Origin of the sequence: Candidatus Vicinibacter affinis (genome assembly GCA_016714365.1) — a bacterium.
In the GTDB taxonomy this organism is placed as follows: domain Bacteria; phylum Bacteroidota; class Bacteroidia; order Chitinophagales; family Saprospiraceae; genus Vicinibacter; species Vicinibacter affinis.
In genome coordinates this window covers 1,186,198-1,301,540 of the sequence record JADJNH010000005.1, presented here as the reverse complement: position 1 = coordinate 1,301,540, position 115,343 = coordinate 1,186,198, and the positions used below count along the sequence as shown (strand labels likewise).

The 115,343-nt window shown below is 37.1% G+C and carries 81 protein-coding genes and 5 tRNA genes (2 of these 86 only partly in view); 38 read left to right on the top strand and 48 right to left on the bottom strand.

Translation table 11 applies throughout. The features are described from left to right. From IPJ53_05245 to IPJ53_05220, 6 genes are all read right to left on the bottom strand, one after another. On the bottom strand, nt 1–1,322 hold the beginning of the coding sequence (locus tag IPJ53_05245) for a CHAT domain-containing protein (protein ID MBK7798495.1). Its footprint begins 1,684 nt before the window's first position; 1,322 of the gene's 3,006 nt are visible here — the first part of the coding sequence; its start codon is at nt 1,320–1,322; its stop codon lies beyond the left edge, outside the window. Between the two features lie 418 nt (nt 1,323–1,740). Then, on the bottom strand, nt 1,741–2,904 hold the full coding sequence (locus tag IPJ53_05240) for a hypothetical protein (protein MBK7798494.1): 1,164 nt from the start codon (nt 2,902–2,904) through the stop codon (nt 1,741–1,743). 10 nt (nt 2,905–2,914) lie between these two features. Continuing rightward, a complete protein-coding gene (locus tag IPJ53_05235) occupies nt 2,915–3,595 on the bottom strand; it encodes an ABC transporter ATP-binding protein (protein MBK7798493.1) in 681 nt (226 codons plus the stop codon). Between the two features lie 2 nt (nt 3,596–3,597). Further along, nucleotides 3,598–4,815 (bottom strand): ABC transporter permease, encoded by a 1,218-nt coding sequence (locus IPJ53_05230; GenBank protein ID MBK7798492.1) that lies wholly within the window; start codon nt 4,813–4,815, stop codon nt 3,598–3,600. Then, nucleotides 4,812–6,026 carry an ABC transporter permease gene (locus IPJ53_05225; GenBank protein ID MBK7798491.1) on the bottom strand — a complete coding sequence of 405 codons (1,215 nt, stop codon included), beginning with the start codon at nt 6,024–6,026 and terminating at the stop codon, nt 4,812–4,814. Before IPJ53_05225 ends, IPJ53_05230 begins: the two co-directional genes overlap by 4 nt. Beyond that, the gene (locus IPJ53_05220) at nt 6,023–6,769 is read right to left on the bottom strand and encodes an outer membrane lipoprotein-sorting protein (GenBank protein ID MBK7798490.1); all 747 of its coding nucleotides are present in this window, start codon (nt 6,767–6,769) and stop codon (nt 6,023–6,025) included. Before IPJ53_05220 ends, IPJ53_05225 begins: the two co-directional genes overlap by 4 nt. 283 nt (nt 6,770–7,052) lie before the next feature. Between IPJ53_05220 and IPJ53_05215 the strand changes: the two genes are divergently transcribed. Continuing rightward, nucleotides 7,053–8,396: a phosphatidylserine/phosphatidylglycerophosphate/cardiolipin synthase family protein gene (locus tag IPJ53_05215; GenBank protein MBK7798489.1), complete on the top strand. Its 1,344-nt coding sequence runs from the start codon at nt 7,053–7,055 to the stop codon at nt 8,394–8,396. Nucleotides 8,397–9,015: 619 nt separating this feature from the next. On the opposite strand, the gene IPJ53_05210 is transcribed toward IPJ53_05215, so the two are convergent. The 6 genes from IPJ53_05210 to IPJ53_05185 form a co-directional block, all read right to left on the bottom strand. Continuing rightward, entirely contained in the window at nt 9,016–11,127 is a 2,112-nt protein-coding gene (locus IPJ53_05210; GenBank protein ID MBK7798488.1) for a hypothetical protein, read from the bottom strand. A 166-nt stretch (nt 11,128–11,293) separates the two neighbouring features. After that, entirely contained in the window at nt 11,294–13,519 is a 2,226-nt protein-coding gene (locus IPJ53_05205) for a M20/M25/M40 family metallo-hydrolase (protein ID MBK7798487.1), read from the bottom strand. Between the two features lie 41 nt (nt 13,520–13,560). Next, nucleotides 13,561–14,937 carry a c-type cytochrome gene (locus tag IPJ53_05200; protein MBK7798486.1) on the bottom strand — a complete coding sequence of 459 codons (1,377 nt, stop codon included), beginning with the start codon at nt 14,935–14,937 and terminating at the stop codon, nt 13,561–13,563. Between the two features lie 2 nt (nt 14,938–14,939). Next, nucleotides 14,940–15,998, bottom strand: coding sequence for an imelysin (locus tag IPJ53_05195; protein MBK7798485.1), 1,059 nt, complete (start codon nt 15,996–15,998; stop codon nt 14,940–14,942). 22 nt (nt 15,999–16,020) lie between these two features. Further along, nucleotides 16,021–17,358: a hypothetical protein gene (locus IPJ53_05190; protein ID MBK7798484.1), complete on the bottom strand. Its 1,338-nt coding sequence runs from the start codon at nt 17,356–17,358 to the stop codon at nt 16,021–16,023. Between the two features lie 658 nt (nt 17,359–18,016). Beyond that, the gene (locus IPJ53_05185) at nt 18,017–18,220 is read right to left on the bottom strand and encodes a hypothetical protein (GenBank protein MBK7798483.1); all 204 of its coding nucleotides are present in this window, start codon (nt 18,218–18,220) and stop codon (nt 18,017–18,019) included. Between the two features lie 75 nt (nt 18,221–18,295). On the opposite strand from IPJ53_05185, the gene IPJ53_05180 reads away from it, so the two are divergent. After that, nucleotides 18,296–18,685 (top strand): hypothetical protein, encoded by a 390-nt coding sequence (locus IPJ53_05180; protein ID MBK7798482.1) that lies wholly within the window; start codon nt 18,296–18,298, stop codon nt 18,683–18,685. Between the two features lie 310 nt (nt 18,686–18,995). Here the strand turns inward: IPJ53_05180 and trmB are convergent, their stop codons facing one another. Together trmB and IPJ53_05170 are read right to left on the bottom strand one after the other, a co-directional pair. Next, nucleotides 18,996–19,688 (bottom strand): tRNA (guanosine(46)-N7)-methyltransferase TrmB, encoded by a 693-nt coding sequence (gene trmB, locus IPJ53_05175; protein MBK7798481.1) that lies wholly within the window; start codon nt 19,686–19,688, stop codon nt 18,996–18,998. Between the two features lie 6 nt (nt 19,689–19,694). Continuing rightward, on the bottom strand, nt 19,695–20,510 hold the full coding sequence (locus IPJ53_05170) for an alpha/beta fold hydrolase (GenBank protein ID MBK7798480.1): 816 nt from the start codon (nt 20,508–20,510) through the stop codon (nt 19,695–19,697). Nucleotides 20,511–20,613: 103 nt separating this feature from the next. Between IPJ53_05170 and IPJ53_05165 the strand changes: the two genes are divergently transcribed. The 6 genes from IPJ53_05165 to IPJ53_05140 all read left to right on the top strand — a co-directional run bounded on the left by IPJ53_05165 (nt 20,614) and on the right by IPJ53_05140 (nt 25,749). Further along, nucleotides 20,614–21,105: a TlpA family protein disulfide reductase gene (locus tag IPJ53_05165; protein ID MBK7798479.1), complete on the top strand. Its 492-nt coding sequence runs from the start codon at nt 20,614–20,616 to the stop codon at nt 21,103–21,105. A gap of 9 nt (nt 21,106–21,114) precedes the next feature. Then, the gene (locus tag IPJ53_05160; protein MBK7798478.1) at nt 21,115–21,708 is read left to right on the top strand and encodes a thioredoxin family protein; all 594 of its coding nucleotides are present in this window, start codon (nt 21,115–21,117) and stop codon (nt 21,706–21,708) included. A 286-nt stretch (nt 21,709–21,994) separates the two neighbouring features. Then, nucleotides 21,995–22,972 (top strand): homoserine O-acetyltransferase, encoded by a 978-nt coding sequence (gene metX, locus IPJ53_05155; protein ID MBK7798477.1) that lies wholly within the window; start codon nt 21,995–21,997, stop codon nt 22,970–22,972. Continuing rightward, on the top strand, nt 22,972–23,400 hold the full coding sequence (locus IPJ53_05150; GenBank protein ID MBK7798476.1) for an OsmC family protein: 429 nt from the start codon (nt 22,972–22,974) through the stop codon (nt 23,398–23,400). The genes metX and IPJ53_05150 overlap by 1 nt, the downstream gene beginning before the upstream one ends. Next, complete coding sequence (locus tag IPJ53_05145) at nt 23,381–24,556, top strand: aminotransferase class I/II-fold pyridoxal phosphate-dependent enzyme (GenBank protein ID MBK7798475.1); 1,176 nt, start codon at nt 23,381–23,383, stop codon at nt 24,554–24,556. Before IPJ53_05150 ends, IPJ53_05145 begins: the two co-directional genes overlap by 20 nt. A gap of 8 nt (nt 24,557–24,564) precedes the next feature. Then, nucleotides 24,565–25,749 (top strand): homoserine dehydrogenase, encoded by a 1,185-nt coding sequence (locus IPJ53_05140; GenBank protein ID MBK7798474.1) that lies wholly within the window; start codon nt 24,565–24,567, stop codon nt 25,747–25,749. 63 nt (nt 25,750–25,812) lie between these two features. Here the strand turns inward: IPJ53_05140 and IPJ53_05135 are convergent, their stop codons facing one another. The 4 genes from IPJ53_05135 to IPJ53_05120 form a co-directional block, all read right to left on the bottom strand. After that, entirely contained in the window at nt 25,813–27,804 is a 1,992-nt protein-coding gene (locus tag IPJ53_05135; GenBank protein ID MBK7798473.1) for a T9SS type A sorting domain-containing protein, read from the bottom strand. A gap of 487 nt (nt 27,805–28,291) precedes the next feature. Continuing rightward, nucleotides 28,292–29,968 (bottom strand): energy-dependent translational throttle protein EttA, encoded by a 1,677-nt coding sequence (gene ettA, locus IPJ53_05130; GenBank protein MBK7798472.1) that lies wholly within the window; start codon nt 29,966–29,968, stop codon nt 28,292–28,294. 253 nt (nt 29,969–30,221) lie between these two features. Beyond that, nucleotides 30,222–30,839, bottom strand: coding sequence for an HmuY family protein (locus tag IPJ53_05125; protein ID MBK7798471.1), 618 nt, complete (start codon nt 30,837–30,839; stop codon nt 30,222–30,224). Between the two features lie 3 nt (nt 30,840–30,842). After that, a complete protein-coding gene (locus IPJ53_05120; GenBank protein MBK7798470.1) occupies nt 30,843–32,969 on the bottom strand; it encodes a TonB-dependent receptor in 2,127 nt (708 codons plus the stop codon). Between the two features lie 137 nt (nt 32,970–33,106). On the opposite strand from IPJ53_05120, the gene IPJ53_05115 reads away from it, so the two are divergent. Continuing rightward, nucleotides 33,107–33,973, top strand: coding sequence for a helix-turn-helix transcriptional regulator (locus tag IPJ53_05115; GenBank protein MBK7798469.1), 867 nt, complete (start codon nt 33,107–33,109; stop codon nt 33,971–33,973). A gap of 195 nt (nt 33,974–34,168) precedes the next feature. Beyond that, a complete protein-coding gene (locus tag IPJ53_05110; protein ID MBK7798468.1) occupies nt 34,169–34,729 on the top strand; it encodes a HupE/UreJ family protein in 561 nt (186 codons plus the stop codon). Between the two features lie 81 nt (nt 34,730–34,810). On the opposite strand, the gene rsmI is transcribed toward IPJ53_05110, so the two are convergent. The 3 genes from rsmI to IPJ53_05095 are packed head-to-tail and all read right to left on the bottom strand — an operon-like array spanning nt 34,811 to nt 36,440. After that, nucleotides 34,811–35,479, bottom strand: coding sequence for a 16S rRNA (cytidine(1402)-2'-O)-methyltransferase (gene rsmI, locus IPJ53_05105; protein MBK7798467.1), 669 nt, complete (start codon nt 35,477–35,479; stop codon nt 34,811–34,813). Further along, nucleotides 35,479–35,739, bottom strand: coding sequence for a phosphoribosylformylglycinamidine synthase subunit PurS (gene purS / locus IPJ53_05100; protein MBK7798466.1), 261 nt, complete (start codon nt 35,737–35,739; stop codon nt 35,479–35,481). The genes rsmI and purS overlap by 1 nt, the downstream gene beginning before the upstream one ends. A 5-nt stretch (nt 35,740–35,744) precedes the next feature. Beyond that, nucleotides 35,745–36,440, bottom strand: a complete 696-nt coding sequence (locus IPJ53_05095; GenBank protein ID MBK7798465.1) for a CDP-alcohol phosphatidyltransferase family protein — start codon at nt 36,438–36,440, stop codon at nt 35,745–35,747. A gap of 178 nt (nt 36,441–36,618) precedes the next feature. Here IPJ53_05095 and IPJ53_05090 point away from each other — a divergent pair, with 178 nt between their 5' ends. Continuing rightward, on the top strand, nt 36,619–38,700 hold the full coding sequence (locus tag IPJ53_05090; protein ID MBK7798464.1) for a gliding motility-associated C-terminal domain-containing protein: 2,082 nt from the start codon (nt 36,619–36,621) through the stop codon (nt 38,698–38,700). Further along, a complete protein-coding gene (gene lptC, locus IPJ53_05085; protein ID MBK7798463.1) occupies nt 38,697–39,263 on the top strand; it encodes an LPS export ABC transporter periplasmic protein LptC in 567 nt (188 codons plus the stop codon). The genes IPJ53_05090 and lptC overlap by 4 nt, the downstream gene beginning before the upstream one ends. Before the next feature lie 7 nt (nt 39,264–39,270). On the opposite strand, the gene IPJ53_05080 is transcribed toward lptC, so the two are convergent. After that, nucleotides 39,271–40,164, bottom strand: coding sequence for a 4-hydroxy-tetrahydrodipicolinate synthase (locus tag IPJ53_05080; GenBank protein MBK7798462.1), 894 nt, complete (start codon nt 40,162–40,164; stop codon nt 39,271–39,273). Nucleotides 40,165–40,172: 8 nt separating this feature from the next. Next, entirely contained in the window at nt 40,173–41,147 is a 975-nt protein-coding gene (locus tag IPJ53_05075; GenBank protein ID MBK7798461.1) for an acetyl-CoA carboxylase carboxyltransferase subunit alpha, read from the bottom strand. 573 nt (nt 41,148–41,720) lie between these two features. Between IPJ53_05075 and IPJ53_05070 the strand changes: the two genes are divergently transcribed. From IPJ53_05070 to IPJ53_05060, 3 genes are all read left to right on the top strand, one after another. Then, a tRNA-Asp gene (locus IPJ53_05070) sits at nt 41,721–41,794 on the top strand. Nucleotides 41,795–41,876: 82 nt separating this feature from the next. Next, nucleotides 41,877–42,158: a GIY-YIG nuclease family protein gene (locus IPJ53_05065; protein MBK7798460.1), complete on the top strand. Its 282-nt coding sequence runs from the start codon at nt 41,877–41,879 to the stop codon at nt 42,156–42,158. 261 nt (nt 42,159–42,419) lie between these two features. Continuing rightward, a complete protein-coding gene (locus tag IPJ53_05060) occupies nt 42,420–42,701 on the top strand; it encodes a GIY-YIG nuclease family protein (protein ID MBK7798459.1) in 282 nt (93 codons plus the stop codon). Here IPJ53_05060 and IPJ53_05055 read toward each other — a convergent pair. Further along, the gene (locus IPJ53_05055; GenBank protein MBK7798458.1) at nt 42,664–42,906 is read right to left on the bottom strand and encodes a hypothetical protein; all 243 of its coding nucleotides are present in this window, start codon (nt 42,904–42,906) and stop codon (nt 42,664–42,666) included. The two genes, IPJ53_05060 and IPJ53_05055, sit on opposite strands and share 38 nt — an antisense overlap. A gap of 79 nt (nt 42,907–42,985) precedes the next feature. On the opposite strand from IPJ53_05055, the gene IPJ53_05050 reads away from it, so the two are divergent. Both IPJ53_05050 and IPJ53_05045 read left to right on the top strand, forming a co-directional pair. Beyond that, the gene (locus IPJ53_05050; GenBank protein MBK7798457.1) at nt 42,986–43,267 is read left to right on the top strand and encodes a GIY-YIG nuclease family protein; all 282 of its coding nucleotides are present in this window, start codon (nt 42,986–42,988) and stop codon (nt 43,265–43,267) included. A 262-nt stretch (nt 43,268–43,529) separates the two neighbouring features. Further along, complete coding sequence (locus IPJ53_05045; GenBank protein MBK7798456.1) at nt 43,530–43,811, top strand: GIY-YIG nuclease family protein; 282 nt, start codon at nt 43,530–43,532, stop codon at nt 43,809–43,811. Nucleotides 43,812–44,037: 226 nt separating this feature from the next. Here IPJ53_05045 and IPJ53_05040 read toward each other — a convergent pair whose 3' ends face one another. Both IPJ53_05040 and IPJ53_05035 read right to left on the bottom strand, forming a co-directional pair. Beyond that, nucleotides 44,038–46,038 (bottom strand): T9SS type A sorting domain-containing protein, encoded by a 2,001-nt coding sequence (locus tag IPJ53_05040; GenBank protein ID MBK7798455.1) that lies wholly within the window; start codon nt 46,036–46,038, stop codon nt 44,038–44,040. A 275-nt stretch (nt 46,039–46,313) separates the two neighbouring features. After that, the gene (locus IPJ53_05035) at nt 46,314–47,729 is read right to left on the bottom strand and encodes an inorganic phosphate transporter (GenBank protein MBK7798454.1); all 1,416 of its coding nucleotides are present in this window, start codon (nt 47,727–47,729) and stop codon (nt 46,314–46,316) included. 163 nt (nt 47,730–47,892) lie between these two features. On the opposite strand from IPJ53_05035, the gene rnr reads away from it, so the two are divergent. Next, entirely contained in the window at nt 47,893–50,037 is a 2,145-nt protein-coding gene (rnr, locus tag IPJ53_05030; GenBank protein ID MBK7798453.1) for a ribonuclease R, read from the top strand. Here the strand turns inward: rnr and IPJ53_05025 are convergent. Further along, nucleotides 50,034–51,626 (bottom strand): right-handed parallel beta-helix repeat-containing protein, encoded by a 1,593-nt coding sequence (locus tag IPJ53_05025; protein ID MBK7798452.1) that lies wholly within the window; start codon nt 51,624–51,626, stop codon nt 50,034–50,036. The genes rnr and IPJ53_05025 overlap by 4 nt on opposite strands. A 377-nt stretch (nt 51,627–52,003) precedes the next feature. On the opposite strand from IPJ53_05025, the gene IPJ53_05020 reads away from it, so the two are divergent. Next, a tRNA-Gln gene (locus tag IPJ53_05020) sits at nt 52,004–52,074 on the top strand. 227 nt (nt 52,075–52,301) lie between these two features. After that, on the top strand, nt 52,302–53,210 hold the full coding sequence (locus tag IPJ53_05015; protein ID MBK7798451.1) for a M28 family peptidase: 909 nt from the start codon (nt 52,302–52,304) through the stop codon (nt 53,208–53,210). Nucleotides 53,211–53,306: 96 nt separating this feature from the next. Here the strand turns inward: IPJ53_05015 and IPJ53_05010 are convergent, their stop codons facing one another. Next, complete coding sequence (locus IPJ53_05010; GenBank protein ID MBK7798450.1) at nt 53,307–55,268, bottom strand: hypothetical protein; 1,962 nt, start codon at nt 55,266–55,268, stop codon at nt 53,307–53,309. 665 nt (nt 55,269–55,933) lie between these two features. Here IPJ53_05010 and IPJ53_05005 point away from each other — a divergent pair. The 3 genes from IPJ53_05005 (at nt 55,934) to IPJ53_04995 (ending at nt 56,868) form a co-directional block, all read left to right on the top strand. Continuing rightward, nucleotides 55,934–56,007, top strand: a tRNA-Ile gene (locus IPJ53_05005). Nucleotides 56,008–56,501: 494 nt separating this feature from the next. Then, nucleotides 56,502–56,581, top strand: a tRNA-Met gene (locus IPJ53_05000). A gap of 207 nt (nt 56,582–56,788) precedes the next feature. Then, a tRNA-Met gene (locus IPJ53_04995) sits at nt 56,789–56,868 on the top strand. Between the two features lie 173 nt (nt 56,869–57,041). Here the strand turns inward: IPJ53_04995 and IPJ53_04990 are convergent. Then, nucleotides 57,042–58,253: a hypothetical protein gene (locus IPJ53_04990; protein ID MBK7798449.1), complete on the bottom strand. Its 1,212-nt coding sequence runs from the start codon at nt 58,251–58,253 to the stop codon at nt 57,042–57,044. Nucleotides 58,254–58,705: 452 nt separating this feature from the next. Between IPJ53_04990 and IPJ53_04985 the strand changes: the two genes are divergently transcribed. From IPJ53_04985 to IPJ53_04955, 7 genes are all read left to right on the top strand, one after another. Further along, nucleotides 58,706–60,517 carry a DUF262 domain-containing protein gene (locus tag IPJ53_04985; GenBank protein ID MBK7798448.1) on the top strand — a complete coding sequence of 604 codons (1,812 nt, stop codon included), beginning with the start codon at nt 58,706–58,708 and terminating at the stop codon, nt 60,515–60,517. Nucleotides 60,518–60,974: 457 nt separating this feature from the next. Then, complete coding sequence (locus IPJ53_04980; GenBank protein MBK7798447.1) at nt 60,975–61,382, top strand: hypothetical protein; 408 nt, start codon at nt 60,975–60,977, stop codon at nt 61,380–61,382. Between the two features lie 112 nt (nt 61,383–61,494). Beyond that, entirely contained in the window at nt 61,495–62,229 is a 735-nt protein-coding gene (locus tag IPJ53_04975; GenBank protein MBK7798446.1) for a hypothetical protein, read from the top strand. Then, a complete protein-coding gene (locus IPJ53_04970) occupies nt 62,226–63,047 on the top strand; it encodes a hypothetical protein (GenBank protein MBK7798445.1) in 822 nt (273 codons plus the stop codon). Before IPJ53_04975 ends, IPJ53_04970 begins: the two co-directional genes overlap by 4 nt. Next, nucleotides 63,032–63,448 (top strand): hypothetical protein, encoded by a 417-nt coding sequence (locus IPJ53_04965; protein MBK7798444.1) that lies wholly within the window; start codon nt 63,032–63,034, stop codon nt 63,446–63,448. Before IPJ53_04970 ends, IPJ53_04965 begins: the two co-directional genes overlap by 16 nt. Continuing rightward, nucleotides 63,417–64,325 (top strand): hypothetical protein, encoded by a 909-nt coding sequence (locus tag IPJ53_04960; GenBank protein ID MBK7798443.1) that lies wholly within the window; start codon nt 63,417–63,419, stop codon nt 64,323–64,325. Before IPJ53_04965 ends, IPJ53_04960 begins: the two co-directional genes overlap by 32 nt. Then, entirely contained in the window at nt 64,322–65,569 is a 1,248-nt protein-coding gene (locus IPJ53_04955) for a hypothetical protein (protein MBK7798442.1), read from the top strand. The genes IPJ53_04960 and IPJ53_04955 overlap by 4 nt, the downstream gene beginning before the upstream one ends. 46 nt (nt 65,570–65,615) lie before the next feature. On the opposite strand, the gene IPJ53_04950 is transcribed toward IPJ53_04955, so the two are convergent. Both IPJ53_04950 and IPJ53_04945 read right to left on the bottom strand, forming a co-directional pair. Beyond that, complete coding sequence (locus IPJ53_04950) at nt 65,616–66,392, bottom strand: response regulator transcription factor (GenBank protein ID MBK7798441.1); 777 nt, start codon at nt 66,390–66,392, stop codon at nt 65,616–65,618. Beyond that, nucleotides 66,389–69,355 carry a histidine kinase gene (locus IPJ53_04945; protein ID MBK7798440.1) on the bottom strand — a complete coding sequence of 989 codons (2,967 nt, stop codon included), beginning with the start codon at nt 69,353–69,355 and terminating at the stop codon, nt 66,389–66,391. The genes IPJ53_04950 and IPJ53_04945 overlap by 4 nt, the downstream gene beginning before the upstream one ends. 233 nt (nt 69,356–69,588) lie before the next feature. Here IPJ53_04945 and IPJ53_04940 point away from each other — a divergent pair, with 233 nt between their 5' ends. Next, nucleotides 69,589–71,166, top strand: a complete 1,578-nt coding sequence (locus IPJ53_04940; protein MBK7798439.1) for a hypothetical protein — start codon at nt 69,589–69,591, stop codon at nt 71,164–71,166. Between the two features lie 98 nt (nt 71,167–71,264). On the opposite strand, the gene IPJ53_04935 is transcribed toward IPJ53_04940, so the two are convergent. From IPJ53_04935 to IPJ53_04905, 7 genes are all read right to left on the bottom strand, one after another. After that, nucleotides 71,265–71,996 (bottom strand): response regulator transcription factor, encoded by a 732-nt coding sequence (locus tag IPJ53_04935; protein MBK7798438.1) that lies wholly within the window; start codon nt 71,994–71,996, stop codon nt 71,265–71,267. Next, nucleotides 71,993–73,732: a sensor histidine kinase gene (locus IPJ53_04930; GenBank protein ID MBK7798437.1), complete on the bottom strand. Its 1,740-nt coding sequence runs from the start codon at nt 73,730–73,732 to the stop codon at nt 71,993–71,995. The genes IPJ53_04935 and IPJ53_04930 overlap by 4 nt, the downstream gene beginning before the upstream one ends. 170 nt (nt 73,733–73,902) lie before the next feature. Then, the gene (locus IPJ53_04925) at nt 73,903–78,792 is read right to left on the bottom strand and encodes a fibronectin type III domain-containing protein (GenBank protein ID MBK7798436.1); all 4,890 of its coding nucleotides are present in this window, start codon (nt 78,790–78,792) and stop codon (nt 73,903–73,905) included. 16 nt (nt 78,793–78,808) lie between these two features. Continuing rightward, a complete protein-coding gene (locus IPJ53_04920; protein MBK7798435.1) occupies nt 78,809–81,019 on the bottom strand; it encodes a hypothetical protein in 2,211 nt (736 codons plus the stop codon). A 4-nt stretch (nt 81,020–81,023) separates the two neighbouring features. After that, nucleotides 81,024–90,059 carry a hypothetical protein gene (locus IPJ53_04915; protein ID MBK7798434.1) on the bottom strand — a complete coding sequence of 3,012 codons (9,036 nt, stop codon included), beginning with the start codon at nt 90,057–90,059 and terminating at the stop codon, nt 81,024–81,026. Nucleotides 90,060–90,095: 36 nt separating this feature from the next. After that, nucleotides 90,096–91,904, bottom strand: coding sequence for a hypothetical protein (locus tag IPJ53_04910; protein MBK7798433.1), 1,809 nt, complete (start codon nt 91,902–91,904; stop codon nt 90,096–90,098). A gap of 579 nt (nt 91,905–92,483) precedes the next feature. Then, the gene (locus tag IPJ53_04905; GenBank protein ID MBK7798432.1) at nt 92,484–92,978 is read right to left on the bottom strand and encodes a hypothetical protein; all 495 of its coding nucleotides are present in this window, start codon (nt 92,976–92,978) and stop codon (nt 92,484–92,486) included. Nucleotides 92,979–93,500: 522 nt separating this feature from the next. Here IPJ53_04905 and IPJ53_04900 point away from each other — a divergent pair. Then, nucleotides 93,501–94,460, top strand: a complete 960-nt coding sequence (locus IPJ53_04900) for a hypothetical protein (GenBank protein ID MBK7798431.1) — start codon at nt 93,501–93,503, stop codon at nt 94,458–94,460. A gap of 571 nt (nt 94,461–95,031) precedes the next feature. After that, nucleotides 95,032–95,988 (top strand): hypothetical protein, encoded by a 957-nt coding sequence (locus IPJ53_04895; GenBank protein MBK7798430.1) that lies wholly within the window; start codon nt 95,032–95,034, stop codon nt 95,986–95,988. A 94-nt stretch (nt 95,989–96,082) separates the two neighbouring features. On the opposite strand, the gene IPJ53_04890 is transcribed toward IPJ53_04895, so the two are convergent. From IPJ53_04890 to IPJ53_04880, 3 genes are all read right to left on the bottom strand, one after another. Further along, nucleotides 96,083–97,669 carry a T9SS type A sorting domain-containing protein gene (locus IPJ53_04890; protein MBK7798429.1) on the bottom strand — a complete coding sequence of 529 codons (1,587 nt, stop codon included), beginning with the start codon at nt 97,667–97,669 and terminating at the stop codon, nt 96,083–96,085. 158 nt (nt 97,670–97,827) lie between these two features. Then, nucleotides 97,828–98,322 carry a hypothetical protein gene (locus IPJ53_04885; protein ID MBK7798428.1) on the bottom strand — a complete coding sequence of 165 codons (495 nt, stop codon included), beginning with the start codon at nt 98,320–98,322 and terminating at the stop codon, nt 97,828–97,830. Next, the gene (locus IPJ53_04880; GenBank protein MBK7798427.1) at nt 98,312–99,916 is read right to left on the bottom strand and encodes a hypothetical protein; all 1,605 of its coding nucleotides are present in this window, start codon (nt 99,914–99,916) and stop codon (nt 98,312–98,314) included. Before IPJ53_04880 ends, IPJ53_04885 begins: the two co-directional genes overlap by 11 nt. A gap of 363 nt (nt 99,917–100,279) precedes the next feature. Here IPJ53_04880 and IPJ53_04875 point away from each other — a divergent pair, with 363 nt between their 5' ends. Then, complete coding sequence (locus IPJ53_04875) at nt 100,280–100,912, top strand: HAD family phosphatase (GenBank protein ID MBK7798426.1); 633 nt, start codon at nt 100,280–100,282, stop codon at nt 100,910–100,912. After that, nucleotides 100,905–101,396, top strand: coding sequence for a RecX family transcriptional regulator (locus tag IPJ53_04870; protein MBK7798425.1), 492 nt, complete (start codon nt 100,905–100,907; stop codon nt 101,394–101,396). The genes IPJ53_04875 and IPJ53_04870 overlap by 8 nt, the downstream gene beginning before the upstream one ends. Here IPJ53_04870 and nadB read toward each other — a convergent pair. Continuing rightward, nucleotides 101,370–102,971: an L-aspartate oxidase gene (nadB, locus tag IPJ53_04865; GenBank protein MBK7798424.1), complete on the bottom strand. Its 1,602-nt coding sequence runs from the start codon at nt 102,969–102,971 to the stop codon at nt 101,370–101,372. The genes IPJ53_04870 and nadB overlap by 27 nt on opposite strands. A gap of 115 nt (nt 102,972–103,086) precedes the next feature. On the opposite strand from nadB, the gene IPJ53_04860 reads away from it, so the two are divergent. Beyond that, nucleotides 103,087–104,169 carry a glycosyltransferase family 4 protein gene (locus IPJ53_04860; GenBank protein MBK7798423.1) on the top strand — a complete coding sequence of 361 codons (1,083 nt, stop codon included), beginning with the start codon at nt 103,087–103,089 and terminating at the stop codon, nt 104,167–104,169. A 314-nt stretch (nt 104,170–104,483) separates the two neighbouring features. Here IPJ53_04860 and IPJ53_04855 read toward each other — a convergent pair whose 3' ends face one another. Further along, nucleotides 104,484–105,191 (bottom strand): SAM-dependent methyltransferase, encoded by a 708-nt coding sequence (locus IPJ53_04855; GenBank protein ID MBK7798422.1) that lies wholly within the window; start codon nt 105,189–105,191, stop codon nt 104,484–104,486. Between the two features lie 98 nt (nt 105,192–105,289). Here IPJ53_04855 and IPJ53_04850 point away from each other — a divergent pair, with 98 nt between their 5' ends. Then, a complete protein-coding gene (locus IPJ53_04850; protein ID MBK7798421.1) occupies nt 105,290–106,102 on the top strand; it encodes a segregation/condensation protein A in 813 nt (270 codons plus the stop codon). On the opposite strand, the gene IPJ53_04845 is transcribed toward IPJ53_04850, so the two are convergent. From IPJ53_04845 to IPJ53_04830, 4 genes are all read right to left on the bottom strand, one after another. After that, a complete protein-coding gene (locus tag IPJ53_04845) occupies nt 106,060–108,303 on the bottom strand; it encodes a hypothetical protein (protein MBK7798420.1) in 2,244 nt (747 codons plus the stop codon). The two genes, IPJ53_04850 and IPJ53_04845, sit on opposite strands and share 43 nt — an antisense overlap. A gap of 81 nt (nt 108,304–108,384) precedes the next feature. After that, the gene (locus IPJ53_04840) at nt 108,385–110,232 is read right to left on the bottom strand and encodes a T9SS type A sorting domain-containing protein (GenBank protein ID MBK7798419.1); all 1,848 of its coding nucleotides are present in this window, start codon (nt 110,230–110,232) and stop codon (nt 108,385–108,387) included. 121 nt (nt 110,233–110,353) lie between these two features. Continuing rightward, complete coding sequence (locus IPJ53_04835; GenBank protein MBK7798418.1) at nt 110,354–111,319, bottom strand: NAD-dependent epimerase/dehydratase family protein; 966 nt, start codon at nt 111,317–111,319, stop codon at nt 110,354–110,356. Continuing rightward, nucleotides 111,309–111,611: a c-type cytochrome gene (locus IPJ53_04830; GenBank protein MBK7798417.1), complete on the bottom strand. Its 303-nt coding sequence runs from the start codon at nt 111,609–111,611 to the stop codon at nt 111,309–111,311. Before IPJ53_04830 ends, IPJ53_04835 begins: the two co-directional genes overlap by 11 nt. Before the next feature lie 272 nt (nt 111,612–111,883). On the opposite strand from IPJ53_04830, the gene IPJ53_04825 reads away from it, so the two are divergent. Continuing rightward, nucleotides 111,884–113,266 carry a TolC family protein gene (locus IPJ53_04825; protein ID MBK7798416.1) on the top strand — a complete coding sequence of 461 codons (1,383 nt, stop codon included), beginning with the start codon at nt 111,884–111,886 and terminating at the stop codon, nt 113,264–113,266. Nucleotides 113,267–113,651: 385 nt separating this feature from the next. Here the strand turns inward: IPJ53_04825 and IPJ53_04820 are convergent, their stop codons facing one another. Continuing rightward, nucleotides 113,652–115,343, bottom strand: the 3' portion of a protein-coding gene (locus IPJ53_04820; protein MBK7798415.1) for a carbohydrate binding family 9 domain-containing protein. The gene runs 852 nt beyond the window's last position; only the last 1,692 of its 2,544 coding nucleotides appear in the window; its start codon lies beyond the right edge, outside the window; it ends in the stop codon at nt 113,652–113,654.

Below are 115,343 nucleotides of genomic sequence, written 5' to 3'. Positions count from 1 at the left end.
TTTTGGTTTTGCCCGGACACTGCTTCAAGAATTGGCAATGCTTCTGTAATTCGATCTTGCAGGATAAATAATTTGGAAAGGTTTCTATGACTTTCTGACACGTCAGGATTCTCAATGCCCAATGATTTTTCGCGAATTGCATTGGCTTGCAAAAGCAAAGGTTCAGCAAGCTCCAAACGATCCAATTCCAAATAAAATATTCCTAGATTAAATACACTCGTTGCATATTCTGGATGATGGATGCCTACTTCTTTTTCCCATATGGACTTAGCTTCTTTAAAATAGGATTCTGCCTTTTCATAATTTTTCATTCTATTATACAAAATCCCGATATTGCCTAAGGTGTTTGCATATTCAGGATGGTCTTTACCATAAATTTTTTCTCGAATTGTTTTAGCTTCCAGATAGTATGGCTCCGCCTTTTCATAAGAGCCCATTTCCATATACAAGGAACCTAGATTGTTCAGGCTACCCGCATAATCAGGTGTATTCTTACCCAAAAGTTTTCCTCGCAAAGTGCATGCTTCTAAAAATAAAGTCTCTGCCTTTGTATAAACTCGCATTTGAAAATACAATGAAGCAAGGTTGTTCATTCCAGAAGCGTAGGTAGAATTTTCTTTTCCAACCAACTTCTCCCATATACTCAATGCTTCTAAATAAAATGGCTCCGCTTTTTCAAAGACACCCATCATATTATACAAGTTTGCTAAATTGTTTAAACTCCAGGCATAATCCGGATGGTTCTTTCCAAATACTTTTTCACGAATTGATTTTGATTCGAGATACAAGGGTTCTGCCATCTCATAAGAACCCATGTTTCGGTACATAATCGCGAGTTCATTCAAAATTATAGCATAGTCTGTATGATGTAGTCCCTGAATTCTACCAAAAATCTCTTTGGTCTTAAGGTAAATTTGTTCTGCTTTCACAAATTGTCCCATGGCGTTGTATAATTGACCTAACACAAAAAGACTCCAGGCAAAATCCATATTATCTTCTCCTCTTACTTTTGCCAATATAGAATTATGCTCGAGATACCATTTTTCGGCATCCATGTATTCATTTTTATAAAAATGCAGTTTCCCTCTCATGAGGGAACACTTCCCATATGAAATTGAATTTTTTCCAAAATTGTCAATGGCAACTTTTTCGGCAACATCAATAAACTTAAGGGCATTTTCAAAATCGCGATTTCTTATGCATTTTCCTGAAACCTCCATTAAACTATCCACTGAATGCTCTATAGATATGGTATCAACATGTTGTGCTTGAACAGAACTTGAAATAATAATCCAGATTGAAAGAAAAAAAGGTTTCAACATCTTAAAATTTGATCCAGCAGTATCTGTTAAAAAAAATCGATTACACTATCCAATTCCTGAATGGATTGCTCCATGATGGTAAAAATACTCATATTAATTGAATATACGATTTACATGGTAAGCATTTTTTGTGGACCATACCTGTCTGAATCAATAGAGGATAAGAACCTTTGCCGGAAGCAATAAAATGGAATTGAAGGAAAATTAAGGAATTTTAATCAAACCAACACTTGAAAACGAAATCTACTGCAATCAAAAAAGTCCCAAAAAATCTATTTTCCGTGCTACCATTAATAAAAGAACTTATATTTTGAATGGATGCAAGCTAAATGTAAGAGTAGGTTAATAAATTAAATTCTATCCTTTTTTGGGAAGCTAAAATTTAATCTGTAAGTGGAGAAACCAAAATAAATTTCCGTCAGAAACTATACCTTCCTCTTAAATAAAACGCATTCGACACATTATCAAAGTTACTGCTTTGATCGCCCCAAAAAAACTGTGCGGTAAAATCAACATCAAAAGCTTCATTGATTTCAAATCCGGTCGATGGAAGGAAGATTAAGGCCTTTTGAGGAGGAGCATAAATAAAACCGGCATTGACCATCCAACGATCTGCAAACTGCTTACTCATTCCACTGTAAAGACTCCAGGTAAATGGAAATAAATTCTTGGCAGAGAGATTTGAAGAGGAAATGGAATTAATGGGTAAAACACCGCTCTGGATATTTGATTGATACAACAACGAAATGATTCCATAATAACCATTCTTCCAACTGTAATCACTCATGATGGAAATTCCGACACTTGCTTTTTCTGTACTTTGTTCAAAAAGTCCCGGTACAAAACACGTGAATTCTCCTTTAAATCCGGCATTTCCTAAATTGCCGGCCCAGGCAGCTCCCAGCACCGCGTCATTTCTGAAATGACCCGCCAGGAATTGAAAATCATATTGCCATCGATTCCATTTCATAAGAAAGGCTCCTGTGGAAAGACTCAATTTAGTTGCAGGCTGATAGGCAAACTCTATACTGCTGCTGATTCCAGGATAATACCGCGCCCGAAACACATCTGATCCGGGTCTCTCTTCATAATCGAAATCAAGCAAGTTATAAGCATTGAAAATATCATTCGGATTCCAAAGATTGTGCATCCCCCAATTGACACGCTGTCTACCAAGACTTATATACCACCGATCATTCTGCCATTCTGCAACTAAGCGATCCATCATGCTGTTGGCAACGATTCCATTTTTATCCAGCCAGGTTTTGGAGAGATGGAGCAAGGGAGCTCCGTCTTGTAACAGATTAGCAAAACCGGGGACAAGCTTTACGCCCTCACCAAAAAACATTCTCGTCCGAAGATGTAATTTGATGGAAAAATTTTCACCCCAATCATATTGACCTTGTAATCTGTTGTGCAGAAAATTAATGTTGAAATTCTGATGAGTAGAGGGATCTGTCTGAATAATATTTAAAAGTTTTTGATATCCCTTAAAAGTCCAACTGCAGGGTATGGAATCCTGAGACCTCAAAGACTTCAAATAAAAACAGAGAAAAATCAACCCAAATAAAATGTACCTCATGATCGATAGGCTATTGATCAGCAATTATTTTCCCATCTTCCAAAGTAATCACTCTTCTTGCCCGATCGATTACGCGCTGATCGTGTGTGGAAAAAATAAAAGTAGTCTGCAAAAGTTCATTCATGCTCAACATAATGTCAAGCAACTTTCCGGCAGCTGCAGAATCCAGATTCGCCGTTGGCTCATCCGCCAATATGAATTTCGGTTTTGCGGCAAGTGCTCTGGCAACGGCCACACGCTGTTGCTGACCACCCGAAAGTTCCATGGGCTTTTTATCTCGTTTGTCTGACATACCTATCAATTCAAGCAATTCCAGCGCCCGCTCATTTCTTTCTGCTTTTGGTCTTCCCTGCAACAACATAATAAATTCAATATTCTCCTTTGCCGTTAAGACAGGAATTAAATTATAGGATTGAAAAACAAAACCAATATGATTTAATCTAAAATCCATTAACTCACTTTCACTTAGCTCGGTGATGTTCTTTCCTTCTATTTCCACATAACCGGACGTAGGCGTATCCAGTCCACCAATCATATTGAGTAAGGTGGTCTTTCCTGAACCTGATGGTCCCTTGAGCGCTGTAAATTCCCCTTGTTCCAGATGCAGATGCACATCGTTGAGTGCGTAAATCGGCACGGTCTCCTGATCGTAAATTTTAACCAATCTGTGGGCATCAATAATTGAACTCATGATTATATTTTTCTTAATGCTTCAATGGGATTAAATGACAAAGCCCTTCGCGCAGGTCCAAGAGCTGAAATGAAAACAAGAATGAATACCAAAATCAACAACGTGATCATATGTCTATAAGTGATCTCGGGATAAACAATCAGGTCATATCCAAAGCTCTCCATAGTATCCTTGTAAATACTTAAATTGATTCCATGTTGGTGGGTATAAGCTATGCCAATGGTAGCCATCAGAAAACCCAATGGCAATCCACACAATGTAAGTAAAAAAGTCTCCAACATCACCATGTTAAAAATTTTGGATTTTTTCATTCCAAATGCCAACAACATTCCAAACTCACGAGTTCTCTGAACCACTGACATCAACATGGTATTCGTAATGCCAAAAGCAAGCGCGAGGAGTATGATACCCATGTAGATGTACATACTTTGATTGAAAGAACCCACCAGCAGTTTCATCTCCGGTGAAATTTCCATCCAGGTCTCAACTTTTGTAGCTGGAAAATAATTTTGAAAATAATTTTTGAGCTCCTCTACTTTGCCATGGTCCTTCAAAAACATAGCAATCTCATTCACTTCTGATCCTTTACCCTGCAACGGCTGTAAATCTTGCAAACGGACAAAAACATTTGCGAGGTCATAAGGCTTGCTGTTGGTAGCAAAGACTCCGGTAACTTTAAATGCGGCAGAAACAACTTCTCCATCTGCATTCTGAAAAGTGAAAACGACTTTTGAATTTTCCTTTACCTTGAGTTTAGACATCAATCGTTCACTGATGAGTACTGGATTTTTTTGTGATGCATCAAAATATCTTCCTGTAATTATTTTTCTGTTAAGTCCTGTAAGTACTTTTTCTTCATCAGGATTTACTCCGTTAATCATGATTCCGCTGCTCCCTGCCGTCGCTGCGACTATACCCTGCATATTTATCCTCCCTGCAACGGTAGAAACTTCCGGATTCATCCGAATTATCTTCATGATAGAATCTGCGTTTTCAATGAAATATTTTGGGTCGAACTCTTCTCTAAATTTAGGGTGATGGATCTGAATATGAGAGATTTCGTTCTGGATGACACTTTTGACACGCTGGTCAATCATACCATAATAAAATGCCACGATGAACAATGCACACAATACACCAATCGCAATCGCTGCCATCAAGACAAAGCTCTGCTTCTTATTACGCCATATATTTCTCCATGCCAAAACCCACAACATCATAACCTGATTTTTCCAACATCTTTAAATCTGTACACATGCCACATAGGATAAAATCCAATGATCACAGATAAAAATAAAACAATCAACGACTGTTCAAAAACTACACTCCATTCAAAAAGAGCAGGCCACACCGGTTCAAATCCATATTGTTCAAATGCCCTTCCAAATTCACCTCCTAAACGGATCGGAAATTCCTGAAGGTACAACACAATGGGAATAGATAAACACATTCCTAGGATGGCGCCTCCAAATGCCAATAAAAGAATTTCTCCAAATAAAATAAATGTGAGCTTCCGCTTCTTCATGCCAATAGCAAGTAACATGCTGAACTCATATTTGCGTTCTGCAGTTATCATAAAAATAGTCCCGAAAGTTCCAAATACGATGATCAGATAAAGGATGCCCATCATCACATAATATCCCATTCCATCTGCCTTCATGTGATCAGATATTTCCGGCATCATTTCCTTCCAGGACAATACTTCATAATCTGAAGAGATCCTTCCCTTCATTTCTCTTTGTAAAATTTCCATCTCCTCCGGATCCTCCAAATCCAACACATAAGCAGTAATGTTCTGCCCGGTATTAAGCATGTCTTTTGCAACTCCAAGAGGTAAAAATGCAATGGAAGCATTTAGTTCCGGTGAACCAAAATGTATAATTCCGGAGACTTTGAATTTTCCGGCAACAAAACTTTCCCGGTATCCCTGACCCAATAGGAAAACGGTATCTCCCACCCTTGCTTTTAGTTTTTCTGCAAGCCTGGATGCGAGGACGATTTCACTTTTTTCTTCCTTCCAAAAATTCCCTGATATTATTTTTTTTGAAAAATGGGTCAAACTTTCTTCCAATTGAGGATCAATACCGGCCACCATACACCCTTTAGTTTGTTCTCCATTTGAAATCAAAATGAATGTCTCCAATCGTGGGATAATCTTCTTTATCCCTTGATATTTCAATGCACTGATTAAATTACTGTCAGCGGAATTAAAGCAATTTTCCAGCACTTTCTCATCCCAATAACCGGCCTTATGCACTTGAAGATATCCTGAATAATAACTGACCATGTTCCGAATGAGATTTTCGAAAACACCGGTCTGCATGGATTTCATGGTCACCGCAAGAAACACCGTAAATGCAACAGAAGCCATGGTAATCAGCGTCCTCCTTTTGTTGCGCCAAATATTTCTCCAGATCAATAAATAAATCATTTCAGTTTGCTGAGTTGCTGAACGGAAAAGAATTTTTCAGCGATGGGTTTATCAAAAATAATCTTGTGATATTCCATAATCGTTTTGTGTCCTTTTTTGTCCCTTGGAATCAATTCGATGCGCAAGGGTAAAATCCTTCCACCAAGCATACCGATCTCAGTAGTATTCATGGTATTTACCAATTGATTGTCTTCATCAAAATATTCTGCCTTCATCAACAAATAATCCTTCTTATCGATGCACAATAATATTTTTCCCCAAATTACTGCTGCCTCCGGTTTCGGATCAAGTCTGATCTGATAACAACTCCTTCCCATGATTTGTGTATCTTTTGTCATACTGTGGCGGTAATCCTGCACAGTAGAAGACTCTTTAACCAAATCATCATTGGTAAAATCGGTCCCCATCCAACTCTGAGACATCATCGAAGGTGGCAATTTAATGGATCTTTCAATCGATGGTACCCAGTTCCATATTTCTTTCTTTCTCTTAAGGAAGGCTATGCCCCTCTCCTTAATGGGACTTTGAATTAAGATGACCACAAAATCATTTCCAAGTGTCCAGGTTTTTAATTTGAGATCTCTCTTCCATTCAGGTCTGATGGTCTGAATACTCATTTCTGCAACTGAGGTCTTCCCTTTTGCCCGATCTTCAGACCTTCTTACAATTTCAAGAGCATCTTGTGATAAAATTTTAGTACAAAATAAAAATGAACCAAAAATGATGAATATAATCCTACACATTGTTAAATATTTTACTTGTACAATTATACAAACTACAATAATATAAAATTATCGGAACAATTCAATTAATTATTATAATTAATTGGCATGACAATAATCACCCATATTCTCAAAATAAATTTTAACAAACCAGTGTAATCAATTACTTCTGAATCATTCAAATCAAAAATTGGATTCAATTAATCCGACATACAAGAAGATAAATTTCAAAAGCAAGATTTATAGCTTCAGAGTTTGTCAAATATTGTGTAGCTTTACAAATACCTAAAAAACACAATCAGTATTGATACATTTCAGATATATTTTTTTTACACTACTTATTACCCTCTTCCAGACTTTTGTCACTGGTCAGGAGGACAAGCATTTTGTCCGTGTACTTTATGAACCAAAAGATGCACTTCAATGCCGTGTTGACTTGATTCGACAAGCCAAGAAAGAAATTTTACTTTCCTATTTTATTATTGTGGATGATTTAAGTGGGAGTATCCTTCTTAATTTATTGGCGGAGGCTTCAAAGGAAAGAGGCGTTCTGGTAAGAATACTGATGGATAAAAATGGATCCAAGATATCTGCGCCCATGAGGGCATTGCTGGAAAAAAGTGGTGTAGAACTTCATCGCTTCGACCTTAAGAACAAAGGAATAGAAAGACTCTATCACGGCTTGCACGAAAAAATGCTCATTACGGATGGTGAGTTTTTAATTGTAGGAGGGAGAAATATTCAGGATCCATATTACGGAATGTCTAAAAAATTTAACCTGATAGATTACGACTTGCTGACCAATGCAGACAGTGTATTACTTGAAGCCCGTTTTCATTTTTATTCCCTTTGGGCAGACGAAAAATTATCCTCACCTTTTGCAGCACCGACAGTTAAACCTCAAAGACAAGCCAGACATTTAAAAAAACTGGTATCCTATAAAACAGAGATCAGAGAAAAGTTTGGCATTCGTCTGGACTCAAGTAGAAATTGGAGAAAAGGATATCAGATGAATGCGTCTGATGTGGGATTTATTCACGATGATTTTTTTATTAAAAGGGGTAAAAAATATTACAAAACAGATATTAAGGATGAAGGCAGTACTTCTGCGCTGATTGAAATGGTTAAAAATGCAAAGCATGTAATCTTCATCGAGAATCCTTATTTCATCCCTACCAAAAGATGGACTGATGCACTTTGCGACGCCAGTAATAGGGGTGTTAGAATCTGTCTGTTTACCACCTCCATGATGACCAACGATCTCCCCATTCGGTATGCAGGATATCGACACAGGCGCAATAAAATATTAAGCGATGGAATTGAAATCTGGGAATTCCAGGGTCATTTAAGATTTCATGGCAAAACCATGCTCGTAGACAGTCAGATGCTGGTAGTGGGCAGCTACAACATTCATCTGCCTTCTGTGCGTTACAACACAGAAGTAGCGGTCTGGACAAAAGACAAAAAAGCAGTCAAACGTCATATAGATGTTTGGGAAAGCAGACTGGAAAACTCCCTCCAAATAGGATCCAATAACAAACCAATTTCTCATCCGAATAAAAAATTTCCTAAACCTTCCCTCTGGTTGTGTGCAAAGACAAACTTCCTACGCTACACAGTTGCACCAGCTTTTTGGTGGCTGTTGTAAATATTTTTTAAAATGGAAAGCGCCTTTTATTTTCCTCATATTTCCAGCAACAGTACATCCTCTCTAATTACATGCGATTAAAAATGAGTCCGGTAAATTTTATGGGGATTAAGTAGAAATCAAACATCTTTTGTAGCTGTATTGATTAGATTCCGATACCTCATATAGTTATCGAATGAGAAATTCAGATCGGCCTTTTTCATTTTAGCTAAAACTGATTTAAAAAGCGTTAAAAACAAAATACTGTTTGAGCTCGCATGCAGATAAGCTAATAAATTTATGACAGTAAGGCCTAGAGCTATTATTGTTGCTTAGGGCGAGTTTATTTTGTTTAGTTTTTTAGATCAGTTTTAGCGTTAAGAAATGAAAACAGCCTTGATTTTTTTTGGTTCTTTTTTGTATTAAGACAAAAAAGAACAAAGATAATAGGATGGAATTTAGGACAATTTTAGTGATTAACGGGGGTCCGCAAAACTGGTTTCTCCCCATATTTTTGACTTGACCCTTAAAAATATTTGCAATTCATCAAGAATGCAATCAAAAAAAATAAATACAACATCCGGTTTAAAAACCATTCATATTCTCAGAAAGTTCAAGTTCCTAATACTCTTTCAAATGCTCAATTTGTAAAACTTATCCGAATCACATTGGAATCATCATTCGAAGACCAATTATCAATGCTCAGAAACTCATACCTGTCTCCGGTGTTGGCATCCAATCCCTTAATTACAAGTTGACTGATTTGCGGACTGATTTTTAGTGCAGTTCTCAATTCATAAAGTGCATAAGATCCATGTGGAACTGCAAGATTTCTAAATTCTTTCAAGGGAATATTAACCACTCTAAAATTGAAATCTTCGTCTAAAAGGCCCTTATAATCGATGGTCAGCCACTCAATAAGTTTTCCATCCGGAGATACTTTTCCTTCGATTTGAACATACTTTCCTTTTTCTGAAACAAAAGAAAGACCTGTCCATTTCAATTTTGCATCTACATCTTTCCAATCATAAAATGATGGATTGTACAGTCCGGCTTCCACCACCTCTGTCCTCACATCTCCTTTTGCATTGGTCAATTTAAAATTACCGGCAAATCCATATATTTCAGCCGTTACAGGCACTGTTAAACCGGATAAAAATTTAATAAATTCAAATTGATAATTCACTTTTACCCATCTGAAATCACTCCACTCCCAGGATGGATTCACATTCACACCTTTACAATCCTTTCCTGCCAAATCCTGAATATAAACCCCTAATGTTTTTTCACCTTGATTCAACAATTGAAATCCAACATCCCCAAAGGACCATAATTTTCCCTGATCATCATAGATATTCATTTTTAAAAGATCTCCCTGAGGATTGTCTAACTTCCAGCGAAGTGTATCACTGTTAGTACTCCATTGATCTGGCCAATCAACATAAGTATTTTCATCTTTTAGTTGAAGCTGATAGTTTGGAAAACATCCAATCCCTTTCGTGCTTTTTTTACCAAGGGTATTCGCATACAGCGTATTCATATTGTTGTAGTCAATAATGGCCGACCTTGCGCAATAATAAAATTTAGTAAAAGAGAACTGTGTTCCGTCTGCCTGCACAAAACCCAAATAAGGCATGAATTTGTTTTGCACAAAATCAAAAACAATTTCCCGATCCTTTTGGGTTGGCCAGTTTGGATCTGACACTTTTAATTTTCCCTGACTGATTCCATATACAACTAAAGCATGCGACCCGGACTGATTGTGTACAGATATATATTGCGGTTGACCAGTCAAAACCATCATATAGGCAAATGAACGAAATTGTGCCAAAGGATTTGCAACGATCGGTACAAAATGCTCATAAAAACTGGATTGCCCGGAAGGTGTATTGAGATTGGTTATATACAAACTCTGGACACGGGATGCAAATAAGATTCCCTGTGTGTTGTCAAACCAAAAAGCATCTCTACCAAAAGGATCTACCTCTGTTACTGCATCAAACTTTCCGTACAATTGACCCTCTTGCTTTTTTCTAAAATCGTAATACCACATGGCCGTTGTACTCATACCAGCACAGATTCCCCCTGGATTCTCCATCGTACCAAAATTGGTATACTCCCAATCATCCACCCCGGGCACGAATCCGGTATTTAATTCCAATGAATGAAGATACTGGGTATCCATTGAGGTCAGTATGATTTCGACATACTTACCGGTTCTTGGAAGTGAGGTATTGATTACGGAAGTCAAATCAAAATGTCGTGTTGCAATGGTAATAAAATTACCTTCATAACTTACGGGAGGAAAGCCCTCCAACTGACCTGTTACAGGATCATACATAACCGGCATGGTAAATTTACCAGGATCTGGAGTGTAAGGAATCCTGACCAACATTGGTTCATCCGAATACCCTCCTTCATTCTCAATATGTATCAACGGAGAGGCAGGACTGAAGCGTTCACCAAACTCGTGACCGGTAACCTTCGCTGTGCTTATGGTGAACTTTCTCGACTCAGAATAAGCACCGGATTTAACTTCGATTTCCATACCTTCCACCCCGGAGGCTTGCTCATTAACTCTCAAAACACCTCCAGAGGAAGTCACTGTCTGGTCAAGCCATTTCTGTGGCTCTTCCGTTTTGATTTTGCCATCTGTAATCGGCCCTGCAGGTTCATCTTCATCACATGAAATCTGAAAAAATACCGCCAACAAAATCGGAAATACCAATTTAACACGCAAAGTGTTTTTCATACTTGTTTTTTTTAGATAAAAACGTAATATAACACCCTCCAGGAAAGAAATTCGAAATACAAATCAAGTCAGTTCATGACAACAATCATGATACCCAAAAATGAAAATAAATTTGAACTACCAATCAAATTCAAGCCACCGCGATGGTGGCTTTCCCTCCTCTGATTTAAAACTTTACTTTGGAGGTTTGGATCTGACCATCACGCTTGTAGGTAATGGTTACCTCATCACCGGATTTAAACTTTGACAAACATTCCATGTAGCCATAGACGTCTTTGATTGCACAGTCACCTATTTTGGTAATGATGTCTTTGTCCTTGAGTCCTGCAATTTGTGCAGGCCTGTTGTCCATGACTGCCTCTACATGAAGTCCATCTCCGTAGTCAGTATAATCCGGCATAATACCAAGAGATACTTTATAAGCAGGTACTGCTTTGGTTGTAGTTGATTTTGTTTTGGTAAATGGAATTTTGTCCATATCTGAAAGTTGTTGCGCCAAATTAAAGATGTAGTCTACGATGATCATTTCCTCTTTGATCTTAATCTTTTCTACATCATCAGTAGGCTTATGGTAATCCTTGTGTGTTCCTGTAAAAAAGTTCAGCACCGGAATGTCTTTCAGATAAAAAGAAGTATGGTCGGTAGGACCGATACCACTGCTGTCCAGAGTAATGTTAAACCCAGCCGGCTTGAAGCGCTGTGCAAGATCTGTAAACTCAGGACTGGTCCCCACTCCTCCAACTACAAGTGCCTTCATGCTGTCCAGTCTTCCAATCATATCCATGTTAATCATGGCAACCACATTCGGATATTTAGCTTGTACTGTTTCAGCAAATGCCTTTGACCCTTTCAATCCATCTTCTTCTCCGGAAAATGCCACAAAAACAAAATTGCATTTTTCTTTAGCGCGGTTTGTACTGAACATTCTTGCCAACTCCAACAATCCTGAAACTCCTGAGGCATTGTCATCTGCACCATTGTGAATTTGACCTTCGGAATTTGGTGAAGTGGAATTGTGATGCTGGTTCAATCCAAGATGATCATAATGGGCACCTACCACAATTGTTTTACTGGCTCCATTGTCAAGGTATCCTACAACGTTATGTCCATTCATCTGAGAAACCCCTTTATCTTCCGTGCCGTGAGGATTCGGATTGTACTTATAGGAAAATGGCTGAGTGTACGATTTTTTATCATACGGCAGTAGGCCATATTTTTTGTACTCTTTGCTGATGTATTTAGCGGCCAATTTTTCTCCCTTTGATCCGGTGAGCCTTCCCTGAAGTTTATCGGAGGCTAAGTATTCGATGTGTTTGTAAATTGTTTTTTGATCGGCATTTTCTACTGGATCACCATCATTCCAATCCGCTATAAAAACATTGGTTTCGCGCGGTGCTCCTTGTTGGCGATTACTGGAGAAAACCAGTTTTTTGCCATCAGGTGAAAACATTGGAAACGCATTGAACATGCTCTCATAAGTGATTTGTTTCAAGTGCTCTCCATTGATATCAATCAGGTATAATTGAAAATCATACCCTTTGGTAGAATGATGATTGGAAGAAAAAATAATTTTTTGCCCGGATGGATGAAAAAAGGGCGCCCAATTCGCTTTTCCCAAATGGGTGATTTGCTTTAGATCCGTTCCATCCACATTACAAGTATAGATTTCCATTTCAGTAGGAGCCACCAAATGTTCGGCCAACAATTCTGTGTACTCTTTTATTTCTTTTTCTGTTTTGGGTCTGGATGCTCTGAAAACTAATTTTTTGCTATCGGGAGAGAAAAAGGATCCACCATCATAACCAAGTCCACTGGTGATCTGTTTTGGATTGGTACCATCCACATCCATGGTCCACAACTCGAGGTCACCTGATCGTGTAGAAGTAAAGGCAATTTTTTTTCCATCAGGTGATACGACCGCTTCAGCATCATAACCTGGTGAATCGGTAAGCTGCTTTACAACATTACCCTGCAGGTCTGAAATGAAAATATCATACTCCGGATAAACTGACCACAAATATTTTCCATCTTTTCTAGGCTTGGGCGATGGTGGGCAGGAAGCTCCATGATGGTGGGTTGATGCATACAGGACATGCTTTCCATCTGGCATAAAATAAGAACAGGTAGTCCTCCCTTTGCCTGTTGACACCAGTTTAAGACTCTCTGAAGTTGGATTATTTTCTTTTAAATCAAGTAAATAGATCTGATCGCAAGAGGCTCCCAATTTACCGTTGGTTACCTGCATGGTCAGTTGATTGCCATCAGGACTAAAGTATGCCTCCGCATTATCACCCCCAAAAGTAAGTTTTTTAATATTGCTAAGATGCCTCTCCTGTGCAGATAAAGCAAACAAAATCATCTGACAGATGGCTACTAAAATGATTGATCTCATGGATATTTTTTTTTAAATGAGGATGCAAAATTAATGCAGATTTACAGACTTTCCAGAAACTTAATAACAGCCTGTCGGTCCTTCTTGTTTAATTTTGAAAAAGCTTCTTTACTTGCCTCCGCTTCACCACCATGCCACATGATGGCTTCCTCCAGATTTCTTGCCCGGCCGTCATGTAAAAAATGACTGTGATTTCCGACTGTTTTTGTAAGTCCAATGCCCCACAGTGCCGGTGTTTTCCACTCCCTGCCATCTGCCTCAAAATCCGGACGGTTGTCCGCTAGACCTTCACCCATGTCATGCAACAACAGATCGGTATAAGGATAGATCGTTTGTTGGCTTAAAAAACCAAACTCCTGATGAGTGCCGGTGATGAATTTAGCCTGGTGACAGGAATTACATCGGATGCTAAAAAATAACTCCTTGCCCCTTTTTACATCTGCATCAGCCCAATTTCTCCTTTTGGGTACAGCCAGAGACTGTGGATAAAACGTGGCTGCCTTCAACGTCTTTAAATCAATCTCAGGATCGTCAGAAAGGATATCCGCTTGTTCCTGCCCGAAGCAGGCTTCTTTTGTAAAAAGCGGATTCGTGATCCCCATATCATTGTTATAGGCTGCAGCAGTCTGTTGCAATAAATTTGGTTGCCCGGCTTTCCAGCCAAAACGACCAGTGGCAAAGGCCTGTTTTTGAACATCCCAAACTCTGTTTGGTTTTCCGGATATTCCATCACCATCCTGATCAGATGGATCAGAAAGAGCAACAATATCCTCTTCTCTTATGGCTTCCAGCAATCCAAGACCAATTACAGGCGGTGCCATCCTTGGAGAGTAAAGCATTCCTGCCGGTATATTTTTGTAGGCTTGTTCAAATGAAAAATTAAATTTTCTCAATTGCACCTTTTCTCCATCCAGATAAGTTTTTATTTCTTCGACTTCCTGCCAGCTCAGTTTTGCCTCTGGTGATTTACCAAACACTGCTTTGGTCTGCAACTGACCACCAAAATCCGGCACCGGAAGCGGTTCGTTGTGTGGACCTTTTCCCGGCATGCTCAGGCGCAACAATAAACCTCGCAAATCATTTACACCGGAAGGAAAAGGTGATCGCCCATTTGACACGTGACAACTTTCACAGGAGGTCTGATTAAATACTGGTCCCAATCCTCCGTTGATGATATTTGGTGCGGTAACAAATTGATCTCCAAATGCAATGTCACTCTGTAAATGCTGCTGGAGTTCAACTTCATTCAGATTGCTGGCAGGTTGCTGAAAAATATTGATGAACGCCCCATCAATACTGGTAGCTCCACCCAATAATACATCTTCATCCTCCACCGGTTTGTTCGAATCGTCTTGTTGACAGGATACCAACAATAGAGTAAGTCCCAAAGTGAGAAAAATATTTTTTTTGGAAGTCATGATTATAAATTTGAAATCAAAGGCAAAATTTCACTCTCCAGGGTCTGCTGAACAGTTCGCACTTTTAGTTGCGCAAATTCAATACTCGGTCTTGCATTCGTAACAGCTGTTGTAAAGGTCCCCTGAATGGATTCAATTGCACGGATCGCATCATCTAATTGTTGTCTGAATTTTACATCCAACAATTCATTTTTTTCTTTAATTATTTTTGAAATGCCCAAACCACTCGCATTCTTGTAAACACCCAAAAATGCATTTTCGATGCTTTGAATATTATCCGCAAAATCCTTTTTTGAATTGGCACTGAATCTACTCTCTTCGTAAGTTAAATTCTGGGTAGTAAAAGGTTCATTGATTTTACCATTTGCGACTTCATCTGCAATGGTAATCATGCCCGTAACAATTTCCTGCAAAGCAGATTTTTGTGATGGATAAACTGAATTGCCCGGCTCCCCGGCCTTGAGCACATTGGCTATAAAATTCTGCTGTTCCGGTTTCCAGGCAAAAAAGAGGGCTTTGGTAGCACCATGCAAACTCTGGCTGCAAGCCCGGAGGTATTCAAATTCTCGTTGCGTAAAGGAAGCAATTGATTTGTTGCCTTCTTTTCCAAATATTAAGTATTCAAGGGTGTGAAATCCCTTTAAAGTTCCATCCAATCCATCTACATAATCCTTGGTTAAAACGGCATTTGAATTCAACACTGCATCCAGATCTGTTTCATTAACAGGCCAGCTGTCAATCGCCGGATCCAATCCTTGTTGGTCTACCGGTCCAAACAAAAAACCTTCAGATTGCTCCCATGGAACACGCGCATCTCTCCAGGCTTGTTTGGACGCATCCAGATTCACCTGACTGACATTTTGCTCCAGAATGGTCAAAGTATTTACCAACAATTGAGTCTTGTCATAAAGATCTTCGTAGGTAGGTAGTATGACGTCATTGGAAATATTTTGTAGCACGTCTTTATAATCTGCAATTCTTGAATCATCTGTGTCAGATCCACAAGAAGAAAGAATGAGCGCTAAACTAAAACTGAGAAGAAGTAAGAAACTATTTTTCATGAAATATAATTATTGAGTGATTTTAAAATTCAAAGGCAAAACCGGCAGCAAATGTTTTTTCCAGTCGACCACCACGAATACTGGTAGGCGCAGGAGCTCCCACTTTCCTTAAAGTAAACTGTGTTTTTAAATGTACTTTCCGTATGATTTTATAGACGAGACCTGTTGAAAATGATTGCCGCTCCCAACGTGGATTGTTAAATACCAACCCCTGCGTCTTGTGCATGGTGTCGTAATAATCGTAACGCGAATAAAACAACAACTCAGATTCATTTTTATTTTTTAAAAAACCTGTGGTGCCGAATATCACCAGCTCCAATTCAGCAAAAGCTCCCAGTGCTTCAGAACCGACCGGTGTGCGTTTCACATTTAGATTGTTGGACAGATTACGGTTTTGATTGGTCAGTGCTTCAGAATTGTCCAAAGTCCCGTACAGAAGCATCGCAGCCACACGAACAGGATCCATTTTCATTTGAAAATGCCCTTCGCTCAGAAACAAAGGAGTAGACAATCTTAAATCCGGCTTTGGCCGATTATCGGTGGTATTGCATCCGTAAATAGAAAAACCAATCAGCCATTTATTTTCTCCGCTGTAATCAAGTCTTGCACTCAAGGCGAAATTCTCTGCATTCACCGTTTCAAATCTTCGTTGATTACCTCGCTTGATCCAATTCGCCGAATTAAAGGCGGATCCATCCAAACCATTTACAAACCCGAGATAATAGTTGAGCTTATGAGTTTTTCCGGAGGACCCGGATACCAAAAAACCATTATCCGTCCAGTTCTCTGGAAGTATCTGAGTTTCCATTTCAGAATTCCAGCATGTCAGATAATCGGTTGGCTCATCTCGCTTAAACATCATTCCAAAAGGAACCTTTACCCGACCTACTTTTAGTTTGATATCCTTGTACAATCCCAACTCAAGATTCATCTGCTCCACGATGACCTCACCACCCTTGCTGATGTCAAATTCAAACTCTCCAAACTCCTCAAAACGGTCAAACTCTACTGCGCCCCCGGTACCTCCATGTTCAAACTCCACTTCTGCATTAAATCCAATCCTCGGAGTCCACCTATATCCCATGTCCAGGATAAATCGCTCCTGATCGATGGCGTCCCGCCTCGAACTGTCAGTCTGCCAGTCGAAGTGGTAATAATGCATGGCCCCGTATCCGTTGAGCCGGAAGGCACTGAACTTCTCTCGCAACACACTATCACTAAGCGCCTGACCCTGAATACTTTCTGCCAAACAAAAACAAAATAACCAACAATGTATGCTAGCTATTTTAGATTTATAAGTACAGGTAAATAAAGCTTTCACGAGTTGACAACGACTTGGCTCCGACAAATGTAAGTACATATTTTATTATGCAAAAAATATTTTTAGGGTTGCCTAAATTGATTGTTATCATGCCCGTTAATGATGGAAATTTTGCAAAATATTAAATCTTTAAAAAGACACCATCATCCAAATTTCATATAAAGGCTTGTACGAATAAATAATTCTTCTATTGTAAATCTTCCTGGTACCATCAACATCACATGCTCAGTTAAATGAAAAATGTCTGACTACATAAAGTCAATTCTTGCACAATATACTTCTTCAAACCAGATTACTTGATGACTTAAAATTCCTGAGAAGTTAATGAGATTTTGTGTGTTTAAAACTGAATCCATCAGCCACTTATTAAACTAAAATCTCGATTCTGCCAACGATCAATTCTACAGTCGCGTTCCTGGAATTCATACTAAATAAAATTGCTAAAATTTGAAAAATAAAAACTACATTTACATTGAGCAGACGGTTAATGTTCAAAATTAGGTGAGTGATTTCTGAGTCAAGTCAACTCCATTTGGACAAATGTGATTTTTCGCCAATTTTAAAAAATTAAGTTTGTGAAAATCGATCTAGGTTTTCATCTGCCAAATTTTATACTGTCTTTGCACAGAAAAATAGCCTTCTCTTTGATTCAATCAGGATGGCATTTGAATAAAATAAATAGAAATAATTTCAGGTTTCATACAATGTGTTTATTATTTGATCCAGGAGTAAAAGCATCGCTTTCAAAATTCCTGGATACTAAGATCACGACAATGACAGGTGGCAGTATGGTTTGTAGGAGTGAATTGTCATAAAAATTGCACCGGAACCTATGTGCAGCTTTGGTTCCTTGATCCCATAAGAATCCCATCCAACCGTATATAATGGTAAATCCTGACAAGAACAATTTTTGATAAATAAAATATAAAACCCAACACAACAATTAATTATTCAATCACAATTAAAACCAGCTCTTATGAAAGTAATTCAATTTTTTTTAGGTCTAAGCATTTTTCTCAACATGTCCTGTGCCCAGAATGTAAATAAATCGTTGGATGGCAAATCCTTTCAGATCAGCATTTGGGATGTCGCCCATCCGGATAAAAAAGATCCAGACTTATTAATTTTTAAGGATGGAAAAATGGATTCAGACGCCTGTCACCAATATGGCTTTGCCGCTGCTGCTTACAAGCATCAGAACAAAGACGACAATACCACGTTTAGCACCACGATTAATAGCGCCAATGAAGGTGAAATCCTATTTGAAGGAATGGTGAAGGATAATGTCATCAATGGAAAATCTGTTTGGAAAAAAGCAGGTCAGGCAGACATAAATTATGAATTCAGCGGAAGCCTTAAAAATTAATTCAACAATTTATTTAAATCCAAAAATGAATGTCATGTTACTTCAACAAATTGCAGATTTGCAACCCTTCATTTTGGTTGAAGTAATTATATTCGTTCTCCTTTTGTAGATATTTAGTTATAACCATGGTAGTTTCCTAAATTGTTCCACACCAATTTAGAAAAATACCATGGTCATTTCCAATGAATACGAATAAATAGTCTAAAGAAAAATGTAAGAATTGTACTGTATTATCTGTCCTATTGGATTAGCTGAAATTTTTTAGATTTTTGATTAAGACAAACTAAAAAAGGCAATACTTTTTAAATCATTAAGAATGCTTGGCTCGTATATATTTGATCTTTTTCCCTACTTGTAGATGCATTCTTTCATAATAAGTCTTCAGTTCAAGTTCAGGTGTCACCAGTGGTTTGGAATAAATGTCATCCTCGTGGTATATCAAGGTGAAGGCCGGATGTGATTGCATCCTGTCTACACTGAAGTCATACAGCCCAGGGTCGTCTGTTTTGAGATGCAACAAAGCGCCCGGTTTTAGAATTTTATGATAGAGGTCGAGGTAATAATCGGATGTGAGTCTTTTATTCGACTTACTGGGTCGTGGAAAAGGATCCGGAAAAGTAATCCAGATTTCATCCACTTCTCCCTCCCCAAAAAATTTGTCCAACAATTCAATCTTTGTACGCACAAAAACAATTTGATTCAATTGTTCATTTAATGCGGTGGAGGCACCTTTCCAGATTCTGGCTCCCTTAATGTCAACGCCTACGTAATTACGCTCCGGCAGCATCCTGGCCATCCCCAGACTGTATTCTCCACGACCGCAGGCAAGCTCAAGGATCAATGGGGAATTATTTTTGAAATATTCTTCCTTCCATTTGTTCCGAAAATCAACATACTGATTCAATCCCTTCCTCAACTTGGGCTCATCAAAATCCATGTTCTCAAATACATTGGGAAATGCAAGATTGGCAGCAAATTTCTCCAGCTTGGATCGGTTACTCATAAAGTATTATAAACTCTTCACTAATTGATCAAATAAACGTATGTATTCCTCGTCCTCAAGCGGAAAACTTTTATCCGCATGGTCAAGCCAAATAAAATTGTTTGGATCTGACATTAAAGATTGCAGATGTGCTTGCTCTAATTTGTTCAGGTCTTTGGATTTTTTGGTTTGTAGTATGACCGCAGGACTCACAATGTTCGGAATATACTCATAAAGGTTAAAGTCGTATTTGAGTTCATAGGGCAACATCAGTAAGGGAAATGAAGCCCTCATCCAGGAACGCAAACCATAGACCGGATTTTCGAGTATGACCATTCTGCACGGATTGATAGTGGCCAAGTACGCCGCAGCTGAAGCACCCAGCCCAACGCCGTAGAACAGAATACTGTCTTCAGAAACCTGTGTCTTAAGCCAGGTGAGCCCCAATTGGGCATCTTCATTCCAACTGATCTCCGATGGACTGCCATCTGATTTACCATATCCACGGTAATCAGGGATGTACAGTTTAAAACCCCGCTCTGTCAGAAATGGAGCATAAGCGGCCCAGAAATCTGCACTTTTATTGGCCCCATGAAAGAAAAGTATATAACCCTTCAAAGGTGCCTGATTGTTGAAAGCCAACATGTTGACCTGTTCCCCGTTTGGATGTTTCAATTTGATTTCCTGGTAAGGCAGAGCCAGCTTATATCGAGCCTTTGCAGGATGTATCACCGGTGAAAAAACGATGAAATCTATAAAAATATAAATAAAGAAAATCCCCACGATATACAACACCAATATCGAAGAAAGCAATACCAAAGTCCTCCTGAAGCTCCAACGCATAATTCAAAGGCTAAATTAAACTAATTCACACACCCGAGCCCCAATTTATAAAAATGAACCCGAAAATTTAAAACAATCAACCACCTGCATCCGTTTCCATGAGATGAAGATCAAAAACCTCATGCTGGCCTTTCTAATGGGGCTTACTCTACACCTGAAAGCCCAATCCGGAGACTATCAGATCATCAAACTGGGTGATCTGGAAGACCTGTTGTCCATTCAGGATGATACGGTGCGGGTATTTAATTTTTGGGCCACCTGGTGCGTACCTTGCGTGAAGGAGCTTCCCAATTTTGAAACGTTCAATCAGGAAATAAAAGGTACCAAACAACTTTTATATCTGGTCAGCCTGGATGATCTAAATCGGTCTCAATCCAAACTCAGCAATTTCTTAAAAAAGAAGAATGTGATGTCAAAGGTCATGGTACTCGATGAGAACAATCCAAATTTCTATATCGACCGTATCGAGCCAAGCTGGACAGGATCAATCCCTGCAACCTTGGTGATTGGGAATCAAACAAGAGGTTTCGCCGAACAAGAATTCCATTCTGCTGCAGATATTCACAATTGGATAAATTCAATCACTAAAAAATAATTACTGCTTATGAAAAAATTAATCATGTTAATGCTATTACTATCCTTAAGTCTAACGGCTTTTACCCAAAAGGGATATAAGATTGGTGATGTAGCGACCGACTTCAGTTTAAAAAACATAAACGGAAAGGTTGTGAGCATGTCAGATTATAAAGATGCAAAAGGATATATCATCATCTTTACTTGCAATCACTGCCCTTATGCCAAGATGTATGAAAAAAGAATCGTTGAACTCAGTGCAAAATATACCGATTCCGGTTACCCGGTGATTGCCATCAATCCAAATGATCCTGCAGTTGTTCCGGAAGATGGACCCAAGGAAATGAAAAAAATCGCCAAAAAACATAAATATAATTTCCCATATCTGTTTGATGAAAAACAAGAAGTTTTTCCAATGTACGGAGCTACGAAAACGCCTCATGTTTTTCTATTGGATAAAAATCGTGTAGTAAAATATATTGGCGCCATTGACGACAGCCCAAAAGATGCCGCCATGGTAAAAGATAAATATCTTGAAAACGCAATCGCAGCCCTTATGAACGGAAAAGATCCTGATCCCTCCATTACTAAAGCCATTGGTTGCAGCATCAAGGTCAAGTCCTGATTTCGTCTTACATAGAAATCAGATATTTCTTTTTATGCTCGTTTCATAAATTTTTGTTAAATAATGATTACGACTTTTTCATTCTTTAAAATTAGCTTTTATTTGCACCACTAATTCGATCATGAAAAATTTAAATGTTTGTTGTTTGATGATGTGTTGTTGTATGCGTGAGCATCCTGCAAGGCCTCTATATGAACATTTAAGTTAATTAAATATTCAAAAAATCTTAAAAAGAGCCTTGCATCCCGCAAGGCTCTTTTTTTTATACTTTAAAACGAGAAAGAAAATGAATCAGGTGCAATTATACAGGCATGAAAAACCATTTGTTACAGAATCCGGGACCATCCTGCACGATCTTCAAATTGCCTATCATACCTATGGCAAGCTGAATAAGGACCAATCAAATGTTGTATGGGTTTGTCACGCACTCACCGCCAATTCTGATGTTGCGGATTGGTGGAATGTGGTATTTGGAAAAAACAAATTGCTCGATCCTGAAAAATATTTTATTGTCTGTGCCAACAATCTTGGTTCTTGTTATGGAACACAATTTAAACAGACTGATTCTGGCAACCAAAGTTTATCATTCAACAAAATAAAACTCACCACCAGAGATCTTGTGAATGCACACCACTTATTATATGCACATTTAAAATTAAATAAAATTTTCTTAATCATCGGTGGATCACAAGGAGGTCAACAAGCCATGGAATGGGCAATCAAGGTTCCATCATCCATAGAACACATGGTACTACTCGCCTGCAATGCCAAACATTCAGCCTGGGGTGTAGCTTTTAATGAAGCACAGCGGATGGCCATTGATGCCGGTGAAAATGGTCTGAAAGCTGCCAGAGCGATTGCCATGTTGAGTTACCGAAATTATCAAATGTATCACCGCACTTTAGACGAACAAAAGGAACCAGACTACCATGGCACCATTTCCTATCAACAATACCAGGGTGAAAAACTGGCTAAAAGATTCACCACAGATTCTTATTATATTTTAAGCTCGGTAATGGATTCGCACGATGTGGGAAGAGGAAGAGCCGGTATAGAAAATTCCTTGTCTCTAATCATTGCGAAAACATTGGTCATCGGAATTTCAACAGATATTTTATTTCCAATCAGTGAACAAAATTTTCTGGCAGCAAATATTCCTAATGCTAAACTTAAGATAATAAGTTCTCCATTTGGCCATGACGGATTCCTTACAGAAGGTAAAAAAATTAACAAAATAGTTAAATCATTTCTAAATTATAAATAATGGATATTGTAATAAAACTCTTAGATGAAAACTTCACCATGGAGGCCCAAAATGAAAGTGGCAACTCATTTATTATGGATGCCTCCGAAAATATTGGCGGGCAAAATAAAGGCATGAGGCCGATGCAGGTTTTGCTGGCTTCACTCGGTGGTTGCAGCGCGATAGACGTCCTCAACATCCTAAAAAAACAAAGAAAAAAATACAGCAGCTTTGAAGTCATTCTAGATGGTGACCGCGAACAATTGGAAACTTATTCCCTGTATAGAAAGATTGTAATTCACTTTAAAATCAATGGCGAACTTACAGTAGATCAGGTCAAAAAAGCAATCGATTTATCATTGGATAAATATTGCTCTGTGGCTAAAACTCTGGAACCCACTGCAAAAATAATTTCAAAAATAACACTCAATGGAAAAGAAGAATTTTAATACGATTGCCATTCGTACTCAATCAGAACGATCGCAAAACAAGGAGCATTCGGTGCCTTTGTATTTGAGTTCCAGTTTTGTGTTTGATCAGGCGGAAGATCTGCGGGCAGCTTTCAATGAAGAAACGGATGATTATATTTATTCACGTTACGGAAATCCTAATGTGGATGAATTTGCAGAAAAAATTTGTCAGTTGGAAGGGGCTGAAGCCGGTATAGCTACCTCATCCGGCATGTCCGCTATTTATCATGCCATTACTCCTTTGCTTCAAGCTGGAGACCACATCATATCCTGCTCATCCATCTTCGGTGCAAGCCATACTTTATTCACCAAATACTATCCCAGGTTCAACATTCAATGTGATTATTTCAGCGCCGCTCATCCAAATGAATTGTTGAATCTGATTAAACCCGAATCGCGAATTATTTATTTGGAGACGCCAACCAATCCTGCCATCGAAATCATTGATCTGGAATGGGTAGGAAAAATTGCAAAAGCTCATAACTTGATTTTAGTGGTGGACAATTGTTTTGCAACACCCTATTTACAACAACCTATCAAATATGGTGCGGATCTGGTAATTCATTCAGCTACTAAATATTTTGATGGCCAGGGAAGAGTTCTCGGTGGAGTGGTGGTCGGTCGCAAGGATTTAATTAGGGAAATCTATTTATTCGCACGCATCACGGGTCCTTCACTTTCACCATTCAACGCATGGATCTTAAGCAAAAGCATTGAAACGCTTTCACTGAGAATGGATCGGCATTGCGCCAATGCTTTACAACTGGCAACTGATCTGGAACATCATCCGTCCATCGAATACTTACGTTATCCCTTTCTCCCTTCACATCCACAACATGCAATAGCAAAAAAACAAATGCGCGCCGGGGGAGGTATTGTATCCTTTTCTTTAAAAGGAGGACTTAATGCAGGGCAACAATTTATGAATGCTTTGCAGATGATTAAAATCTCACCCAATCTTGGTGACAGCCGAACTATTGCAACTCATCCGGCCAGCTCGACACATTGCAAACTGAGTCCGGAGGATAGAATGAAAACCGGAATCACAGATGGCCTTATAAGAATTTCAGTAGGACTGGAAGAATACGAAGACATACATCAGGACATACTTCAGGCACTTGAATCAATTAAATAAATGAAAAAATGAAAATACTAAATATTGGACTGTTTGGTTTTGGTTGTGTGGGCCAAGGATTATACTATGTCCTTAACCACAGCACCGGATTTAAAGCCAACATCAAAAAAATTGGTGTAAAAGATCGAAACAAAAAAAGGATTGTAAGTGCGAATATGATCACTTATGATAAATATGAAATCCTGAATGACCCAGAGATTGATGTGGTGGTAGAACTTATTGACGATGCAACGGAAGCTTTTGAAATTGTCAAAACCGCAATCACCAATGGAAAACATGTGGTCACGGCCAATAAAAAAATGCTTGCCTTGCATTTAACTGAACTCTTTGCTTTGCAGGAGAAACATCAGGTGAGTTTATTGTATGAAGCCTCGGCATGCGGCAGCATACCCATCATCAGAACACTTGAAGAATACTTTGACAATGAAAATCTTTTAAAAGTATCGGGCATTTTCAATGGCACTACAAATTACATTCTCACCAAAACAATTGAAGATCAAATCTCCTACCCAACTGCGCTTAAACAAGCGCAGGAGGCTGGATTTGCAGAAAGTGATCCTACGAATGATGTAGAAGGTTTTGATGCAAAATTCAAGACCGCTGTATTAGCGCTGCATGCCTTCGGAATCATAATTGAACCTGAGAATATAATCACCATCGGTATCACCGAGCTTACCGATCACGACATAAAATTTGCCTCAGAAAAATCATTTAAAATTAAATTACTACCCGTTGTTGAAAAAATAGCAGAACACCAAATTACAGCTTATGTCATTCCACACCTGATCAGCAAAAAAAATAATTTGTACAAAGTAGAAAATGAATTCAACGGTGTAATTGTGGAAGGAGAATTTTCAGGTGAGCAATTTTTTCAGGGACGAGGTGCCGGCAGCCACCCCACTGGGAGTGCTGTTTTATCAGATATTTCAGCACTGTCCTATCACTACCGCTACTCTTATAAAAAACACGAACAAAACGGATCGAATTTATTTACCAGGAATGTAAACCTAAAAATTTACTTGCGCATCAATTCCAAAGAAGACCTTACAATGATTAATTTTCATCAGATCATTTCTGAATATTACAGTGACGATTACTCATATATTCTGGCCATCATAAATTTGGAGGAGCTGTTCAGAATTCGTCCATACCTTAAAGACAAAAGTTTGTTTTGCGCAGTGGTAAGCGATTAAATCCCTGATCGAAATTTTGTAAAAATCTACAAGGGAGAAACTGAAAAGTAAAAGTAAAACTATTTATTTGCTCACCACAAATCGCCCTGATTGCATGACATAAGAATTCTTTTCAATCCGGTAAAAATAACATCCGGAGGGAAGACCGCCTGTATCATAATCAAGGTCAGATTCAAACGCCAATTGATCAATTTTTCTTCCATCTGTAGAATATACACTGAGGTAAGATAATCCAATTTGCTCAGACCGTATATGCAACAGATCTTTCACAGGTTGTGGACTAAAATGGTAAGAAACATGATCAGTTGGAATTTCATTTTTCTGATTCAATTCAAGCCCCCATTCTACTAAGTTCCTGTCGTAATATTCAGAAATGATTTTATCATTCAGACAAAACTCATAATTAATATCATTTAATGCATCTACCCTACAAGTCAGAATAAATGCAGGTTGCGGATTGTTCCATATCAAAGGAAGTCCGGTACTGTGCGATACAATAAGCGCATTTTCTTTCAAATGAATATTTTCTTCAGGTATTTGTACAGACCGCACTTTAATAATTTCTCCAGCATCACATAAACTCAAGGCAAACTGGAAGCCCATGACATCCTGGTTGGCTGTCAGATAGAATGGAATTTCCACCATTCGATTACCAACCACTTTTACAGGTCCCTGGATCAATTTACAACTGGTTCCTTTCAGTCTTTGATCCAACTGGTTTCCTGTGAATGTTTGTCGATAACTTAAATCGATGTCTCCCATTTTGAGTGCTAGGATGTCTGCATTTTGACGTGGAAAGTTAACGATCTGTATGCCCTTGAATTGGATGGACTGAAAACTCTGAAAAGGCGCAATCACCTGCTTCCAGTCTGTTCGTAAAAAATACCATGGCAATACAGCTGTAAAATTATCTTTTATCCCGAGTATCAGTCTTCGAAGCTCTGTCATATCGGAAGCAGTCACATTAAAATTATTATTGACATCTGCAGCGAAGTATTTCAATGTATCGGAAAAACGTTCAATTCCCAAAATGTGCTTTTGTATCAATAACACATCTTTTGTCGAGATTCCGGCCACCGGATCAGTGCGTTTGACCAATCGGTATTCCATAAATCCGCTGTTGCGCTTTTTTACCGTGAACCCATAGTGCAATCCCCCATTTGCAGACAAACAGAATTTTTTGATATTGTTCGCATCGGTAATGTAGATTGAATCCGGATAAACCCGGTAATCATTTTGGGTAACAATTCTTCCTCCAACATCCGCCTTCACGGACATGGATTCCAGTCCGAATGAAACCAAAGTATTGCATTTGAATTTATCTGTAATCACCACAGAATAAATGCCAGGCTTAAGATTGCTGATGATCGAAGTAGTGGCACCATTACTCCATGCATACGTGTAGGCACCAAACTCACCCAAGGGTGATACACTGATCAATCCTTCCTCATCACATAGATCGTCTTCCACCACTTTCTGATGCTCAAAACTATTTTGGTAGTTAAGCACATTGATCAGTGAAGTTCTCGTGTTCACAGCTCCGGTGCATCGATCTGTTATGGTCCATACTCTTCTGATGCGCACTGGACTTGAACAACCTGAAGACAATTTGGTATCCGAAAAACTAATAATTAAAGCTCCAAGTTCGTCAGGCACACCTAAGATTGCACTCACAAACGAACCGGTTTTAGGATATGAAACTGTGGTATCCGTTGGAAATTTAATTTCATTAATGGTCCGATGTCTAAGAAAAATACTCTGATTGCATCTCTGGAGATCTCCCTTTGCATTACGGATTGTGAAAATCCTGGTCACTACGTCATTCTTGTTGGAACAATTTCCCTTGGTGTAATATTCAAGATAGGTGATGGTAACCGCTCCTCCATCATTTTCGATGACTTTGGGTAATCCGGTGACCGTCGTATCATACGACTGGCCCTCCAACAAATTAACTGGCTGCGGACATTCCACTGTCAAGCTCAGAGGGGAGGGGGAGTAAGCAAAGGCGGAACTGAAACCCATTACCAGGACCGCCACAAATAAATACATCCTCATGATCTTTGGTTTTTAGGGTATAAAAATAACTCATTCATTGTCAATATACAAAGCTCCTTAATCTAATTTAAGGACACTTTAAGACATGAATACAAACCAATATATATAAACTATTTTATAACAACTCATTACACTTTACGCTTCACTTGTATCAGTTTTTAAAAAATATACCCCAATAGCTCTTGACCAAAATTCAAATTTCATTTAGGTAAATTTTGGGTGCCCGTGGTATGCATCCTGCTTAACTTAATATTTCGATGCTGACTCCCTCATTTCATAATAACTTGAATATTAAGAGACTCCTGATTTTAAAATTTATGGAAGCTTCCTGAGCACAATTTTATTTGTACCGAATGAATGAAGTTTAATTGTCAGAGTTTAACACCAATATTAAAACCAATTTCTGGTTTGATACAAAAATCAAATAATCGAACAACTCAAATTCAATTAAGCTGTAAACTTATATTGCGCTCTGGAAAATCTGTTGCTAACTTTTGATCAGATTTTTAAATCTAGGTCGATGCGGTGCTACATTGCCCAATCTCTGCTTTTTATTCTCTTCATAATCGGCAAAGTTTCCTTCAAAAAATATGATCTGCCCTTCATCTTCAAATGAAAGAATATGAGTTGCTAATCTGTCTATGAACCATCGGTCATGAGAAATCACCAAAACACATCCTGCAAAGTTCTCAACGGCTTCTTCCAAAGCCCGTAAGGTATTAACGTCAATATCGTTTGTAGGCTCATCGAGCAACAATACATTACCTCCTTCTTTGAGGGTCATGGCGAGATGCAATCTGTTGCGTTCACCTCCTGAAAGTATTCCTACTTTTTTGCTTTGATCTTGTCCTCCAAAATTAAATTTACTGATGTATGCTCGTGCATTCACCGAAACATTTCCAACAGTAATTAAATCCAATCCACCCGAAATAATATCATAAATACTTTTTTCAGGCAGCAGGTCTTTATGACTCTGGTCTACGTATGCGAGCTTCACAGTATCTCCAATAATGATTTCACCTTGGTCAGGTTTCTCCTGGCCCATGATCATCCGGAATAAGGTAGACTTACCTACTCCATTGGGTCCAATAATTCCGACAATTGCATTCTTTGGGATCTTGAAAGAAACGTCATCATATAGCACCCGATTACCAAATGCTTTACTCACATGGTTCAATTCAATGACCACATCACCCAATCTAGGTCCGGGTGGAATAAATAAATCTAATTTAGCTTCCTTCTCTTTGGATTCTTCTCCGGCCATTTTCTCATAGGCTGTTAAACGGGCTTTACTCTTGGCTTGACGACCCTTTGGATTCATCCTCACCCATTCTAACTCTCGCTCAAGGGCTTTTCTTTTTTTACTTTCCTGCTTTTCTTCTCCGGCAAGTCTGCTGGTCTTTTGCTCCAGCCAGGATGAATAATTTCCCTGCCATGGAATTCCTTCACCCCTGTCTAACTCAAGAATCCATCCTGCCACATTGTCCAGAAAATAACGGTCATGCGTAACTGCAATTACAGTCCCCGGAAATTTTGCCAGGTACTGTTCCAGCCAAAGCACAGATTCAGCGTCCAGATGATTCGTTGGCTCATCAAGCAGTAAAATATCGGGATTGCTCAATAAAAGCCTTGCCAAAGCCACACGGCGACGCTCACCACCCGATAATATATTAATCGGCACATCTCCTTCAGGACATCGCAATGCATCCATGGCAACTTCCAACTTGTTGTCGAGTTCCCAGGCTCCGGTTATTTCCAATTTTTCAGAAACTTCTCCCTGCCGATTGATGAGTTTGTTCATTTCATCATCACTCATCGGCTCTGCAAATTTTAAGTTGATCTCATCATATTCTTTCAACAAATCAACTATCTCCTGCACGCCCTCCTGCACAATCTCCCTGACAGTCTTAGTCTCATCCAAAGTAGGCTCCTGCTCAAGGTAGCCAATCTTATAAGTGCCATCGAACTCGATTTTACCCTGGTAATTCTTGTCGATGCCTGCTATGATTTTCAGTAAAGTGGATTTCCCGGATCCATTCAATCCCAGGACCCCAATCTTGGCTCCGTAAAAAAATGAAAGATATATATCCTTGAGGATTACCCGCTGTGGTGGAATAATCTTTCCCACACCTGCCATCGAAAAGATGATCTTATTATCTGCCATATTGAAAAATTAGACGGCAAAGATAACCAACTAATGTGACTGAACGCCTCTGACTCTGTTCCTCCCACAGATTGTCGCAGTTTGCATCTGCGATGCAATACGATTGCAGCATTTTAAATGCAGCCTGCTAAAACCTAATATAACTTAACCAAATGATCATCGCAGTTTGAAACTGCGATGCAATACGTTTGCAGCATTTTAAATGCGGCCTGCTAAAACCCAATCTATTTAATTTAACAAAGATCCTCCTGATCTAAAATTTCTTTGTCCCATCAGCCTGGTACACATAACGGAATGTATAATAGCGAGCAGGGTCGTTAAGAGTTGGATTTGCCGGTGCATTTTTATAGTAGGAGAGAATTTCCAGTTTGGCGTATTTGTTATCAGCGGTACGAATTACCAAAACTTTCCCTGGCTTGGGTGTAAACACCATAGCTGCCCCATTATAATCGTACCAACCTTTTCCAATAGCCGTATTGGTTAAACTCTGATCCACGCGAAATGTACTGTCTGCAGGAACTTCCTTCAAATCTGCAAAAAGACCGCTAAAAATAAATGCACCTCCCTGGCCGGGACCACTTGAACCGCCATTGGTGATGATGGTACTGCCACGGAAACCAATATCCCACTTGGTGGTAGCACTGTCCGAATTGGGAACAATACTGCTGTCAGCCAATCTGAAAAAGGTAAATATTTTCTTATCACCAACAGGCATGCCGGTGGTAGGATCAAAACCGGTGGTAGGATCTGCAGGAAGATCTTTTACATTAACCGAACTTACAGTCGAAGTGGAGTTGTCTTCATCATCATTGCATGAACTCACTCCCAAAATAAAGGCAAATAATAGCATTGCCGGAAAAAAATATTTCATAATTTAAGATTTAATAAATTGATATTGAAAATGTATGAACAGATTTCTGCCAATAAGATTTGGAATGTGCAATGCATCTCTGTAATTGAATAAATTTTCGCAGACCAGTTGAATTTTATACCGGTCCCTCCATTTTTTTCCCATGGTTAAATTGGTAAGCGTATAACCTTTTACCAACTGATCATAGGAATCAAGAATTGCATTTCCATTGCGGTCTGAAGAAGGGATCAAAACACCGGATACATTGCCCGCAGTATTGGTAATGCCAAAGGCTCCACGGTACACGAATCTTACGTTAAGATCCATTCCATATTTAGGAAATTCGTAGAAAAATTTTAGAGTAGCATTGTGTCGTGATCTGTTGGAAAGCCCAAGGTAATCTGAACTTTTGAGCCTGTAGGATTCCAATGTCTGGGGATCACGACCGTAGACCAGCCCTTTTTTAACTTCATTTAAAACTTCTTTATCTTTTGCTTCCAGGTACTGATAACCCAATTGAATTCCGAGATTTTTTATACCACTGTAGTTTGTATTTATTTCTATCCCCTGAGTAAAGGCTTTTTTAATATTGGTATAACTGTAAATCAATCTCTGATCGGTGGTCAAGGCTACCGGAATAGTTTCTATCAATCCTTTCAAATCATTTCTAAATAGATTGACATCAACTTTAATAAACTGATTTAATTGGTGTTGTGATCCTATGTTTATCGCAAATGATTGTTCCGGTGATATGTGCCCCATCGTTTCCAATGGGCTTAAGATTTGTTGAATTCTTCCCGCAGCCTGGAGATTCTCAATTTCTTTGGTAACCACATCAGAACCAAAAACTGAATATCCTGCTGCTGCATTATTGAAATTCAAATAAAGCTGTCTGAAATCGGGGGCCTTGAAACCGCTCCCCACAGAAGCTTTGATGGAATGTTTTGAGTTGAAAGAAAATTGTGCAGCAAGTTTTGGTGACCACTGTGATCTATAGGAACTGTTGTGATCAAATCGCAAGCCACTCACCAATGTGAAATGTACATTCGGATCCCATTCATGTTGCAAAAATCCATAGTACGTGTCCTGCTTTTTTTTGTTATCATCGCCATAACGTGAAGTATTCACAGTTTCCAAAATGTAACCAGTTCCTGCAGTCCACTTCTGATGAGGTAAAAACCTACAGGTGGCCTGCAATTCAGGTCTCATAAAAAACTGGTTGAAATCATCGGTATAATGAAGCATTCCATCTTCCTGTTTGTACAATTCAGTGGAAGTACGGTAATAAGTAGAGTATATCCTTGCTATGACATGTGTTTGATTGTTCCAGGAATATTTGTAAAAAGGATTAAAACTAAAATCACTGACCTTGCCGGAACCATTCACTTTTATTGAATCCCCACCGGCCAATACTTGATACTCATTGTGCTGGTCCTCCTGAAAGTATTTGGTACTGAGGTTGATCTCCTGATGAGCGGTTGGATTCAACACCAATCTTGACTGAAAGGTATAATTTGAAAAGGGAGATACCGTCTGACCAAAAATATCTGGTGATAAATCGTAACCATCGGTGCTGTACCGATTTCCAAACAGAGAAAGGCGCCACTTTTCACGCGCTACATTACCTTGTGCACTCAGATCAAGCGTATTTCTTAATCCATATCGGACACCTGCATTCAACTTATCAACCAATGGCTGATCAGTAATGATGTTGATGACTCCGGCCAAAGCCTCTGATCCATAAAGACTGGAAGAAGGTCCTTTGACAATTTCAATTTTTCGGATGTTGCCGGTTGTTATTCGACTTAACTCAAGTGTACCGGCATATCGCCCTATAAGAGGTTCTCCATCAATGAGAATCAAGGTATAATCCGGGTTTAGCCCCTGTATCTGAAGACCATTCCCCAGGCCATTCACCTGCGGAACAATGATCAAACCAGCCTGTTCCCCCAGTATATCCTGCAACCGGGTAGAACCTATAGCCTTGATATTTTTACCCGGAATCATTTGAAAAGGCATCGGTACCGCAGAAAGGAGCCGTTCCGTGCGGGTCGCGGTTATCATGATTTCGGATAATTGAACGGAATCACGTTGACCGCACACCTGTCCTATTATAAATATCCACAATCCAATTAGCGCAAACTTCCTCATTTCTGAAGGCAAAATTGAGCCAAGCTCTTTTATAAAAATACCCCTAAACGTAATTTAAATAGCCCAATAAGTAAAACCATAGTATAAAACTTCCTATATTGGTGTTCATTTTTGTCTAAAACAAACTTAATACTATCATGCCTGATTCAAAAAATACCCCAAAAGGTCAGGATTATGGCGATCACATAAAGGACATTCAACTCCAACTTATCAATGACGTCGCTTATGTCCCGGATATTCAGCCAGCCTTTGAAAAAGGTAAAATCTATCTGCTCTTCTGTCTGGAAGGTGCATCCACGTTTGCTTTCGGCCCGGTATACCAGCGTGTACTAAATGCCGGCAAGGTTTTTATGATTTACAATCCGGATACAGACCTCCCCTACCGCCAAACACTGAGTGAAGGCACGCGTTTGGTGAAACTCAAAATGTCTCTTGATCACCTCCATCAATTATTTGTTCCGGAACTCCAGGATGCTCCGGTTTTCAATCCGGAAAATGTGAACAGAAAATATTACGAGGAAAAAGAAATCCCCGGCGAACTCATTGTCATTTTACACCAACTCTTTGAAATCAAACTTCCTGCCAACACCTTGCGATTATTTCTTCAGGGAAAGGCCATAGAAATCCTCAGTCTCTTTTTTTCTGGTTCAAAACCCGATACCGAAACCTGCCCTTTCCTGAATGATGAATTCACCGTACGAAAAATAAAAAAAGCAAAAGAACTTCTTATCCAATCCTATTCCAATCCACCTACCATAACAGAACTCGCAAAAGCAATTGGACTGAATGAATTCCAATTAAAAGTTGGCTTCAAGGAAATTTATGGAAACAGTCCTTATCAATATCTTCTCGACCACAAACTGGAAATCGCCAGACAACTTTTGACTCAGGATAAAATGCAAGTGGGTGAAGTCGCTGACCGGATAGGATATACGAATACAAGTCATTTCATTGCCGCATTTAAAAGAAAATACGGATTGACACCTAAGAAAATGATGAGCTAAAATAAAATGTAGTCATTTTGAAAAAATTAGAAATAAATTCTAATTTCAGCCCAATTATTCTGTTGCCAAGATTTATCATTGAATTAATTTAGGCAAGAATAATTTGAATAGGTTATTTAAGATCAGTAATCGTATTTTTACCTGGTCATAATTGTATAGAATTCCTAAAATATTTTTTCAAACTTTATATTTTTGATGGGACTGTTTTTGGATTATGGTAAATTAGGTTTTGAGCACGTCGTGCCTTTGGGTTATGATCATATCCTATTTATCATCTCCATGTTTTTCTTAAATTCGAAACTCAAATATTCAATTATCCAATGCTCGGTTTTTACAATTGCCCATTCCATCACTCTTTTTATGGCCACACTTGGGTATGTTCACATCAATTCTAAACTAGTAGAAACTACGATTGCATTATCTATTTTTATTTTAGCCTTTGAAAATTTATTACACACCGATCTTAAATCCTGGAGATTACTTGTTGTTTTTTTATTTGGACTTATTCACGGTTTAGGATTCGCTTCCATTTTAGAATTCATTGAAATTCCTGAAAGCGATTTAATCACTGCCTTGTTTGGCTTTAATTGTGGCGTTGAATTGGCCCAAATTATTGTGGTGGTAATTTGCTATTTTGTTTTCGCAAAATGGTTCAGTCAGAAAGATTGGTACAGAAAATACCTGGTAATTCCTTTATCAATCATGATTTCAGGGATCGGATTGTTATGGACTTATGAAAGATTGTTCTCGGCTTAGATGATCAATATAATTTCGAAGAATCTTAATTCTAAGAAAGATTAGTTGATCGTCTTTTTAATTATAGATTGAATATTGGATTCAATTTTTGACACCCTCCAGGCAGATCACCCACTCCCCGACAATTTTCTCTGACTGCAACTGGATTTTTATTTCTTCCAGACTTCCATTGAAATGTTTTTCGAAAAACTTAGAAATTTCTTTTGCAAAACTTGCTTGCCTTTCTCCACCAAAATGCAATATGAGTTCATCTATGCATTTTAAAAGTCGATGTGGCGATTCATACAACACCACAGTACAAGGTAATTGTGCCAACCAAATACATTGGGTTTGCCTTCCTTTCTTTTGTGGTAGAAATCCTTGAAAAAAGAAACGATCGCATGGAAGCCCGGACGAAACTAAAGCTGGTACAAAGGCGGTAGCGCCGGGTAATGCCTGAACTTCTATTTTGTGTTGTCTGCATTCCCTAACCAATAAAAACGCCGGATCGGATATTCCCGGAGTACCTGCATCCGTGACCATGGCAATGGCAACACCTGATTGAAGCTTCTCAATAATTCGGGGTGTTTGTTGATGTTCATTGTTGGCATGAAAACTCTGAAAATCTTTTTCCACCCCATACGTCTTAAGGAAAGGTTTACTCACCCGCGTATCTTCCGCAAGTATGAGTGAACATTGATTCAAGACTTCTATTGCCCGGGGTGTCATGTCTCCCCTGTTGCCAATCGGTGTAGGCACCAGGAACAACATCAGCTTACGATTTCTGAAAGTTCGAATCTATATGTTTCGGTAATGAGATTGGTTAATAATTTTTTGCAGGAAGAATCCACCACTACTCGGGCACTTGCTTCATCTATTGACTCCAATACCATTTCAATATGCTTGCCGATCCGCACATCCTTTACACCATTTATGTCTAGGTGTCCTATATTTTTGGCCACTGTTTTTCCTTGAGGATCCAATAATTCCTTGTGAGGCATGATGTCTATTTTGGCAACAAACGTCTTCATAAAAGTTATGTGTTTTGATTTTTATTTCTGAGCAAAAATAAGCTTAAAATTATATGAGCAATGATCATTAAAGCCAGGGACACCAAACCTATTACAAAATAAGAGATGATGCAGATTATATAGGCAATGACCATGGGATAATATTTATAAAGCCAAGTTTTGCCTGGTTGCACCTTGACGATGGGTAATCTACTGATCATCAAAAAAGAAAATAGGATACTCCAGGCAATCAAAAAGTAATCACTCAACATAATCACGGGGAGAAAATTCCTCCCTCCAAGATAACCCATAAAAAACAATGCCATGGCCGGCACCGGAAGTCCGGAAAAATGAGTCGGCACTCCCGTCGTTTCGATGTTAAATCTCGCCAGCCTGAATGCTGCAAAAACCGGAAGGATCAGTCCAATATATGGTAAAATGAATTCTGTTGAGTGGTTGAACTCATTCAATTCTATTAATTTATAAATCATAAGGCCCGGTGCCAGACCAAAGGAAACAACGTCGGCCAGTGAATCCAATTGGACGCCCAGCGATGAATCACTTCCCATAGCCCTGGCCACAAATCCATCCAAAAAATCTGCCAGCATTGACCCCGCCAAAAGTATCAAAGCAGTTTCATAGTGCCCTTCCACCAGCTCAATACAGGCTATGCATCCAAGCAAGAGATTAAGAGCAGTTATCAGATTAGGAAGGCTAAACATTTTCTTCAATTACCTCACAAAACTAAGCCCAAACCTCGTGTTCCACCTAATCTTCCTGCTGAAAATCTATCATTTATGCAATTTAACTTAATTTTATGCATTATTTAGTGAAACTCATTGAAGCATTTTTGTTTAAATCTGTGTCAATAGAGTAGCAGAAATGCTAAAAAAAGGTCCTATGAATAGAAAACTGTCGCTGATAGTCTGTGCCATGACATTTGGTGTACTCCTTGTAGCCCAACCGTCCAATGACAATTGCAACAGTCCCATCAAAATTGGTGACATCACCAAATATTGCAGCAAGGCCGGAGAATTCACGACCGTAGCTGCCACTCCTTCCGGTTATGGGGCCAGCACCTGCTGGAGTAATTCTCCCGGTGATGTTTGGTTTGCTTTCAGGGCCTTTGCTTCAGATGTAAATATTACCATCATTGGAGCCAATGTAGCCGGGACCCCGGGTGGATCTCTGCGCACCATGCAAGCTGCTCTTTACAGTGGAGTTTGTGGTGGTACTCTGCAGGAAATAAATTGTGGAACCGATACCAGAAATGCCGGAATCCTTTCTCTATACGAAGGCGGACTTGTTGTAGGAAGGGATTATTTACTTCGCATTGATGGAAGGTCCGCAGCCACCGGTACCTTTCAACTTTGTATCAATAACTATTTTCCTCCGGCTCGTGCTGAACAGGATTGTAACAGAGCTACCGTCATTTGTGACAACGCACCATTTGTCAATCAAACTTTTTTTGGCGCAGGTGTAGATCGCGACGAGGCAGATGATTCCTGTTTGGGAGAAGGGAATATTGGAACTTCAGAATCTCAATCCACCTGGTATAGCTGGGTTGCCGCTTCAGATTGTAAATTTACATTTACCCTTACCCCTTTGAATCCAAGCGATGACATTGATTTTGCCGTGTACGAATTACCTAATGGGATTAATGATTGCAGCAATAAACAAATACTCCGGTGCAATGCCACAGCACCTCCATGTGCCGGACCTACAGGCCTGGATCTAACCTCCACAGATTTGACAGAAAACTTTAATTGCAATGCAGGGGAGGATGGCTTTTGTAAGTACATCGATATGGTGGCAGGTAAAGCATATACCATTTGTATCAACAATTTTACCAATACCGGAATAGGCTTTTCTATGGATTGGGGAGGTTGCGATTTTGTCGGCCCCACTGCTGCATTCAATATTAATCCACCGACTGGATTAAAATGCGAAACTGACTTTATTGTTACAGATTCATCGAGCTTTTTAGGTGGAAGAATCAGAAGTTGGGAATGGAATTTTGGAGTGGATGCCATTCCTGCCAAAGGATCCGGCCCGGGACCACATAAAGTCAATTACTTTTCTTTTGGTGAAAAATTTCTTACCCTCACACTTGAAACAGATTTGGGTTGTAAAATTACCGAAGTGAGGCGAATATATGTTGAACCGTGCTGTGAAGATTTACCTACTTTAAGATTATCGATTGACAGCCTCTTCGATGTTAAATGCTTTGGAGAAAGCAACGGAAGAGTTGTATTCAGAGGTGTTGCAGGAACTCCTTATAAGGATGCAGAAACCAATGAGCAATTTTACCAATTCAGTTTGGATGGAATTAATTTTGCTCCTCTGAAAGAATTAAACAATTTACCCGCCGGCACTTACAAACTTTATATTCAGGATGCAAAAGGTTGTGTGAGCACTGTAGATTTCACCATCAATCAACCTCCTCCTGTAGTGGTTGATGCAGGACCTGACCAAAGTGTAATTTTAGGCAAAACGGTTACCCTATCTGCATCAGTGAGCCCTTTAAATTTGTATTCATACAATTGGAGTACTTCGGAAATCTCTCCGTGTACAGATTGCCCTTCCATCAGTTTTCAGCCCAAAAATTCCGGCTACCATTATGTTACAGCAACTGATGAAAATGGTTGTTTCGGAATAGATTCAGTCTACATCGCAGTTGAAAAGAAATACAAAGTGGTATTTCCAAATGTAATCTCTTCGAATGGAGATGGTATAAATGATCGCTTTAGAATCGTAAGTGACGAAAGTTTGGAAAAGATCGACCTTGTAGAAATTTACGATCGCTGGGGTGGGCGTGTGTACAGTAGGGAAGATATTTCGTTTTCAGATTTGGAATCACTTTGGAACGGCGATTTTAAAGGCCGTCCTGTGGCTCCAGGTGTATTTGTATACCTTGTGCGTGCCCGATTTATTGATGGCGTTACCAAAGATTATTCAGGTGACATTACTGTTCTGCGATGACCTTCCGTTTTGCATTTATTATTTGTCTTTTAGCCTTGATTTCTTGTGATAAATCGAAAAAGGAACTGACTGAACAAGAAGCTGTTCAATTGGTCAATAAAGAGTTACTTAAAAATATTGAACTTCTTTATTCTGATTCCGGTAAACTTGTTTTGAAAATTGTGGCTCCTGAAATGTTGCGTCACATCAAAGATGGTCTTTCCAAAGATGAATTCACAAAAGGTTTGGTCACGACTTTCTATCAGGATGGAGTCATAAGTAATGTTCTTTCCTCAAACTATGCTATACGAGTTCCGGATGAAGGTAAAACCTACTTATCAGATCAGGTGGTACTGAACAATCCAAAGGGAGAAAAACTTGAGACCTCTGAACTAATTTGGAACGAACGGGACGGAAGAATTAAAACAGATAAATTTGTAAGACTTTCACGTCAGGACGAAATCATACATGCATACGGCTTCGAATCAGATCAGAATTTTCTTAAAGGTATTTTACTTTCTTCTGAAGCCAAATTCCCCAGCAAAAAAATATTGGGTGAAATCGATGAAGAAAAAGAAGAATAATATCGCATCAATCCCATTTAATTGCTTCCATTGCTTCTTTCAATTTTTTAAAATGAGCCTCTGCCATCGGAACCAATGGCAATCGAAATTCATTTTCACAGATTTCCAACAGATGGCAGGCGGCCTTAATTCCTGAAGGATTCCCATCGATGTATAACCATTTGTGCAAATCAAATAAAGCATTGTTCAGTTTTTGTGCAGATTTAAAATCTCCCTTCAATGCGTATTGGATCATTTGAGAAAACTCCTTCGGATAAGCATTGCCAATAACCGAAATCACCCCATCTCCCCCTATTCCAACGAGGGCAAGAGCCAATGGATCATCCCCCGAGAGTACCAGAAAATGATCAGGACGATCCTTAATGATTTTAGTAGCCTGAACAAGATCGCCCGACGCTTCTTTTACAGCTGCAAATTTTGTGCTTGCATGTGCAAGTCTAAGCGTAGTTTCTGCCGTAAGGTTGGATGCTGTTCTACCTGGAACATTGTAGATAATAATCGGCAATTTGGCCACCTTTTCAAGTGCCATGTAATGCTGATAAATTCCTTCCTGGGATGGTTTGTTATAAGCAGGACTACTGGAAAGGATGGCAGTAATGCCGGTAGGATCTAAAGCTTCCATCTCATCAGCTACCTCCTGTGTATTATTTCCGCCAATACCCACTACTATCTGGGCTCGTCCTGCAGTTTGCTTGATGGTAAAAGCCAAAAGCTCAGCTTTTTCTTCCTTTGTAAGAGTTACAGATTCTCCGGTGGTCCCCATACTGATCAGGGATTCAACGCCTCCGGAAATACAATGCTCTATGAGTTTTGCAAGAGCTGGATAATCAATTTGCTTTTCTTTGTTGAATGGGGTTATCAAGGCAACCCCGGTTCCCTTCAAATGATTATAGTTTACCATATTTGAAATTATTCCTTTTCTGATTTTTCCTGAACCTCATGAAATCGACCCATTTTCTCATATTTTTCAATTCTATGGGTTATTCTTTGCTCAGGACTCATGGTCACAAGATCTTCCAAACTTGCCTTAATATGCTTTTTGAGCGATTTTGCCATTGCCTCCGGATCAGAATGGGCACCACCGACTGGTTCTTTCACTATTCCATCAATTAATCCAAAAGATGCCATATGATCCGCTGTTAATTTTAAAGCTTCTGCAGCTGTCTCTTTAAACTCCCAGCTTCTCCAGAGTATGGAGGAACAAGACTCAGGTGAAATCACAGAATACCAGGTATTTTCAAGCATAAATACTTTATCCCCTACCCCAATTCCCAAAGCGCCCCCGGATGCCCCTTCGCCAATGATGTAGCAAACGATGGGCACTTTTAGCTGGGCCATCTCAAACAAATTACGGGCAATTGCTTCTGCCTGACCACGTTCTTCAGCCTCAATCCCAGGATAAGCTCCCGGGGTGTCAATAAATGTTACCACCGGAAAATTAAATCGCTCTGCCATTTTCATCAGCCTCAAAGCCTTGCGGTAACCCTCCGGATTTGCCATACCGAAATTACGGTAGCTCCTTTGTTTTGTGGTCGTTCCTTTCTGGTGACCTATAATAACAAATGTTTGATTATCAATTTGCCCTAACCCTCCAACTATAGCTTTATCATCCTTGATATTCCTGTCACCGTGGAGTTCGACAAACTTCTTACAAATCTGGGATATGTAATACAGTGTATAAGGTCTCTCCGGATGTCTTGACAATTGGACGCGTTGCCACCCTGTCAGGTTAGAATAAATCTCTTTTCTCTTTGTTTTTATGCGATTTTCTAGTTCAAGAATCTGTGCCGTCATGTCAATTGAACCATCACTGGAGATTTTTTTGATCTGCTCGAGTTGCTCAAACATCACCTCAAGCGGCTTTTCAAATTCCATAAATACCATAATATCAATAGTTTAGGCTTTGGTGGCCATCAGAAAATGAGATCCTTAAAAAACGAAGCCAAAATAGTACAATGCCTTTGGACTAGCTAACAAATCAAAGTTTTATTTTTAAAATGATTTTCTGTGAGATTTCCCGAAAATACCTATTTTTGCCTCGCTTTTCAACTCAAAGGAGGAAAACTAAAATTGTAAACAGAAATATTTACCCTTGCACAAAAAACTAAATGAGTGCATTGGTTCTTAATTTGAGCAATCAATTTAAGGTTTTGTAAATATTGGATCGGTAGTTCAGCTGGTTAGAATGCCGCCCTGTCATCCCCAACAAGTTGGGGACGGGTTCGAATCTCCGATCATCCTTCGATTACTTTCTTTGAAAGTTTTCAAACTCATCACTCCTCAATGTTGGAGTTGAGTCTTAAAATAATGGATCGGTAGTTCAGCTGGTTAGAATGCCGCCCTGTCATCCCCAACAAGTTGGGGACGGGTTCGAATCACCGATCATCCTTCGATTACTTTCTTTGAAAGTTTTCAAACTCATCACTCCTCAATGTTGGAGTTGAGTCTTAAAATATTGGATCGGTAGTTCAGCTGGTTAGAATGCCGCCCTGTCACGGCGGAGGTCGCGGGTTCGAATCCCGTCCGGTCCGCAAAAGCCCTCAATTGAAAAATTGAGGGCTTTTTGTTTTCTATGAAGGTATATCATTCACCCTTGGTTATACCCTAGTCACTATGAAACACTATGTTTACATTATCTATTCCAAAAGGTTAGATATTTATTACAAAGGTTATTCCTTAAATCCAAAAAACAGACTCCTCGAACACAACTCGAATTTCAGCGCATTCACTGCACATAAAGGTCCCTGGGAAATTGTCTATCTTGAAATATTCATGATAAAATCCAAAGCACTAAACAGAGAGAAGTCCCTCAAAAAATATGACCACCAGCAATTATTGAAACTTATAAACTCAAATGCCAATCAATTGAATTTTTATTTGGATTCTTGTTTGTGAGTAAAATTTTTACACCATTTTGTGTTTTGACTTCTCATTTTCTCAATGCTATTATTTCCTCTAAAGGAGTACCCCTTCTCTTCTCACTACAAATTTTTTCGTCAGTACTTGTTGGGTAGAATGCCGCCCTGTCATCCCCAACAAGTTGGGGACGGGTTCGAATCCCGCATTCTAGGTCGCAAAAGCCCTCAATTGAAAAATTGAGGGCTTTTTGTTTTTTATGAAGGTATAACATTCATCCTTGGCTATACCCTATTCACTATGAAACACTATGTTTATATTATCTATTCCAAAAGGTTGGATATTTATTACAAAGGTTATTCCTTAAATCCAAAAAACAGACTCCTCGAACACAACTCGAATTTCAGCGCATTCACTGCACATAAAGGTCCCTGGGAAATTGTCTATCTTGAAATATTCATGATAAAATCCAAAGCACTAAACAGAGAGAAGTCCCTCAAAAAATATGATCACCAGCAATTATTGAAACTGATAAACTCAAATGTCAATCAATTAAATTTTTATTTGGATTCCTGTTTGTGAGTAAAATTTTTACACCCTTTTGTGTTTTGATTTCTCCTTTTCTCAATGCTATTATTTCCTCTAAAGGAGTACCCCTTCTCTTCTCACTACAAATTTTTTCGTCAGTACTTGTTGGGTAGAATGCCGCCCTGTCATCCCCAACACGTTGGGGACGGGTTCGAATCCCGCATTCAGGTCCCCAACTCGTTGGGGAGACGGTCCGCAAAAGCCCTCAATTGAAAAATTGAGGGCTTTTTGTTTTTTATGAAGGTATATCATTCACCCTTGGTTATACCCTAGTCACTATGAAACACTATGTTTATATTATCTATTCCAAAAGGTTAGATATTTATTACAAAGGTTATTCCTTAAATCCAAAAAACAGACTCCTCGAACACAACTCGAATTTCAGTGCATTCACTGCACATAAAGGCCCTTGGGAAATTGTCTATCTTGAAATATTCATGATAAAATCCAAAGCACTAAACAGAGAGAAGTCCCTCAAAAAATATGATCACCAGCAATTATTAAAACTTATAAACTCAAATGTCAATCAATTGAATTTTTATTTGGATTCTTGTTTGTGAGTAAAATTTTTACACCATTTTGTGTTTTGACTTCTCATTTTCTCAATGCTATTATTTCCTCTAAAGGAGTACCCCTTCTCTTCTCACTACAAATTTTTTCGTCAGTACTTGTTGGGTAGAATGCCGCCCTGTCATCCCCAACAAGTTGGGGACGGGTTCGAATCCCGCATTCTAGGTCCGCAAAAGCCCTCAATTGAAAAATTGAGGGCTTTTTGTTTTTTATGAAGGTATAACATTCACCCTTGGCTATACCCTATTCATTATGAAGCACTATGTTTACATTATCCATTCCAAAAGGTTAGATATTTATTACAAAGGCTATTCCTTAAATCCAAAAAACAGACTCCTCGAACACAATTCGAATTTTAGTGCATTCACTGCACATAAAGGCCCTTGGGAAATTGTCTATCTTGAAATATTCATGATAAAATCCAAAGCACTAAACAGAGAGAAGTCCCTCAAAAAATATGATCACCAGCAATTATTGAAACTGATAAACTCAAATGCCAATCAATTAAATTTTTATTTGGATTCTTGTTTGTGAGTGAAATTTTTACACCATTTTGTGTTTTGACTTCTCATTTTCTCAATGCTATTATTTCCTCTAAAGGAGCACCCTTTCTCTCTCACTACAAATTTTTTCGTCAGTACTTGTTGGGTAGAATGCCGCCCTGTCATCCCCAACGCTTTGGGGACGGGTTCGAATGAAAAAAATCCTTTAACCTCTTTAAAACTTTAGGTATGTTTTACAACAAATTTAATGAAGATACTCATGGTACTATTACAAGCTTTTGATACCTCATCAACCTGTTGTTGAATATTTTAATATAATAAATTCCCGGATTAATTCCAACTAGATTAATTTCCTGAGTTGGCTCAGTTATGTTCCCGCTTTTAAATATTTGCCCCTGTTGGTTGTAAATGGTGTAGGACCAGAACTCATTATTTAAAATTTCAATCTTCAATTTGTCTTTTGCTGGATTGGGATAAATTAAGAATTCATAATTAAAATTCATTTCATTGACAGCAGTCATTACAGAACTGCAATCTATTTTACGCTCAAAAGCCGCTTTAATCAAATTCATATCAGCTCCAATATCTTTGCCATCGGAACCATTCTTAAAATAGGTACTTGAATTTTTTAAACGATAATTTAAATAATCAACAGCCCCATTTGTAAAATCATAAAAACCGACTGCATCAGAAATGTTAGGGAAATAATTTTTGCTCAACATCGCATAATTTGTGTATTTGCCAGGATCTCCTTTTATCATCACATTTTTGTGAAACCTTTGATTGGCATCTGTAATGTCCGGAAAATAATTTCCCATGGCACCATTACCTTGACTAAAGCCCGGACCATATATCCCCTGATAACCTCCGCCAGAAATAAAACAGTTGGATAGATTGTTGGTATAAATAAAGCCCGTCATTTTTTTATAGGCCCACGTAATAGCCCCTGTATGAAATATGGTGTTGTGATCGATTATTACATTTTCTGGTTCACCAATATGAAAGGCAGTTCCCACATTCGGCCCTGCAAGATTCTGATCACCATTGACAACTCCATCAATATCTTCAAATAAATTATTGGTGATGCTAATTCGCTTTGACCGGACTCCCTTTCCATCATCAAGTCCTGAAATTGAGATGCCGGCACCAGTATTTTTAATTATGTTATTCCGAATGGTAATATCACTTACCTCTGCTTGAGGTGAACCTCCATTTTCGGTTCTGATAGTGAGCAGTATGGCATATCCGCTTTGACCAATTGGAAGATCCGCCCAACAATTTTCCAAAATATTTCCTTCCAACAATACACGCTTCCCTGTCTTTAATTCAAATAAATTTTTGACTGTCCAATGCTTTCCTGCATAGGAAGGATGGCCTACTCGCCAAGAAAGAGGTTTGAAAAAATGATTTTGTCTGATATCAATATCCGAAGGAACCAAACCGGCTATTGCAGCTGCGCCTCCTCCAAACAAAATATTTTCTCCCGATGCCTCCAAATAATTATTAATAATTTTAAACGGACCCGGACCATTGATACAGGATATTGACTGGGCATCAAATCCAACGCTGTGGAAATCTGAAATATGACAATCTACCACAGCGGAATAAGCGCAATCGAGCCGAATGCCATATTTCATAATCTCACCTTTTGTATGACCATGAATGAAGCAGCGATCAACGATTAAGTGATGAGGTACTTTCGAAAATTGATTCTGTTGGGAAGACCCGTCTCCTAAATTTACAAGACCATAACTATTGATAACCCTTTCATCTGCTTTTATTTCTATTCCAACCAACCGATAATGATGGGTACCAATTTCTGTTCTAAAACAGGGAACTCCGGACAAATTGTCTGTCACTACTTTTGGCATTGCATCTGCTTGCGTGGAAAAATTTTGATCCCCTGTTTTTTGGTATGGCTTTATCCTGCTTCCTTCTGCTGGAACCAGGTCCATCTTCGATGATACTAAAACAATCCATTTATCACTGACTGGCTTTGAAGGCAACAAAAAACTTCCTCTGAATTCAACCCCGGCGTCCAAGACAATAACTGTCCCGGAAACTGCCTGATTTAATGCCGATTGTAAATTACTAAAGTCGCGACCAATTGGACCTACAGAAATTCGCTTATAACCGGTTGTGTCAGGAAAGCAAGTGATTACAGAATCGGTGAATGGCAGTGCCGTGGTGTCAACCTGACCAAATAGAATATTACTTACAATTAACGACAGAAATAAATTGAAATAAATCTTTGACATGGTTTCACTTATTTAGACTGAACCTAAACCTCATCTGATTCGAATAGAAAAATATCAAATCTTATCAGATGAAATTATAAAACTTTCACAATAAAAATCAATATTTAAAAAAAATTTTATTTTAAAAAATGATGATACAATTTTGTTGCCACTTCGTTCCCAAGCAATGAAGAAATTATTAGATTTCAAGAGTTGAATTTATTAATATACGCAAGACTCAGAAAATTTGAACCTATAAATTAAAGTAAGCAATACTTTAAAACTCCATTTAAATTTTACAGCATCAACATCCTGGCCAGAAAAAACAAAACTGCACTAATGATCATGGTTGCAGGCAATGTAAGCACCCAAGCAAGCACAATATTTTTAATCGTGGCTGCCTGAAGATTTTTTATTCCTTTTGTTGCCACCATTGCTCCGGCAACACCTGAAGAAAGCACATGTGTGGTAGAAACTGGTAATCCTAATCCGGAGGCTAGACCAATTGTACTGGAGGCAATTAATTCTGCAGAAGCTCCTTCTGCATATGTCATATGCCGCTTACCAATTTTTTCACCAATGGTAACTACTATTCTCCGCCACCCAATCATGGTGCCTATACCCAGAGAAATTGAAATGGAGAGAATGATCCAAAAAGGAACATAATTGGTATTGTGATTGAAATAAGCAATTTCTGCCTTAATCAACTTCCTGTTAGCTCCTGACGAAATTGCATTTGGTTCAGCAAGAATTAGTTTTAATTCCTTAGCCAACACATTCATCTCCTTACGCACACGCATCACTTCTTTATTGCTTTTTGTATCCAACTTACGGACATCATCCGCAAATCCTGCAATATTCTCAGCTCGTGCACACAGTATCCTTTCTAATTCAAAATTCTGGGTTGATTCTTTTACCAGTATTTTTTCCAGTACAACCATTCTGTTGATGCAATCTTCCTTATTGAACTCAGGGGCTAATGCAAACTGAGTGGGTACGAAAGCTAACAGTACAATCAGCATCAATCCCACTCCTTTTTGACCATCATTGGAACCATGAAAAAAACTCACCATGGTGCAAGTCACAATCAACAATCCCCGAATCCAAAATGGTGGCTTACCCTCAGGTTCAGGTTCCTTAAATATAGCTTTATCTACCACGTTCCTCTTTAATATAAACATCAAGGCTATCGCCATAGTAAAGCCAAACAATGGAGAGAATAACAATGCATTGCCAATTTTAAACGCTTCATTCCAATTGACTCCTGATTTAAGATTATTATCCGGCACAAGTGTAAATGCAATTCCTACGCCTAGCAAAGAGCCAATTAATGTATGTGAACTGGAACATGGAATTCCAAAATACCAGGTCCCAAGATTCCAAATAATTGCACCTACCAGCGCTGAAGCCACCATAGCAATGGCCTCATTAGTACTCCTGCTTAAGACGGATTCCAGGGGAAGTAATTGGGCTATTTTAGTGGCCACCGCCATTCCGAAGATATAACTACTGGAAATGACACCTAAAAAATTCATAAATCCTGACCAAATCACCGCGTGAATCGGTTTCAGAGACTTTGTATATATGACTGTTGCCACAGCATTGGCAGTGTCGTGAAAGCCATTTACAAATTCAAAAAAACATACCAATAAAATGCATACCGCAAAACTGATGAGTAGCGTTCCTTCTAATCCAAAATCAAATCCCAACATGGCTGGCCTAATTAAGGCCTAAATATAAACTCAATTGCAAATCTATCCGGCTAATATTAAGAAATTATAAACAAATTGTTAAGTCCCAACTAAAAAATGGACTGTTTACCAGCAGTAAAAGCTATCTAGAACCCTTTTAAAACATAATTTGTTATCTTCAGTAATGAAAAGAAATAAAAAAAATAAAAGAACCCAAGATCTCTTGAGCAACAGTAAACTCTTGAGATTTTTTGCCGATAATAAGGATAAAGCCTATGGAATAAGTGCCATTAAACGCAGACTCAGATTAGATAAATTAGGTAACCTGGTCGAGTTGTTGGAAACGCTGGAACATAAAAAACTCATTGAAAGGGTATCCCCTGGAAAATGGATTTACAAAGGATTTGCGGCGCAGCCACTTAAAGGCAAGGAAGAAATCTATGAGGGTGTGGTTGACATCGCACGCGCCGGGTTTGCTTACATTCTGTGTAAAGGTCTGAGCAGGGACATCTTTGTAAGCCAGAAGAATCTTTTAGGTGCCCAGGATGGTGATTTTGTTCAGGTCCGGGTGGTAAGAATGTACATGAATAAACCGGAAGGGGTTGTGATCAAGGTTCTTCAAAGATCCCGTACTCAGTTTGTGGGGGTATATCGTGCGCATAAGAATCACTCAGTGGTGCTTTTGGAAAATGCCGGGCAAGTAATGGAGATTTTCCTCCAGAATGACGCCTTGGATGGCTTGATCGACTTTGATCGTGTAGTGGTTGAAATCACCCACTGGAAGCAGAAACCAGGAGACAAAATGCAAGGCAAGGTGGTACGGACTCTTGGCCAGGAGAAAACCATCAACATGGAAATGGAATCCATTCTTGCCGGTGCAGGGTTTCCATTAGATTTTCCGGCTGCCGTTTTGCACGAAGCCGCAGAAATTAATGAAGACAATTATGACCTGGAGGACCGAAGAGATTTTAGAGAAGTTACCACTTTTACGATAGATCCTGTGGATGCAAAAGACTTTGATGATGCACTCTCCTATTCACGAACGGAGGATGGATTACTCGAAATCGGAATTCATATTGCCGACGTAAGTCATTTTGTAAAATCTGACTCCGCCCTTGACAAGGAAGCTTTGAAAAGGGGAAATTCAGTTTATCTCGTCGATCGTGTTCTACCGATGTTGCCAGAAAAATTATCCAATGAACTCTGTTCACTAAGGCCTCTTGAAGATAAACTTACTTTCTCGGTAGTATTTACATACGATGAAGAAATGAGTATTAAAAAACACTGGATTGGCAAATCTATCATTCACAGTAAACGAAGATTCACCTATGAAGAGGTTCAGGAAATTCTACATGGAAAAGAAGGAGATTTTGTTCTTGAACTCAATCACTTGAATGACATTGCCAAGCATACACGCAAAGAGAGGTTACGCAATGGAGCCATTGATTTTGAATCGGATGAAGTCCGCTTTAAACTGGATGAAGCCGGCCTCCCCAAAGAGTTGTTTGTAAAACAAAGACTGGATGCGCATATGCTGATTGAGGAATTCATGCTGTTGGCTAACAAATATGTTGCACAATACATGGCGTTTAAAAACAAAAGTATTCCTGTTCCATTTGTATACCGAATCCATGACCTTCCGGATCCTGACAAACTGCAGGATTTCATGGTTTTTGCACACGAATTAGGAGTTAAACTGGACCTCAGTACGCCAAAGAAAATTTCTAAATCCCTGAACCAACTTGCTGAATTGATAAAAGAAAATGAAGATTTAAAAATTCTTCAACCTCTAGCCATAAGAACCATGGCTAAAGCAGAATACAATCCTCAGAATATTGGGCATTATGGATTAGCTTTTGAATATTATACTCATTTTACTTCTCCGATAAGAAGGTATGCAGATTTAATGGTTCACCGAATTCTATTTGATAATCTTAAAAAAGAAAAAAGGTATCGATTAGACACCATTGAAGCTCAATGCAGGTATATCTCTTCACAAGAGCGAAAAGCCATGGAAGCCGAACGTGAGTCTACCCGGTATTTCCAAGTGTTCTATCTGAAAGACAAGATAGGAGAAATTTATGATGGTAGAATTACCGGAATGAATGATCGAGGATTTTATGTCCAAATTATTGAAAACCAATGTGAAGGAGTATTGCTTTTAGATGACATGGATGATGAGATAGAAGTTAAGAAAAATCGGCTATCCGCAAGCTCATCAATCTCCGATCAGCAATGGAAAATGGGTGACCGAATTAAAGTAAAAATCGTTTCGGCTGATCTGGATGATCGTGAATTAGTTTTTGGCCTGGTTGATGACGCCAATTAATTTGAAATGTGAATTTTGTTGAACAGGGTTTCTTTATCTGAAAAAGCAATCACAAAATAAATGCCCTTGGGAAAAGTACTTACATCAAATTCAAGTCCCAGCAAACTGTCTTCACTGGCAACCGACTCCGTCACCAGCTTTCCTCTGCAGTCATAAATTCTACAAGAAAATACCCGTCCCCTTGTATTGTTGACAATAATTTGTCCGGTCTTCTCATGGTAAGCGCTTTGCCAATAAAGTTTCATGGACCTTTCATCCACTCTTGCAGGAACAAAATCTCTTGGTTTTACTTTTGGACCGGTGTACTCAAAGGCGCCCAAATCTACCTGCGCACCTAATAATCTGTTAGAACCTAAAAAGTCATAAGCGGTGATCTGAGCATTAGAACCTGCGTTGATTGCAGGACTCTTAGGCCTCAAATTAAAATCGAGAAAAGTTTCGTTATTATTAGCTCTTACAAACATAGGATCAGCCACTAAATCGTTGGTACCCTGATCAAAACCGGAAGAATTAAAATAAAGATTGTGATTCAAATTCAGATTTTCAATATTGGAAATTTTATTTCCTAGTTTTCCTTGATTCGCATAAAATATATTGTTTGCTATTCTGGAGTTTTTGACATTTCGAACAAAAATCTCTCCACAATTAACCTGCTTGTTGCGATTATTTCTGAAGCATGTGTTGTTTAGGACATCTACCTTGTTGCTTTCATAAAGATCAATTCCAACACCCCCATTATTGTATATGATATTGTTGGAGACAAGACTTTGCATTTGATAACCCTGAAGTCCCTGCACACCCGTAGCATAACGATTGTCACTGATCGAAATGCCACTACCGGAATGTGTTTTTTCGCATGATTCTATTTCTTTTTCCAATCTGGAATACCTTCGGTGGTTGTATATTGTATTGGCATTAATAAAATTGTGGTATCCTTCCTGATTATCAAATTCTACCAAAAACTGAATCCTGATACCAGCATTATTTGTAAGACTAAGTTCTCCGTTATCATGGATCTGATTATAAGAAATAGTGAGGTAGTCTGAGTGATTGACCACAATTCCTGTCCCAGGACAATTGTGTATAAAATTGTTGTAGATTTTAAGGTGGTGCGATATTTTATCTCTGGTGGCCACCCTTTCAACAAGGATGCCATTTCCTTTTGAAGTCAAGTGGTCAGGCATGGCCTCATGAGCCTGCTTTTCAAAATGATGCAAGTCCATCATGATGTCAAAACCTTCGATTGACAAGTATGAAGCTGATTCAACCACTATTCCCGCCTCCCCGGTCACAAGCACAACAGGTCGGTCGATTCCTAGATTCTTATATACAATCCAATTACTTGCAGTTCCGGATCGGCGAATTTTTAGTACTGATTTTTCTTTGGAGCTGTAATTGCCACTGTCTACGAATATGGTATCTCCTGGCAAACTCACATCCGAAGCTTTTTGCAAACTGGAAAAGGCATCTGCCAAACTAATACCGCTGTTGGAGTCATTGCCCTTGGGTGACACAAACAATGCTCTCGATGGTAATTCAAGACATGACAGAAATATCCAGGTAAAAATTAAATAACGGCGGATCGGCATATGAGAAAGGTTTAATAGTTAGAGAATGTAAACCCTGAATACGCTGCAAACTTAAGGAGAAAACCAGGGATTAGATGAATCCGGGTCTAAAGAAGCAAAACTAAAAAAGGCACCCCAAATAGGGGCGCCTTTTTCATTGGCGTTCCAGACGCAACTTTACTTCTTTAATCTCTCATGATCTGATACAAATTTAGCTCATACAACAGGCTTTATACATCAGGTAAAACCATGATATTTAAAAAATCAGGGTTTACCCCTAAATTTTAGGGTAGCTGTAGGGCTGAAAAAAAATAAATCTGAGGGATTTCTGTAAGTTTTTAGCAGATATCTTTTGAGGATAGGTGAAAACCATTAATTTTGCACTCCCTTAGGGAAATTGACCCATGGTGTAATGGCAGCACTGCAGATTTTGATTCTGCCTGTTAAGGTTCGAGTCCTTATGGGTCAACTGAAAAGCCTTCAAGACAAATCTTGAAGGCTTTTCATTTTCCAACTCTAAAACCCTCTAATCCATAAGGTTGAACGAAAATACCGGGTACAGTCTTAGATATTTTAGAAGTCTTGTTGCCAAGAAATGTTTAAGCTGGTGATTTCAATCTCCATACTTTTGTAAACTAAAATTCCATCATGAACAACCTTCTTCGGATTATTTTTTTTCTCTTTTTAGTTGTTTTAATGACTAATTGCTCTACTGATATATACATTCCTCCTTTTGACAAAGGAAATGCCTTCGCCAAGGTGAGGGGTCAGGTTAAATTTGGACCAAGGGTTCCAAATTCGGAGGCACATCGTAATTGCCGTGATTGGTTGTCAAAAGAATTTGAATCCACCGGGGCGAAGGTGATCAGACAGGAATTCAAACCCAAGGCCTTCGATGGTCAGACTTTGGATGGCATGAACATCATCGCCAGTCATAATCCGGAGTCCAAACATCGGATCATTTTAGCTGCACATTGGGATTCCAGGCCATTCTCTGACCAGGACCCTGATAGCTCTAACCATAAAATTCCGGTTCCGGGTGCGGATGATGGGGCCAGCGGTGTGGGTGTGCTCCTAGAAATCTCACGAATCTTGAATGACCATCCTTTGAAAAATTTAGGTATTGACATCATTTTGTTTGATTGTGAAGATTATGGTCAGGATGGAGGTCAAATGGAAAGTTGGTGTCTTGGCAGTCAATATTGGTCCAACAATCTGCATCTACCTGGATATAAAGCAGACTATGGCATTCTACTGGACATGGTGGGCGCAAAAGATGCCAATTTCTGCAAAGATTATTACTCTTTGCAATTCGCACCTAAGGTCATTGAGAAAGTGTGGCGAATCGCCGCAGAAGAAAATTTTTCAAAGTTCTTTGTTGATAAAAAAGGCGAACCAATCATAGACGACCATATTTTTGTAAATAAAGATGCCCAAATACCAATGATTGACATTATTAATAGACCAGCTAGCAGCAGAACCGGTTTTCCCCATCATTGGCACACACAAAAAGACAATATGGATGCCATTGATCCTTTAACTTTGGATGCAGTGGGTAAAGTATTGGTAAAATTGATTTATTTGGAGGAGGCAAATAAAATATAGAAACAAATAGATAAATTGCTATTGCACTTTTGTACTTAAATTTTATTGAAAGGAAAATACGATTGATTTGCTTCTTTTCTTTTATTTAGGGTTTTACTATTTCAAAATTTCAACAGGAAAATAAACTAGGGGAGCACGTCCACTTAATGTGACCCTTAACATAAATACACCTGCTTGCTCAGGTTTTTGAATGAGCCATTCATTTGTTGCATGTTGATTAGACTTAACAGATTGGACTTGGCCCAATGAATTTACCCAGAAAAACTCAGGAATATCATTTGAAGTCAAAGTATTAGTACAAAAATGCATCATTCCACTATTGCCTATAGCTGGATTGGGAAATACCTTTATGACTTTATCAGATGGCCATTCTGAACCAGTCTGATTTCGTATTTCATATTCAAATTTTTTGGTACATTGATTCGCATCTATAACCTCGAGTTGATAAAATCCTGGCCCAAGATTGCTGATTTTAGATTCGTCTGAACCATTACTCCATTTATACCGGAAAGGTGGTAATCCATCAGTTATAAAAACTTCAATTGAACCTGAATTATTTCCTAGATCATTTTGAATTACAGCATTATCCTTGAGTTCTGAAATTTCGAGATGCAGATAAACAAGAGAATCACATCCCGCTTGATTCACCATCCTTTGTGGATATACTCCTCTTTCAAAGTATAACTGTCCATTCCATTCAAACGGAACGCCTTTACAGATGCTATTGTAAAAATGAGAGGTTGAATTATCAATAATATCCAATTGGACCAAGATTAATGAATCACAAGCATTTTGACTAAATCCTTTTATAAGTATTGAATCACTTGTATGATTTTTATCAAATCTCTTTCCATGTATGTCAATAAATTTATTTTCACACAGTGTAGTTTTATAATAACCTGTTTGGGGTATACATGCAAGTGTATCATGGTATATGTGTAGCTTTAAAGACGGCAATTCTGCATTTTCTACAACACTGGTGTAAACTCCTCCATGTAAACTGTTATCAAAACTTTGGATGTTGCAATCCTTGCCAAGACCAATATTTGAATTATTTCTTAGCCAATTGATTTTATTTCCTGCGACTGATTCATCAAAAGAAACTGTCATTGTATGTTTTGCACCAGGATTCAAATAATATCTATTTCCAACTGTAAATTCACGTTGAGGCGAATAGTAAAATTCGGCCGAAGAATTTAGTTTACTCTGGAAGACAGGAAGTAAATCTTCAAAAGTAAAGTTATTACCTGAAATGTTGAGAAGTCTGTACCAGGTATTTGGAAGTTTAGGAATTTCATTAAAGTAATTATCATTCAGATAAATAATCTGGAGATTGGTCAATTGATCAAAACTACTTGGAATAGCACCTTCAAACTGATTACCTTGAACAGAAAATTCGGTCAATTGTATCAATTGACCAATTTCAGGAGGGAGCGTTCCTGTAAAATTATTTTGGCCTAGTCTTAGCTTTTCAAGATTTTTTAGTTTGGATATTTTAAAAGATATCCCACCTGATAATTTATTTTTTCTGAGATTTAAATCCTTCAATGATGTTAATTGAAAAATTTCAGGAATCAACTCTCCAAAAAGTTGATTTTCAGATAAAACCAAATATTCAAGATTGGTCAATTTAGAAATTGAAGGATTTAGTCTTCCTGAAAAAAAATTGTACGAAAGGTCTAAATGACTTAGATTATTCAGATTGTAAAGTTCATTTGGAATATTACCCTTGAGGTTACAAAAACTCAAATTTAGATATTTGAGATGTGTCATTCCCAATAACAACATTGGAAAAAGGTAGCCCTGAGTCTTAAGTCCTGAATTTTCAAAATTAAGATATTCAATGTGACAACCATCAGAACTAAGCCTTACCCTAAGTGGATCTATTTTGTCCAATGGCTTGGCAAAATCCCACTCAAACATCAATCCTTTGTTCTCCAGTCCATCGTAAAATTTCACCAGAAAAAGGCTATCTGATTGCCTTGTGTAAAGACAACCCTGTCCATGTATTTGGATAAAACCGATTGCAAAGAAAAAAATTAATATGGTTCGAAGCATCAGGTTGGCAATTCTTTAACCCTATAATTAGAATATATTCAAATGGCCCCCAAAGAAAATACATAAATTTTAACAAACCAAAGATTTTCAGCACTTTATAATATAGATTTAAATCGTTATTTATAAGTGTACTCATTATATTTGGATTAAAAATTACTGATAATTATATGTGAAAAGTTATTTCATTTTAGTAAAAATGCCCTCAGCCAATTGGCACAACATTTTGCTATTATTATATATTGAAGCAAATTTATTAATCTATTCCATCCAATACTCTAATAAGACAATTCTCCTGGTACTTCCAATTTTAATGAGCTGAATCTATGGAGCGATAAAAGGACTAAAAGAATACCAAAAATTGAATAAGATCTAGTTAATCGTTTATCTTCATCTTGAATTTTTAATCAATTACGTAAATAGCAAATTTGGTTGGCTCCCGAATTAACACCTAAGCTTAGATTTGTTTTTAAAGAATCAATTAGTGATTAAATTATCATGTCCAACTAACACAAATTCAATCATTTATGGCATTTTTACCTTCCCCCATCTTTAACTTAAAAAAAAGAGCCTTATCCATCAATCAAATTACATTTTCATCTAATACCTGAATTTCTGAAAGTTTCTTACTTTTGCCGCGGTTTTGAAGCTACCGTATAAGGTTTCCCGGTCCCATAGCTCAGCCGGTTAGAGCATCTGACTCATAATCAGAGGGTCCCTGGTTCGAGCCCAGGTGGGACCACTTATAATTAGTTAATTTGAAAATGAGTTAATTAGCTAATTTATAATTCTTGGACCCTATTTACTGTTGCCTTGTTAGTCATGCAGATTTTGAGTTAAAAATTACTCATTCGTTAGTGGTATCCAAATTACACTTCCTTGCAACGCTTGAATTTCTGAAAGTTTCTTACTCTTGCCGCAGTTTTGAAGCCCCCACATAAGGCTTCCAGGTTCCATAGCTCAGCCGGAGCATCTGACTCATAATCAGTCCCCAACTTGTTGGGGATGATTCGAGCCCAGGTGGGACCACTTTTAATTAGTTAATTTGAAAATGAGTTAATTAGCTAATTTATAATTCTTGGACCCTATTTACTGTTGCCTTGTTAGTCATGCAGATTTTGAGTTAAAAATTACTCATTCGTTAGTGGTATCCAAATTACACTTCCTTGCAACGCTTGAATTTCTGAAAGTTTCTTACTCTTGCCGCAGTTTTGAAGCCCCCACATAAGGCTTCCAGGTCCCATAGCTCAGCCGGAGCATCTGACTCATAATCAGTCCCCAACGAGTTGGGGATGGTTCGAGCCCAGGTGGGACCACTTATAATTAGTTAATTTGAAAATGAGTTAATTAGCTAATTTATAATTCTTGGACCCAATTTAATGTTACCTTGTTAGTCATGCAGATTTTGAGTTAAAAATTACTCATTCGTTAGTGGTATCCAAATTACACTTCCTTGCAACGCTTGAATTTCTGAAAGTTTCTTACTCTTGCCGCAGTTTTGAAGCCCCCACATAAGGCTTCCAGGTCCCATAGCTCAGCCGGAGCATCTGACTCATAATCAGTCCCCAACTTGTTGGGGATGGTTCGAGCCCAGGTGGGACCACTTATAATTAGTTAATTTGAAAATGAGTTAATTAGCTAATTTATAATTCTTGGACCCTATTTACTGTTACCTTGTTAGTCATGCAGTTATTGATTTAAGGATTTACCAAATGGTATATTCGAAAACCAAATGATTTGGAAATCACGTGAAAAATTGGATCACACATAATATTTCTACGAAATGTAGTACAAAAATTTACGCTTGTCCAATGGATCTGGTACCCTAGTAATTAATTCCAGTCCTTTTTTGCTTGAGTATTCTTTATTGATTTCATTAAACAGTGCAGCTCTTCTTGATTTCATCGTATCAACTGAAATTATTGTATCGATTTCAAGTATTTGATCCAGTTCATCCTGACTTAGTTTTTGACCGGAAAATCTAAGTAATTGTGTTATAAACGGATGCTCAAATAAAATTTTCTCTCGCTTGCTCTTTCTCTTGTAATAAACAATTATTCCTGAGAAAATAATAAGCAATAAAAGCAAAACTAAGTTTCGAAAAGAATTATCAACTTTAAACAGGTTCTTCTCTTCCCCAGGTAATTCCCTGTAAATTTTATCAAGGTCGTATACTACAGGTAATGAATCTATTCCTGAATGGTATAAAACGATGGAATCCCCGTGGACTAAATACAAAGTATGGCTGTCACTATTGTAAAGCTCGTTAAAAAAAGTCAAGTCGGAAAATTTATATCTACTACTTAGTTTATCTATAATTTGGACCGGATTAAAGGAAGCTAAAAAGTAATTCTTAGTCTCTATACGGATGGCAAATTTCAAATTAATCAAATCAGGATCCGTACATCGATTTTGTACATCCAATGTATTCAAATTGATGCTGTATAATCCTGGTCGTGTTTCTGTACTATTAATATGTTGGTTACGAGATATAGGATTGATAACATTGAGGACATCCCCGGTTAAAAAACTAACATTGTTGCCAATATCTTTATTATAATGCACAACTGCAGTCTCCCATTCCCCTTTTGTCCAATCAAATTTGATTAAATCACCATGCTCACGCCAAAAGCCATACCCGCCAAAACAGAATAGTTCGCCATTCCAGAAAAACTTCTTAGCTCTAAAATTATTCCCGTGATACTTTGATTTAGAAATATTGTTCCAACTTTCTTTCTGCCATTCGAAAAGGTAAAGAAAACCATCCACCACCAGGTATCTATTGGGACCAGATTCAAGAACATCGATAAATTGGGTGGACAAACCCAACATCGACATGCTGTCCTGAAGAATCCTGCTCTTCTTATAAATCAATTTAACCTCAGTTAAATCTTCAAATGGTTGCTGGTCATAGTAAATAATTTGGGTATTGGATAATACAGGAAAGGCAAATAGCCATATAAAGAAAAGGGTCCTTTTCAAAAGCATTTTCATAAATTGAAATTAATTCAAAAGTACACAACCCACTCCAATAGATTGCTCATATTTAAAAACTTAATAACTGAATTGACAAGAGATGATCCAATCATCCATGTTTGACTTAGAAAAAACGAAAACATGAGTGCTTGCTAGCGCAAATTCAAACCATACCCAATATAATATTACATTTTTATAATATATTTATTTATTTGATTATGTATATACTTACTAAATAAAACTGAAAATAAACTGGTTTAAACCGGTTTATTATAAGTTTTAGATTCCAAATACTTTGCTTTGTAGAATTATCAAGCAATTAAAAACTAAACGAATCCAAAACCCAAAAAATATAGGTGCTAAATTTATTGGAAATGAATGAAAGAAAATTTTAAAAGCATATCTAAAAGTACTCTTTTACCAGCCAATATTAAAATGACGATACAATCATGGAAAACAATAATATGAATTATACAGATAGGATATTTCCAACCAACAAAGGACTAACAACTTACCTTGACGAATTGATTGCAAAAAATTATCAAATCCCGACCTTTCAGCGTGACGTTGTTTGGGAGCAAGAAAACGTAAAAAAACTTTGGGACAGCATCTACAAGTTTTATCCCTTGGGTAGTATTCTGATTTGGAAAACAGAATTGAAACTTCAAAACCACAGGTCAATCGGCGGACACCAAATAACTGACACAAACTTTAGTCGGACAGAATATCAATATATACTAGACGGACAGCAAAGAACTACTTCTCTTCTTACTTCATTATATGGTGGTAGCATTGAAGGACGACCTGGATTTAACCCATTACTTTATGTTGACCTAACTGTTCCAATAGACAGCGACACAGATGATGAAAGCTATCGCAATCGATTTCTGTTTTGGACAGAAATTGACAACCGAAACGGAGAAATAAGACCGAACATTGGTAAGAAGAAAAGATTTGATGAAGGATTGATTGTGAAATTGATTGACATTAAAAACAACTTCACAACTGTTCAAACCAGTGTATTTAATAGCAACACGGTTAACAAGGATTTTAACCATCCTATATTAGCGGAACTTTCAAAAATAAAGGGTGTTCTTGACAACTACAGAATTTCATTTATAGAAGTAAAAGGCATTCAGGTTTCAGAAGTTTGTCAAATCTTTGAAAGGATCAATCAAGCAGGTAAACCACTTAACATTTTTGACATTGTGGTTGCTAAGACATTCAAACCTGCGACACAACAGACGCCAACCACACCAGCTGACAAAGGATTTTATCTTCGTGACTTAATTGATGATTTTAGAAATCACAACAACAGTGAATTTCTAAAAATTAGCGACCTTGACTATCTGCAAACATTGGCAGTAATTATCAATCACAATGTTCCAAATAGTGGTGTAAGAAACATTACAGATCGTTACCTAAACGAAATTCAAACCGAACACATTTTAGCGGTCTGGAAAGAAACAAAAAAGGCAATGCTTAAAACATTCGACTTTTTTGAAAATCATTTGCACATAAAAACTCCTTATTTAATTCCCTTCCGTTATTTCTATTTCACAATTACGGCATACTTCTATAAAAACAGCTTACCTGACTATGGCTTAATCAAAAAGTATTTCTGGTTTACCAGCTTTCACAATGACGACTTGTTGAGTAACACAACTCAATTAGAACAACACATTGAGTTCTTGAATAAAGGAAAGGCTAACGAGCCAGTTGAGTTTGACAGGTTCTTAATTGACAAGCAAAAAATTCGCACAGCAACATACAGCTCAAAAGGCAGAATAAGTAGAGCAGTTTTGGCATTGTATTCAAGCGCACAGCCAAAAGATTGGAAACATTGCGACAGAGAAGTATTGGTTCAAAACTTCTTCTTCTCAACAGATAAACCAAACTTGCACCACATTTTTCCGACTAATTCTGAGTATGTTATGAATAATCAGCACAAAAATAAAATTACAAATGACAGTTTGATGAACATTGCTTATCTAACACAGATAACAAACATTGATATTACAAACAGAAATCCACTTGAGTATATGAATGACTATGACAATGCGGAATTTGAAGCAATAATGCCTTCACACCTACTTTCAAGCGACATTTTAGATTGGGTAAGAAATGGAAAATTGCCTAACAATGCAATTGACCAATTTATTGAAAGCAGAGTAAAAAATATACTTATAGACTTAAAAACTAAATTACACGGGGTAACATTTGAAGAAATGGACACAATGGAAATTAAAGAATCCGTTACAACAGGACAAGTATAAGGTCTGGTAACAGTTGCTTGGCTTAACGGTAGGGGTTATGTTTAGTCAAGCGCTTTGCTTCTATTGAGCATTTGGGTAGCTTAAATTTTGGGCTTCAAATTTCACCAATCAACTTAGCGTCAAACAAATTGGCTGTAATTGTGCTGGACATCACAATAAAACATATAAAATGTTAAGTTAAAACAATCAAAATAGACAAAATGACAAAAGACTTTGAATCCTTTTAAAAAAATCATAATGTGAATACCTATCAAAAATCGATTTACTGTACGTCGAAAAACTGTTGTTAACCTCTGTAAATAAAATGAATCTCATAGAATATATATTGCCGTCCAGAAATTTCATCAGTTATCTACTTAATTACACTTCCATATATGGACGGCAATAATTCTTCATACACAAAACCGACAATGCAATAAATTAAGTAAATCTGATTTAAAAATGAAAATATTCTGTTATGACAATTAAATTTTTAAAAAAATCATTAAATCTAATGATTCTATTTTACACAATAAATATTTCAAATGCGCAATGGAATCAAAATGGTGCAGATATAAATGGCGAAGCTGCTGATGATGAATCAGGATTTGTTGTGTCTCTTTTTGCTGATGGAATCAGAGTCGCAATTGGTGCAAGACTAAATAATAATGCCAATGGATCATTAGCAGGTCATGTGCGAGTTTATGAATACAGTGTTGGTAATTGGCTACCAATAGGTGCAGATAAAAATGAAATAATGGTTAATTATAAATATTTAGATACTTGTGTAATTCCACATTTATTAAGAAAACCTGAGTTCAATGCATATTTCGCAAGTGGTATTGCCATTAATATGACGAAACTAACCAGTAAATTGAAAATCTAACCGATGACTCATTCTTCTAATATTTAAGCAATAAGCTCACCTTAATTTTGATTTACAAATCACTGATTTGCATTCTAAATAAAATAATTAAAACCAAAAAAATCAATTTTTTATGTCAAAATTTATTATTCTTTTATTTGCTTTTTTAAATGTCTCAGGACTAAACGCCCAAGATAAATATTCAAAACTTACACTTGAAGATGGTAAATCTACGCTAAAAAATCCCGACATTAAACGTCAAATAGATGAAAATTGCGCCGATCTAAGCTCGAAAACATCATGGGATCCCGATTTGTCAACCAATAATTCATCACAGTGTCAATTATATGACCAATATTATCATTTCTCTAAGGACAATCTAAACTGGATTGACCAAGTTACCATTACCACTGAAATGGATCCAGCAGCAAAAATGGAAGTGGAGGTAGTGCAATTTTACCAAGATGGGAAAGAAGTGCCAGCAAAAAATTTCTTAAATACACAAATTGACAAATGCAAAGGCAATTCGGCCAACCAATCACTTAAAGGCTGTTATGCATATTTTACTGAACTGCTTGCAAAGTCTAAGAATATGATGGATCAATCAATGGCCTTGAATGAATCATCACAAACATTGATAACACAGTCTTCAAATAAATTGGAAAGTGAAATTAATGAATTGAAAGAAAAAAAGAGTTTATCTGGTGTAAAAGAGGCAAAACAAAAGAAAAGTAATTTGTCTAGTCTTAAACTATTTTCTGAAAATACAGGTATTTTGATGCCTCAACTTCTTAAACTTATGAAATCTGACTATGAAAAGATTTATGGCGTTTCGAAAACCATGAAGAAATTGGAGAAGGGCTTATGAGCATTTACAGAGTTGTAATTATTGTAAGTTTCATATTTGTTTGCCGCAATTTTGAAATTATAGCCCAGAACCTTCCAATTGTTGGAGTTCCGACATTTGCATTTGTAGATCCTGTCACACCTAATCTTGCAAATCAAGTTACTGAATATGCTTTGAGTCTACTTAAAAATAGTGGTAGATATACCATCGTTGATTTAACTAGTGAGGACCAAAGAAAAATAGCTATGGATAGGGCAAAAGAAAATTATAAGTCTGAAAATTGGATAGATAGTTATAAAGCAATGAATGCAGAAGTGATTTTAAGTGGCGAAATTACATCAATCAAATTTGTTAAAATTAATCACGATTTTCAACCTGGTTACCGAGCAGCTATAACTTTAACTCTAAAACTAATTGAAGTAGAAACAAGCAAAATACTCGCTTCTACAAATATTGCGACAAAAACAAGTGAACTGAGATTATCTCCCGAAACTGCCCTTGCGAGTAGTTTGGATGGAATCAATGAGAACATCCTATCATTTTTTAATGAAAATCTATCTCAAGTGTTTCCCATTCTTAAAATCAATGAAATTAAGAAAGATCAAGTGTTGAATTTTACTTGCCAAATACCTACTGTGCTAAAAATGGAGATAGGTAAAAAATTCCATATAGTACATTATGAACTTCTTGGTGGTAAAAGAATTCCACAAATCATTGGTGAAGCCAAAATATCCAAACATATCGCTGAGGACTTTTGGCTGATGGCTGTGGTTTCAGGAAACAAGGAGTTGTTTAAATATAAAGATCAATTAACTGAAATAATATGCTCAGGAAAATAATGGTTATATCTTTTCTACTTGCAATATTCTCTTGTCATCCTGCACGAGGAACGTTTGTTATATCGCAAATAAAACAAAGTGACCATACTATAATTGGTGCAATAGAAGTTAATCATCTTCCAAAAAAGCAATCCTGCGAACAAGCTGTAAAAAGTAGAATTATCGATAAATTCTTAAATGAAGGATTTGAAAATACATCATATTGGAGACCAAGGACCTTTAATTCAGTTAAACTAACTCCTGAAATTAGAACCAGATTATATGAAAATGTATACGTCACTGAAGATGGCATTACAAAGAAAGGTTCGGTAAAAAAATGTTATTGCAAATTTCAATTTAATTTAAACAGTTCATTACAAATCCTAGAAAATGAAGGTATTATGCACGCTTTTGGCTATTAACTGTATATTTCCATATTTAACAAAAGCTCAGTCCACTACAGTCCAGCCAAGGATTATAATTATCCCATATACTGCTTCAGGCCAGAATGCTTTAGACGAATATGAAAATAATTTCTCATATCGAACCGCCGTTACTGAAATCGCTAATTCTTTAAACAATCGGGGATTTAAACCAGACGATCTACAAGAAATTATTTCAAAAATAAAGGAAAATGAAGCCATCAGTACTTTGAAAGGTGTTTCTTTCGATCCGGTAGAGCGAATTTATCAGTATTCAAGTTCAGATATAATCCTAAAAGTTGAAATATATATTCACACTGACTATGCTGGTGCTAATAGCATCCAAATTAATATGCGGGCAATAGACAAAATTACCTCTAAAGCAATGTATGCCATGAATTTTGATGCCACACCCCACTTTAAAACAGATGATTATGGTTATCTCGCTAGGAGAGCACTAACGGAGAAAAACCAAATTACTACATTCACTGAAGGTTTAAATTCGGCATTTATTGATGTTAGAGAGAATGGGAGAAGTGTATCATGTATATTGGAAACAAATGAAAAATCAAAATTTAATCTTTCCACGGAAATGAATAGTGATAATGATTTGCTATCAGACATTATAATTGCTTGGGTAAAGAAAACAGCATTTAAAAATAATTTTAGAATTAGAAATAATTCTGAGCACCAGTTGTATTTTGATGAAATAAGGATTCCATGGAAGGATGCAAGTGATCAGAATTATTTTCCAGATGACTATGCTAAAGAATTTAGAAAATTCATTGATCAGGAGTGTAGTGCTTTCCTAAAAGAGAAAGTGAGGATCGAAAAACCAATAGTAAATAACGGAACCATCAGAATAATTTTACCATGAAAAATTTACTTGTTTTTCTAAAGTTCATTATTATTGTGTGTATTGGATTTTCAATTAGCAATTTAAAAGCTCAAGAAATTGGGGATATAATCATTGGACTTGGTAAAATTAATTGCCCAGTATCTGCCAACCCATCTGACTATGATGGTTTAAAAACATTTCTTAAACAAATGATTTCGCAGTCATCTACGGCTTATACAGATGGTGAAAAAGCATCTTTTACCCTGAATACCCAAATAGATTATCTATATGAGAAAGACATAGATATTAACGGAACTCCCATGAAAGTTGCAGAGTTGCAATTCAACTTTACGCTCAGTACCAAATATAACAACCTTAGCTTTGAATCATTCAGTATATCTATAAAGGAGTCAGGTGAAAGTAGCAAGCTATTACTAAGAAATTCATTCAAAGGATTAAATTCAAAGAAAATAGCTTTCCAGAAATTTCTAAGCGATTCCAGAACAAACATGAAACAATATTTTCAAGGGCACTGTGATGAAATCATAATTAATGGAGAGCATTTGCTTCAGAAAGAGGAATTTGATGAATGCCTAATTATTTTAGGTCAGATACCGATAGAAGTAACCTGCTCGTTAAGGTCTCGTGAACTTCTAATGAAGGCATATAATGCCAAATTATCTAAGAATTGCGATATAGCCATTTCTGAAATTAAGACATTAATTCACCAAGAATTATTTTCAGATGCCTATGATAAGATTATGGTATTACCACTAAATTCAAAGTGTATAAATAAAGTAGATAAATATTTAGATGAAATGGACTTTGCTGTTTGTGAGAAATATATATTAGCTGCTGAATCATTTTACGCCAATGGAAATTTAAATAAATGCATACAAGTACTTACCGAAATTACTAAAATCAGTAAAAATTGTTCGGATAGAAAGCAAATTCTTGAGAATAAAATCCGCAAATCGCTAGATGCAAATGCTAAAAAACAGTGGGATTTTAAAATCAAAAAATATGAGGATGATATTGCAGCAAAGAAACTTGATGCAGTTAATAATCATGAATATCTTATGAAAAAAATGCAAACTGATGCAACTATTAAAGCAAAAGAATTGGCTATATCAGTTGACCTTGAGAAATACAAAACACAACGGGAAATTGAATTTTCCAAAAATAATGCCATTGTAGAAAAAGTTAGACTCAAGGAAGTCGGCAAGATGTATTCAGCTTATTTTAATATGGTAGGAGAAGTTGTAAAAAGTAACAACAGATAAACTTAATGTGTTAAAATGCTAATTTTACCAATAACATTTTAGTTGTTTAAGAATTTTCAGATTTTCTTTTAAAGCGATCAGCAAGTTCTGTTGAACAGCGACGAGATACTTCTAGCGTTGTTGGTCCATCTAAATGCACTGTCGACGTTTTCTTATCAAATGTCAGTAAATGATTTAAGTTGATAACCGCCTGTTTTGAGATTTTAAAGAATTGCTTTAAGTCTTCAACATAATCTGTGTAATATTTTAATGATTTAGAAGAAGGTATAATTTCAGATGTTTTTAAGTGAAATCTAGTAATGGTATCATCTGAATTGAAATAAATAACTTCATCAAGTGCCACATAGTCTATTTTACCATTTACCCTAAAAAGCGGTAATTTATTATCTTTATTTGCCATATTATTAACCAAATGTTCCAGATTTGCAATTCTAGACAATAAATCGTTGCTTTGAGACTTGGATATAGCGTTATCGATGGCTTTAAATAGTTGATCAATGTCAAATGGTTTTTGTATGTAATCCACAGCAGCTGTTTTCAATGCTTGATGGATGTAATCAGCATTGAAATATGCTGTAATAAATATTATGGATGACGACTTTACAATTTCAGGATCTAATTCATTGAATAAATTAAAGACCAATTGATCTGATAATTGAATATCTAAAAACCAAAGTTCTGGACGATGTTTTTGAATCGCTTTAGAAGCCTCATCGACATCAGCAGCTACAAAGCAAACATCTATGGGTAATGGATATTCGAGTAAAAATGATTTTAGTAAATTTACCGCTGATGGGTTGTCTTCGACAATTATGGCTTTCATTGTATTCGTTTTATGGTTATACTTACTTCAGTACCAGTTGGACTCAAGTTATCTATTGTAATATTGTTTTCAATATTTAATGAATTAAGAATATCCATTCTTTCTTTCGCTAATCTTAATCCAATATTGGTCCCATGTGTTGATTTAGAATTTTTATCAAATCCTTTTCCATTATCTTGGATATTAATGAATAATTGTTTTTCATTCATAGTAAATATCAATTTGATTTCTGGCGCAGATTCTTTGCCAGTGAAAGCATGCTTAAAAGAATTTTCTACGAATGGTTGAATTAAAAGAGGCGGTATAAAAATATGTTCAGCATTGAGATGTTCAGCCAATTCTATTGCAAAAAGCACAGGTTTAACTTGTTGAAGATTTTGAAGAAATACGATATCTTTAATTAATGACAATTCTTCTGATAACTTAATGAGATCTATTTGGAACCCATTATTTTTCTTTTCTAAGTAGCCTAGTTTCAAAACATGTCTAAATATTCTAGAAAGTCGAACAATCAAATCGCTGCCTTCATGTCGATCCTTATGCAAGATATAGTCTTGAAGGGTAGTAAGTGTATTGAATAGAAAATGTGGATTTAAATAACTCTGTATAGTGCGTAATCTATTTTTAAGAAGATCTAAATTTAAATGAGATAGTTTTTGTTTAGTCTTTAAAGTTGATATATAGTACCATATAATTACGCAAACCAAAATAATAAAAAGCAATCCAATAGTAAAATAACTAGACTGTCTTTGAATAAAAGGTAGGTTTGTCTTAATATTAGTTTTGAATTTTATACAAATATTAGAATTCTGATTAATAGTACAAGCAATAATTTCAATGACATTTACCCCATGTTTTAAATTTTGAATTAATATTTCAGTTCCTTGCTGCCATATTGGGCTCTCATGACTATTTAATTTGAATTTAAATTGCCATTTCTCTGAGTCATGACTTATAATGTAGAAATTAATTAGTGCCGATGAACCGTTAACTTCAAATTGGTCCAATTTCTTTGGATCAAGACCGATGGTATTATTACCTATTGATAAAATTTTAATTGAAGGTTTAATAGAACTTTGGGAAATTTGATTAATATCTAATCGTTGAATTCCGTTTTCTGAAGGTATCCAAACAAGGTGATTATCCGTAAGACATATTCCGTTTTCTGAAGGCTCATAAAGACTGAATCCATTATCTGAGTTGAATATTCTTAATATCTCTGGTTGATCAGATGAAATATTTAAGCAGTAAATATTCTTGTTGGAAACTGCGATTAATATATTTGAAGGATTAATGCAAATTTGGTTAATCCTTTCGTGGATTATGTTATCAAATACTGAAACAAATGTATCTAGATCTGATTGATATAGTAGCAGTCCGCAAGTACCTCCCACCCAGAATCTGCCAAATGGATCCACAGCAAAACTAACAGCCCCTTGACATGGAAGATTTTTTATTGAACTTGAATAGAACTTCAAGTGTTTTTTTAAAGGATGTAATAATGTTTTTTGAATTCCAGAATTAGTCGCTGACCATAGTATAGAATCAGGATAGGTAATTAATTCATTGATCGGTTGTTTCTCATTTTGACTTAAATCCATTGAATCTATTAGCACTTTATAATCTTGCGAAATCCAATTTATTATATCAGTGCCAATGATTGGGGCATTCCTATAATTGTCAAAACTAAATGCTTCAGCGGCTTTGTTGAGCAGCAATTGGCTTGGTTTGCCTATTTCTTTATCAAGATAATAGAATCCCATACCGGATCCAATTAAAATCTTAGATTTTAATATTTGGTAATTGGATAGAATTTGTGTCTCAAAATAGGGGTAATGAAAATTCTTTGGAAAACTAATACTCTTCAACACCTTTCCCATTTTATTTATCTCGAAGACTCCTGATTTGTATGTGGTAATGAGCAAACTCGTATCACTAAATGGAATTATGGACCAAGGATATTTTATAGATGTATTTTGATAACTTTCCAAACCGTTTAAATTAATTACCAAAAATCCATCATCAGTTCCAGCAAATATATTTCTTCCAAGGGTACAAGAAAATCTGATATGATTGACTGGTAGCCAATCTGTGGGGATATAAATGCTATCTTTTAGTATAAACAGACTTGAAACATTATCATAATTATCGATATAAGTTAGGGGTGCGTTTTTATTAATTGCCATAAGGTTTGGAGCATAGGAACTCCTCTTTGCCACTTTTATCAAATGTTCATTATCGATTGTATAAATTCCTTCAAAGTTATTTTTTCCGTGAACATAAAAATTAATTGAAGAAGGATTTGAATTCTGACCATTTTTAGTATATGATATTTTTTCAACAGCTTGAAATGTAAGTGAATCAGTAAAAATAATGCCCCTATCACTAGAAAATGAAATTAATGCATTTTGAGATGTTAGTATATAAATATTGTCCCATGACGGATTTCCCCAAGCATACTGAATTTTTAAGTTGTCTAATTCAGGATATATACATTCTATAGGTTCGAGTTTATTGTTCATAACTGCAAATAGACTGTTTTCAGATTTAATCCATATGAATCCATCTTTGTCCTCCAACAGTAAATTCATGTTAGTGAAATTGAGATTTAGCTTAGATGTTAGATTTTCAGTTCTAATACCATCGAAATGAAAAATACAACTAGAGCTTTGACCAAACAGTCCATTTTTACCCTTAATGATTTTAATCATATAGCTTTCAGCAATACTTCCTAACTGGTAAGTATGGACATTTTTCCCATCATAACCATTTAGTCCGCCCTGAGTTAAAATCCACACATAATTATCATCATCAATTAATACATCTCTAATCTGCATGTCATGAAGACCTTGTGCAACGGTTATTTGTTTGTATGGATATGAAAAATATGCGGATTGTGAATTGCTTGGTGTAAGGTGCCAGAGCATTATCAATTGAATTGTTATGGATTTAAGGTATTTCATTTCATTTATTACTCAAAAATACAAAATCAAAATTTCAATTTATTGTAAAGTCATTTAAATAACAATGGAATATATGGTTTTTATATACTGGATTCTACCGCTTAATTCGCAAATTGACCGATTGCCAAAATTTAAGTTCAATTGAAAAATGAGATATCTAACTTTGGGGAAATGAATACTAATCTATATTTAAGGTATAATGCTTTCAAATTTAATTAGATAAAAATTCTTCTATGCGTTCTGAAAATAATCCAAATTACTTGTTTATTATTTTATCTATAATGGCATTTGTACCAAATGTGCTCTTTGGACAGTGGTCTCAAATTGGATCAAATATAAATGGCGAAGCAGCTGGCGACGAATCTAGTTATTCCATATCATTATCTGCTGATGGTCAAAGAGTTGTAATTGGCGCCCACCTAAATGATGGAAATGGAAACTCTTCAGGGCACGCAAGAGTTTATAAAGAAATAGGTGGGGACTGGATTCAACTGGGATCAGATATTAATGGTAAGTCTTCAGGAGATTGGTCTGGATTTTCAGTCTCAATTTCTTCAGATGGATCAAGAATTGCTATTGGATCAAATTTTAATAGTGATAATGGTTATGCGGCAGGACAAGTAAGAATATTTGAAGAAATTTCTGGAACATGGATTCAGGTAGGATCAGATATCTTAGGAGAGTTTTCTGGAGATCAATTTGGTTATTCCCTTTCGCTTTCTGCTGATGGAAATAAATTGGCTATTGGTGCCCCTGCAAATCCAAATGGAATTGGTGCAGGTCACGTTAGAGTTTTTAAGGAAGTTGCAGGCAGCTGGATTCAAATAGGTTCTGATATTGACGGTGAATCTCCAAATGATGAATCAGGCTTTGTCGTATCATTGTCTGCTGATGGACTACGAGTGGCAATTGGAGCCCATTTCAATGACGGTTCTGCATTTGATGCTGGTCATGTTCGAGTGTATCAAGATATTGCAGGAATATGGACACAAGTGGGTTTGGATATTGATGGGGTTGTGTCAATGGACCAATTTGGTCATTCAGTTAGTTTATCGAATGACGGGAAACGCATTGCAATAGGGGCCATTGGAGCTGATATAAATGGTAATAATTCTGGTCAAGTTAGAATATTTGAAGATAATTCAGGAAGTTGGACGCAAATTGGATTAGATATTGATGGTGAAATGGCAGGAGATTCATCTGGATACTCGGTATCGTTGTCATCAAATGGGAAGAGAGTATCAATTGGTGCAGTAAATAATGACGGATTTGCTCCATCGGCAGGTCATGTAAGAATTTATAATGAAATAGGAGGCCAATGGGTACAGTCCAACACTGATATTGATGGTTTATCATCTGGAGATTGGTCCGGCAATTCTGTCTCACTTTCGGCTGATGGTTCGAAGCTTGCCGTTGGGGCGAGATTTAATGATGGAAATGGATCAAATTCTGGTCACACAAGAATTTTTGGCTGTAGCAATATTCTGAATGTGACAGACATGGTCTATCATTGCACTTTGGAAGAAGCAATACTTTCGGCTTCCATGAACGACGTATTGGAGATACCCGCTGGAATTTATTCATCACAATGTTACACAATAGACAAAACCCTTACTATAATTGCTTCCGGTGGACTCTTGACGATTGAATGTCTGATCATGAATGGTATAGGTAAAAATTTATTGCTGGGAGGAAACCTAACCATTAACCAGTTAACGCTAACACATGGCAACATTAATACAAACGGATACCATTTAAAATGTGGTACCATATCGGGTGGGTCAACACAATCTTATATTGTAACAGACTAATTGAAGTTACCACAATTCAATCTGAAAGTTTGACGAATTTGCAAATTAATTTTATACATCATCAAACTAAATTGAACAATGACATATTCATATATAAATTAATTATTAGACCTGTTGTTGTGAATTATTTCTTCAATTCTTTTCATCACATCCTCTTTAAACATTTTACTAATTGGGATCATCTGGCCGCCGGTTAAAATCAAGGCTTCTTTATTCCAACTTGTGATATGATTAGTGTTCACCACATAGCTGCGATGGCATTTTAAAAAACCATAAGCTTCTAATTTATTGAGATAATTTTCAATATTACTCCTTGACAGCAATTGATTCCCATTCTTTAGATAAAATTCGAGGTAAACATGGTCGGACTTCAGGTAGAGTATATCATTTACCGATACCAGGTGATTGCTTCTTCCTTCGGCTATATTAATTTTAGATTCAGTAACTAGTTGTGATTTGTGCAAAGCATAAGAAGTTTCAATGCTGGTCCAAAGGGTTTCCTTAACAAAAGGTTTTGTAATATAACCGTAAGGTAATGTTTGTGTGGCCAAATCAAGTATTCTCTTATCGTATTGGGAGGTGAGATAAATATAAGGAGGCTTATCATCAAGTGTGTTTAAATAATTAGCCATGTCAATACCTGATTTATCTCCAAAAAGTCTTATGTCCAGCAAAATCAGGTCCGGTAGATGCAGATGATATTTTTCAATGGCCTCTTCATAAGAAATACATATTGCTGATGTTTCGTGGCCATACTCCTGAAGATATAATCTAATTGTTTCAGCAATCAGGATCTCATCCTCTACGATTAGTATACGTAATTTATTCATAGGGAGGAAAGCTTTTTCTCCTGAAATATCAGATTAAATGTAGAAGTACCATTCAGGATAGGAGATGATTGAGCCTGCAGTTGCCGCACCATACTTTCTATCAGCATAGTTCCCATTCCGGACTTGTATTTTGCTCCGGCTTTGTCCATCCCCACTTTTCCATTGTCCTGAAATTTCAAAATAAATTTAGAATCCAGCTTCTGAAGTCGAAAATCCAATAATAATTTCTGATCACTATGCGTGGCGTACTTCAGAGAATTACTGATGAGTTCGGTACAAATGATACCAATCGGCATGACGGTTTCAAGATTGAGAAATATGTCAGGATCTGATTCAAGAATATAATCAAACTGTGCATCTGATGTATGCAATGCCAGATAATGTTCTAAAAGATCACGAAGGTAAGATTTTAATTCAATTCTCTCAAATTCACCAGTGTTATATAAATGTTCATGGATTAGAGCAATACTTCTGACTTTGTTGGAAATTTCTTCAAGATATTGATATTCGCTATTGTCCTTTACTTTATTAAAATGCAGTGTCAATAAACTAATGACAAGTTGCAGATTATTTTTAACACGATGGTGAATTTCGGAAAGGAGAATACTCTGCTTTTGAAAAGAATGAGCCAATTCATCATTCTGAATTTGAATTTGTACTCTTTGCTTTTCAATTTTTCTACTTTTTAGAACAATATAATATACTACAGCAAGTATAGATAATAAACCAATAATAAGAATGAACAAGAGTATTTTCTGAAGTTTGGACTGCCGCGCCAAAGAATCAGCTTTAATGCTTTCAGAAGATTTAATAAAATCAATTTCAGCTTGCGTTACATCAGGTTGATCAACATCAAAAATCGATTTATTAAAATGTTCCTTGGAATTCATCAGATAGATGTATGCCGAATCAAATATATTTTCTGAATAAAATTTCTTGGCTTTTTCTTCGTGATAGAAGTTCGCGAAAATATGATATAAAAAATTGCGATCTTCCACCTGGTTTAAAAAAATCCAGATAGAATCAAGTAATGGCTCAGAATGTATGGATTGGGTACCGCTTGTATCAGTTAAATAGATTTTTCGAGCCATGTTCGCAGCCCATATATAATTTCTGTTGCCAATAAATTGATGTTGCGCCTGGCGACTGTAATAAAGAGCGGTATCTGTGTTTACAGATAAAAGTCCCAATAACAAATTTGCATCTGCAATTTGCCTTGCATCGTAATGCTTAATGGCATAAGATAATGCCTCATGGGCATAATAATTTGCAGAGTCCGTATTATTATAAATTCTATGGTAACTAGAATTTCGCACACAATAAAAAGCGTACAAATCCAATAGCTGATATTTTTCGAGATAATTCCTGGCAAAATTCAAATGTCTGAGACAATCACCTCCCCTGCCTATGGTTTCCATCACCCGTGACACAGCAATATGAACACAAGTCAATAATTCCCATTTTTCATTTTCCCTTGCATAGGTCAGCTGTCCGTAATAGATGTCCAAAGCATCTTTAAATTTGGAATTCAACTCGAGCAATTCCGCTCGGTAATATTCAATCCAATACGCAGATTCACATTTATCTAAGCGGAGGGATTTAATTTTTAAAGAAACAGAATCAGCAAATTTAAGTCCGGAAATCGGTCTATAGGAAAGTACACAGGATTCCAAACTATCCTTGGCTTCAATAAGCCACAGGTCATCACACCGCTGACCATGAAGATTGAGCATCATAAGGAGAAACCCTATAATCTGGACTGGTTTGCGATAAATGTTGTAAGGACCTAACAATCAAATTAATTTAGATAAGCATATCCAAAAAGATTTTTAACAAAACAAATTCACCCATTAATAACATTTCAACTTTCAAAAATTTCTTGCGAATGAACATAGCTAATTCTGGGTTAATATACCACCGCTTTAACCTTAGCTGTGCCTCCATTATGAATCAAAACGATCATATAGATCCCGGGTTCGTCAATCTGGACCTGATCATCAAGGAACCGCACTGGGCTGTAGCGATATTCTTTAAATAAACTTCCATTAACTTTAACAACCCTCATCAAAATCGGGCTGGGTTCGTGCAAGCTCAATTTCACGGTCATATTTCCTGAATTAGGGTTAGGATACAGTAAGGCAGCATTCAAAGCATCCAAATTATTGTTCAGACAACTCAGAACAGAAATATTTTTGCTGATCACTAATCCCTGACAATCCGGATTGCTCACAATTAGACTAACAACATAATTTCCTTCCTTGTCATAGCTAATAACAGGATCACGTTTAGTTGAAGTAGTTCCATTACCAAAGTCCCATAAAAACGCTGCATCCTGACCAATTTCCAATTGAGAATAATCAATCAGATGTATGCTATCACCAGCACAAGCGGAACTGGATACGAGAAAATTGGAATTCAGTTTTTCTCTCCATTCATCGCATGGACCACATTCTTCCTTAAAAACATGTTGTGCATCAAATCTGAATGGATTAGATCTCCAATTGGCATTGCTATAATTTTCATTATCGACTTTAATACAGGTCAAATCAGGGTTGTTATGAGCTTCAATAAGCGCCATATCCTCATTGATTCCATTTCTAAGATTTAATGACACAAGCTTATTGTTGTAACACCATAAGTGGGTTAAGTTTATATTCTTATTGATATCCAAATTCTTAATCAGGTTTTCATTGCATCCCAATTTTTCCAAATTAATGTTAGCGTCCACATCTAATTCAGTAAGCTTGTTATTAGAACAATAAAGCTCCATTAGTTGAGTGTTGAGTTGAGCATTTATTTTATTCAATTGATTATTGGAGCAATTCAGAATTTTTAGTTTGATATTTTTACTTATATCCAGGTTTGACAATTGATTATTATTGACTTGAAGGCTTGTTAAGTTGATAAAAGCTTCGATGCCTGTTAAGTCTTTAATTTGTAAATTCGGGCAATTTATTTCTCCAGTAAAATCAGCAGCTTCTGAACACTGGATTTCATTGTCCTGATTTGTATTGATGTTTGTGTTCGCCAGTAGATAATTTTTAAATGGCGCGTCCGGAATGATTACATCACAATTGTTGCTATTTCCCCTACCGATTCCAGATATTGCAAATACGGCGGCCCTTCCATCCGTTGATGTTTTAGAAAAAAATATGTTTATTAGTCTTTTATTACTAAAAGGCAATTGCAATGTCATTTCATGGTGGTACAGTCTTGGATTTTCGGTACTTTCATCTGCTGCGAAAATATCACCAATTCTATTTATTCTTCCAATTCCCTTCATAGCAAAGTCTGGACGATTAAACCAGTCTGAAATCACAAAACTCGTATCTTTAAAAGTACCATCGCTAAAATTCAATCTTACATTTAACAAAGAGGAATTACCTTCACTCAACGCCAGAAAACCAATCTTTGTAAAAGTATCCTGCTGCGATAATGTTAAAGAGCCTGATTCATTTTGATTTTTTAATACCAATGCATTGTTTCCTGTATAATTGGCGAGTTGATAATTAAATCCCGGCACACTTGCATTCAGAATTATACCATTGTCAGGTAGACCATAAGTCGGAGCAACATTTGGATTGCTATTTCCGCGAAAATCTTTTGAATATAAAACAAATCCGCCTATCTCATTGGTTGTAGTCGCAATGGCACGATTCTGGCCTCCCGACCCATTGGCAATGATGTCAGCGTTGAATCCATTTACAGTGATGGGTTTGGGGCCAATTGAATTATCCAGGGTTGTCAGGCTTACAACATTGCTGTTGGGACTGGTGCTTGATGTATTATTTGCTCTAACTCTAAAATAATAAGTGGTATTTGCGCTTAATCCTGTAATTCCAAAAGTCAACACATTCCCTACATCTCGATTATTATATCCATTTTCAAATGAGCTAAAATTAGAATTAGTAGAAACATCCAGTAGATATTTTGTAGCGCCGGATGATGCCTGCCAGTTGGCTGTGAAACCTGAGGAAGTAATACTCGTAGCCGACAATGCTACCGGAGCTGATAGCCCAGCGGCTAAAGTAGTAACTTGTATCACATTGCTACTAGGACTGGTGTTTGATGCATTGTTAGCCCTAACTCTATAATAATAAATTGTACTGGCACTTAATCCTGTAATTCCAAAAGTCAACACATTCCCTACATCGCGATTATTATATCCATTTTCAAATGAGCTAAAATTAGAATTAATAGAAACATCCAGTAAATATTTTGTAGCGCCGGAAATTGTCTGCCAATTGGCAGTGAAACCAGATGTAGTGATATTCGTTGCCGGTAAAGCAGTTGGCGCTGATAGCCCAGCGACCAAAGTAGTAACTTGTATCACATTGCTACTAGGACTGGTGCTTGATGCATTGTTAGCCCTAACTCTATAATAATAAATTGTACTGGCACTTAATCCTGTAATTCCAAAAGTCAACACATTCCCTACATCGCGATTATTATATCCATTTTCAAATGAGCTAAAATTAGAATTAATAGAAACATCCAGTAAATATTTTGTAGCGCCGGAAATTGTCTGCCAATTGGCAGTGAAACCAGATGTAGTGATATTCGTTGCCGGTAAAGCAGTTGGCGCTGATAGCCCAGCGACCAAAGTAGTAACTTGTATCACATTGCTACTAGGACTGGTGCTTGATGAATTGTTAGCTCTAACTCTATAATAATAAATTGTACTGGCGTTTAATCCTGTAATTCCAAAAGTCAACACATTCCCTACATCGCGATTATTATATCCCGTTACGAAAGTGCTGAAGTTGGAACTCGTAGAAACATCCAGCAAATATTTAGTAGCACCAGAAATTGCTTGCCAATTGGCGGTGAAACTTGAAGAGGTAATACCGGTAGCCGCTAAGGCTACAGGAGCAACAAGGGCAGAGCAGGCATTTTTCACAGCTTGCTCGGATTCACATCCTGGTGCATTTCCAGTGATTGTACGTGGACCAGAGCCTTGAAGGTATTCACAGATATTCGGCAAATCACAAATGGAAAGCAATGGATTGAACTGAATAAAAAGTCCTGTATTTTTGATATGGCTTGAAGGGATATTGCTTAATCCAAAGATGCTTACCAGCTTTGCATTACCAGCAATCTGTACACTGCCATTAAGCGTATTGAGTTTGGTGAGTGCATCCAGGTTTGTAAGTGTGGCATTATTCTGTATCGACAATTCAGTAACAGAAGTCAATTGAGAAAAAGCATTTAAATTTTGCAGAGAATCATTATTAGTAATAATTAAACTACCGTTTATTTTAGGCACGTTGCCGAAAGCAGCTATTGATTTAAGGCTTCTATTATTATTGATATTTAGTATTCCATTGATTTGATTGATTGGATTGACAATATTAATTAATGTAAGCTTTGGATTATTCTGGATGCCAGTAAAAGGAAATTGACTTAAAGCATTAAATCCGGAAATCTCAACCAGTTCCTTATTGTCAGCTATATTCAATAAACCACAAGAATTCAATTTATTGAAATTGTTTATTTTCGAAACCAACGCGTTGTCCTGTATCCATAAATTTCCTCCAACTGAATTAATATTTTGAAGACCATCGAGATTGGTCAGTGCGGCATTTCGAACGATATTGAGCTGACTTGTGACTTTCTCAATATTAATAAAACCGTTTAAATTCGTAATACTTGAATTATCTGCAAAATTTAAATTACCGGAAATTTGTTTGCAATTGGGATAAATCAATAAAAAACTATCCACCCTGCCCTGTGTTGAGGCTGAATAATCCCCTGGAGGGCAGTCTGGAAACAGTACATTTATAGTATTGCTACTGGGACTGATTCCAGAGACATTGGAAGCACGCACGCGATAATAATAATTCTGGCTGCTCACAAGTCCTGTTACATTAAAACTTAGGACATTCCCTACATTACGATTGTTATAGTTTGGCAATAGTGTGCTAAAAGTAGGACTGGCAGATACATCCAGTATATAGGCTGTTGCTCCTGAGGAGGCTTGCCAGTTTGCGGTAAAGGATGGAAAAGTTATATTATTTGCAGCAGTTGCAATTGGTGCAGCGGGTGCATTGACTGCTGTTATACCATTGATCGCAAGAATAGCAGTACTGCCACTTGCAGATGTTTTTGTGAAGGTGATACTAGTCAAAATTTTAGTATTGAAAGGTGCGTTCAAAGTAATTTGGTTATCATATAACCTCGGATTTTCAGCATTGCCAGAAAATACATCAGGTAATTGCGAACCGATGGTGGTTCTGGTCACCCTCCCAATTCCTTTAATTGCGAAATTTAGGCCATCAAACCAATCCGGTACAGAAAAACTTGCAATGGTGTTGGTTCCGTCGCTAAAATTCAATGTAACGTTAAATGAAGAAGAACCCTCAGCACTAGATCCTAGGAATGCAATTTTTGAAAATACCCCTGGCGTTTCAAATTTCAAAGTTCCCGAACTTCCGTTCGTTTTGAGTACCAAAGCATTTAATGAATCATAATGAGCCAAGGTATACCTGGCCCCATTAAGATTAACACTTATAATTGTTCTGTCTATTGGCAGACCATAAGGTGGAGCTGTATTTGGATTGTTATTTCCTCTAAAATCTTTGGAATACATGACATTGTCTCCACCGACATTAAAATTATCAAAAATTGTCGTTGTAGTAGCCGCAGCCCGGTTGGTACCACCGGATCCGTTCGCAATCAAATCGTGATTGAATCCTGTGACGTTGACAGGTACAAAGGTTTGGGCTTGTGTACTTAACGTGCACAAGAAAGCACACATTACAAATAATTGTTTTTGATATATTTTTAGATTAGTCATGATTCAAGTTATTGAACTATTTTACTAGAATGGATTTTGTTTTACTTAAGGATCCTGAAATCCCATCTTCAAAATGGATTCGAACAGCATAATTGTATAAACTTTGCTGTTTTAAGTTCTCATCTTTAAAAAGAAGTTCATCCTTTGTAAGCGTTTTGTAAAAATGCACGCTTTCAGATCCGGAAGATTTGAAGATTTCGTAGGTATATTTATTATCTTTTAACTTTTTTGGTAATTCAAAATCCCATGTTAATTCTATTCCGGATTTATTATTTTGTTTGATTTTTAGATTTTTAACTACTAATTCTTCTTTAGGAAATAAAAGCGTTGCTTGCTTTAATGGAGATAATTCACTTTTATTTCCAGAGTCATCGACTCCTAAAACTTTGTAATAATAGGTTTTCCCAACTTCTGTGACTCGATCTTTATATAATGTTTCTGTTTTTATAGAATCCAATAACTGCCAACTGGTATCCGAACTATTCGCCTGGCGCCGATAGATATAATGTTTGATACAGTCTTCACTTGGACTATGTTTAATATCCAATACCAAATTCAATGAATCATTATATACTTTTAAAATAGAAGGTGGAATAGGCGCAATTTTATCCAGACGCTTGACTTTCAAAATGTCTGAGGAAGCACTCCTGTTATAGGCAAAGTCCTCTGCACGCAAGGCATAATAAATATATTTATTCAAAGACTTTGCTGGAATGTAGTAGATGTAATTTGTATCCGAAATCATTTCTTGTTTAACTAAAGAAAATTCTCCATCTGGCGTATGCGACCAATACAACCAATACCCATTAGCATCCTTTGAACGACTTCTATTCCATTTTAATCGAACGATACCCATAGAATCGATGTATCCGGAAAAATTTTCTGGCGTTTGAGGATTTGTAAAATCAGGAACATTAGCCAATACCGTAAAGGAGGTACTATAATTTCCATGATCATCATACACATTCATTGCAAAATAATGCTTGCCCTCATTCATTTCATTCCAATCTCCTTCAAATTTATACTCATATTCGGCTTCACTTAAATCAAGTGCTGAACTTATTGGCGTAAAAGGGCCTGAAGCAGTTCGGGAATGCATGATTTGAAAATGATCGAAGTCTTCAGCTAAAAGATCCAAATCAAAATTCCAATCGATTTGAAATTCTTTTAAATCTTTATCATATTTCACTTCAAATTGTGTCGGTGGAGCCGGAGGGTTCAAGTCTTTAGGCATTCCACTGGCAAGGGCAGGTTTGCTGTATTCAGCAAAGGCAGTTCCGCCATAAATTTTGTAGTAATATATCTGATCATTGAAAAGGTTGAAGGAGTCAATATATTCATAGGTCGTGAAATTCTCTGATAGTTCTGTCTCAAACATAACCAGAGGTTTCTGGAGAATTGGATAAAAAGTTTTATTATCCACTGATCTTTCTATCCAATAATTAGAGAACTGTCTCCTGTTATATTCTTTACTCCATTTTAATTTCAGAAAACCGTCACCTGTATCCACCTGAAACAGATATGGAGCTCTTTGTTCTATAATTTCATTTATAATTTGTCCGTTCGTTTTAATATTTTCATTTCCAGTGATATTAACAGTATAAAAATAAGTCTTTCCTTTCTCTACGTTTTTATCAACAAATCTTAATCCTAATATTTGGGCTGCAGATGCTGAGAATTCAGCAAGCATAAGAGCCATCCCGAAAAGCTCATTGTTGGCTTGGTTAATTTGACCTAAGTTCATGCCATTCGTGTTGATTTTTTCATCATTTAGAATGGATGCTGCCATTATGGCAAACGAGTCTGATTTCATTGATTTTGGATCAATTTTTTCTTTTGGGACTGGAAATATGGTCGCAATAGTTTTAAAATTTATATTGTCTTCACTCCTATTTAATTGTATTCCTTTTCTTATTACATTTACAAATGTGCTGTAATCATTTGGCGCAAATCTAATTACAATAGAATCGGAATATGAACGTAAAAGGAGCATTACTTCATCATTCTTTTTCTTCTTAGGATCTATGGTATCTTGGGATTTTAACTTGCTTAATTCAAAATCTGATACGATCTCCCAATTGTCTCTTACAGATCCCGCGTATGAAATAACCAAATAGCTGTTATCTTTCATGAAGTGGTGGATCGCAAATGAATCGCTTGCAAACAAAACTATTTGCAGAAACAATGTAAATACGATTAAATTCCTTTTATAAAATAAATTTCTCATTAACTTATTTTTTTATGCTTTCGAGATCAAATGAATTAAAATAGGGTTTGAATTTATTAATATCAATTATGATATTGGTACCCTCTGATTTTTCATTCCAATCCCAATAAAATCTTTCTTTATAATTATATCGCTGATAGCCATATTTATTATCTGAATTTATATTCAGTTTTAAATCTATTGGACAAAATGTAATGCGATCAATTGTATTTAACCCCGTATCATATTCTGTAGAATTAATTCGTTTCTCAGGTGCTTTTACATAATCCTTTATTATAAATTCTTGTCCGGATGGCAATGAAGAAACAAGGAGAGTATTATCAAAGGGTGAAATTCTTGCGTTTTGAACCGTAGAATTTAGAATTTTATCCAGAATGCGTTTTTGTAAATAAACTGTACTGGAAATACCATCTTCAAGGAAAAAATCAAAATCATCATTGACCTCTTCAGGATATTTAAATACCCGATTATCTGTTTTATTTGTAGCAGTGGCAATAACTTTAGAGTTCAGTTTTTTATTACTTATCTCATTAATTGAAATTTCTGATATTTCTTGCTTCTTTGAATTGGGTAAAAACTTAAAGTATTGACTTCCTTCGCCATCAAATTCAGGGGCAACATGTCCTAAACCCAAATTATAATTTCCGTCCTTATTGGGTCTTAAACCAAAGTCCTCAACATTTTGATGCGTATAATATGTTGAGAATAATTGTTTTGTATCCCAAATATCAATATTGAGTGGATTATAATATTTTCTCAATCCACTTTTTATGGTCGGAAAATTGTCCGCAATAAGCTTCGCATTCCAGTTCATATAATTAATTGAACTTGGTTTATACGTTACATTCATATATTGATTAATCAACTCAATATCTTTGGCATCAAATCCTTCCTTATTGCCTGAAAATCCCCAATAAATATCATTTGGTATGCGCAGTTCCTTCGATTCGATGCCTTCGTCTACGATCTCTGAAATCTCTTTTTCTGGCAAGAAGATTTCTCTAGTACAATTTACAATACTATTTTGCGAAAGACCCATTTTGATATCCATATCGTTTAATTTATCTGTTAATGATTTATACTGGCTTACACCAAAATAAAATTGATATATTATGCGATTAGATGTTGACTGGACTCTCGGATAGATAGAAAAATCTACCTTGTTTCTATCGAAGTTACCCATCCTTCCTAAATCAAGTACCTTTGATTTATCTGCAATAGCTCTATATAACTGAAACAAACATAGAGAGCCGGGTTTAAATGGTATCCTATTAAATTCCGGAAAAGTGACTAGGTCATCAGGAGTGCCATACAATAATTTAAAATCAATTGGTGGAACACCTCCTGTGCTTAGGTATTTAGTTTCATTATTGATATATTTATCTTTTAATTGTTCGAAATACTGTACATAATCCCGATTCGGTGGAATGAATTCTGTTGGAACTCTGTGAAATAGTTCCTGCCCATCTTGAGTGTATTCCACAACATCGATATAATAAACATATATTTGTTCATCATTCGGAGGAAAAGCATCCTCAATGGCTTTCCGATCATTAGCAGAAAGCCTTATATGTGGGTATCCATAACCTGGATTCCAATAACGTTGATTTCTAGCAGGAATACTAGATTCAACCAGCTCATGTTCAATTACTTGATCAAAATGATCTCCGGTAGTAAATTCAGTGACAACTTTTTCGCGACCTATTTCCTGATCTAAGGTTAAAATTCCTGGTACTTTTTGTGCATTGCTATTATCTTTTCTCCATTCATATTCTTGAGTTACTAAATAAGTAGTTTTAGATTTAAGTTCTTCCAGAATTTCCAATGTCAATTTTTTCTTGTCAGATGACCAAACTGACTTTACCTTTACAGGTTTTTTGCTTTCTTTCTCTTTTAGCCAAAAATCGGTACCTGTTGCAGAAGGATAAATGTCGTATTTAGCTTGGGTTGATGAGTTTCCAGACATGGAATTTGGATCAATTTTGATTCGCTCACTGTCGGGGAGAAAGTTTGTAATCTCTACTTTTTTCAAAAAAGCAATTTTTCCTGCGCCGTCTGGTGGGTATATTTTATTATGAATTTTTAAACCGACAACGGGATCTGGAGTAATATCTAAACAAATTTTTCCACCTACACTTATTGGTACAATTCGAGAACCTTTGTAAAGGCCTCCAAATAGACTATAATCAGCTTTGATTTCTCCTTGCAGGAAAGATGGATTTGGAAATCCAAAATTTAAACCTGCCTGTAATTGTCCACTCAATATTTCGAAGGAACCGGACAAGTGCTCACAAAAAGGACAAAATCCAAGGGTAACATTTGCATCCATTTTGACATTCAATTTCAAATCGGCATATCCATTGCCCATGGCATAATAACCATTTGAAAAACCAATTTTTCCTACATCAGGGCATTTATTACTCGTTGTTGATACTTCTGAAATTCTAAAATTTGCACCCAATAGACCATTCGCATCGGTACTAAAAATTAAAAAGGAACTATTAAATTTAGCATTTAATCGGAGACCACCCATTGTGGCAAAAGAAACATTTGATTTAAGTTTTTTAAGAGGGTTATTCTTTTCTATTTTATCTACAAATTCGCTAGATCCCATCAAATAGGAAAGACTGGGCAAATCATCTACTGTGCCTTTGCTCCCTATTTGAAAATAAGCACCGGCCATTACATTGATCAGTGGGGTTTTGAAACTTGCATTGATTGGAAACATTTTTGATCTAGGGCCAAGACTCTCGGATTTACCATCTATCCGCCAGCTTCCTGCTAAAAAATACTTTTCATTTTTAGATAACTTGAATAGAATTGTATTCCATTTTTTATTTTCATCATCATTAAGGCTAAGGCCAACAGAAGCACCTTCAGGAGAAAATAATCCTATTGGACCAGCTTCCTTAACAAATTTAAATTTCATGTTTCCATCAAAAGCCCATCCTTCTTTCTGATCATTGGATACTGTTATGCCTGATTTAATCACTAACGGAGCAGACTTTCTGCTTTCATATGAATCAAATAAAGCCAAAGCTGTAACATCCAATCCAAAATTGTCAAAGTGCATTCCTGTGCTGTCATTTGATACCTGTAGACTGGTGACAATCTCGCCTGTCACTACCTGAACAACATGAGACAATTCGACTAATAAATACCCACCCATGCTTTTTCGCTTTACTTCGTAGCTTAGACCAGATAAGGATTTGCCAGGTTCCAATCCATCCAAAGCACATTTGTTATTATCAATTTGTTTGGGCACTGGAACTTTGCTTGAGTCAGGAGCAGTTAGACTTGGGGGTCGCGTTTTTGCCATATTATAGAAAAATCCACCGCCAATTCCGGTCAGCATGATACCTGTATTCGGCTCTGTAAAGAAACCAGCACCATTGTATGCAGCAAGGTCCGCAAACCAGTAACGATAGTCATCTAAAATACCAGGAGAATTTGTTAGCTCAGTTTTTACTCCTGTCTGAAACTTGGTTTGGAATTCTAATTTTTGAAATTTCAATTTGACCATGCCAAGAAAACCATTTCCCCACTTTGTAGTAGAAGCCTGTTGAATTCCGGATGGATTTTTTGTGTCCTCCCTAAATAGATTTATACCACCCTCAAATGCTACAGGGCCAAAACTACCTCCAAGTTTTAAACAATTCAGATCTACTGTTTTAAAACCTTTGTCATTAAATACCACATCAATAGATCCGCCTGCAGTAATTGCAAATGTTTTAGTATCCTTTGCATTTTTGAATTCAGCCTTTGCAGTTTCGGCCTTGTATTTTAGGTTTTCCTTTAAGTTGGTTTTTGCTTTGTCCTCTTTGGCTACCCGAATACTTTTCACATTATCCAATTTATCTTTCTTATCCTTCAGATCTTTCCGGGCGCTTTTCATTTCTGAACTTTTCTTTTTAACTTCTGTCACAGCGGCATCAAATTTGGCTTTAGAATCATTGACTTTTTTGGAAAGTTCATCCAATTTACTTTTAGCCTCTTCCCGGGTCTTGCGTGTATCAGCATTCATTCTTGAGAGCGGGATGGAATTCGAAAGTTTATAAATGACTTCTTGTTGTCTCTTTAGCTTTAATAATTCTTTCCGTTCAGAATTTGTTTTTTTAATGAATTCTTGTTGAGTCTTATAAGCAGCATTTGCTTTGTCAAAGTTTTCTGAAGTAGATTTTACATCCTTATCAAGACTTTCTTCAGGATTATTTTGATCAGCGGCTGCTTGTTGTGAGGCTGTATAATTGGATTCATCCCTTGATATATTTAATTCCAAACCCAAAGTCAACACTCTGTCATTGGCACTATTACAAGTAAATTTTGGTTCCTGTAAATTAATATCAAAGTTTGCGACTTTATTAAATCCACCTTTCAGTTGCTTCATATACTTATTGTCTTTGGCTGAAGGATTTTTTCCTGCCTCTTGCAATGTTTTCAATTGACTTGCTGAAAAAGGCGCAGGGCTCCAGGTGCCAAAATCGATCGAATTTATACCGGCCAAAAACTCACCTTTACAAATATTTTCAACACTATAATTTAACTTAAGATTTTCAAAAGCAAGCGTACTGATTGTTGCATCCAATTTGGGTATGGTGTAGACAACTCTTCCATTGAGAAGTGCTCTTGCCATCAAACCAGTTCCTTCACTTCCGATTTCGAGACTTGATCCGTTTTCCAATTTATACCCAAGATTATCGATATGATAGGATTCAAACAACTTATCCTCTATCTCAGAAAGGTATCCTGACACCTCCGGATTTGTCGAATACCCAACATTTAGAAAATATGGAATCCAACTATCACTATACTTTTTTAACCATTCTGCTGAAGATTCTGATGGTGCTTGTTTGAAAATCGGAACCCTGATTTTACCTTTTAGCAATAATAGATTTTCGTCAAGCTCATTATCTTCAAATTTAAAAGCAATGCTATCCAATACATAATCCCAGGTACCTAATGTTGCTTTATTCTCTTTTGCGACTGCATTTATCTTGGAATATTCTGATTTAAAACTCTGCGTCAATTGTTCAAAACTTGCAACTTTTAGAATACCATCTGTCAACGTTTCTACTTTGCCATCTGCTTTTTTCATTACTTCTAAAAGTGGAATATCAAACTTTAAATTCTTAAATACTAAGCCGATAAAGTTATCTTCCTCTTCTTCATTTTTATCGAATGGTTTTGAAAGATTGGGTGCTGATTTATTTTCAAAGACTGATTTATTCTCATTGAAGTCCAAATAGGCATCCAGCTGATCAGGAGCACTAAAAAGGATATGTTGGGCATTGTTTCCTGAAAATTGCCAGACTTTCCATGTTTTATCCTTACTGTCAAAATACTCAGATTTTAGATTTGCGGTAAAACTTGTAATCAAATCATTATTACCTGATATCGTATTCTCTAACATTCGAAACCCAAATGTTGCAGCTTCCGGTGTCTTCGTGTTCGCTTTTGTCAGGGTGCCTGAATTGACTGTATAGTTTCCGACAATATTAAAAAACTCAATTCCTTTATCGCAATTTATTTTTGCATAACTGTCTGTTGAGGAACTTGCTGGTGCTTTGGAATCAGATGTCTTGTTTCTGGTAGTTAGATATCTGATATTCTGATTGAGTGCCAAATCATTCAATAAATAAAATGTCTTATCTGCCAAATCAATTTTTTGCGGACCAACTGCAATATCTTCCATTGTTGCAAATTGTATGTATTTCTTGGAGCCTTCGACATCAAGCTCACCAATTAAATCCATGGTCATGGTTGCTGAAGCAAGTTTATCTGCGGCTGAAGTTTTAAATTTTGAAATGACCAGTTTAAAATGATCAGGCAGTGGATAGGAAGTCTTAAAACCTAATGAATCCCAGTATGCTTTTGTTATTACAATAGGCAAATTCAAATCTTGAGATTCTTCATTACTTAAAAATCTGAATAAGGTTTCATCCCAATTAATTTTATCTTGAGCATATTTCTTATCCCGATAAACTCCCTGGAAAACGCCATCCTTATTTTCCATATTCAGGTTTTTTCCTAAAAAAGGAATAAATATTTTATTTTCTCCTGACTGAGGAAACCATGCAATGGCGTTGGCCTTTATTTCTTCCATTTTCAATGCATCGGAAATCCCAGTCCTCCAGGTATTTTCTGTCAAACGTTGAGGCCCGGAATGTGCCTTTGGTGAAAAACTGAGTAAGTTGTCATCCTGGATGTATTGCTTTTTATAATAATCCTGTAATATTTGATCCCATTCCTCCGATGTTGGGATTACATTCAAAGCAGCACAATTGCATTTCAATACAATATTTTTTATTTCAATGCCTTCAAATTCAAATTGTGACTTGTCCTTGTGAGACCAAACAATCATTTCTATCTTGCTTTGTCCTTTCAGGACAATGAGTTTCAAACCCAGTCTTTCTTTTCCATTGATCTCCTCATGAATAAAGGATGCATCTTTAAGTTGATCTTCCTGTTGACTGAAATTCAATTTTGTGTTGAGCCGATTGATATCATCAATCTTATATTTGTTTTTCCCAGAATTGAATGGATCACTGGCCAACCCATGGATACTTAGATTACTCAAGTTGAAATCCAGTGATTTTAAGTTTAACGATTTCTCAAAATCTTCAATAATTTCAGATTTATTCTTATTCAAGATTGCTTTCCTGAATTCCTCATCGGTAAATTTGATGTTTAGACTTCCAGTAAATGAACACTTTGGTGACAATACCAAATCACTATTATTATCAACTAATCTCGCTTCAATCCTGGAATCATTCTTCGAGGTAAATTGTCCATGCCACATAGACATTTTTAGTTCAGGTTGAAGGATGGATGCTATTAGTTTTGTGTTGGCCTTTTTTGATTCTTGAAACTGTGCACGGTAAGGAAATGCATCGTCAAAAAATGGGGTCAATATTTGTCCACGAAGATTTAAGTTTGAAGTTCTATCCTTACTAATATTCATCACTATGGAATCAATGCTGTATGCCCATGGACCCATCCTTCCCTTGCTAAAACTCAAAACATCTTTTTGATAAAAAAATCCTTTCTGAATATCTTTATCATCAATGATTAGGCTTCCCTTTTCCAACAATATTGGTTTGGATGGATGGACGACATTATATTTCTTCGGCAACTCCAACACCATATCGTCAATAATCAGCCCTCTCCAGGCAGGATTGCTCAATTCTGGACTTGTCTGGCCGGATACTGCACCATTTGGATTTAGATCCAAAGTCCCGGATTTTGGAATAAACTTAAATCCTTCCAATCCATTCACCGCAAATGCGCTACTCAGGCTCACTTTGCCGATGTAAGTACCTATGTCATTTACAGATTTTTCTGTGGTTAAGGATATTGGTGCTGCATTATCCACTTGATGAATAATCTGTGGAGAAATGATGAGTCCTGTTTTTGCTCTAATATTCTGAAAACCATTACAATCACATTCTATTTTGCTCCCGGCAGATTGTAGACCCGCCAATATGATGGTTTCTGTTATTTTTTCGCCACCTGATCGATTGGCAGAAAAATGCAACGGCACCAGATAGACTCCCGATTTTAATCCGTACGGAGTCGCAGGGATATTCGTTCCGACAAAAATATCACCTTGCGTATTTCTGGAAACAAGATTTACAAAGGCATTTTTAGGTGTAAAATAAACACCTGCTACACCCACGCCATCGTTTGGATACTTTGCATTGCTTAGCACCAGAGGAAGTTTATTTAATTTGAAATTATCCTGTGGCAAATCTGCGATCCTACTTTGGTCACCGATATTACTATACAATTTTTCCACATATTCTACGGAAAAATAATCCTTCACATTTGAAGAATTGATCTGTTCCATATCCACATATAAATCCGGACGCTGCAGTGTTTGTATTCTTTCACTCTCATAAACCCTCCCTTCCTTATTCACTTTGATGTTCTCGAATTCAACTTCAAGTGAAGACCTTAACATGGGGTAATACACGATTCCTTTGCCCGAATATCCGGTTTGAATATCTCCAGTAGCTTCCGTAATTTTCATTTTAAAATATCCCAACTTTACATCCTGATTTGTTCCAAGCATTATGGATTCATTATCTGCTTTGGCAATTGGTCCATAACTTGTCTCATATACCGAACATCCACGCGGGGCAGGCTTATCAAATGGATTTAATTCATTGGTTGGTGCCTCCCCATCATACATCACGAACATCGAAATCTCACTCCTGCCATCATTTTGAAATAACAAGCTGCTGGGATACATGATGCTTCTGGCCGTCACACGCCATGCGTAATAGGTATTAGGATTTAATAATGGTTCTGACTGTGAATAGATGAAAGAAGTAGTGGATACTGTTGTTGTGTATATTTTTAATGCACTTTCAAAAACATCGTTGGCATTCATATATCCTGATGGCAATTCTACCATTTCAAAGAAATATTCTACTGCACCGGGATTATTGCCACTGCTCAGATGCATGGGCATCCAGGAGAATATCATATTTTGCACAGCAGGCATTTTTATCTTTTCATTGAAAGCCGGTTTTATAATCTGCGGAGCCTGATTGAGTCTGAAGTTGGCCGAAATGCAAAACTTATTGGAAACGGGAACTACTCTGTCAAGGCCATACATCTGAAGACAAATCTGAGTAAAACCTTCAGGTACGATCGTCGAGCCTGTACCAATCCCACTGTTTCCGGTAAGGCGCTCATTGGATAAATATTGGTTCAAACCAGCGCCATCTAGATTATAGGAAACAAATTGATTCAATACGATTGGACTTGTGACCGAATTCATGTCGGTCCTGTAGATCACATTCCCATTTTGCTCAATGGTTAAAATTGGAATGACCTGCAAGGTCAATTCATCCGGATCATTCAACAAAACCTGAAAATTGATATCATTGATACGGTCAATACCATAAACTTTCAAATCAAGTGAATGCGGCGGCAGCATTGATCCGGTTACCTGAACCGGCCAAACATCTGTCTGAGCAATAGAAGAAAAACTAACCAGGAATAGAAAAATGACAGTGGATATAAACTTACTCATACCTAATTTATGATTATTAGAATTCAGCCAATCAAATTAAAATTTATCTTTTTTGCCTTTAGGCTTATAATTAAAAGAATATTGCATTCCCAAATTGCCGATGCTCTCAGTGAATGTTGGTGAGGAATCTGAAACCGTACGCAATAAGCCCCAGGACAACTGTATTGACATTCCTTTGAAGAGGCTTGTTCCGAGGGTAAACTGTCCGGTGGTGTTGGAGGACTTTAAGCCTGCGGCGTTGGAATTTTTGAAATAATTGCCCGTAAGTCCCAAATTAACTTTACCTTTTAAAATGGTCTTTTGAATGGTAAGGCCCATACCCAGGCGGTTTAACTCTGTGCTTGAAATCTCATTGACGGTATAGTTCAATCTGGTCGAAAAAGTCCACTTGGATTGGGTACTCAGGACGTAGCCTGCGTTGGCCATATAGAGTTTTGAAACCGAGACACGATTCGGCTTCTCAATATCATCGCTGACATCTTGTATATTTCCTGTCAAACTAACAGAATGCTTGTTTTCTCCTTTTAATGGAAGTACATAATTTATACTTGCCCCCATATCCTGAGTCACGACAACAGCATTCAGTGAGTCCAGCTGTTGGTTTAAAATGTAACTTACATCAGAGGAATTATTGCTGTAATTCATCTGAACGTTGAAATCTTTATCAGACCAGCCGGTTTGAACATCGTAGATCAGTCTTTTAGTGGTAGCCGGTTTGGTATCGTCAAGATTATTCGATTGGATACCCACTTTAACAGCTGAATTCAGTTTATTCTGAAAAAGTCCAAAATTGGCAAAGCCCTGCAAATCCAATATATCCCGGTTAAAAAAGTATGCCCCAAACGTCCTAAACTGATTGTCCACCCTATTCATCATGAATCCGGCATTCAATTTTTTTCCTTCAAATCCGACCGACCCTTCCATTGCATTTCCGTAGTAAGTGGTATTCCTTTTCTTTAATAGAAAATTGGTGATACTTCCATCTCCTGCTTCAGCATCCAACACGTTGGGCGACGTTCCGCTTCGCGTGTAATCCAACTTTACCCTGACTTTATCAAAGAATAATTTTTGCAATTGAACGCCCATAGCAAAATTGGCCTCAGGACTGACTTGTTTGGAATAGTTTCCAGGAATCAAGATTGAATTTTCATCATCTTTTGCACTCAATATAATCAGGTCCGCCGAGGCCTTGTCATCTCCATATCCTATTTTAGAGCTCCAACCAATTCTTTTATATATGGGAAGATTAGGAGTCGCCAATGAAAGATTGATCGGCTCAGCCTTAGCAAGACGGCCATACATGGCGCTGATGCGAAACTTATCAGGTGTAAGCTCAAAACCCGCACCAAAAAAATTCAGATTACTTAGGGTATATTTCGAGAAATTCATGGACCTGTGACCCAGGTGCAATTTTGCCCATTTGTAATGAGGGCTGATACCAAACCTTGCAAAACCATTTACTTTGGATTTGGCCTGATCCTTTAAGGAATTGATCATATCTGAAAAGCTCGGATAGGATTTTTCGGTATTCTTTGCAGTCATCACCATGGAAAATGGAAGATCAATCTGATAGATCTTAAAATTCAGATTCGCTCCCAAGGTATAGAAGAATGGGTCCTGTCTTAAAGCGGCGCCGTTACTCTGGTAGGATCTCAAATTTAATGTTACTCCTCCACCCATCTGAAAAGGTTCACCGAAGGAATAAAAATCCGACAAAAAGCTCTTTAAGGTATTTTTCAAACCAGACTTATTCCATTTGTCTACATCTTCCAAAGAATTAATCTGGCCAAACGATACACCGGTGACATACAACAGTAAGAGCAGGGCAAGGAATGCTTTCTTCATGTCTTTATCATAATTTAAAAATAGCTGAACAAATCTTTACGGCAAATCTAAAATATTGACATAAATCCCGCTAGGAAATCGGTTAATTTTGTTACGAAACCGCCATTTTGCGTTACAAACAGAATCCGGATCCAGACCAATTGCAAAGCCGATAAGATAAACTTATGATGATCAGTTCAACCGAGAGTACTGTCACAAAGACTACCAACTCAAGGGAGGGAGGGTACTTCTTGGAACCGTATATTCTACAAAAAACTTAACCTTCTTGTCGTCAAAGGCTAAGACCAAAGGGAATCCATCAACCATTTATCTATTACTTCAAGCAAAACGTATGTGTTCAAATTTGCGCAGATATTTACAGACAGGCAGCGGGCGATGTCTCTGGTTAGGCTATAGCAATCTCTACACATGGCAACATTAATACAAACGGATACCATTTAAAATGTGCTGCAATATCAGGTGGGACAGCTGATAGTTATATTGTTACGGATAAATTTGGAAAACTTATAAAAAAAGGAATTTTCTTAGACATATCAAGCGTAACTTTTATCTAAAAAATATTGGACATTAATGATATTTCTAAGGGATTATATCAAATATCATAGTCCAATCAGACTGAAAATGATCCATAACCTTATAATTTGCAGAGAAGGCTAATACTCTTAGTGCATATATCCCGACAGGTAAAAAAAGCCATACCAACCAACTTGCTGTTTTTTCAAAATCACTTGACCCTGATCTTTGATCTGAACCAAAATTCAATCCTATTGAAATCAATAAAATCAATAAAGTAAACAACAGCGACAATATGATGGTAACAAAAATTGCTCCGCGGAGGTTACCAGAACTCATGTGCTTAATCTTTATGATTTCCTTCAGCGGAACAGACTTTTCGGATTCAAGGTAAATAAGTTCAGCATCAATAGTTCTTAACCTTCCTGTAATTGAAAAAGACTTATTATTGGTATTTTTTGCATAAATTTTCAGATAATCTCCCCTACTTATTTTTTGAGTTTTGCCAGTAATTCGATTCTTAAAAAAGAACTTGTTTTGACTCTGTGAATACCCACTCATTAAAGTTAAATAAGAACATAAAAACAATAGCGCCCGAATAATAAACCGCCTTTTTGTCCGCATAAAAAATTTTGAGAATAAAATAAAAACTACCCAAAAATCAAATTATCAAGATACTTGATAACCGGAAACCAAATTTGAACATAAAACAAAATTAGAAAAAACAATTGGAATAATCGATACACATGTGCGAAATATTTTTCTTTAAAAGAAATCAACAGAACACGAAGGGTGTCTTAAACAAAATACAGTGTACAGGATAGATAAGTCCTGAATATTTAGCTATATTTTCAGCAAATTGATAAATAATTGCAAGTTGTAGAATATATCCATGATTTCAAATTTTAGAATTACCTCAAAGACAATGTTATTAAAATGGTGATGGAAAATTACTCAAATTCATAAATGATCTAAGCCATTTAAATAAATGCTGTAAATTATTCATAAAGAATAAGGATTCTACAATTAAATATTACTACCTTAGTTTAGGAAAAATTAAATTTAAAACAAAAATTCCAATAAATGCGCTATTCACTATGTGGGGTATTAACATGTTTAACTCTATTTTCTTTAAATCTCCATGCACAAACAGCCCGCAAAACCTCAATTATAAGGATTAGTGAACAGATAGGATGTGTGATTGATTCCATTGAATTCAGAGCCTGCGACTGCATGAAGTATGTGTCTGCTGATCAAATTTTATACGCACTGATTATTAAAAAACCGGACTTACAGATCTTCTTAAAAATTAAAAGCAAAACAAAAGGTGAGTTTGATGATGTTTTCTTAACTGATAGTCTCTTAGAGTCAATTCATAGACAACTCACTGCGATGAAATATCCGCCAAATACTGTAGATGAATCTAAGTTGTTAAAATCCATTTCGAAAGATACATTGTACAATTTCATTGATTATGCTGATCTGAATTCAAAGGTTCAAGAGGATAATTCCATTACCGAATCTGTCGAACAGAAAGAAGATAAAAAAGATTCAAGTTCCAGACTTTTTTACAAATTTGGATTAGGGCCTGCCTACTTTAGGTCAAATGTACTATTCTCTTTTGGAATAGGGATAAGCTATATCTACCATCATAATGTTTTCTCAATTAGAAACTTTTATGTGAAAGAATTTGATTTTCCATTCAAAACAAAAGATCCGTTGGAAGGTGCAATGGATCTAGCCCTACTCTATGGCAGAGGAATTCCTTCTAATAATGTACTGGTAACTTTTTCTACCGGATTGGCTTTCACAGGATCCACCACCAGAGGAAATTTTATCAGTAGATCCGGAGGATTTTTTGGCACATCTTCCTACGAAAGAAAAATACAAAATTCGATTGGAATCCCTCTTGAACTGGAAATTCTTTTTGGAACTAACAGACACATTAGCGCAAATTTTTTGTTCTTTTCCAATATAAACAAATACAATAGCTTTGGTGGCTTTATGATTGCCATTAGGTTTGGCAAACTCGATTTTCAATAGTATTATTCCTGCACTACCCGGCTCATTAATACTCTTATTTTTGCGTTTTGGTTGAATGAAAAACACAACTGTAGTTCCATGATAATTTTGATAATCCAATTCCAAAAACAAAAAGCTTTGTTATTCTAAAACTGCATAAATTCATACAGTTTACCTAAAGAATAAATTCCTGTAAATAGCGGATTATTTTATAAAATACCATTCAAAAAGGATTTATTATCGCTGCTTGATTGTTGCCCTTCATTTCAAGAATGTAAATCAATCTATGTTCCAAAATACCATTCAACGATGTAAATATTTCCTCTTAGTGGGGAGCCAATTTATTAAAATGAAAGGTGATGAGTCCTATTGTCACATCTATATTTTCTTTAAATAATCAGCTCGAAGTTAACAATTTATCCTATTTTAGAACCTAAATTGAATCAAAATAGATTAAAGGCGAAAATGGATTTATAAAAATTGATTTTTCTATTTACCTCCAAAATAAATAATTGCAATTATGAAGTACTCTGACAACCTGTCCTTTTGGCTGAGCATTCTAGTTTACCTTACTAATTCAGCCATCTCCCTGATGGCTAATGAATTCCCAATTTCTTCGAATAGAGGTAATGATTCTGATCTTGCAATTCTAATAAATCGTCCTGAGATGTTCAAATCCAGAAGTAAGGGCACATACGCTCCTATGGATTGCGATACCATTATTTTAAGAAATGACCGAAAAATTATTGCACAATCTATCATAAGAAAAGGGGAATATATTTATTATCAATTATGTGTCAAAGATTCTGTCTTAAAAAGGGTACTCCACATTAACGCAATACGACAAATCATCATCCAGTCAAACAGCTCAATCAACAAAGAAGATACATTAATTAAAATACTCTTAAATCAAACAAATTATAGCATAAACCAGTCAAATAAATCTTTTAACAAATTAGATAAATTAAATAAGTCACACTCTTTTCGAACAAATAATTTTTCTTCTACTGTAAAAATATGGGAAGTACTTAATAAAGATAGTACAACAAAAAAAATAATACCAAAAGGTCAAGTTGTAACAGTTCTTTTGAAAAATAAACCTCGATATAAAGAATATATAAATTACCAATTATATGAAATCACAGAGGATAGCTTATATCTTGAAAACAGAACTACTAAGAAAATATTTGCGCTATACAAACAAGATATTTTAAGGCTTGAATTAGGTGATAAGAATGAAATATTACAATTTCTTTATATTTTTTTGTATGTAATAGGAATATTGTTTATAGTACCTTTTGCAGCAATATTTATGCTTTACTTATTTTTCGGTTCTCCAGATTTTCCAATCGGACCTTCTGATGCACCACCCCCATTTGGTTGCATGTTTTTTTTAGGTTTAATCTTTGGAATTTCAGGCGTATTCTTGAATGTTGTTTATGCAAATGAGAATAAGAATAGGATAATTTCAGATCCATTTACTTCAAAGTGGAAATGGACAGAAGTAAAATCGGAACAAAATCCTGATAAGAATCTAAAAATGCCATAATTGCTAAATCATTCTTAACGACACTCCTTACTTGCTTTCTTGAATAAAAGCAAACACCTGGTAAGCATTTCAAAATTACCTCAGGAAAAAACTATCACCTAATAATAATTCTTGAAGAAAATATTTTATTTTCTGAATTGGCTCTAATCAAATATAAACCGGGAGGTAAGCATAAATTTGAAACGGTAACATCGCCTGGTTGATTCAAGATTTTAGAAAAAACCAACCTGCCGTCTAAACGAAATACTTGAACCAATTCAATTTTGACGGCGGGATCTATCTCTAAAATCATTTGGTCTGTGATTGGGTTGGGGTAAACCTTCAGCTCATGTTTGGTGTATTTCTCACTCTTCAGCCCCGTTGAAAAACATCCCAGGTTTAGCGCAATACATAGCCTGGGAATAACGAGCGCATTAATTGTATCAAGGTACCGCCTTCCCTTTTCTGCTGACATATCAGGATTAGTACCTAATCCATTTCGATGTAGGTAATCTGCATCAAAATTTGAAGAATCTAATTGATTAATTCTTTTAACTACCTCAACTAAAGTATCATAAGACCACCAATCCCATGGAAATTCCTGCACATAAGGTCTACCTTGATAAATAATGGGCACATCAAAACCATAAAAATTATCTGTTCCCATATTGAGCTTTTGGTTATTGATTATCAAGGTAATCTTTCTGGATTTCTGATTTTCAATCAATAATTTCAATTGATCATCTTCAACTGTCAAAACTTTGAATGCATCATTCTTATTCAATTGGTTTGCAAGTTCTATTGCCTTCCTGGTCCCTGAAACACTGGCATTTACCCAATTAGGATGAGGTGTCCTATGATATCCATTGTGGTAAGGAGTCACGTAAGCACTGGTGCAATGCACTCCGGTATAAAGTGGTTCAATTTCTTCTCCATCTAACCAACTAGAATCAAGAATCGCTCCTCCAACACTCACTGCCAGTTGAAAGTTCGAAGAATATTCCGGGTGATTAGGAATACTCTCTGTTGCCAGATTTGTTCCATATATATTTCCGATAACACTGGTATCAATATAATGAATCAAGGTATTTGGATCTGTAAAATTATCTGTCAATATTTCTGAAACATCATTTAGGCTTGCTGCCCCAAGGGCGAGATAACCACCTGTCCCCATTCCCCAAACACAAATTTTTCCAGTGTCTATACCAAATAAATTGTTTTGATCAATGGCTGATCTTTTAAAATAACGAATACATGTCCTGGTATCCTGGATTCCCCGATAAACCGCTCTGACAAAAGATCCATTTCTAAAGTATTCATCGACACTGGCAAACGCCCAAACCTGCCTAAAGGTATAAACTGCTGCGACGAACCCTCTTGCTGCCAGATATTGTGCTGTAGCCACTACACTCGAATCTTTTTTAGATCCAACAGGAAAGCCTGAAAAGAAAAGAGGAAGAAAATTTCCTGTATGGGTAATTAGGACTAAAGGTCTTTTAGCTTGACTATCTCCAATTGGTAAATATAAATCTAAGAGTAGAGCTTCTCTAAAAGGCAAGGTATCATTAATTGAAATATTTTCTCCGTAGATAACATCTTCAATACATTGAACCTTGAAAAGTGGATCCAAATATCGCCTCTGAGCAACTACATCGGATGACAAAATGCTAATAAAGAAAAACAAAATAAATAGCTTCTTCATAGATTGTACTTCTATTTATGTCAATTATCCAACAAACTTATCCTTAAAAAAAAGACTATATTTCACAAATAAAATTTAACTAAATAATCCGTACCTGTCGAAAGTTAGTTTAAAATTTTATAAACAATTTAAAAAACAATCTCCCATAAATATTAATTTTATCTAATTTTGGTAATGTCAATTTCAGGGGGAATCCCCTGTGGAAATCTAGCAAACATTCTCAAATTTTTATAGGTTAAATTTTTTTGAGTATAGGTGTAAGCTGAATGACCTGCCGCAGTAACTGATATTGCCACAATGAGATTTATTGGCATGGTAACTATTGCGTAAAATCCATGTGATAAAGAAAGCAGGGGAAATACAAGGAGGCTCCAACCATAATTCTTTGGTTTTGCATAACGTAGATTGAATTTTTTAACCGTTTCATTTGGGATTGATACGCACTTTTTTAATTCATCATTAAAAACAACCATTCTGTTTTCATCTATTGCAATCAACTCCCCCTGAATAATAGCTAAATCTACATTAGTAACCTTTATGTATGAACCACGAGGATGGGTGCCGATTTCACTATAATGTGGCAAATAACTAACCGTAGTACAACTTTGAAGTATGGTAAACAACAAGGCAAATAAAATAAAATCATTTTTCATAGTAAGAAAACGTTTTGGTGTCAATCTTTGAATTCCAAAATTGCTGTTCCATATTTCTTTCATACTCTTTATAAGGAATCGCTTGATCTTTCAAATATTTTCTCGGTTCATAAATCATTTGTTTCAGTTTCAACAAATCCTTATCTTTAATCCAATCTTGCCTCATCCATTCCAAATAATATCCTTTTGAGTACAAGAAAAATTCAAAATCATTGGCAACAGCAGGTAACTTAAAATTTATCTTGTAGGCACTCCCGGGCATAGAAATCAGAAATTTATCCGGATTAATAATTTCTTCATGTGCTTGATGGTCCAACACACCTTTATTCATTATACTTACAGGTGAGATTTCCATAAGTGATACCTTCTTTTTAATTCCTGCCAATGCTGCATAATCCACTCTCCATAATCCCTTATTCAGCACTATTTTAATTCTAAGCTTTTTAATACCTGATTTTACATTTAATGGAATCATTTGTTTATTAATGGCTACTGGTCCGGTCTCATAAAAACCTGATTGGTGAACCCACTTTTTAGTTTCCTCATCCATGGTATATAATTCAATATTACCCAATTCCTTTTTTAGACCTTGATCTAACTTATTTTTTGTTTCATTGTCATTTTCAATTTTTGCAAAAATGTCACTTACTTCATCGCCCATGTAGCTTATGGCATTGTAAATAAAATAAGTTGTCATAAGTGTTTGCCTGAAGTGGAGTATAAGTCCTAACTCTTGTTTTGAATCCAACTGATCAAAATTTAAAAATATTTCTTCCTTGTTGGTCAGGTTTTTCTCATCAGAAGCTGAATAACGTTCAATTTTGTCCTGATCTTTCAGAAGTGGGGTGATATCACCCTCAAAACCTGAGGCGCCAGACAAACCGTAAAATTTATTACAAAGAAAAAAGTCATTTGCCGGACTTTGGAAAACCCTCTCCTCTCCTTCGAGTGGATAAACCATTATCGATACATTCCTGACGCAATGGGTTTCCAATGCTTCATTTTTCATAGTGATTGAAAATGTATCTGTAATATTGGGCTTTCTACCCAAAGCATCTATGTCGGAATACTCAAGCGAGGGTGCAATTGCATTGGAAAATCCTTCAGCATCCGAAAAATGAAAATTGTCTTTATCATTCAAATAAAAAGTTGGACAGGATCCAAAACAGGCTTTTGGGTTTGTGAGACAGAGTAATCCAATAATGACATCTACTCCTGCCAGGATAGACAATGCCATTATTCTGTTTTCCTCAGGGTTTAACAATTTAGTATTGGTCTCAAATATGGTCACTTTGTCAATTGAAATAGTCAAGGCACCCGAATCAATCTGAGCTCGATTAAAATCATAAAGTTTCCCGTTACCACTTAATGTATTTGTCAATGTATCAATCTTCCATTGATCCCAGAGGATACATACATCGCCACTTTTGAGATGTGCTTTCAAATAAGGCTTTGGATTAAGCTTCTTGGTGTTATGTATCAATTCATTGACTGTTTGGTAGTTCCCACGGAAATAATAATACCTTACACAAGCCTGCAAACAGAAAATTACGAGGGATAAAATGAAAAAATATGATACAACTTTTCGGGTCATATAAAGTGAGTTTAGCACAACAAAAAATAGACCGGTAAGTATGGGCAATTCCTAAAATAGCCAAATAAATTGGCAATATATCACACGCGAATGATACGAATCAAAATTATCAAACAATTGCAATATACAAAACAATTACAAAATGTAAAAAAAAATCAATTTTTGGTACGCTCTCATAAAGCCGTTAACTTGATTTGCACTTTCCATGGTATAAGCTTGATTATTTAAAATTTATTTATTCCGACACAATTCCTCGATTTCAATAAGTACTATTTGCCTGAAATTTCAAAAGAATTGACTTTCCGGTCAAACAAAACACCTTACCTTTGCTTTGAAATAGCTATGTTTATTAAATAAAATCCCATGATTCCGACCAAACCAAAAGCTTTAATTTTCGATTTTGGCAATGTGCTGCTTAATCTTAACGAGGATTTAAGCTGGGAGGGTTTCAAGGCGATTATGGATCCTTCGCTCACCACAGATATTTTTGAGATGGTCTTCCATCCTTTTGAACGGGGAGATATTTCGGAAGACAGTTTTTTCAATAGACTTCAGAGAAGGTCCTATCACGTGCACGATGGTGCAGAATATGTAAAAATATGGAACGCAATGTTGTTGGATTTTCCTCCACATCGTTTTGAGTTTTTAAAATCATTGCGTAAGGAATACAAATTATACTTGCTCAGCAATACCAACATCACCCATCTCCGGAAAGTGAGAAAGAAAATCGAACTGGAGAATAAAGTCATTGACTTCGAATACTATTTTGATGCAGTTTACTTTTCTCACGAACTCCACATGCGAAAGCCTGAAACCCGCATCTACCTGGAGGTTCTTCAGAGAACGGGTCTCAATCATGCAGATTGCCTGTTTATTGATGACAAAATAGAAAATGTGGAAGCTGCCAGATCAATAGGAATCCCTTCCTATCATCACAATCCGGAGGAGGACATTGCTTACATTTTTGATAAAGTACTGGCGGAAGCACATGTCTAAAATATATTCCACCAAAGAAATACTCCTGGAAAAAATGAAGCACTTTTGCAGCTACCAGGAAAGATGCCACAAAGAAGTTTTAGATAAAATGTTTTCGCTAAAAATTGATGCAGAATGGCGCGATGAAATTCTGCTGGATCTCATGCGTGATGATTTTATCAATGAAGAAAGATATGCCCGCAGCATCGTCAGAGGTAAATTTAAAATCAATTCCTGGGGTAAAGTTAAAATAAGGCAAAGTCTGAAACAAAATGGCATCACAGATAAACTGATCTCAATGGCATTTGACGAAATTGACGATGCCGATTATCTTGATAAAATCAAGGTTTTACTCAAAAAAAAATATGCTTTGTTGCACAAAGAATCTGAACCTGTTCGGTCTCACAAAACCACTCAACACTTGATGCAAAAAGGCTATGAACATCCTTTGGTCATGGAAGTGTTCAACCAATTAAAATTACAGGACGCTGGATTGGATGAATGAATGCTGATCCATGTAATCGGTGGTAAAGTGCAATCCTCTGCTTTCCTTACGCATGCTGGCTGATCTGGCTACCAGGTATCCAATGGTGATCAAATTACGCAGTTCGCACAATTGTGGCGACAGAACGGTGTTGTGGTATAAATCTTCTGTCTCCTGATACAACAGATGCAAGCGATCCAGAGAACGCTTTAACCTCACGTTAGACCGAACGATGCCAACGTAATAAGACATCAGGTCCTTCAATTCCTTGATACTTTGTGTGATCAATACCATTTCTTTCGGCAACACGGTTCCATGAGCATCCCATTCAGGAATCTGAACATTGAAATCAATCTGGTCTATTTTATCTACCAGCGTAGAGGCAATTCGATAACCAAATACAGCCCCCTCCAGCAATGAATTGGAAGCAAGCCTGTTCGCTCCGTGCAAACCTGTTGAAGTACATTCTCCGCATGCAAATAAATTATGGATGGTACTTTGTCCAAATTCATCCACCTTTATTCCTCCACACATATAGTGACAGGCCGGGACCACCGGAATCATCTGTTTCATTGGATCAATCCCCAGAGAAACACACTTGTGATGGATGGTAGGAAAATGTGCAACAAAAGCTGCTTCATCAAGATGTCTGCAATCGAGACAGACATATTCATCGCCACTCGCTTTCATCTCAGAGTCGATGGCTCTTGCTACAATATCTCTTGGAGCCAGGGACAAGCGCTCATCGTACTTGTGCATGAACTCTTTACCATCTCTAGTTTTCAAAATACCCCCAAAACCTCTTACGGCCTCTGAAATGAGGAAAGAGGGATTTTCTCCGGTCGGATTATATAGAGATGTAGGGTGAAATTGAACAAATTCCATATTTTCCACATGGCCTTTTGCCCTGTACATCATCGCAATTCCGTCGCCGGTGGCAATGATCGGATTCGTGGTAGATTTATAGATCTGTCCTGCACCGCCGGTTGCCAAAACGGTAATTTTAGCCAGGTGAGTTTCCACTTCCAAATTTTGCAAATTCAACAAATAGGCGCCATAGCAATTTATATTTTCCATTACCCTGGTTACATTGTAACCCAAATGATGTTGCGTGAGTACATCGATGGCATAATAATGTTCCAGAAAACGGATATTGGAATAGGAAGAGGCTTTTTCTATCAAGGCTCTTTCTATTTCGGCTCCTGTTAAATCCCTGTAATGGAGGATTCTCTTTTCTGAATGACCACCTTCCATGGCCAGATCATATTGTTCTGTGTTGATCTTGTCAAATCTCGTTCCCCAATCAATCAATTCCTGCACCCTTTGTGGTCCTTCCTTGACTACAATACTTACAATTTTTTCATCACACAGTCCATCGCCGGCATCCAGGGTATCAGCAATGTGCTTTTGAACATCGTCTTCCTTCAAATCCCAAACAGCTGCTATCCCACCCTGGGCATACCGTGTATTGCACTCCTCCTTATTGGTTTTAGACACCAGGGAGATGGAGATATCCGGTCTTTTCCTGGCAATTTGAATCGCTGTGGAAAGTCCGGCAATTCCGGTTCCTATGATCAGTACGTCAGATTTATACACACTTACTATCTTTACTACTTCCGGTAAAGGTACAAACAATTAAATCCAAGCCTGCAAAGGCTTCAAAAAATCAATGAGGATCGCAATAAACGCCAGGTTTTTAATCAAGGGTAAAATGGAAGGGATTGGCTGGTACAGTCACGAGCTGATCCGCTGTATGGTGGCGCAGCATCCTGAACATGAGTTCCATTTGATTTTTGACAGACCTTTTGCACCTGAATTTATTTTTAATAAAAATGTGCAGGCTCATATTATAAACCCTCCTGCCAGGCATCCCATACTCTGGTGGATCTGGTTTGAAATTTCCCTTCCCAATTTAATGAGAAAAATAAAACCGGATATTTTTTTGAGTCCGGATGGTTATTGCAGTCTACGTCTTACCGTTCCACAATTAATGATCACACACGATCTGGCGTTCTGCCATTATCCCAGGCAAGTACCTTTTCTGGTGAGATGGTATTATAAAATTTTTGTTCCGCGATACATCGCCAAAGCCAGGCATGTATTTGCTGTTTCTGAAGCAACCAAGCAAGATATTATAAAACAGTACAAGACTTCTCCAACAAAAATATCCATTGCCTACAATGGATGCAGAGAGGAATTCAAACCTGCTTCGCAAGCACAAATTAATAATATCCGGTTACAATACAGTGAAGGGAAACCTTACCTGCTTTTTGTGGGGGCCATGCATCCACGTAAAAATGTGCATCATCTTATTAAAGGTTTTGATTGGTTTAAAGACCAGACCTCCTCTGATTACAAATTGATTCTGGTGGGTCGCAAGGCATGGTTGACGGAAGAAATTGATGATGCCTATAAGAATGCAAAACATCAGTCTGACATTATTTTTCTACCCTATCTGGACAAAGAAGAGCTTGTGCGGGTAACCAGTGCTGCATGGGCTTGTGTTGCTCCTTCCTATCTGGAAGGATTTGGAGTTCCTGTATTGGAAGCTTTAAATTGTGATGTGCCTGTGCTGGTGTCCAACAGATTCTCCTTACCGGAGGTGGCAGGTCCCGGAGGATTACTTTTTGAACCGGATGATCCCCAATCCATTGGACAGGCGATCATGAAATTATACAATGAAAAAGATCACAGTGAACGCCTCAACTTAGGTCGTATCCACCGTCAAAAATTCTCCTGGTCACAAACCGCTCAATCTGTTTTTGAAAAGATATTGAAAATATCAATGAGTTGAAATTAGAATTAGTAAGTCGGTTTTGAAAATACGGATGGCTTGTATAATCTCTTCTCTAAAAATTAATCAATACATCCTGTAAAATGACTTTTAATTATGGCTGCAATGTAAAAATTGACTTCATAATAGATCACTGGATATTTATGTATTATTTGACGAATACTAACTTCTTGATCATTGATTCTTTAAAAGATATTTAAACTCAAAAATGTCTGACGAATATTTAAAACTTTTTGAAATTATTTTGCAGTCAAATTTTATAGTTTATTCCAAAACAAAAATCTCTTACCCCACTCCTGTTTAAGTAATAAGCTTTACGGCTTTGACAAAATAAAAATGGATGGCTTGTCAGTAAATGCATCGAGATTTTCTGTCTTCCACAATTTGACATTCATGGTTTTTATTATTTCATCAGAACTACCCAAACCTGTTGCAATACTAAGGTCAAGGCTCTGTGGCAAAACAGAAAAAGCGATCTGAAACATTTGTTTATTGCGGTAGGGTGTTTCCATAAATATATGACTGATGGGTGAATTAAGGGCAGTTTGCCCTAATTTGATCAGACTTTCCCTCAACAACTCTTTCTTAGCCGGAAGATACCCATGGAATTGATACTGCTGCCCCGAAAATCCGGAAGCCATCAATGCCATCATCATGCTGTTGGGTCCTGCGTGTGGAACCACCCTGATTCCGTGCTTGTGAGCAAATTTTACCAATTCTGCACCCGGGTCTGCAATGCAGGGCATTCCTGCTTCTGACACCAGTCCAACAGAGTGACCGGAATTGATCTTACCAAGAAGCCAGTTGAAATTATCTACCAGGTTCTCACCAATTTCTACCACCTCTATGGCTGACTGTGGCAAAGGATGCGACAGGGCTTTGATAAAATGTCTTGCAGTCTTGCCGCGTTCAGCCAAAAAACAATCTAATAACCTGGCTGCTTCCATCGCCTCTATGGACATTTGGCTTATGGGGGCACCTGTCAGTGGAAACGGAATTAAGTGGAGACTGGCTTTTTGCATAATAATGAATTTGTTGTTGCAAAGCTATGACATAGTTGTCCCATTTCCACCAAGGGTTTTACGGGATTGACTATCTTCGCAGTCCAATTCTGAAAAAGATGAGCTATACCATTAAATTAGAGCAGTTTGAAGGTCCTTTTGACCTATTGCTGTTTTTTATTGAAAGGGATGAGCTCGACATTCACGACATTCCGATTGCCAAGATCACCGAAGATTTCCTGGAATTCATCCGCCAGTGCCAGACCCTAAACCTTGATCTGGCAAGCGAATTCATCTTGGTGGCGGCAACTTTGATCAGGATCAAAGCTAAAATGCTGATACCCCGCAAGGAATTGGATGAAAACAATCTTGAAATCGACCCTCGTTCTGAACTGATCCAAAAACTCCTTGAGTACAAAGCCGTAAAGGATGTCATTTCTGAACTCTCCAATATGGAGGACAACCAATCACTTAAATTACCACGGGGAAATATTCAAAAGGAATTCGAACTTCTTTCACAGAAAGCTCTGGTTGATGCAGAATGGGAAACACTCAGTCTCTTCAATTTGCTAAAAGTCTTTCAGAAAGTGGTGGAAAGGTTTAATAAACCTACCTCAGTTGTACACAAAATATTTAATTACGAATATCAGATTTCAGATCAGCAGGACAGAATTTTTTCCAGCCTGAGAAGCAAAGGCCGTATTGATTTTGTGGAAGTATTTGAGACTTGCGAAAACCGAATACATGCCATTGTTACTTTTCTGGCGATGCTGGAATTGATCAATCTTCAGCAACTTAAAATCATCAAAGGCGAGGGACTAAATCAATTCTGGTTAGAAGAAAATCTCGACGAAGATGTTCCAATAAATGAAAATCGGGTGATTGAAAATCAGGATTCTGAAGAAGAAGATATTTCAGAAATCAACGAGTAATATTGATCCACTTTTTTCATTCTTTCTTCATCATAAAGTAACTGCAGTATTTGATCTTGTGTATTCTTTACAGGATTCAAAATTCTACTTCGAATACGTATTATTTCAGAGTCTGTCAGCTTGCTAAATGATCTGCGCAACAACGGCAACACCAACTTAAATTCCTCTTCCGGCAATTGACATAACCATTGATCCAATATCTTCAGAACTTCATCTTTCAAAAAATAAAAACCATTGGCGCTGTGTAAAAATCCTTCAATCCATTTTGCCGTGTGCTGCGGGTCAATCACATGATTGCATTGATATTCCAACTGCAATAAATAATCTTTTTCTTCCGCCCACTTTTCATCAATCAGGGTAAACCAACATTTACCACTTATGAGCGGATGAATAAATTCATTTAATCCCATTTTATGCAATTCTTCTTTCCACAATTCCAGATTATCCTTAATGGAGTCATGGTAGAAATAACTGTGCAACATGATAAATACGCCTAACATTTTTTGGGCTTTTTCATCATTCACCCGCTGGCTCTGTTCTCCAAAATGCAAAATAATTTTGGTAATTAAAGTGGATAAAAGTTCCTGGAGTATATCCAAGTTAATCTGATATATACTGCCATACGAAAGACTACCGATAAGGGGTTTGACGAGCTTGGCTAAAATTTCAACATCCTGCTGATCCATGCTCAGCATCAACAGTCTATCTGACAATAATGGCCAGAAAGAATGGATTCCCGATTTAAGGCTGTATTCAAGAGAATTTGCCAGTATGCCTAAATCACGTTCACTGTCTAATCTTTGGGATAATAATCCGCTGATGCAATCTTCAATACTGTTTCCCAACAAGGCAGTTTTAATCAATTCCATTTCTGATTCCGGAGACCATTGGAAACTCCAGTATTCATGAAAATTTCCCAGAGATTTACTTTCAACGATTCTTTCGTACGCCCAATTCACTCCAAGAAGTTTAGATTGGTATAAGAATCTGCTGATTTCAAGGTGCTTTTCCTTACGGAGGTCCAGATCCAGTTGTTCTTTAGGGTTGGCTACCCAAAATGGATTGAGCTTAAGTTTATGCAATTTTTCTTTGAATTCCAGCACTAGGGGTAAAGACTCCTGAGTCAGTGGAACGTATCCGGTCTTGTGCCCAACAATTAATTTTTGACTGATGATATCTAATCTGCTGGTACTTCCCTGACCGAAGACGGTGGTAGCTGCATCCATTAATTCGTCAATACCCGGCAAAGGCAAATCCCTCAATCCTGCCAATTGATCTGCAAGCCTTTGTGCATCGATTACTTCGGCTGTGCTGACATTAAATTCATATTGACGCAATAACTCAGCCGCTTTACTCATCCAGTAAGCAATGGCTGTATCCGGATTTTTGAACAATGCCTCAGACCATACGGGTGATTCAATTCCGGCACTGTAACTTCGATTTAAGATGAGGCGTTCGTAAGACCAGGGAATTAATGCACATTTTATGGGTACTGCTTTTAATTTTTTGATCTTCTCTGCTTTTTTACTTTGAATTTTATCCATTGTTAAAACTGGTCCATGCCAGGCTCCACAAACAACAGCTATTCTTTTCACACCTAAATTAAGTGTCTCTCCGATGACCTTTCTCATGTATTGCTCCCGAATCAGCGTCTCTTCATCATCCAGTCCCTTACTTATTTTCCTTAACTCGGTCATAAGTTCCTGAATAACATCAAACAACTGATGATGGTCTGTCCATTGTTCAAAGTAACTGTTCCACCAGCGCTCTGTATCCTTGTACCCCTGACGTCTTGCCAGATAACCCAATGGATCGCGGGTGATGTTCAGTTCATGAAGATTTAAAGATGCTTCAGGTTTTAATTTAAAGTTTTCTGAAATTAAGGCATGGGCGGCTGGAAGATCCATGGCCCGCATGATGATATCTTTTCTTAATCCATATTGAATGGCTTGAAATTCAGGAGAAAATTCGGCCATGGGTAAATAGAAAAATCGGTTGGCATTGTTTACCTGATAGCACAAAAAGGCAATGGGAGATTCTAAATCAGCATCGGCCAAAGCGCTAAAAAGATGCTCCGACTCTGCAGGCAATTCTATACAAATGGCATCAGGTCCATAGTCTTCCAGAGCTTTTATCAATCTTCGCGCAGATCCTGCCCCATGGTGGCGTATTCCAAATATTCTGATGTCCTGTTCTTGCATCCGGCTTCAAAAATAGTCTAAATAAAAAAGCCATTCCCAAATAAAGGGAATGGCTTTTTATATGTTTAATAAGATTACTTATTAATTCACTTTTGTAAAGGCTTTTTTCACAAAACCTTTAGGAGTATTTACTTTAAGGAAATATTGACCAGAGCTTAAACCGGAAAGGTTAAAGGTAGTATTGATGTCCTTTGAAGCAGTCTTTTCGTCTTTGTTGAAAACAAGGTGACCCTGAGCATCGATGATTTGATAATTCACCACGGTTGCTTCAGGTAATTTGATTTCAGCGATCAACTGATCTTTTACTGGATTTGGAGTCAATTTGATGTTTACATCGATTTCGTTGCTGATGTCATTATTATTTACAACAACCGTCATCTGCATTGCAATTGATGGAGCAAAAAAGCAAACTTCTTCATCCTGAGCTGTTGCATCTCCGTTGTCATCAATGTAGAACAATCCAGCCTCATCCATATTAGGACCTCCGGTTACGGCATCCTGAGATCTTACTGAGATATAAGGCCAGTCTTGGAATCCCAACTCCTGAAGTCCATCTTTAAGATTAAAATATTGTCTTTGACCATTGAAAGCATCATAAGCATTAAATAATGAATTGGCACCTCCCTGATAAGTGATGGCAGCAAAATAAAGTCTGCCGTCTTCAGTTACAGTGTGGAATGGATCTCCTGTATTCAGGTCTTCCAAACCAACTCGGATGGTTCCAAAGTTACCGGAAGCAGTTCCCGGGAAAGTATAAGAACCGATCGCAACAGTTTCCATTTCGTCATTTTGAATGTCATTGTCTGCATTCAAATCATTCCAACGATAAAGTCTTCCTTCCATATAAAGTCCAGCCAAAGGCTCATTAGAAGCAACTTCTGAGAAGATACTGTCAATCTGAACACCTTTACCATATTTCAACAAGAAAGGGGACAACAATTCTCTGAATCCAGTTCCTCCACCCCAATATTGGTTGGCCAATGGTGCTTTTGCAGCGGCGTTTATACGGCTTTTGCACAATAAATTGGTAGTAACATCGAATGTACTGGTCAAAACATTATCGGAAGATAAGAGTTCAGTAGCTCCTGAGGTAACATTGTAAGTACACTGATAAGATCCAATTCTGTTGCCACTTACTTTATTCAAAACAAATGCATCATTCAAAAGACCTCTTGTAGAATCTACTTCAACAGTAATGTTGTCAGTGGTCGTGTTTTTAAATACTTCGGAACCACCTTTAGTAATGGTTGCAGTAAGATTAACATTGGTTTGATCTTTTGAACCAATGTTGTTAAAAAATCCACCCGGTTGGAAAGGAAAATCATCATCTGCGCGAAGTAATCCTTGCGGGATAGCGCCCCAGGAGGAGTTAAAAATATACGGTTCTGTGTAATTGGTGGTTACTTTTGTGTACATCGCAAGATCATTTTCTTGTTTGGTTACCACCCCAAGTGTAATGTTAACAGCGCCTGCAGCAATTGCAGCCTTTAAAGCTACATTGACATCATAACCTACCATGACACATGGAATGGTTACCTGACTGGCAATGTTGGCGGTCGCAACACCCATTACAAAAGGAGCTCCACCACGGCTTGCAGTGATGTTGTGGTTCATTACGACCACGCCGATTGCTCCGGCGTTTTGCGCGTTCAGACATTTTTGATCAAAATTACAAGTTCCCCTTTCAATAAGGGCAATTTTTCCTGCCATAGCAGCCGCGTTGGTCAACGCACCGCAAGCAAGAAGTGGCTCAGCAATGACAGCATCCGCAGTCCAGGTACCTGTACTTAAGTCAGCACCATACCCGGCCGGAACGAAAACTTTGTCCCCGGCAATATTTGCTGGTGAGTTAACCAGACAAACTACCTTCTGGGCAGAAAGTCCGGAAACCATAGTGAGTAAAAAAGCAAAAAGTAAAATTCTTTTCATATTAAAATTGTTTTATTATTAAGGAATAAAGTTAAGCATATTTGATTTGTTGGTAAGAAAAAATTAGATATTTTAATATTAATAAATTGTAAAATATTAATTATTAATTTATTATAAATATCTATTTATTGATATATTCATTTAACATCTTCTTCAAAATTGCTTCTACTGGCTGATATTTAAGATTTGCCAATTGATTGGACCAACCGCAGCCGTAGGAGAACGATTGAGCACTCATAAACGCTGTTTCGCCAGTGATGATATTTTGCTTTTTTTGAAGCCTGCTCAAAAGGGTATCTTTCAGGACGGCCAGGTTGGACAGAATCCCATTTGACCGATATTGCGGAGGTTTCCTATTTAACATCTCACAAATGGTATAAATGAATTTTTGGTAGGTCCAGGTTTCAGCATTCAACATGAGTTGCTTCCCCCACAATTCTTCTTTAACAATCTTTACAACCACATTGGCCACATCCTCAGCTCCCACCAACCCCAGACTCCCCGCAGGGTAGGCAGGAAGTCCGGTAGCTATCCTGGCAATGACGGATGGGGACCCCTTGCTCCAATCTCCTGTACCGAGGATTAAGGAAGGATTTAAAATGGCAATCTGCAACCCTTCCGCTTCACCTCTTCTCACTTCCAACTCTGATTCAAACTTGGTACGCGCATAATAGCTATGGAACACTGGAGAGGAAGATGGTTTATCGGTAAAGACCAATGGTTGGATGGATTTTGCCATGGTAGAAGCGGAACTCATTAATATAAAATTCTTCACACCAAAAGCAAGTGCGCTGTTGACAAGTTCGCGAGTCATATGCATATTTGACTTCCTAAGTGAATCCCGGTCTTTTTTCTGGTAACTGATTTTTCCGGCCAAATGTATGATGGTGTCAATTTTAGGTAAAATTTCCTCCACCTCTGAAGGATTTAACAGATCGATACAAAGCCATTGTCCGGAGGCATTTTCCGGAATTCGATGATGGTAACAAGCCCACACCGGCTTCTCAACTTGATTCATTAATGCCTTGTGAACATAGGATCCTAAAAAACCCGAAGCTCCGGTCAAGAGTATGCCCTTATTTTCCATCAGTGGAGATCGTATCTCTTAAAGTCAAGGTGTGCTCTGCCACTTTGCGAATTTGATCATTGCTCAATTTTTCCCTGAACGAGGTCATGACATTCCGTCCATCTCTAATAATCATGATTCTTTCTTCCAGGCTCAAGGTGGATTGTTTCAAATTCCGTGCACCATTGGTCATCAGATCTCCCATTACACCATGACAACTTACACAATTGGATTTAAAAATCTGCTTGCCGGTCAAAGAATTGCCCTGATCATTGCGCCCATTATTGCAGGAACAAAACAAAAGAAAGCTCAAAAAGTAAAAAATTTGCTTGAACATAATTTTCTTAAAAAAACCTGCGAATCTAAGGAGCATTCCAATAACATCCCGGGAATTCTTAAGGTTTACAATTTTGTTGTCCTTTCCCGTAAAATTTCTTTTTAATCCAGAAATTTAGACCAACTTATTCTGACAATACCTGCTGGCAGCGAACCTTAACGAGGATAATTTGTTAAATTCCCTTTAATGGCCTATTGGAATAACCTAGCTAAAGTCTATCCATAGATCTTTGTACATATTCTTTTTTTATGAAAAAAAAATCAATCCTAATCCTATCGCTGCTTGCTTGCTTTAATCTGTTTGGGCAGTCCGGCAATGAATTCAATTTGGAACAAGCCATTAATTACGCCAGGCTGAACAGCAGTACCCTGAATATTCAAAAACTTGAAATTCGTGATGCAAAAGATCAAATCCTGGAATACAAGTCCATCGGAATCCCAAAATTAAACGCATCTGTCGGTTACAATCATTTCATAAACATCCCCACCAGCATCCTCCCCGATTTCATTTCACCCGCGGTGTATGGTGTGTTGTTTGATGAAAATGTGCTTCCAAGAAGAGATATAAATTACGGCTCAGGCTTTCCTGCCCAATTTGGATTAAAAAATAGCCTTACAGCCGGAGTCCAATTGAGCACCTTGATCTTTGACGGAAGTTTTTTGGTGGGACTCAAAGCGCAGAAACTTTATTCTGATTTAATACAACTTCAGGTTAATCAGACCGAGGCAGATCTGAGATACAGAGTTACAAAAGCTTATATGGGCGCTCTTTCGATCAAAGAGAATTTGACCATACTGGATAAAAACATAGAAAATCTGGAAAAAGTCTACAAGGAGGTAAACGAAATTTACAAGGTTGGCTTTTCTGAAAAACTGGACGTAGATCGCATCGAATTATCATTGCAGACACTGAAAACGGAACGTGAAAAACTTACCAGACTTGATGGCATCACTCAAAACGTTCTTAAATTCCAAATGAATTATCCACTGGATAAAGATTTAGTACAGACAGAGTCCTTCAAACAAATTCTGGATAAATCTTATTTGGAAATTATGGATCCTTCGTTCAAACTCAACACACAATTAAGACCGGAATATCCAGTAATTGCCAAAGGTCTTGAACTGACCGAAATTAACATCAGGCGGTTAAAAGCATCTTACCTTCCCAGCCTATCCGGTTTTGTCAGTCATCAGGAAGTATTGCAACGCAATAATCTTTTTGACAACGCTGAAAATTCCTGGTTCCCAACGACCATCGCGGGACTCAACCTCAATATTCCAATTTTTGATGGATTGGATCGCAAGGCAAAAATCAATCGAGCTAAAACACAAAACGAAAAAACGAAAATGCAATTTGCTGAATTTGAAAGAGGGGTTGATCTTGAATTTCAAAATGCAAAAACGCAATACATCAATGCTTTGGCTACCCTTGAATCGAGGAAGAAATCTCTGGATCTGGCAGATCGCATTTACCTGACCACAAAAACAAAATTCAAGGAAGGCGTCGGTTCTTCTCTGGAAATAACCCAGGCTGAAAGAGATCTCTATTCTGCTCAGGCCAATGTCCTGGAAGCGCAGTATAACCTTATACAATCAAAGGTTGATTTGGACAAAGCCTTGGGGAAAATCTAATAATTCAATTAAGTATTTAAATCTTAATTAAAAGTATTGATTCTGCGACTTAACGCGCTAATTGAAGGCAAGCTTCAAAAGCTATGTTTATTGTCTGCTATAAACTCTAGTCAAAAAATTGATTTGAATTTTTACTTAAAAACACGTTTGAAATTTTAATTAGTGTCTTTACTTGAATGCAGGATTTACTATTTTACAAAATTCAAATTCAGTTCGCTGAACATTTTTTACAAACCAACTGCTTCCTATCTTAATGCATAAGATTAATTTCCTTCTGTACATTGCAAGCTTATGATTTAAAGAAATATTTCTAACTAAATCTCACTGGTTTATACGCATTTTGTAGAAAATAAATTCCGGTGAAGAGTTAGCATGCACATTGGAATTAATTCCTCCTGCTGTCAATTTCCTGATAAAATGAATTGGATTTTCTACGATGGGGAACCAGATATAGATAATCAAGAAAATATAGAATTCTCAGTGAAAAACTATTGGATTGCGGTGCATCAATTAAGCTGCCAATATTTTTAAAATAGGCTGCATCAAATGCATCATCCTGATTGAATATTTGATTTTTCCAAACGATGCTGAGGTCGCTTCCAGGAGCAAATCGCCAGGTATATTGAAGGTCGATGTTAAATATATTTACGTTCTGATTAAAAATTGGTTGGTTGCTATTATCCAATCCCTGGTAGCCGATGAGTTGGGCATTTCCCTCATCTGTAAGGATTCCAAAATTCCGGTAGATCACCTGATCCCAATAATGGCGGATAATCAAATTAATCCCCATCTTGTTGTTAAAAATATACCGCGTACTGAATGAATTATCGACCACCCATCGGTTTCTGGTTCCTATTAAAATATCTTTATTCTTTAGTTCAGGAATCGGCTGATCAGCAAAACTCTTATTTACATATCCCAATTCCTTAAGATTTCTACTCACATTTAAATCGGCAAACAATGAAAAATGATCATTGAATCGAAATCTTGGTGAAATGCTAAAGTCGTAATTAAAGCGACCTTCTGAATCAAAATATTTATACGACCCATTTACATCCATTGCAAAAGCCTTCCGATAATCAGAAGAAAAAAAACCTCCCACTGTATAATTCACCGGCCAGGCAAGATATCTGCTAAAATCTGCTGTCCGGGGTTCAAAATAATCTCTTGTAGTGATGGGTTCAAGCCTGACGTTTCCTCCGACAGCATCTCTGCTTTTCCACAAAATAAACGTACTGAGATCAATATAAAAATCACTGAATACAAATGGTTCATACAAATTGGTATAGCGCGAGCTGGCACTTATGTTGACTTGCTGCAATTTGCTTCCGGCAGGCTTATATTGAGTGTGGTCAATGGAAGTCAACAAAGAATTTTCATTTGGGCTGAACAAAAAGCCTAAATCATTCGGATCATAATTTGCAGATTCTATTACCTGACCAAGTGAATAGGTCCAATTGCCACTGATTTTAGAAAATTCATAGGAGGTGCTGAATCCAAAGTCTGCGGAATCTGCAAAATATTTTTGGGACAAAACTCCTCTCCCGGAAACTGAATACTTTTGATCTTTTGTCTTAAGTTCGAAGGAGCCTCCCGTAATATTAGCGTCATACTCTTCACCATTCCGCAAAACATTGGTGTTGGTTAGACTGACTACTGAATTATTTTTTAGATTGTGATCCAGCACAAGGACGTTGTAGTTTGTAAGAGGATTTGTTAGAAATTTTCTTTCTACTCCTTGTTCATTTCTAATGATGGCATACTCCTCAGCTTCCACAGCGTTAAAAAAACCAATACCCATACCATTTTTTGTTCTGCCCGAAATTTTGGTAGCATTGTAAAGTTGCGACAGGGTTGGGTTGATGACCAGTTCGTCTGTAGGGTTTAACTCATCATATACTTTATAATAATTAAAAGGTAAACCTCCTATTCTTCTTGAATAAAAAAGACTTTCTTTATTGAAGAGTTCTGTTCCTTCTGTAAAAAATTGCCTGTTTTCATTAAAATAAATTTCAAATGGAGATAAATTCAAAACACGGCGATCCGAAACAACTTGTCCAAAATCAGGTACCAAAGT

Coding starts and splice junctions, on each gene's coding strand:
- IPJ53_05240 (MBK7798494.1), bottom strand. CDS start 2,904: ATGAGGTACATTTTATTTGGGTTGATTTTTCTCTGTTTTTATTTGAAG.
- IPJ53_05235 (MBK7798493.1), bottom strand. CDS start 3,595: ATGAGTTCAATTATTGATGCCCACAGATTGGTTAAAATTTACGATCAG.
- IPJ53_05230 (MBK7798492.1), bottom strand. CDS start 4,815: ATGATGTTGTGGGTTTTGGCATGGAGAAATATATGGCGTAATAAGAAG.
- IPJ53_05225 (MBK7798491.1), bottom strand. CDS start 6,026: ATGATTTATTTATTGATCTGGAGAAATATTTGGCGCAACAAAAGGAGG.
- IPJ53_05220 (MBK7798490.1), bottom strand. CDS start 6,769: ATGTGTAGGATTATATTCATCATTTTTGGTTCATTTTTATTTTGTACT.
- IPJ53_05210 (MBK7798488.1), bottom strand. CDS start 11,127: ATGAAAAACACTTTGCGTGTTAAATTGGTATTTCCGATTTTGTTGGCG.
- IPJ53_05205 (MBK7798487.1), bottom strand. CDS start 13,519: ATGAGATCAATCATTTTAGTAGCCATCTGTCAGATGATTTTGTTTGCT.
- IPJ53_05200 (MBK7798486.1), bottom strand. CDS start 14,937: ATGACTTCCAAAAAAAATATTTTTCTCACTTTGGGACTTACTCTATTG.
- IPJ53_05195 (MBK7798485.1), bottom strand. CDS start 15,998: ATGAAAAATAGTTTCTTACTTCTTCTCAGTTTTAGTTTAGCGCTCATT.
- IPJ53_05190 (MBK7798484.1), bottom strand. CDS start 17,358: ATGTACTTACATTTGTCGGAGCCAAGTCGTTGTCAACTCGTGAAAGCT.
- IPJ53_05180 (MBK7798482.1), top strand. CDS start 18,296: ATGAAAGTAATTCAATTTTTTTTAGGTCTAAGCATTTTTCTCAACATG.
- trmB (MBK7798481.1), bottom strand. CDS start 19,688: ATGAGTAACCGATCCAAGCTGGAGAAATTTGCTGCCAATCTTGCATTT.
- IPJ53_05170 (MBK7798480.1), bottom strand. CDS start 20,510: ATGCGTTGGAGCTTCAGGAGGACTTTGGTATTGCTTTCTTCGATATTG.
- IPJ53_05165 (MBK7798479.1), top strand. CDS start 20,614: ATGAAGATCAAAAACCTCATGCTGGCCTTTCTAATGGGGCTTACTCTA.
- IPJ53_05160 (MBK7798478.1), top strand. CDS start 21,115: ATGAAAAAATTAATCATGTTAATGCTATTACTATCCTTAAGTCTAACG.
- metX (MBK7798477.1), top strand. CDS start 21,995: ATGAATCAGGTGCAATTATACAGGCATGAAAAACCATTTGTTACAGAA.
- IPJ53_05150 (MBK7798476.1), top strand. CDS start 22,972: ATGGATATTGTAATAAAACTCTTAGATGAAAACTTCACCATGGAGGCC.
- IPJ53_05145 (MBK7798475.1), top strand. CDS start 23,381: ATGGAAAAGAAGAATTTTAATACGATTGCCATTCGTACTCAATCAGAA.
- IPJ53_05140 (MBK7798474.1), top strand. CDS start 24,565: ATGAAAATACTAAATATTGGACTGTTTGGTTTTGGTTGTGTGGGCCAA.
- IPJ53_05135 (MBK7798473.1), bottom strand. CDS start 27,804: ATGAGGATGTATTTATTTGTGGCGGTCCTGGTAATGGGTTTCAGTTCC.
- ettA (MBK7798472.1), bottom strand. CDS start 29,968: ATGGCAGATAATAAGATCATCTTTTCGATGGCAGGTGTGGGAAAGATT.
- IPJ53_05125 (MBK7798471.1), bottom strand. CDS start 30,839: ATGAAATATTTTTTTCCGGCAATGCTATTATTTGCCTTTATTTTGGGA.
- IPJ53_05120 (MBK7798470.1), bottom strand. CDS start 32,969: ATGAGGAAGTTTGCGCTAATTGGATTGTGGATATTTATAATAGGACAG.
- IPJ53_05115 (MBK7798469.1), top strand. CDS start 33,107: ATGCCTGATTCAAAAAATACCCCAAAAGGTCAGGATTATGGCGATCAC.
- IPJ53_05110 (MBK7798468.1), top strand. CDS start 34,169: ATGGGACTGTTTTTGGATTATGGTAAATTAGGTTTTGAGCACGTCGTG.
- rsmI (MBK7798467.1), bottom strand. CDS start 35,479: ATGTTGTTCCTGGTGCCTACACCGATTGGCAACAGGGGAGACATGACA.
- purS (MBK7798466.1), bottom strand. CDS start 35,739: ATGAAGACGTTTGTTGCCAAAATAGACATCATGCCTCACAAGGAATTA.
- IPJ53_05095 (MBK7798465.1), bottom strand. CDS start 36,440: ATGTTTAGCCTTCCTAATCTGATAACTGCTCTTAATCTCTTGCTTGGA.
- IPJ53_05090 (MBK7798464.1), top strand. CDS start 36,619: ATGAATAGAAAACTGTCGCTGATAGTCTGTGCCATGACATTTGGTGTA.
- lptC (MBK7798463.1), top strand. CDS start 38,697: ATGACCTTCCGTTTTGCATTTATTATTTGTCTTTTAGCCTTGATTTCT.
- IPJ53_05080 (MBK7798462.1), bottom strand. CDS start 40,164: ATGGTAAACTATAATCATTTGAAGGGAACCGGGGTTGCCTTGATAACC.
- IPJ53_05075 (MBK7798461.1), bottom strand. CDS start 41,147: ATGGTATTTATGGAATTTGAAAAGCCGCTTGAGGTGATGTTTGAGCAA.
- IPJ53_05065 (MBK7798460.1), top strand. CDS start 41,877: ATGAAACACTATGTTTACATTATCTATTCCAAAAGGTTAGATATTTAT.
- IPJ53_05060 (MBK7798459.1), top strand. CDS start 42,420: ATGAAACACTATGTTTATATTATCTATTCCAAAAGGTTGGATATTTAT.
- IPJ53_05050 (MBK7798457.1), top strand. CDS start 42,986: ATGAAACACTATGTTTATATTATCTATTCCAAAAGGTTAGATATTTAT.
- IPJ53_05045 (MBK7798456.1), top strand. CDS start 43,530: ATGAAGCACTATGTTTACATTATCCATTCCAAAAGGTTAGATATTTAT.
- IPJ53_05040 (MBK7798455.1), bottom strand. CDS start 46,038: ATGTCAAAGATTTATTTCAATTTATTTCTGTCGTTAATTGTAAGTAAT.
- IPJ53_05035 (MBK7798454.1), bottom strand. CDS start 47,729: ATGTTGGGATTTGATTTTGGATTAGAAGGAACGCTACTCATCAGTTTT.
- rnr (MBK7798453.1), top strand. CDS start 47,893: ATGAAAAGAAATAAAAAAAATAAAAGAACCCAAGATCTCTTGAGCAAC.
- IPJ53_05025 (MBK7798452.1), bottom strand. CDS start 51,626: ATGCCGATCCGCCGTTATTTAATTTTTACCTGGATATTTCTGTCATGT.
- IPJ53_05015 (MBK7798451.1), top strand. CDS start 52,302: ATGACTAATTGCTCTACTGATATATACATTCCTCCTTTTGACAAAGGA.
- IPJ53_05010 (MBK7798450.1), bottom strand. CDS start 55,268: ATGCTTCGAACCATATTAATTTTTTTCTTTGCAATCGGTTTTATCCAA.
- IPJ53_04990 (MBK7798449.1), bottom strand. CDS start 58,253: ATGCTTTTGAAAAGGACCCTTTTCTTTATATGGCTATTTGCCTTTCCT.
- IPJ53_04985 (MBK7798448.1), top strand. CDS start 58,706: ATGAATTATACAGATAGGATATTTCCAACCAACAAAGGACTAACAACT.
- IPJ53_04980 (MBK7798447.1), top strand. CDS start 60,975: ATGACAATTAAATTTTTAAAAAAATCATTAAATCTAATGATTCTATTT.
- IPJ53_04975 (MBK7798446.1), top strand. CDS start 61,495: ATGTCAAAATTTATTATTCTTTTATTTGCTTTTTTAAATGTCTCAGGA.
- IPJ53_04970 (MBK7798445.1), top strand. CDS start 62,226: ATGAGCATTTACAGAGTTGTAATTATTGTAAGTTTCATATTTGTTTGC.
- IPJ53_04965 (MBK7798444.1), top strand. CDS start 63,032: ATGCTCAGGAAAATAATGGTTATATCTTTTCTACTTGCAATATTCTCT.
- IPJ53_04960 (MBK7798443.1), top strand. CDS start 63,417: ATGAAGGTATTATGCACGCTTTTGGCTATTAACTGTATATTTCCATAT.
- IPJ53_04955 (MBK7798442.1), top strand. CDS start 64,322: ATGAAAAATTTACTTGTTTTTCTAAAGTTCATTATTATTGTGTGTATT.
- IPJ53_04950 (MBK7798441.1), bottom strand. CDS start 66,392: ATGAAAGCCATAATTGTCGAAGACAACCCATCAGCGGTAAATTTACTA.
- IPJ53_04945 (MBK7798440.1), bottom strand. CDS start 69,355: ATGAAATACCTTAAATCCATAACAATTCAATTGATAATGCTCTGGCAC.
- IPJ53_04940 (MBK7798439.1), top strand. CDS start 69,589: ATGCGTTCTGAAAATAATCCAAATTACTTGTTTATTATTTTATCTATA.
- IPJ53_04935 (MBK7798438.1), bottom strand. CDS start 71,996: ATGAATAAATTACGTATACTAATCGTAGAGGATGAGATCCTGATTGCT.
- IPJ53_04930 (MBK7798437.1), bottom strand. CDS start 73,732: ATGATGCTCAATCTTCATGGTCAGCGGTGTGATGACCTGTGGCTTATT.
- IPJ53_04925 (MBK7798436.1), bottom strand. CDS start 78,792: ATGACTAATCTAAAAATATATCAAAAACAATTATTTGTAATGTGTGCT.
- IPJ53_04920 (MBK7798435.1), bottom strand. CDS start 81,019: ATGAGAAATTTATTTTATAAAAGGAATTTAATCGTATTTACATTGTTT.
- IPJ53_04915 (MBK7798434.1), bottom strand. CDS start 90,059: ATGAGTAAGTTTATATCCACTGTCATTTTTCTATTCCTGGTTAGTTTT.
- IPJ53_04910 (MBK7798433.1), bottom strand. CDS start 91,904: ATGAAGAAAGCATTCCTTGCCCTGCTCTTACTGTTGTATGTCACCGGT.
- IPJ53_04905 (MBK7798432.1), bottom strand. CDS start 92,978: ATGAGTGGGTATTCACAGAGTCAAAACAAGTTCTTTTTTAAGAATCGA.
- IPJ53_04900 (MBK7798431.1), top strand. CDS start 93,501: ATGCGCTATTCACTATGTGGGGTATTAACATGTTTAACTCTATTTTCT.
- IPJ53_04895 (MBK7798430.1), top strand. CDS start 95,032: ATGGCTAATGAATTCCCAATTTCTTCGAATAGAGGTAATGATTCTGAT.
- IPJ53_04890 (MBK7798429.1), bottom strand. CDS start 97,669: ATGAAGAAGCTATTTATTTTGTTTTTCTTTATTAGCATTTTGTCATCC.
- IPJ53_04885 (MBK7798428.1), bottom strand. CDS start 98,322: ATGAAAAATGATTTTATTTTATTTGCCTTGTTGTTTACCATACTTCAA.
- IPJ53_04880 (MBK7798427.1), bottom strand. CDS start 99,916: ATGACCCGAAAAGTTGTATCATATTTTTTCATTTTATCCCTCGTAATT.
- IPJ53_04875 (MBK7798426.1), top strand. CDS start 100,280: ATGATTCCGACCAAACCAAAAGCTTTAATTTTCGATTTTGGCAATGTG.
- IPJ53_04870 (MBK7798425.1), top strand. CDS start 100,905: ATGTCTAAAATATATTCCACCAAAGAAATACTCCTGGAAAAAATGAAG.
- IPJ53_04860 (MBK7798423.1), top strand. CDS start 103,087: ATGGAAGGGATTGGCTGGTACAGTCACGAGCTGATCCGCTGTATGGTG.
- IPJ53_04855 (MBK7798422.1), bottom strand. CDS start 105,191: ATGCAAAAAGCCAGTCTCCACTTAATTCCGTTTCCACTGACAGGTGCC.
- IPJ53_04850 (MBK7798421.1), top strand. CDS start 105,290: ATGAGCTATACCATTAAATTAGAGCAGTTTGAAGGTCCTTTTGACCTA.
- IPJ53_04845 (MBK7798420.1), bottom strand. CDS start 108,303: ATGCAAGAACAGGACATCAGAATATTTGGAATACGCCACCATGGGGCA.
- IPJ53_04840 (MBK7798419.1), bottom strand. CDS start 110,232: ATGAAAAGAATTTTACTTTTTGCTTTTTTACTCACTATGGTTTCCGGA.
- IPJ53_04835 (MBK7798418.1), bottom strand. CDS start 111,319: ATGGAAAATAAGGGCATACTCTTGACCGGAGCTTCGGGTTTTTTAGGA.
- IPJ53_04825 (MBK7798416.1), top strand. CDS start 111,884: ATGAAAAAAAAATCAATCCTAATCCTATCGCTGCTTGCTTGCTTTAAT.